We start from the raw sequence: 82540 nt of genomic DNA, 5'->3' as shown, positions 1-82540 counted from the left end.
CCCGCGAAGACGAGGGGAGGATACGACTCGAGGTCCGCGACGACAGCGCGCAGTGCCTCGGCATCGGGGTACGAAGGCTGCTGCGCCGCGGCGCGGGGGTGGCCGCCCTTCGGCCTTTCCGGGGCCCCGTGGGGCCCCGGACGGGATCAGGCGGGGATCAGACCAGGTCGCCGTTCGGCAGTTCGACCTTCGCGCCCAGCTCGACGAGCTTCTCCATGAAGTTCTCGTAGCCGCGGTTGATCAGGTCGATGCCGTGGACGCGCGAGGTGCCCTCGGCCGCCAGCGCCGCGATCAGGTACGAGAACCCGCCGCGCAGGTCGGGGATGACCAGGTCGGCGCCCTGGAGCTTCGTGGGGCCGGACACGACCGCCGAGTGCAGGAAGTTGCGCTGGCCGAAACGGCACGCGCTGCCGCCCAGGCACTCCCGGTACAGCTGGATGTGAGCACCCATCTGGTTCAGCGCCGAGGTGAAACCGAGGCGGGACTCGTAGACCGTCTCGTGGACGATCGACAGGCCCGAGGCCTGGGTCAGGGCGACGACCAGCGGCTGCTGCCAGTCCGTCTGGAAGCCCGGGTGGACGTCCGTCTCCAGGTGAATGGCCTTCAGCGGGCCGCCCGGGTGCCAGAAGCGGATGCCCTCGTCGTCGATCTCGAACGCGCCACCGACCCGGCGGAACGTGTTGAGGAAGGTCATCATCGAGCGCTGCTGCGCCCCGCGGACGTAGATGTTGCCGCCGGTCGCCAGGGCCGCGGAGGCCCACGAGGCGGCCTCCAGGCGGTCCGGGAGCGCCTTGTGGTTGTAGCCGCTGAGGCGGTCGACGCCGGTGATGCGGATGGTCCGGTCGGTGTCGACGGAGATGATCGCGCCCATCTTCTGCAGGACGCAGATGAGGTCTTCGATCTCCGGCTCGACGGCGGCGTTGCTGAGCTCGGTGACGCCCTCGGCCAGTACGGCCGTCAGCAGCACCTGCTCGGTCGAGCCGACCGACGGGTAGGGCAGGCGGATCTTGCATCCGCGAAGGCGCTGTGGGGCCTCCAGGTACTGACCGCCCTCGCGCTTCTCGATGGTCGCGCCGAACTGGCGGAGCACGTCGAAGTGGAAGTCGATCGGCCGGCCGCCGATGTCGCAGCCGCCCAGGCCCGGGATGAAGGCGTGGCCGAGGCGGTGCAGCAGCGGGCCGCAGAAGAGGATCGGGATCCGGGAGGAACCCGCGTGCGCGTCGATGTCGGCGACGTTCGCGCTCTCTACGTGGGTCGGGTCGAGCACCAGCTCGCCCGGCTCCTCGCCGGGGCGCACGGTCACGCCGTGCAGCTGCAGGAGCCCGCGCACGACCCGGACGTCACGGATGTCGGGGACGTTGCGCAGACGGCTGGGTTCGCTGCCGAGGAGTGCGGCGACCATGGCCTTCGGCACGAGGTTCTTCGCGCCGCGGACACGGATCTCGCCCTCGAGCGGGGTTCCGCCGTGAACAAGCAGTACATCGTCGCTGATGCCGGTCATGGATCTCGCGTTCCGGAGAGGGATGGGCAGGGGATCAGTGGCAAGGGTAAGGGGCACCACCCCCTTGTTCGCATGGCTGACGCGGCCGTAGGACTGTCATGAACCCGGTACGGCACCCTGTGTGCGCGGCAAGTAGCGGAGCGTTCACTTCCGGGGGATTTCGCCGCGCGCGCTCCTCGCTGCCGCCGTGCGCCCTGAGCTGCGCACGATCCGATACCGCCGTCCGCTCCCCCTGAAGGGCGATTGTGCGGGATCATGTCCGCATGACCGAGGTGTCCTCCCTCACAGGGCGGTTGCTCGTGGCCACCCCAGCCCTCGCGGACCCGAACTTCGACCGCGCGGTCGTCCTGCTGCTCGACCACGACGAGCAGGGCTCCCTCGGCGTCGTCCTCAACCGGCCCACCCCGGTGGACGTACGGGACATCCTGCTGCCGTGGGCGCCGCTCGCCGGAGACCCCGGGGTGGTGTTCCAGGGCGGGCCGGTGGCGCTCGACTCGGCCCTGGGGGTCGCCGTGATCCCGGGCGAGGAGGGGCCGCTCGGGTGGCGCCGGGTGCACGGCGCGATCGGCCTCGTCGACCTGGAGGCGCCGCCCGAACTGTTGGCGGCGGCCCTGGGGGGCCTGCGCATCTTCGCCGGTTACTCCGGATGGGGCCCCGGTCAGCTGGAGGTCGAGCTGGGCGACGGGGCCTGGTACGTCGTGGACTCCGAGCCGGGCGACGTCTCCTTCCCCGACCCCGAACGGCTGTGGCGGGCGGTGCTGCGCCGCCAGCGCAGCGACCTCGCGATGGTCGCCACCTATCTGGACGACCCGTCGCTGAACTGAGCCCGGTGGCGTTCAGTACCCTGGCTTTATGAGCACTCTTGAGCCCGATCGCGGGACTGGTACGGGGACCCTCGTAGAGCCGACGCCGCAGGTCTCCCACGGCGACGGCGACCACGAGCGCTTCGCCCACTACGTCCAGAAGGACAAGATCATGGAGAGCGCGCTCGGGGGCACCCCCGTCGTCGCGCTCTGCGGCAAGGTCTGGGTCCCGGGCCGCGACCCGAAGAAGTACCCGGTCTGCCCCATGTGCAAGGAGATCTACGAGTCCATGGGCGCCGGCGGCGACAAGGACAAGGGCGGCAAGGACAAGTAGGAAGGTCCTCGACCCCTCCGCCGAAGGTCCCCGTGTGCGCGGATGCGCGCCGGGGGCCTTTTGTGTGCCCGTGACGGGGGTTAGTGTCGGCGCGACGAGCATCCTGCGGAACGTGCGTTGCGCAGGATGCAACACGCTGGCTGTGGCGAAGGGCTGACGCATGGACCTGATCCCCGCACCCCGGAACGCGGTTCCCGACGGGGACGGACGGAGGTACGCCTTCGGCCCCCGGCCGGCCCTCGTCGTCGGACCCGGCGCCGAGGGCGTCGCGAGGTGGCTGCGCCGCGAACTCGGGGCGGCCACCGGGTGGGAGCTGCCGGACGCCGACCCCGGCGCACGGGGCGACGTACGCCTGACCGTGGACCCGCAGCGCGCGGGCGGGGCCGGACCGGAGGCGTACCGGCTGGACATCGGGGCGGACGGCGTCGAGCTGACCGGAGCCTCGGCCGCCGGCCTGTTCTGGGGCGCGCAGACGCTGCGTCAGCTGCTCGGGCCCGACGCGTACCGCCGGGCGCCGCTGCCCGACCGGACCTGGAGCCTGCCGTACGCCGCGATCGACGACGCCCCGCGCTTCGGCTGGCGCGGGATGATGCTGGACATCGCCCGGCACTTCCTCCCCAAGGACGGGGTGCTGCGCTACATCGACCTGCTCGTCGCGCACAAGCTCAACGTGCTGCACCTGCACCTGACGGACGACCAGGGCTGGCGCGTCGAGATCAAGCGCCGGCCGAAGCTCACGGAGACCGGCGCCTGGCGCTCCCGCAGCCGTCTGGGGCACCGGGCCTCACCGCTGTGGAACGAGACGCCCCACGGCGGCTTCCTCAGCCAGGACGACATCCGCGAGATCGTCGCCTACGCCGCCGAACGGCACGTGCGGGTGGTGCCCGAGATCGACCTGCCTGGCCACTCCCAGGCCGCCATCGCCGCCTACCCGGAGCTCGGGAACGCCGACGTGGTGGACACCGCCGCGCTGGAGGTGTGGGACGACTGGGGCATCTCGGAGAACGTGCTCGCGCCGACCGAGGCCGTACTGCGGTTCTACGAAGGCGTCTTCGAGGAGCTGCTGGAGCTGTTCCCGGCCCAGGTGTCCCCGTTCGTCCACGTGGGCGGCGACGAGTGCCCCAAGGTCCAGTGGAAGGCCTCCCCGGCGGCGCAGGCGCGGATCGCGGAGCTCGGCGTGGACGGGGAGGACGGCCTCCAGTCCTGGTTCATCCGGCACTTCGACCGCTGGCTCGCCGCGCGCGGCCGGCGCCTCGTCGGCTGGGACGAGATCCTGGAAGACGGCGCCGGCGCCGACCCGCGGGCCGCCGGGTCCGGCGAGGGGCTGAGCGCCGTGGGCCTGGGCAAGGGCGCCGTCGTGTCGTCCTGGCGGGGCTACGCGGGCGGCGTGGCCGCCGCCGAGGCCGGGCACGACGTGGTGATGTGCCCGGAGCAGCAGGTGTACCTGGACCACCGTCAGGCCGGCGGTCCGGACGAGCCGATGCCCATCGGATACGTGCGTTCCCTGGCGGACGTGTACCGCTTCGAGCCGGTGCCGCCGAAGCTGTCGCCGGAGGCCGCCGCGCACGTGCTGGGCGCGCAGGCCAACGTGTGGAGTGAGGTGATGGAAAATCAGAGCCGCGTCGACTACCAGGTGTTCCCGAGGCTGGCGGCCTTCGCCGAGGTGGTGTGGTCGACGCTGCCCGAACCGGAATCCCGGGACCACGTCGGGTTCGAGGCGCGGATGGTGGCCCACTACGCGCGGCTCGACGCGCTCGGCGTGGACTACCGGCCTCCGGGCGGCCCACTGCCGTGGCAGCGCCGGCCGGGGGTGCTCGGCCGGCCGATCGAGGGGGAGCCTCCGATCGTGTGACCCGGGCGGGTGCCGGCGCCACGACGGCCGACGGCCGGAAGCGGAACTCTTCGGAAACCTTTGGAACTCTCTCCCGAATAAGGCTGATACGGGGAAAAACGGGCGCCCGGGCGCGTGGTCGTACGGCCACCCGCCCGGGCGCCCTCGCGGTGGTCGGGCCGGCGTCGCGGTGCGCGGTCGGGTTCGGGTCGTGCGGCACCCGGGAGACCCTCGCGCCGGGTGCTCCGGAAGATGTGCCAGAGTTGCCACCTCCCGGCGGTGAGGACGTACCGTACGGCGGACAGGCGTGAGCGCCGGGACCGGGACATCGGGAAGGGGCAGCTGGGTTGACCACGCACGCACCGCACGCATCGCATGCGGCTCAGGAGCCGCAACCTCCGCATGCGGACCGGGCGTCGCAGTCCGTGACGCTGCCGACCTCGCTCGACGAGGCCGTGGCGGCACTCACCGCCATGCCCGCGGCCGTACCCGTGGCCGGTGGCACCGACCTCATGGCCGCCGTCAACGCCGGCCTGCTGCGGCCCGCCGCGCTGGTGGGCCTCGGCCGCATCAACGAGATCCGCGGCTGGCAGTACCAGGACGGACACGCGCTGCTCGGCGCCGGCCTGACGCACGCCCGCATGGGCCGGCCCGACTTCGCCGCCCTGATCCCGGCGCTCGCCGCGGCCGCCCGCGCCGCCGGCCCGCCGCAGATCCGCAACGCGGGCACCCTCGGCGGGAACATCGCCACGGCCGCCCCGACCGGTGACGCCCTCCCGGTGCTGGCCGCGCTGGAAGCGATGCTGATCATCGTCGGACCCGGCGGATCGCAGCGCGAGATCCCCGTCTCCCACCTGCTGGCCGGCCGCGAGATGCTCCGGCCCGGCGAACTGATCGGCTTCGTACGGGTGCCCCTGCTGCACGCGCCGCAGGTGTTCCTGAAGGCCACCGGGCGCACCGGACCGGGACGGGCCCTGGCCTCCGTCGGGCTCGTGCTCGACCCCGCGCGCCGGGGCGTGCGCTGCGCCGTCGGCGCGGTCGCCCCGATGCCGCTGCGGCCGCTGGAGGCCGAGCGGTGGGTGGCCTCGCTGATCGACTGGGACGGGGAACGGACCCTGGCCCCCGAGGCGCTGGAGGCCTTCGGCGAGTACGTCGCGGCCGCCTGTGTGCCCGACCAGGGGGAACCGGTGTCCTCCGGAGTACTGCATCTGCGGCGGACGGTGGCCGTGCTGGCGCGCAGGGCCCTGGGGAGGGCACTGACCTCATGAGTGAGAACGAGAACGTGAGCGGATCGACCGGGAACGCGGGCAACTCGGACAACAGGGGCAACCCGGGCGGCACCGACTGGGGTTGGGAGCCGGTGCCGCACGGCGGCGAGTTCGACTCCGAGGCCACCGCCTTCGTGAAGCTGCCGCAACACATGCTGGACGCGCTCGACAGCGGCGAGCCCCTCGCCGCGCCCGGACACGGGTACGTGCCGCCGCCGATGATCGTGCCCCTCGGCTCGGCCAGCGCCGACCCGACGGCCACGGGCACCTGGACGATGCCGTTCCAGTGGCCGGAGGCCGGGGCGGGCAACGGGGGCGGGTCGGGCGCCGACGCGGCCCCCGACCGCGGACCGATCCCCGCGTCGATCCCGCTGCCGCCCTCCGTGGCCGCCGCCTACGGCGACACCGGCCCGACGGAGCCCGGACACGACCCGGACCCCTCCGCGACGGCCGAGTGGCAGTTCCCCGACGCGGCGCAGCAGTCCGACGGGTCCGTGAGCACCGGGCAGTGGACGTTGCCGACGGGCGGCGCGGGAGCGCCGGAACTTTCCGGCGGGAACGGGGAGTTCTCGCCGTATGCGGAGTTCTCGGAGTTCTCGGACTACTCCAACCCTTCGGATGCTTCGGGCTCTTCGGGCTCTTCGGGCTCTTCCGACTTCTCGGACTTCTCGGCCTTCGGGGACGCTCCGGACCCAGCGGGTTCCGCCGGCGCGGAGGGCTACGCGGGTAGGGACGGTTACGCGAGCGCGGACGGCTACCGGGGAACCGGCGAGTTCCCGGCCGCCGGGCAGGACGGATACCCGGCGGAATACCGGGGCGGGTACGCCGGGGGCTACCAGGACGACGGTCGGACGGACACGTTCGGCGGCGCCGCCCCCTGGGCGGGCGCGGACGGCGGGGACCCGGACCCCGCCGGGGCGCTGACCGGCGGGATGCTGACCGCCGGGGTGTTGCCCGGTTCGGTCGGGGCCGGCGAGGACGGCGACCGGCGGGCCGATGGGACCGGGGCGGGAGCCGCCGGGCGTGGCCCGAGGGTGTTGGGCGGCCCCGGTGTGGGCACCCCGCTTCCGGAGCCGCTGCCCGAGCCCGGCCCGCAGCCGGAGCCCCTGCTGCACGCCGGCCCCGACATCGACGCCGACCACGGCCCGGCGCGGACGCCGGTCGAGGAGGAGCGGCCCCGTCCGGTGGACGCCGGGGCCACGGGCCCCGGGGACACCCACGGACACGGATTCGCGGCCGTGCCGCCCACACCGGCCGAAGCGGGGGACCCGCCCGCGCCGGGTGAGGACACCCCCGACAGCGACCAGGCACCCCCGGCCGGGGACGACGCCGAGCGGTTCCCGGTGCAGGGGGCGACGTACGAGGAGGAGCCGAGCCCGGCGGTCGCGCAGCACGAGCACCCGGCGGCCTCCTACGTCCTGCGCGTCAACGGCGCCGATCGGCCCGTCACCGGCGCCTGGATCGGCGAGTCCCTGCTCTACGTGCTGCGCGAGCGCCTCGGCCTGGCGGGCGCCAAGGACGGCTGCTCGCAGGGTGAGTGCGGGGCCTGCGCGGTGCAGGTCGACGGCCGGCTCGTCGCCTCCTGCCTGGTGCCGGCCGCGACGGCCGCCGGGAGCGAGGTCCGCACCGTGGAGGGGCTGGCCACGGACGGGGAACTGTCGGACGTGCAGCAGGCGTTGTGCAGGTCGGGCGCGGTGCAGTGCGGGTTCTGCGTTCCGGGCATGGCCATGACGATCCACGACCTGCTGGAGGGCAACCACGCCCCCAGCGACCTGGAGACCCGGCAGGCGCTGTGCGGCAACCTGTGCCGCTGCTCCGGCTACAAGGGCGTCATCGAGGCGGTCCGCGAGGTCGTCGCGGAGCGCGGGGCGCCGGGTACGGGCGCGGGTGCGACGGACGACGAGGCGCAGGCGAGCGGTGCGGCGGCGGCCGGTGCCGCCGCCGGCGCGGGCGGTGAGCCGCGGATTCCGCACCAGGCGCTGCCCGGTGAGGGCGGGGTCCAGGGGGATCCCGGTCATCCCGGTCATCCCGGTCACTCCGGTCTTCCCGGAGGCGCGGGCGACCCGGGCGACCCGGGCGACCACGGCGACTTCGGGAACCCCGGCCATCCCGGGAACCTCGGCAACCCCGGCAACCCCGGGTTCCAGCACAACGGAGGCATGGCGTGAGCGGGCACGACGGCGCCACGGCGACGACCACGGCCGCGACGACGGCCACCACCTCCGTCACGACGGTCACCGCCGCCGGGGACGGCGACCAGCCGCGCACCCCGCGCGGAATCGGCGCCTCCGTCCCGTCGGCGGACGCCCGGCCCAAGACCGAGGGCACCTTCCCGTACGCCGCCGACCTGTGGGCCGAGGGGCTCCTGTGGGCCGCCGTGCTGCGCTCCCCGCACGCCCACGCCCGGATCCTGTCCGTCGACACCTCGGCCGCCGCCGAGATGCCCGGCGTGCGCGCCGTCATCACCCACCTCGACGTCCCCGGCGCGGGCACGCACGGCCGCCGCATCGCCGACCGGCCCGTGTTCGCCCACGACGTGGTGCGCCACCACGGCGAGCCCATCGCAGCCGTCGCCGCCGACCACCCCGACACGGCCCGCCTCGCGGCCGCCGCCATCGCGGTCGAGTACGAGCTCCTCGACCCCGTCACCGACCCCGAGCAGTCCTTCGGCGCCGCCCCGCTCCACCCGGACGGCAACCTGATCCGACACATCCCGCTGCGCTACGGCGACCCCGAGGCGACCGGCGAGATCGTCGTCGAGGGCCTGTACCGGATCGGCCGCCAGGATCCCGCGCCCATCGGCGCGGAGGCCGGCCTCGCGGTGCCGCGGCCCGACGGGGGCGTGGAGATCTACACCGCCTCCACCGACCCGCACACCGACCGCGACCTCGCCGCCGCCTGCTTCGGGCTGGAGCCGGACCGGGTGCGGGTCGTCGTCACGGGCGTGCCCGGAGCGACGTCCGACCGCGAGGACCCCGCCTTCCAGCTCCCGCTGGGCCTGCTCGCCCTGCGCACCGGTTGCCCGGTGAAACTGGCCGCCACCCGCGAGGAGTCCTTCCTCGGCCACGCCCACCGCCACCCGACGCTGCTGCGCTACCGCCACCACGCGGACGCCGAGGGCCGGCTGGTCAAGGTCGAGGCGCAGATCCTGATGGACGCCGGCGCCTACGCCGACGCCTCCTCCGAGTCGCTGGCCGCGGCCGTGGCGTTCGCCTGCGGCCCGTACGTCGTCCCGCACGCCTTCGTCGAGGGCTGGGCGGTCCGTACGAACAACCCGCCCTCGGGCCACGTGCGCGGTGAGGGCGCGATGCAGGTCTGCGCCGCGTACGAGGGCCAGATGGACAAGCTGGCCGCCGCGCTCGGCATCGACGGCGCCGAACTGCGCATGCGCAACGTCATGGCCACCGGCGACATCCTGCCCACCGGCCAGACCGTGACCTGCCCGGCGCCCGTGGCGGAACTGCTGAGTTCCGTACGGGACTACCCGCTGCCCTCCCTCCCCAAGGACACCCCGGAGGAGGAATGGCTGCTGCCGGGCGGCCCCGAGGGCGCGGGCGAGCCCGGGGCGGTGCGGCGCGGGGTCGGGTACGGCCTCGGCATGGTCCACATGCTCGGCGCCGAGGGCGCCGACGAGGTCTCGACGGCCACGGTGAAGGTGGTCGGCGGCACCGCCACCGTCATCTGCGCGGCCGTCGACACCGGGCAGGGCTTCGCGACGCTGGCCCGCCAGATCGTCCAGGAGGTGCTCGGCGTCGACGAGGTGGCGATGGCCCCCGTCGACACCGACCAGCCGCCGGCCGGCCCGTCGGCGCACGGCCGCCACACGTGGGTGTCGGGCGGCGCGGTGGAACGCGCGGCGAAGATGGTCCGCACCCAGCTGCTGCAACCCATGGCGCACAAGCTCGGCATGTCGACCGAGCTGCTCCAGATCGCGGACGGCCGGATCACGTCGTACGACGGCGCGTTCTCGATGTCCGTACCGGAGGCGATAGAGGGCAAGGAGCTCTGGGCGACCGCCCAGTGCCGCCCGCATCCGACGGAGCCGCTGGACGCGGACGGGCAGGGCGACGCGTTCGTCGGCCTCGCGTTCTGCGCGATCCGCGCGGTCGTCGACGTGGACATCGAGCTCGGCTCGGTCCGGGTCGTGGAACTGGCCGTGGCCCAGGACGTCGGCTGCGTCCTCAACCCGCGCCAACTGGAGGCCCGGATCGAAGCGGGCGTCACCCAGGGCGTGGGCGCCGCCCTGACGGAGAACCTCCGCTCGGTCGCCGGCCTCGTACGCCACCCCGACCTGACCGGCTACGCCCTGCCGACGTCGCTGGACGCGCCGACGGTGCGCATCGTCAAGCTGGTCGAGGAACGCGACGTGGTGGCCCCGTTCGGCGCGAAGGCGGCGAGCGCGGTCCCGGTGGTGACCACGCCGGCGGCGATCGCCTCGGCGGTCCGGGCGGCGACGGGCCGGCCGGTGAACCGGATCCCGATCCGGCCGTCGGCGGCGGTGGCGGCGCCGGTGACCACGACCAACTCCTGATCCGGCGCGCCGCGTTGCGGTGCCGACCCGGGCTAGAGTGCTCACCTTGAGTGCGCGAACGTGCGCGGGGTGTGACGGGAGGCCGGTGTGGCGGCGGTGTCAGGGTTATCCGGGGGCGTGGCCGGCGCGGGCGTGGCCGCGGGCGTGGCCGACGCGCTGACGCGGCAGGCCGGGGCCCTGGAGGTCGAGTACGCGTCGATGACCGGCTACAAGAGGCTGGTGGACGCCCTCCTGGCGAAGCTCGACGGCTCCGCGGCCGACGACGGCGCACTCGCCCACGGCGCCCTCCCGACGGGCACGCTGGGCACGGGCTTCGCGGAGGCCGACGCCCTCCTCCGCGCGTACGGGGCCGTCCACGGCGAACTCCGCGGCCTCTCCCGCGGCCTGGCGGCGCAGATCGAGGCCTTGGGCATCGCGATCCTCACGGCGGGCAAGGGCTACGGGGACGTGGACGAGGACACGCGCCGGCGGATGCGGGCGATCGTCGGGCAGGCGAAGCGGGACTACGTCCCGGACCGCGATCCGCGGGCCCGTGAGGAGGCGGCGCAGGCGGCGCGGGCCGAGCGGGCCGAGCAGGCCGCCGCCGAGGGGGCCGGGCGGGCCGGGGCGAGCGCGGCCGGGGGCGGCCTCTGATGGCCACGGACTTCGAGGGCCGGACCCACGCGCAACTCCTGGCCATGATCGCCACCCTGGACCCCGAGACGGTCACGGCGCGTGCCGCGCACCTGTCGAACGCGGCGGCGGCGATCGAGGAGATCGGCGAAAGCCTCAAGGGGCACCGGGTCGGGGGCTGGGAGGGCGAAGCCGCCCACGCCTTCCAGGACTGGGTGAGCCGCGCCGGCAACGCCACGCTCCGGCTGTCCGCATACAGCGCCGAGGCCGGCAAGTGGCTGACGGAAGCCGCCCAAACGATGATCGAGGTCCGCGCGAACACCCCGCCGTACGACACCGCCGCCGCGGCCGACCTCCGCTCGGCCCGCGACCACCACAACGACCCCGACGCCCATGAGGCGGCCCGCACGGCCCACACCAAACTCACCGCCGACCACGACCGGGCGGTCCAACAACTCACCAAGCTGGCCCAGTCGTACGAGACATCGACGACGCAACTCCAGCGAGCCGAAATCCCGACGTTCCCACCGCCCCCGGGGGTTTTCGAGCCGAGGCGCATCTCCGAGGACGTTCCACGCGGCCGTGCGGGCGGCGACGCGGAGGGACGGGCCGGTTCGAGTGTGCTGTCCCACGTGGCGTCCGGCGTCGGCGCCACCTCTCCTGCAAGCCGACCCCAGTGGTTGCCCACGATCCGGCCGCAGCGTGAGGAGGACCCCTCCTCTCCGGCAGCGGGACCACTGTCGGCGTCTTCCGTCCGGGACCGTGATGCGCAGGTGCACCTCGACCACGTGGCGGTGTTGCCGGATCGGACGGTGCCTCCGGCGGCCGGAGTGCCTGGGGGAGTGGCCGCCACCGGCCCGGCCGTGGGCGGGAGCTTCGTTCCGGTTCTGCCTCCCGGTCCCTCAGCGGGCGCCGTATCGCCCGCCCCGGGGGTCGGTCGTCCACTCCACACGAGGCCTTCGGCCGGCCCCGGCCCCGTGGCCCCGTTCGTCGGCGGAAGCGCGTCCCTCCCTCCGCCGAACAACGGCATTGTCGGAGGCAGGCCGGTGGCCCCCCAGGGTCCCCCCGCAGGTCTTCCGCACGGGACGGTGATCGGGACGGGAGCCCCGCCCCCGACGGGTCGCGGCACGGGCGGCGCCGGGGTGGGCGGAGTCGTCGCCGGACGGCAGCCTTCTGCGGCGGGGAGCCAACCCTTCACCCAAGGTGGCTCAGGCCTCGTGCGCAACGAGATGGGCCCGGGCGGAGTTGGTGGGGTGATGGGCCCAACCGGAGCGGGTGCCGGGACAGCGGGAGGACGACGTGACGGTCAACGGGGAGGCCGCCCCGACTACCTGGTCGAGGACGAAAAAGCCTGGCAGGGCAACCGTCGCGTTGTCCCTCCGGTGATCGACTGAGCGGAACGGACCTCGCACGGATGCGCACGCGGAACGCGACCTCGGCTTTGGTGGGTCTGCTGCTGGCCGGGGTCGCGGCGACCCCGGCCCACGCGCAGACGATCAGGGAGCAGCAATGGCACCTCGATGCCATGAAAGTGGACGATATCTGGAAGCTCAGCACGGGTGAGGGAATCACCGTCGCCGTCATCGACACCGGCGTCGGAAGAATTCCAGAACTCGAAGGGCAGGTGGTTTCCGGAAGGGATTTCGCCGCCGGGCAGAAGAGCTACACGGGCGACGAGCGCGACGACTACGACGAGCACGGCACCACCATGGCCGCCGTGATCGCCGGTTCCGGACAGCACCCGAGCGGCGACGGAGCCTTCGGGCTCGCGCCCGGGGCAAAGATTCTTCCGATCCGAGTTCCCCACGAGCTCAACGGGACAAGCCCTTTGTGGACCGCCGCGATTCGGTACGCGGCTGATTCCCCGGCGAAGATCATCAACATTTCCATGGCCACGGCCAAGGACGATCCCGGCCGGGCGGAAGCTGTGAAGTACGCCCTCTCCAAAGGCAAGCTGCTCTTTGCCGGGGTCGGCAACGACGGGGACACCACGAACGAGATCCGCTACCCGGCCGCCACGCCCGGTGTGGTGGGGGTGGCGGCCGTGGACGCGGAAGGTGCGGCGACCAAGGAATCGCAGCATGGTCGACAGGTCGATTTGTCGGCCCCCGGCACGGAGATCGTCACGGGCTGCGCCAAGGAGACCGGGCTCTGCACCAGCCACGGCACTAGCGACGCCTCCGCCCTCGCCTCCGCCTCCGCCGCGCTGGTCTGGGCCGCGCACCCCGGATGGACCAACCACCAGGTGCTCCGCGTCCTGCTGAACACCGCCGGGAAGCCCGTGGACGGCGTCGAGCGGAACGACTACGTCGGCTACGGCGTCGTGCGACCCCGGGTCGCGGTGCCCGCGCCCGGGGACCCCGGGCCGGCGGACGTGTACCCGCTGCCCGACCTGGCCGCAGCCGAGGCCAGGGGCGCGACCGTGACCGCGTCCGCGACCACCCCGGCGGCCGGCAAGGCGTCGCGCGCCGCCGCATCCGTACCCCGAACCGGCGGCGACACCGGCGGCGGACCCCCCTGGCTCCCGCTCGGGATCGGGGCCTGCCTCCTCATCGGCGGGGCCGTCGCGGCCGTCGTCGTACGCCGTACCCACCACCGCTGATCAGAGCCGGACCCGACCCAGGAGTTCACGCGATGTCGTTCGACGAGGAATGGTCCGCCGCCCGTGCCACGGCCGCGACCAACGTCTCCCTCCGGCTCAACCAGGCGTCGCCGCCCGGCGGCGCGGACCTGGCGCTCGACCAGGACCACATCGGCGCCGTCGGCTCCGAGGCGCACCGCCTCCACGCGCGCCTCCAGGCCGACGGCAAGCACGCCGCCACCGCGACCGCCGAAGCGGCCGGCGCGCTGACGCGCGAGGGCTTCGCGAGCGGCGCGGCCCTGAGCAAGGTGGGTACGCGCTGGGAGAGCCAGCTGAAGACCCTCGTCGCCGCGTGCGCCCAGATCTCCAACGGCCTGAACTACTCGCTCTCCTCGCACGGCAAGGACGAGCAACAGCTCTACGCCGCCTTCACCACGTCCAAGATCGACGAGTACCTCAAGTAGGCGGGCCGTGTTGACGTACGAGAACGTGCTGAACGCGCCGCTGGACCAGCTCCGGACGGCCGCCGGCGACTGGCGGGCGATGGCGGCCAAGCTCGACGAGCTGGCCGAGGTCGCCCGCAACGGCATGAAGGCGAAGTCCGACAGGGCCGAGTGGAGCGGGGTGACGGCCGGCGTGGCCCGACCGTTCGTCGCAAAGACCGCCAAGGAGTTCGAGGACGCCGCCAAGGAGGCCAAGGGCGTCCACCTGGTCCTCGCCGACGCCCACACCACCTTCAAGCTCGCCCGCGACCAGCTGAGGAAGATCGCCGAGGACGCTCCGGCGGCCGGGTTCCGGATCGACGCGGGCGGCCGGGTCCTCGTCCTGCCGCTCCCGACGGAGGCGGACCGCAACGCGGCCCGGCACGACCCCGACTTCCAGGAGTTGCTCCGTACGAACCGGCAACTGTGGCAGCAGCGGGTCGACCGGGCGGTCGAGGACGCGCAGGACGCGGACGATTCGCTGGTCCGCGCGCTGCGGGCCAACGTCGCGGAGGACCACAACTTCAGCGGTCCGAAGTTCACGACCCTGGACGCGGAACAGTCCGCCCGCGCCGCCGGCCTGATGAGGACGGTCACCGGCGAAGGCGGAACGGGCCGCAACGTCGCGGCGCTGCGCGAACTGGAGGACCTGCTCGACGACAACCGGACGGATCCCGAGTTCGCGACGTCCTTCTACCGCTCGGTCGGCCCCGAGGACACGTTGGAGATGTACGCGAAGATGTCGCTGGACGCGACGGGCCTGGGCCCCGCGGGCCGGGACCGCCAGCTGATGGTCGCGAACATCCAGAGCGACATGGGCGCCATGCTCGGTCTGGCCACGCACAAGGACGTCCCGCACCACCTGGACGCCGCCTGGACACGGCAGCTGATGCGGGCCGGCCACAAGGAACTGGACGTCACAGGCGTCGCCGGGCTCAACGCGCGCGTCTTCGGCTACCAGGCGCTGGGCTCGCTGCTGCGGGAGGGGAAGTATGACAAGGAGTTCCTGGTGTCGGTCGGACGCGACATGGTCGCGATGGACCGCAAGGACCCCAAGGGGTGGGAGTACGGGGCTCCGTACGACATGGGCATGGCGCTCAACCACGGCACGGAGGGCGGCAAGGGCTTCTACCCGCTCACGGGGCTGATGGAGGCCCTCGGCAACAACCCCGAGGCGGCCACGGCCTTCTTCAACGAGCCCGTCCGCGAGGACAGCAACCGCGACGGCATCGTCACGACGGCGGACAGGGTGGTCACGGGCCAGCACGGCAAGGCGCAGGGCATGGTCGACTACATGCTCGACAAGCCTCCGGGCGCGGACGGTTTCGACATCACACGGACCGGCGGCCTGCACGCGGGACAGCAGGCGGTGGGCGACGCGCTCATGGCCGCCGTCTCCCACCGGACCCCGGGCGACGACGACTCCCCGCCGGTCCCGCACACCAAGGAGATGGCGGCCGTCATGGAACGGATCGTCGAGAAGATCGGCGACAAGCCGGAACTGGTGGCGGCCGACCCGGGCAAGCCGGACGGCCCGTTGAAGGGCCTGTCCGGCCACTTCGGGCAGATGGCGGCGGAGTACATGCCGGACATCCAGGCGTCGGCGGAGAACGGCAGCCGGATGATCAAGGCGAACGGAGAGATGGCGGAGTTCGACAAGTCGGCCATGGCGAGCTTCGTCGGCGCCGTGGGCCAGGACCCGGACGCCTACGGCGCGATGACCAACGCGCAGCGGGCGTTCACGACGACCTTGGTGAACGACGTGATCGTCCACCGGAGCGAGTACGAGGAACTCGACGCGGGGATCAAGAGCGCGGTCCACCCGGGCGGCCAGATCGCGGGCATCCTCTCCCAGGCCCGCGCCGAGGGCGTCTTCGCCGAGAGCGCGCACAAGCAGGAGGAGTACGTGCAGGGCGTGGAGAACAACGCGAAGTGGATCGAACGCGGCATTGACGCGGCGGGCGGCAAGTACTTGGAGATGGTGCCGCTGGCGGGGGATGCGGTGACGTGGCTCAAGGAGGATGTGACGGATAGCGTGGTCAAGGGGGCGGAGAAGGACCAGGCCAAGAAGACCGATGAGGTGAATGGGCAGGCCGCGATCGACTACACGAGGGCACAGACCGCAGCAGGTGTCTCTGCGGCAGCGGCTGTGCGCCATGCCTCGGAGGGGACCGGGATGAATCAGCGGTCGATCGATGCCCTCGCGGGTGTGGCGTCGACTGAAACAGCCAATGCCCACGCCGTCGGACGGGGCCACGTGGCCACAGCGAGTGGTGGATCCTGATGCGGATCACCCGGCTTCGGCTTGCTTGTGCTGTTGGCCTCTTGGCCGCAGGGCTAATGGGCTGCTCCAACTCGAAGGAGAGGGCTGCGGCACCGCAATTGCAGGAGCGTAGCTGTTTCGGCCTCTTTACCCGGGCAGACCTTGAGCCCCTGTTGGGTAACGGCGAGACAGTGAAGGAGACCTCGCCGGTCGATGTCCGGCTGACCTCGGTCCGCCGCGCGGCGACCTGCAACATCGACGTCGACGGCGAAGGACGGGTGCTTGTCACGGCTACGCGCCAGCCCTTGGGACAGAGCTTCTTCTGGCACCCCGACAAGAATCAGCCTGCCCCCGACCCGCTGCCGCTCGGTGACAAGGGGATCGTGGGGGACACGGACGCGTGGGTCGCCCTCACCTGTGACGGGCCCACCGATGGCTTCGAGCTGGAGCTCGGGATCAGTGCGTCCGTGGAGCACATTGAGCCGGGGACCTCGCGGGCACTGTTCGCCCGGCTGATGGCGAAGTATCTGGCGGCCGCCCGGGAACAGACCCGGTGCGGGCAGTAGGGGCGACGGACCCCCGGACGTGCTGAAGGCCGTCCAGGGGACCTCCCGCCTCTGGACGGCCTTCGCAGAAGCCGTGACCGGAATCGAACCGGCGTAACTCGCTTTGCAGGCGAGTCCCTCAACCACTCGGGCACACGGCTGTGGGGTGTTGCTTGGTGTTGCTTGGTGCTGGTCATGACCGTACGGGGAGGTCTCGCCGGTGCGGAAGGCCGATCGGGGGGACGCAATACGACTGCCACGCCCCGTTCATGGTCCTAGGTCGGCGGGCCGAGTCGGGATGGGACTATTTGACAGGGGCGCTCGCGGGCTACGCACCTTACTCTGGGGCGATGAGCGCTCTTGAACCCCGCGTGCCGAGCGGGCCCGACACCACCGTGCCCGTGCAGCCGCAGCAGTCGCCGCGGCCGTCGCCCGGCGGGATCCTTGAGCCGGCGTACCGGGCGCTCAGCATCGGGATCATCTCGGTGATCTTCCTGATCGCGTTCGAGGCCACCGCCGTGGGGACGGCCATGCCCGTCGCCGCGCGGGAGCTGGACGGGATCGCGTTGTACGCGTTCGCGTTCTCCGCCTACTTCACCACGAGCCTGTTCGCCATGGTCCTGTCCGGACAGTGGTCCGACAGGCAGGGTCCGCTGCGGCCGCTCACCGTCGGCATCGGGGCCTTCGCCGCCGGGCTGGTGTGTTCCGGGACGGCCGGGGCCATGTGGTTGTTCGTCCTAGGGCGGGCCGTGCAGGGCTTCGGGGGCGGGCTGGTCATCGTCGCCCTCTACGTGGTGGTCAGCCGGGCGTACGAGGAGCGGCTGCGGCCCGCGATCATGGCCGCGTTCGCGGCGAGCTGGGTGGTGCCGTCGATCGTCGGCCCGCTGGCCGCCGGGACGGTCACCGAGCACCTCGGCTGGCGGTGGGTGTTCCTCGGGATACCGGCGCTCGTCGTCGTTCCGCTCGCCATAGCGCTGCCCGCGATCCGGCGCACCGCCTCCGGGCCCGTCGACACGAGCGGGGCCCCCGCCGCCTTCGACGGGCGACGGATCCGGCTCGCCCTCGGGATCTCCGCCGGCGCGGCCCTGCTCCAGTACGCCGCCCAGGACCTGCGGTGGCTGTCGCTGCTCCCCGGGGTCGTCGGCGCGGCCCTGCTGGTGCCCGCCGTACTGGGGCTGCTGCCGCGGGGTACGTACCTGGCGCGGCGCGGGTTGCCGTCCGTCGTGCTGTTGCGCGGGGTGGCGGCGGGGTCGTTCATCGCCGCCGAGAGCTTCGTGCCGCTGATGCTGGTCACCCAGCGGGGCCTGAGCCCGACGATGGCCGGCTTCTCGCTCGCGCTGGGCGGGGTGACCTGGGCGACCGGGTCGTGGGTGCAGTCCAAGGGCCGGACGGCGCCCTACCGGGAGCAGCTGATGGTGCTCGGCATGGTGCTGGTGGCCTTCGCCATCGCGGCGGCCCCGGCGGTGCTCGTGGAGTCCGTGCCGGTGTGGACCCTGGCCCTCGCCTGGGCCGTGGGCTGCCTCGGCATGGGGCTGGTGATCGGCTCGACGAGCGTGCTGCTGCTGAAGCTGTCCCCGCCGCAGGAGGCGGGCACGAACTCCGCCGCGCTGCAGATCTCCGACGCCCTCGCGAACGTGGTCCTGCTGGCGGCCGGCGGCGCCGCGTTCGCCGCGCTCGGCGGCGGAGCGGTGGGAGCGGGGCACGCCGTAGCGGAGGGCGGCGCGTCGCATCCGACCGCTTTCGTGGTGGTCTTCCTCCCGATGGCGGCCGTCGCGCTGGTGGGGGCCTGGGTCGCGACCCGGCTGGACCCCGCGACCCCGGCCGGAAAGGGAGAGGCCGTGCGCGGAGCCACCGCCTAGCTCGTCCGAGTACCCGCGTACCCCGCCCGTCCGGAAGCCGGCGGCGGCCGGCGGCGGCCGTCGCCAGCCGTCGACAGCCGCCGCCGGCGCCGCGCCCGGTGTCCCGTGTGACCCTCGCCGCACCCGCCGAGGTCACGGGCCTGTCCCTCCGCGAGGGGTGCGCGCGGGCCGGTAAGGTGGCCCGGTTGTCCTACGTACGACCGCGGATGACCCGCGTTACGACCGCGACCCGCGACCGAGACGAACCGGAGACCGTGACTACTACCGCCTCCCACCACCTCTCACCCGCCTTCCCCGGCCGCGCGCCGTGGGGTACCGCCAGCAAGCTGCGTGCCTGGCAGGAGGGTGCTCTGAACCGGTACCTGGAGAAGCAGCCGCGGGACTTCCTCGCGGTGGCGACCCCCGGCGCCGGCAAGACGACGTTCGCGCTCACCCTGGCCTCCTGGCTGCTGCACCACCACGTGGTGCAGCAGGTGACCGTGGTCGCCCCGACCGAGCACCTGAAGAAGCAGTGGGCCGAAGCCGCCGCGCGGATAGGGATCCGACTGGACCCCGAGTACTCGGCCGGCCCGCTGAGCAAGGACTACCACGGCATCGCGGTGACGTACGCGGGCGTCGGCGTGCGCCCGATGCTGCACCGCAACCGCTGCGAGCAGCGCAAGACCCTCGTCATCCTCGACGAGATCCACCACGCGGGCGACTCCAAGTCCTGGGGCGAGGCCTGCCTCGAGGCCTTCGACCCGGCGACCCGCCGGCTGGCCCTGACCGGAACGCCCTTCCGGTCCGACACCAACCCGATCCCGTTCGTCACGTACGAGGAGGGCAACGACGGCATCCGCCGCTCCTCGGCCGACTACACCTACGGCTACGGCAACGCCCTCGGCGACGGCGTCGTCCGCCCCGTGATCTTCCTGTCCTACAGCGGCAACATGCGCTGGCGGACGAAGGCGGGCGACGAGATCGCCGCCCGGCTCGGCGAACCCATGACCAAGGACGCGATCTCCCAGGCCTGGCGCACCGCGCTCGACGCGCGCGGCGACTGGATGCCGAACGTGCTGCGCGCCGCCGACCAGCGGCTCACCGAGGTCCGCAAGGGCATCCCCGACGCCGGTGGCCTGGTCATCGCCTCCGACCAGGACTCGGCGCGCGCCTACGCCAAGCTGATCCGTGAGATCACCGGGCGGAAGGCGACCCTGGTGCTCTCCGACGACACCGGCGCCTCGAAGAACATCGACACCTTCAGCGGGAACGACGACCGGTGGATGGTCGCGGTCCGCATGGTGTCCGAGGGCGTCGACGTCCCGCGCCTGGCGGTCGGCGTGTACGCGACGACGATCTCGACGCCGCTGTTCTTCGCGCAGGCCGTCGGCCGCTTCGTGCGATCGCGCAGGCGCGGCGAGACCGCGTCCGTGTTCCTTCCGACGATCCCCTACCTCCTCGGCTTCGCCAACGAGATGGAGGTCGAGCGCGACCACGTCCTCGACAAGCCGAAGAAGCAGGGCGAAGAGGACCCGTACGCCGAGTCCGAGAAGGAAATGGACGAGGCGAACAAGCTGGAGGACGAGGACCTCGCCGAGGACGAGCAGATGTCCTTCGAGGCGCTGGAGTCCGACGCCGTCTTCGACCGGGTCCTCTACGACGGCGCCGAGTTCGGCATGCAGGCCCACCCCGGTAGCGAGGAGGAGCAGGACTACCTCGGCATCCCCGGGTTGCTGGAGCCGGACCAGGTGCAGATGCTGCTCCAGAAGCGGCAGTCGCGGCAGATCGCGCACAGCCGACGCAAGCCGGACGCGGAGGCGGACCTGCTGGAACTGCCCGCCGACCGGCGGCCGGTGGTTTCCCACAAGGAGCTGCTGGAGCTGCGCAAGTCGCTGAACACGATGGTGGGCGCGTACGTCCACCAGAGCGGCAAGCCGCACGGGGTGATCCATACCGAGCTGCGCCGCGTGTGCGGTGGGCCGCCGAGCGCGGAGGCGACGGCGGGACAGCTGCGGGAACGGATCAAGAAGGTTCAGGAGTGGGCCACGCGGATGCGGTAGCGCCCGCCGCCGCCCTGGAGGACGGATGCGGAAACGGGGTCCGTGCGCGGCTGCGCACGGACCCCGTTCTCGTGGTGCCCTACCGCTTACGCGTTGGTGCGGCGACGACGGCCGGTGCCGGCGACCAGGGCAGCGCCCATGGCGAGCGCGATGCCGGCGCCACCGATGGCCCAGGTGGTGGCCGCGTCGGAACCGGTCTCGGCGAGCTCACCGGCGGTGGTGGTGCCACCGTTGTTGGTGGTGCCGCCGTTGTTGCTGTTGTCGACGATCGGCGTGGTGGAGGTGCCACCGTTCGGCTTGGTGCCGGTGTTGCCGCCACCGTTGTTGTTGCCGCCACCGTTGCCGGCGGAGACGATCTTCGACTCGACCACGACGGGCTCGGACCAGACGCCGTCGTCGTCGTTGCTGCTGCCGCCCGCGATGACGGCGATGTCGCCCTTGGGGGCACCGGTGCCGAACTTCATGCGGACTTCGAGCTTGAGCTTGCCGACCGGGATCTGCAGGTCGTCGGCCAGCAGCGCGACGGGGAGGCCGGCGTCGTCGATGATCTCGACCGAGTGCCAGGTGCCGTTCCAGAAGACCTGGACCTGGACGTCCTTGCCCTTGAGCTTGCCGTGCTCGTCGGCGATGCCGAGGACGAGCACGTAGCTGTCCTGCGCCTTGTTCTTCGAGTTGTCGACGGCGACGGAGAACTTCGTCCAGGTGCCGACCTTGAAGGTGGCCGGGACGTCCTTGAGCTCCAGGACGGGACCGGTCGCGACGAGGTCCTCGTCGCCCAGCTCCAGCTCGTCCTCGTCGGCGACCGGCTTGGTCTCCGGGGTCTTGGTGTCCGGGGTCTTGGCGTCCGGCGTCGCCGGGGCGACCGGGACGACCGGGGCCGGGGCGACGGGCGGGGCGACCGGCGCGACGGCGGCCGGGGTCTCGGCCGGGGCCTCGACGGCCGGCTTCTCGGCCGGGGCCTCGACGGCCGGCTTCGCCTCCGGGGCGGGGGTCTCGGCGGCCGGAGCCTCGGGGGCCTCGGCGGCCGGGGCCGCGTCCGGCGTGGTGACGGCGGTCGGCTGGGCCTCGTCGGCCATCGCCGGCGTCGCCATCAGAACGGTCGGACCCACGACGGCGGCGGCGGCCACGACGGCCATGCGCTTCAAGTTCACTTTTACTTCTCTCCCCTGTGTGAGCTCAGGGCCGTAACGGCCTGCCCACCCCCAGCAACTTTTGAACATGATCAGAGTAATGGGCGTGTAAAGCGATTTTCAGCGGATGATCATTACGAATTGATACACGCGCGCGGGACAATCCCCGCAAAACGGCGGCATGCGCCCGGATTCTGGACGAGGCCTTCCGCTGAGCGGACCCGCTCGCTACTGTCCCCGCATCGAACGCCCCGTGGCAGCGCCGCCGCGGGAGCGCAGCCGGTGCCATGGCCGCTACCGGCGGCCTCTCCGTGCGTCGCCGAGGGACCGGCGGCGCTCCACCCCGTGAGAGTCACCGCCGCCCACCGAAAGAGGGAGAGGCGTCGTGACCGCGGAAACCTCCCAGACTCTCGACCGGGGACTCAGGGTCCTCAAGCTGCTCGCCGACACCGACCACGGTCTGACTGTCACCGAGCTCTCCAACCGACTCGGTGTGAACCGCACGGTCGTCTACCGCCTGCTCGCCACCCTCGAACAGCACGCCCTGGTCCGCCGTGACCTCGGTGGCCGCGCCCGTGTCGGGCTCGGCGTGCTGCGTTTGGGACGCCAGGTCCACCCCTTGGTACGGGAGGCGGCCCTGCCCGCCCTCAGGTCGCTCGCCGAGGACATCGGGGCCACCGCGCACCTGACCCTCGTCGACGGCACCGAGGCGCTGGCCGTGGCCGTCGTCGAGCCGACCTGGACCGACTACCACGTCGCCTACCGGGCCGGCTTCCGCCACCCGCTGGACCGGGGCGCGGCCGGACGGGCCATCCTGGCGGCCCGTCAGGGGGCGCTCATCGAGCCCGGATACACCCTCACCCACGGCGAGTTGGAGGCGGGCGCCAGCGGCGCCGCCGCCCCGCTGGTCGGCATCACCGGACTGGAGGGCAGCGTGGGCGTCGTCATGCTGGCCGACGCCGTGCCGGAGCGGGTCGGGCCCCGGGTCGTCGACGCGGCACGCGAGGTCGCCGACGCCCTGCGCTGACCCGTGGCGACAGCCGCCGATCCCGGCCCGGCCCCGCGCCCGGCCGGGTTTCCGTACGCCGGGCCGCGATACGGCGTACGGCTCTGCGCTCCGCCCCACGCCCCTCCCCGGTGCCGGCTCCGCCGTGCCGGGGCCCGGGGGAGGGGCGCGGGCCGGTCGGGTCGGTAGATTGACCGGGTGCTCTCACGCCTCACACGTCTGCCGCGTCCCGCCGCCCTGGCCGTCTGCGCCGCGCCCGTCATCGGGCTGTTCGCCGTGGCGGCCTTCGCGCCGCTGCCCTACGTGGTCGCCGTACCCGGCCCCACGGCCGACGTGCTGGGCTCCGACCAGGGCAAGCCCGTCATCTCCATCTCCGGTGTCCCGGTCCGCGACACCAAGGGCCAGCTGCGGATGACCACCATCCGGGCGACCGGCCCGTCCTCGACGATCAAGCTGCCCGAACTGCTCCGGTACTGGTTCGGCACCGGCGAGGCCGTCATGCCCCGCGAGGCGGTGTACCCGTCGGGCGGAAGCGACAAGGAGATCGAGGCGCACAACCTGGAGGAGATGACCAAGTCCCAGTCGGCCGCCGCCCAGGCCGCCCTCGGCTTCCTGCGCAAGGACCCGAAGGACGTCAAGGTCGAGCTGAACCTCGCCGACGTCGGCGGCCCGAGCGCCGGACTGATGTTCTCCCTCGGCATCGTCGACAAGCTCGACGGCGACGGCAGCGGCGCCGACCTCACGGGCGGCCGCACCGTCGCCGGTACGGGAACCATCGCCGCGGACGGGGCGGTCGGCCCGGTCGGCGGAGTGGGCCTGAAGACCCAGGCCGCCCAGCGCGACGGGGCGAGCGTGTTCCTCGTGCCGAAGGCCGAATGCTCGGACGCGCGGGCGGAGTTGCCCGACGGGCTGCGGCTGATCCCCGTCACTTCGCTGACGGACGCGGTGAGCTCGCTGCGGGCACTGAACCGGAACGAGAAGGTTCCGTCCTGCTGATCCCCGACGGGCTCCGGTCCAGGCCGCGCCAGGCCGGGAAGACCAGTGGCGTCAGGGTGGTCAGGACGTAGACGCCGCCGAACAGGAGCAGGGCCGGGACGACCCCGAAGCCGTCGACCAGCAGGCCCGCGGCGAGCCCGCCCATCGGCATGGCCAGCTCGGCGCCCGCCGTGGACACGCTGCTGACGCGGCTGCGCAGGTCCTCCGGCACCTGCTCGTACACGACGGTGCTCAGGATCGGGTTGAGCACGCCCGCGGCCAGGCCGGCCAGGGCCATGGTGACCGCGAGCGGCAGCGGGGTGTCGGTGAAGGCCGCGACGAGGTACCGCGTGCCGCCGGAGATCAGGAAGGCGACCGCGAACACCGTCCGGCGGCGGAACCTTTCGCCCCACATCCCGTACAACAGGGCTCCCAGCAGCGCGAAGCCGCCGAAGAGGGAGACCATCAGGCCTAGGGTGGTGGGCCCGCCCAGGGCCTCGTCGCCGTGGACCGGCAGCAGGACCGCGGACCAGCCCTGGTCCAGCCCGTTGGTCACCATGACCATCACCGTGACGCCCAACAGGAGCCGCGAACGGGTCAGGAAGACCCAACCCTCGACGAGTTCGGTCCGGTACGAGGCGAACGAGACCTTCCCGGTCGCCGGTTGGGGCTCGGCGGCCGGAACTCCGCGCAGGAAGACGGCGACCAGCAGCGAGGAGGCGGCGAAGGTGGCCGCGTCCACCAGCAGGACCGTTCCGGCGCCGAAGGCGGCGATCAGCAGCCCCGCCACGGCGGCGCCGATCATCCGGGCCCCGCGCGAGACGGCGTCGTAGAGGCTGGCCGCCCGGGCCAGGCTGGTACCGGCGTGCTCGGCGAGGCTGGGCAGCAGGACGTAGCGCGAGGTCAGACCCGGGGTGTGGACGAGGCCGGTGACGGCCATCAGCGCACACAGCATCCAGAACTCCAGCAGCCCCGCGTGGTGCAGCAACGGGATCGCGCCGACGGACAGCGCGCAGACCAGGTCGGAGGCGGCGGAGACCCGGCGGCGGCCGATCCGGTCGATGACGGGGCCGCCGACGAGCGCGGCCACCACGACGGGCAGGGTGGCGCAGAAGGCGACGATCCCGGCCCGGCCGGCGCTGCCCGTGGTCTGGAGCACGAACCACGGGACGCCGATCAGGGTGAGCGAACTACCGGCTATGGAGATCGTGTTGGCGGCCAGAACCGCCGTGAACGGATGACGGCTCACGCGGTGGGCCGGTGGACGCGGGCGGGGACGTGGGCCGGCTGCATCAACCGGATCCCGGCGCTCACCAGCACCTCCCCGAGCCGGTTGCGCAGGGCGGGCAGCACGGTCGGCACGGGCGTGGTGGTGGCGGCGGCAGCGGGCGCGGGCGCGGCCTCGTGGGCGAGGTGCCAGGCGGCGGCCTCGGCGGCCAGCTCGGTGGTGCGGGCGGTGTGGTTCAGGGCGTGGTCGAAGGCGTGCACGGCAGGACTCCTTCAGGGCATGGGTGGGTACGGGGCGGCGCGGGCAGGACCGGCGGGCCGCCTGGTGGCTGCGGGGGCTGTGCGGTTGTGTGGACTACGCGGACTACGCGGACTACGCGGACTACGCGGGGTCGCGGCGCGGCAGCGTGTGCGTGTGGAAGCGGACGGCTTCCGCTCCCTCGGCGGGCGGCAGGTCCCGGTAGCTGTTGATCAGGTCGTGGATCCGGTGCGTCAGCTCGTGGCTCTGCCCGGCGGTCAGCCGCAGCGTGAAGTCACTGATGTCCGAGGAGGAGCGCCACTCCTTGCTCCAGTGGACGGCGTCGCCGATCCAGGTGTTGACCTCCTGCGCGTGGATCGTCGCGATCTCGTGCAGGAAGGCGTCGGCGGCGCCGCGCGTCTCGGGGTTGTCGTCGTACATCAGCGTCTCGTCGAACTTGGTGCCGTCGTGGGCCGACCGCCACCAGCGCTCGCGGCCCTTGCCGTGCTCCGGGGCGTCCTCGACGAACCCGTGCGCGGCCAGCTGGCGCAGGTGGTAGCTGGTGGCCCCGCTGGACTCCCCGAGGCGCTCCGCCAGCTGCGAGGCGGTGGCCGGCCCGTTCAGTCGGAGCGCGGACAGGATGCGGATGCGCAACGGGTGGGCGAGGCCGCGCAGCGAATGGGCGTCCAGGGTGCGGACGTTGGGGACGGGGTTCTCGGGGTTCTCGGTCTTCTCCTCGGGCATGCCTCAACAGTAGAGTTACAAAGACCTCTCTGCAAGGGATTCTTTGCAGAGAGGTCTTTGTAACTTTCGAGCGTCCCGGCCGCCCCCGGAGGGAGCGGGAACGAACCCCCTCAGTCCTCCCCGTCCGCCGCCGCCTGCTCCACCAGCGGGATGATCCGGAGCGGCACCGGGTTCTCCATCACGATGGCCGTCGACGCCCGCACGATCCCCTCGAAGCCGACGACCCGGTCGATGACCCGTTGGAGGTCGGCGTTGGAGCGGGCCACCAGGCGGCACAGCATGTCCCCGTGTCCCGTCGTCGTGTGCAGCTCCAGCACCTCCGGCACCCCGTCCAGGTGTGCCCGTACGTCGGCGCCCTGCCCCTGCTTGATCTCCAAGGTGGCGAAGGCCGTCACCGGGTAGCCGAGGGCCGTCGGGTCCACCTGCGGGCCGAAGCCGCGGATGACGCCCTTCGACTGGAGCCGGTCCAGCCGCGCCTGCACCGTGCCGCGCGCCACCCCGAGCCGGCGTGAGGCCTCCAGTACGCCGATCCGCGGCTCGCGGGCCAGCAGGACGATGAGCCGGCCGTCGAGTTCGTCGATTCCCATGGATTCCTCCCGGCGCGGCGAAGCCGCTCGTACCGCTGGTCATACTGCGCAGATCTTTCAGCCATCCTGCGGCTGTGCTGGTCAGGTTGTACAGCCGAAATCGAAACTATTGCGCAGCTTGTGGAAGGGCGGGAATCTGCGGTCATGACTGAGACCCTCGACACCACCCCGGCCACCGCGCGTGAGGCAGACCCCTTCCCGGTGAAGGGCATGGACGCGGTCGTCTTCGCCGTCGGAAACGCCAAGCAGGCCGCGCACTACTACTCGACCGCCTTCGGCATGAAGCTCGTGGCCTACTCCGGACCGGAGAACGGCAGCCGCGAGACCGCGAGCTACGTCCTGACCAACGGCTCCGCGCGCTTCGTCCTGACCTCGGTCATCAAGCCCGCCACCGACCACGGCCGCTTCCTCGCCGAGCACGTCGCCGAGCACGGCGACGGGGTCATCGACCTCGCCATCGAGGTCCCGGACGTCCGCGCCGCGTACGAGTACGCCGTCGCGCAGGGCGCCCGCGGTCTGGACGAGCCGCACGAGGTCAAGGACGAGCACGGCACCGTCGTCCTCGCCGCGATCGCGACGTACGGGCAGACGCGCCACACGCTGGTCGAGCGCGGCGCCTACACCGGCCCCTACCTGCCGGGCTACGTCGCCGTCGAGCCGATGGTCGCCGCGCCCGCCAAGCGGACCTTCCAGGCCATCGACCACTGCGTCGGCAACGTGGAACTCGGCCGCATGAACGAGTGGGTCGCCTTCTACAACAAGGTGATGGGCTTCACGAACATGAAGGAGTTCGTGGGCGACGACATCGCGACCGAGTACTCGGCGCTGATGTCCAAGGTCGTCGCGGACGGCACCAAGAAGGTCAAGTTCCCGATCAACGAGCCGGCGATCGCGAAGAAGAAGTCGCAGATCGACGAGTACCTGGAGTTCTACGGCGGCCCCGGTGTCCAGCACATCGCCCTCGCCTCGAACGACATCGTCGCGACCGTGCGCACCATGCGCGCGGCGGGCGTGCAGTTCCTGTCCGTCCCGGACAGCTACTACGACACCCTCGGCGAGTGGGTCGGCGACACCCGCGTGCCGATCGACGAGCTGCGCGAGCTGAAGATCCTGGCCGACCGCGACGAGGACGGCTACCTGCTGCAGATCTTCACCAAGCCGGTGCAGGACAAGCCGACGGTCTTCTTCGAGATCATCGAGCGCCACGGCTCCATGGGCTTCGGCAAGGGCAACTTCAAGGCGCTGTTCGAGGCGATCGAGCGCGAGCAGGACAAGCGCGGCAACCTGTAGCCGCCGCGCACGTCACGTCCGAGGATCCCGCCCCCGGCCCCGCCCTCCGGCGGGGCCGGGGCGCCGCGTCGAGCGGCCCCAGCACTAGGGGGCGGGGTTCGGCGCCGCGGCCCCGGGGGCGGGCGCGTCGGGCTGCTTCGGTTCGGCCTTCGGTTCCGTCTTCGGCTTCGGCTCCGCCTTCGGTTCGGCCTTCGGCTTGGACTCGGCCTGCGGCTTCGGCTTGGGCTTGGGCTTCGGACGGGGCTTGGGCATCTCCGGAGCCACCCACGGCTTGCTCGGCTGCATGTTCTCCGGGCCGCCGGATGCCTGCTGCCCGATCGCGGCCAGCGCCTCCTTGGCCAGCGGACCCCGTACCGGGGAGAAGAGCGGGTTCGTCCGCAGCGTCTCCTGGAGGTGCCGGCGGGCCGCCTCGTCGTCGCCCAGGCCCCGCTCGATCATCGCCCGGTGGTAGGAGAACTCGGCGTTGCGCAGCCCGAGCTCGGTCGCCTTCTTCGCGTACTCCAGCGCCGCCTCGTCATCGCCCAGCCGGTGCAGCGCCCAGCCCAGCGCGTCCGCGACCTGCACGCTCTTGTGCCGCGACCACTCCGCCGACAACCGGCGCACCGCCGCCGACGGATCGCCGTGGTCCGCCTCGAACAGGCCGAGCACCAGCTCCTCGTTCACCCCGTTCGTGGCGCCCCGCGCCGCCAGCGCCGACAGCGACGCGTACGGCGCGCGCGCCTCCTCGTCCCGGCCCAGCGACTGCAGCAGCTCGCCCAGCTCCAGCGCCAGCCGCGGCTGCGGGGTGCGGCCCAGCGCCAGCCGGTAGTCCCGTACCGCCTCCCCGGAGCGGCCCAGTGCCGCCAGGGCGCGGGCCCGGCCGCCCAGGGCGTCCGACTGCGCCGGGTCCGTGCGCAGCGCGGCCTCGAACTGCCGCATCGCCTCCGCCACCTCGCCCCGCTCCCAGGACATCTCCCCGAGCCGGTACAGGACGTACGCCTTCTCCGCGGGGGCCTTCGCCGCGCCCCCCGCGTGCTCCAGCGACACCACCGCGTCCTCGCGCCAGCCCCGGTCCCGGTACACCTGGGCGGCCCTCAGGTGGGACACCAGGCCCGGCCGGAGCTCCGTCAGTCGCTCCATGGCCTTCTCGGCGGCCTTGTAGTCGCCGAGGCCCGTGTACGCGTCGACCAGGACCGGGTACGCCGTCCAGCGCTTCGGCGCCTGCGCCCGGACCAGCTCGCCCCACTTCTTGCCCGTGCCGAAGTCCCGCCGGGCGTTGGCCAGGGCGCCCATGCCCGTCATCGCGTCGAAGTTGCCCTTCTCGGCGGGCCGCAGCCCCAGCGAGCGCTTGAGGGCCTTCTCCGCCTTCGGGAACCAGCCGGGGTCGGCCGTGCGCCGCGACTGTTCCAGGTACGCCGTACCGAGCACCGCCCACGAGGCGTCGTCGTCGGGATGCCCCGCGACCCACCGCTCCCGGTCCGCCACCAGCGCCGTCAGGTCCACCGCCGCGGGCGGGGCGCCCATGCCGACCGCCGAGGCGGCCCGCTCGGTGGGCCCCGGAGGGCGGGCGTCGTCGGCCGGGCGGGCCGGGCGGATCAGCAGGGCGCCGGCGATCAGGACCACGGCGACCGCGGCCGCCACGACCGTCTTGCGGCCGGTGAAGGTCACGGGCGGCGCGGGTTGCTGCGATTCCTCGTCGATACGCTCCATGGGGTCACTGTGCGTCAATATGAAGAGCGTGCCGGGATGCCCGAAGCCGGTCGCGGCCGTGTTCACACCGATGGCCCCGGGTGTCACGCTGGCCCCATGGCTGATGACCTCTCCGCACGGCTGCCCGCACCGAAGTCCGCCGCGCTGCCCGCACCGCAGCCCGCCGCGCTGCCCCCGGAGCTCGCCGCGCGGCTCCTCGCGCGCCTCGCCGAAGGGCTCCCTGCCGAAGCCCTCCTGAGCGACCCTCAGGTGACCACCTCCTACGCCACCGACATGGCGAGCTTCTGCGCCGCCGGCACCCCGGCCGTCGTCGCCCTGCCCCGGACCGTCGAACAGGTCCAGCACGTCATGCGCACCGCCACCGAGCTGCGGATCCCCGTCGTCCCGCAGGGCGCCCGGACGGGCCTGTCGGGCGGCGCCAACGCGGGCGACGGCTGCATCGTGCTGTCCCTCGTGAAGATGGACCGCATCCTGGAGGTCTCCGCCGTCGACCGGATCGCCGTCGTCGAGCCCGGAGTGGTCAACGCCGTGCTCTCGCGGGCGGTCGCCGCGCAGGGCCTGTACTACCCGCCGGACCCCTCCAGCTGGGAGCAGTGCACCATCGGCGGCAACATCGGCACCGCCTCGGGCGGGCTGTGCTGCGTCAAGTACGGGGTCACCGCGGAGTACGTGATCGGCCTCGACGTGGTGCTGGCCGACGGGCGGCTGATGCGGACCGGGCGGCGCACGGCCAAGGGGGTCGCCGGATACGACCTGACCCGGCTGTTCGTGGGCTCCGAGGGCAGCCTCGGCATCGTCGTGCGGGCCGTCCTCGCGCTGCGGCCCGCGCCGCCCCGACAGCTGGCGCTGGCCGCCGAGTTCCCCTCCGTCGCCGCCGCCTGCGCGGCCGTGTGCGCCGTCATGGAGGCGGGCCTGGCGCCCTCGCTGCTGGAGCTGATGGACCGTACGACCATCCGCGCCGTCAACGCCCTCGGGAAGATGGGGCTGCCCGAAAGCACCGAGGCCCTGCTGCTGGCCGCCTTCGACACCCCGGACGCCGCCGCCGGACTCGATGCCGTCGCCGCCCTGTGCAGGGCCGCCGGGGCCACCGCCGTCGTCCCCGCCGAGGACGCGGCGGAGTCCGAACTGCTGCTCCAGGCCCGGCGGATGTCCTTGACCGCGCTGGAGGCGCTGCGGCCCGCGACGATGATCGACGACGTGTGCGTGCCGCGCTCGCGGCTCGCCGAAATGCTCGACGGCACGGCGGCCATCGCCCGTACGTACGACCTGCTCATCGGGGTCTGCGCGCACGCGGGCGACGGCAACACCCACCCGGTCGTCTGCTTCGACCCCGCCGACGAGGACGAGGTGCGCCGGGCCCGCGAATCCTTCGACGCGATCATGGCGTTGGGGCTGGAGCTGGGCGGCACCATCACCGGCGAACACGGCGTCGGGGTGCTGAAGAAGGAGTGGCTGGCCCGCGAACTCGGGCCGGTCGGGCTGGAGATGCAGCGCGGCGTCAAGCACGCCTTCGACCCGCTCGGCCTGTTGAACCCCGGCAAGCTGTTCTGACGTGAACCCCCGGGGGCGGCCCGGCGTCCGTCCCCGCATCACGCCTCCCCGTCCGCCGACTCGTCCGAGGGCCACGGGTCCCGCAGCCACAGGTCGTCGGCCGGGGTCGGGGCGAGCAGCTCCGCCAACGCCGCGTCCAGGCCGAGCCGGTCGGCCTCGGTGCCCGGCGGGACCACGCGCAGGGTCCGTTCCAGCCAGGCGGAGACGGCGCCGGCCGGGGCCTCCAGCAGGGCGTCGCCGTCGGGGGAGCTGAGGGCCATGCACAGGACCGCCCGGTTGTCGATCTTCGTCGGCCAGATCCGGACGTCCCCGTGCCCGCACGGCCGGAACACCCCCTCGACGAGCAGCTCGCGGGCGAACGTCCAGTTGACCGGGGTGCTGGAGCCGGTGTGGAAGGTGATGTGCACGGCGAACGGGTCGTCGAGGAGGTAGAGCAGCCGGGCGGGGACGGAGATGGCGCGCTCGGGGGACAGGACCAGCTTGAGTTCCAGCTCGCGTTCGATGACGGGATGCTGCATGACGGCCTCGCTTCGGTGCGTTCGTGTCCGGGCGCGGGACCGGACCGGGCCCCGCACCCGCAGAGAGCGCGCGGCGGGCCGGCGATGACGCGGGTTCGGGGCACGAACCGCAGATTGGCCGAAAACTTGTCAAGCGGCCGAAAGTCGATGGTCGGGATCGGGTGGGGACGGCTCCGGTGCCGGTGGGTGTCGGGGCGGTTCCACCGCCTGCCCCCGCGAGCTCCTCGCGGGGCGAACAAAGGGCGGAGGTTCGCCCGAAGGCTTGGAATCTCCCGTTACCGGACCTGTCGGGAGGGGGTTCTTGGCTATGGTCCTCCCCTTGGGTCCTCCCCTGCACAAGCCTCAAGCCACGATCGGAGTTGGGGACATTGACGGCCTCCCCTGGTGACGGCGAACACGCTGCCCGCGAGGGCTACTACCCCGACCCGTCCATCCCCGGGTACGTCCGGTACTGGAACGGCGCGGCCTGGGTGCCCGGTACGAGCCGCCCCGCCGTCCCCGCGGACGAGACCGGGCCGCTGTTCCTCGACGAGACCTCCGTGACCGAGGCGCTCCCCGAACCGGACCACCAACCGGAACGCGAACCGGAACGCGAGCGGGGACGCGAACCCCGGCCCTCGGCGCCGGGCTGGCAGGCCGACCCCGCCCATCAGGCCGGCTTCGGTGGCCCCCGTGACGTCCGCGTCTCCTGGGGCGGCCCGGGCGAGCCGGGCGAGCCGGAACCCGAACGCCGCCCCGCCGGCGGGATCTCCTTGGCCCGCGAGACGGCGCAGGCCGCCGCCCCCGCCGCCCCCGCCGCCCGGCGGCTTCCCGCGCAGGCCGCCGCCGAGAGCGTGGGCATCCTGTCGGCCCGTCCGCCCGCGTGGCCCGACGCCCCCGGCGGCGGCGTGTCCGGCCTGACCTCGTCCTGGCCCGAGGCGACCCCCGCCCGCTCCGCCGCCCCGCAGCCCGCTCCGCCGGGTGCGGGCCGCCCCGCCCCCGCCCCACGGGCCCCGGCCGCGCCCTGGGAGGCCGCGGCCCGTCCCGCCGCCCACCCGGCCCCGCCCGCCGCCCCCGCGCCCCGGCCCGAGCCCGCCCGCCCGGCCGCGCCGCGGGACGCCGAGGTCCGCGGGGCCCGCCCGACCGGATCCCGTACCGACGTCGCCGAGCCCGCGCCGACCCGCGTCACGGAGTCCCGTACCGAAGTCGCCGAGCCCGCGCCGACCCGCGTCACGGCCGGCGAGGAGGCCCGGCCGCGCCCGGCCGTCCCCTGGGACGACGAGGGCCGCCCCGAGCCCGCGCCCCGGCGCCGGCCCACCCTCCCGGAGAACCTGCCGCAGCCGGCCGCGCCGGCCACGACCCGGGCCGTGTTCGAGCGGATGGCCGAACGGGCCGTACGCCCGGCCGGGCTGGTCCGCCGCGCCCTGGCCCGCGCCCTGGACACCCTCGCCCTCGCCGCCGTCACGGCCGGAGCCGCCGTCCCGCTGGTGCCCCGGGTGACGGACCACCTCCAGGTCAAGGTCGACGCCGCCCGGGGGAGCGGGCGCACCACCACCGTCTGGCTCCTCGACGCCACCACCGTCGGGTACGGGTGCCTCCTGCTGGCCGCCGTACTGCTCTTCGGGGTGCTCTACGAGGTGCTGCCCACCGCCCGCTGGGGACGTACCCCGGGCAAGAAGCTCTGCGGCGTCCGGGTGTTGGCCGTCGCCACCCTGCGCCCGCCCTCCTTCGGCGCGGCCCTGCGCCGCTGGCTGGTCGGCGCCCTCCTCGGGTTGCCGGGCAGCCTGCGGTCCCTCTTCGACCGGACCCGCCGTCAGGCCTGGCACGACAAGGCGGCCGGCACCTACGTCGCGCGGTAGGCGCAGCTCCTCCCCCGAACGGACGCGGTCCCGTTGCGGGCCGCGCGGGCCCGGGTTCGACTCGGGCCATGAGCACCGACCAGCCGCCGCCGGGCCAGCCGCCCGAGGACGACCCGTTCCTCAAGAAGCCCCAGGGACCGACGCCTCCGTCGGGTGGCTCGCCGTACGGCCCGCCGCCCACCGGTGGCGGCGGGTATCCCCCTCCGCCTTCCGGCGGTGGCGGCGGATACCCACCGCCTCCACCTCCGCCGCCCCCCGGCGGCCCGGGCGGCCCCGGCGGCCCGGGCGGCCCCGGCGGCGGATATCCGCCCCCGCCGCCCCCGTACGGCGGCGGCGGTGACCCGTACGGCGGGGGAGGCGGCTACGGCATGCCCGACCCGCTCGCCGGGATGCCGCCGCTCGCGGACTTCGGCAAGCGGCTCGCGGCACGCGTCATCGACGTGCTCATCGTCGGGGTGCCGCTCTACCTGATCCAGCTCCCGTTCAACACGCGGCGGTACACCGTCGACACGAACCAGGGGGAGGACGCGACCGAGATCATCACCCGCTCGTACAGCGGTACCGGCCTGGTGTGGACGCTGATCTCGATCATCGTGTACGTGGGCTACGACTGGTGGTTCACCAAGAAGAACGGCCAGACCCTCGGCAAGAAGGCGCTGGGCCTGCGCACCGCGATGCTCAACGACGGCAGCGTGCCCCCCTCGAACGCCGCGCTCGGCCGGGCCGCGCTGCTGTGGATCCCGACCCTGGTCTGCTGCCTGTGCCTGTGGCCGCTCGCCCTGATCGTGTCGATGCTCATCGACAAGCCGTACAAGCAGGGCCTGCACGACAAGGTCGCCAAGACCGTGGTGGTCAGGGCGAATACCTGACCCGGTCGACGCACCGAACCGGGCGTCCCGTCGCGGGCGGCCGTCCCCCGGAAGGGGGGCGGCCGCCCGCACCCTTGTGTCCGGACCCGGTGGCGGCCGGGTCCGGTGGCGTGGGGGATCAGTGGTGCACGGGGTGTTCCGCGTCGGCGCCGGCGGACCGGGTCGTCGCCGGGGAGGTTCCCTCGGCGCCCTGACGGGCGGGCGGGGCGGCGTGCCGGCCGCGGCGGCGCGGCGCGGGCACCGTCAGCGCGACCAGGAGGCCGAGGGCGAGCGCGGCGGCGGAGATGACGGCCACCCCGAGTCCGGTGCTCGTCTGCGAGAGCAGGAGCATGGCGATCGTCGACACGATGACGGTGGCGGACCCGTAGGCGAGCTGTGCGGCAGTCGGTCGGGGCATGGCGGTTTCCGTCCTCGGAGCGGGGAGGGGGGCTCGGGCTCGACAGGTGCGCGTGTCAAGTGACTCCCTGACGGGATGCCCGAGCCGACGGACCGGTATGCGTGGCCCCACCCCCGGTATCGGAGCACGGGGGGCGCACACGGCTCATCCTCCGGCCGATCGCGAGGGATTCCGGACGGGTTCTCGACCGGGGGAGCGGCGGGGGCCTTCGCCCCGGAAGGACCCGTAAGGCTGCGGAACGTCCGAATAGCGGAACTGACTGACCGCATAGTGCAGTTGTAAGGAACAAGTCAAGGTCTGTCTTTTCTTTCGACTCTCCGGTCAAATGTCGTCACTTGAGACGCGCGCCGCGCGGAACCCCCCGCTCCTATGGAGACGTTCCGACCTACGTTGCGGCCGCGGGAGGGGAACGACATCAAGTGACCAGTAACTCCGCAAGGAAGCGCGCGCTGCGTGCCGCCGCCGTCGGCGTGACGATGGCCGCGACCGCCGCTTCCGGCGCTTTCTTCACCACGGCCACCGCCGACTCCAGTTGGGGCGGCGCACCCGCGGCCGACCACCAGGACCCGACCGCTCCGTCCAAGGAGAAGGTCAAGCACGACCTCGAAGGTCCGTTCAGCAAGCAGCAGGCGCAGCAGCGCGAGGCGGCCCTTGACCAGGTGCTGTCGGGCAAGAAGGGCATCGAGCAGCGCGGTGCCTCCAAGGTCGTCAAGCTCGACGACAAGAAGTACGTCGAGCTCGGCCGCGAGAAGACCGACAAGATCTTCACGATCCTCGTCGAGTTCGGTGACCAGGTCGACAACACGACCATGCACGACCCGGACGGTCCGGACGGCCCGAAGCCGCCGGCCCCCAAGTACGGCGGCACCCCCGGTCCGCTGCACAACCAGATCGCCCAGCCGGACCGCGCGCAGGACAACAGCACCGCCTGGCGCAAGGACTTCAGCCGTTCCTACTTCCAGGACCTGTACTTCGGTACCGGCCAGGGCAAGAACTCGCTGAAGACCTACTACGAGAAGACCTCCTCGGGTCGCTACTCGGTCGAGGGCGAGGTCGCCGACTGGGTCAAGATCCCGTACAACGAGGCGCGCTACGGCTCGAACTACTGCGGTCAGACCAACTGCTCCAACGTGTGGGACACCGTCAAGGACGGCGTCCTGGCGTGGACCGAGGCGCAGAAGAAGGCCGGGAAGACCGACGCGCAGATCAAGGCGCAGCTGGCCCAGTACGACCAGTGGGACCGCTACGACTTCGACGGCGACGGCAACTTCAACGAGTCCGACGGCTACATCGACCACTTCCAGGTCGTCCACGCCGGCGAGGACGAGTCGGCCGGTGGCGGCGCGCAGGGCACCAACGCCCTGTGGGCGCACCGCTGGTACGCGTACGGCACCAGCGCGGGCAAGACCGGCCCCGAGGGCAACAAGGCCGGTGGCACGCAGATCGGTGACACGGGCATCTGGGTCGGCGACTACACGATGCAGCCGGAGAACGGCGGCCTCGGCGTCTTCGCGCACGAGTACGGTCACGACCTCGGCCTCCCGGACCTCTACGACACCTCGGGTGGCGGCGAGAACGGCGTCGGCTTCTGGTCCCTGATGTCGGCGGGCTCCTGGCTCGGCACCGGCAAGGAGTCCATAGGCGACCTCCCGGGCGACATGACGGCCTGGGACAAGCTCCAGCTGGGCTGGCTGAACTTCGACCAGGCGAAGGCCGCGACGAAGTCCACGCACAAGCTGGGCGTCTCCGCGTACAACACCAAGGACAAGCAGGCGCTGGTCGTCGAGCTGCCGAAGAAGCAGGTCAAGACCGACATCGTCGCTCCCGCCGAGGGCTCCTCGCAGTGGTGGAGCAACATGGGTGACGACCTCAAGAACACCCTGACCCGCTCGGTCGACCTCACCGGGAAGACCTCCGCCGCCCTGTCCCTCAAGGGCTGGTGGGACATCGAGGCCGACTACGACTACCTCTACACCGAGGTGTCCACGGACGGCGGCGCCAACTGGACCGCGCTGGCCGGCACCGCCGACGGCGCGGCCCTCCCGGTCGACGCGGCCGGCAGCCCCTCGCTGACCGGTGTCTCGGGTGCCTGGAAGTCGCTCAACTTCCCGCTGGACGCCTACGCGGGCAAGAAGGTCGACCTCCGCTTCCGCTACCAGACGGACGGCGGCGCGGGCGGCAAGGGCTTCACGGCCGACGCCGTCACCCTGACCGCGGACGGCTCCCCGCTGTTCACCGACGGCGCCGAGAACGGCGACAACGGCTGGACGGGCAAGGGCTTCTCCCGGATCGGCGCCGGCTTCACCAAGGAGTACGCGCAGTACTACCTGGCCGAGAACCGTCGCTACGTCTCGTTCGACCAGACCCTCAAGGTCGGCCCGTACAACTTCGGTCACGCGAACACCCGTCCGGACTGGGTCGAGCACTACCCGTACCAGGACGGCCTGCTGATCTGGCTCTGGGACACCTCCCAGAAGGACAACAACACCAGCCAGCACCCCGGCCAGGGCCTGATCCTTCCGATCGACGCCAACGCCAAGCCGATGAAGTGGTCGGACGGCACCCTGCTGCGCAACAAGATCCAGCCGTACGACGCCACCTTCAGCGCGTACTCGACGGACGCCTTCACCCTGCACAAGAACGGTGAGTCGCTCTTCCTGAAGCCGAAGCCGACCAACCTCGTCTTCGACGACCGCAAGGGCAAGTACTACTACGACGAGAACCCGACCGGCTCGGTGAAGGTCACTGACACCAACACCAAGATCAAGATCCTCAAGGAGTCCTACGAGGGCACCGAAATGACGATCGAGGTCGGACCCTCCAGCAAGTAATTCGGTAAAATCGCAGGTCAAAGCATGATCGGCCGTCGCCCTCTAGCGGGCGGCGGCCGATCGCGTTTAGATGCGTGGTGCGAGTTTTCTTATTGACGGGGGAGAGGGAAAGCATGCCCGGTGGAGGTTTCGTCAGATTGCCCGGCGGCAGTGTGGTGGTGGCCCTGACCCTGCCCAGGCCGTCCGGAGAAGGTGGAAATGTCCGCGTGCTGGTGCATGCCGTGAACCGGGCCCGCGCCCTGACCAGGCTGCGGAACCTCGGGATGCGGGCGGTCTACCTGCGGGGCAACACCCAGCCGCCGACCCCGGACGAGGTCACGGCCGTCCTGCACCACCCCGACGGCCTCCTGTGGCGCTGCGCCCCCGACCGCGCGGCGGAACTCTGGCACCCGATCCGCGCCCTCCTGGGCGGCGCGTAGGACACCCCCGGGCCCTCGCCCGGAGCCCTCGCGACCCCCGCCCGGAGCCCTCGCGGCCCCCGCCGGGCCTCAGGCGGCCCGGTCGCCGACCAGGGTGACCCCGGCCCCGCGGAGTTCCTCCAGGGCCTTGGTGGTGGTGTGGGGGGCCACGGCGGCTGTCAGGTCGAGCAGGACGCGGGTGGTGAAGCCGGCGCGGGCGGAGTCCAGGGCGGTGGCCCTGACGCAGTGGTCGGTGGCGATGCCGACGACGTCGACCTCGGTGACCTCCCGGTCCCGCAGCCACTGGGCGAGGGTCACGCCGTTCTCGTCGGCGCCCTCGAAGCCGCTGTAGGCGGCCTCGTACGCGCCCTTGTCGAAGACGGCCGCGACGGCGCCCGAGGCGACGGCCGGCGCGAAGTTCGGGTGGAACCCGACGCCCTCGGTCCCGGCGACGCAGTGCACCGGCCAGGACGTCTCGTAGTCCGGGACGGCCGGCGGCCGCGCGAAGTGCGCGCCCGGGTCGACGTGGTGGTCGCGGGTGGCGACGACGTGCCGGTAGCCGGGCGTGCTCTGACCGATGAGCTCGGTGATCGCGGCGGCGACGTCGGCCCCGCCCGGGACCGCGAGGCTGCCGCCCTCGCAGAAGTCGTTCTGTACGTCGACAACGATCAGTGCGCGGTGCATGTCGCGTGTCCTTCGGGTCGGTGGGTGGGCGGTGCGGTGCGGCGGGGCCTCGCGGTGGCTCTTGCCCCACCCCGCCCCTCCCCGAACCCGGGGCCCCCGGCGGATCCGCCGGCCCCGGCCGCGCTCACACGTACTCGGTCGGGATGACCGCCTCGCCGCGCGAGAGCTGCGTCGCCGACAGCGGGAGCCGCGCCAGGGCCGCCGTGTGGCGCTCCCGTACGGTCTCCAGCGACTCCCGGGCCACGACCTCGCCGCCCTTGACCAGCTGGGTCAGCAGTTGGTGGTCGGCGAGGGCCGAGGGGACCGCGCCGGTCCCGATGACCTCGGCCTCGGCGATGCCGTCCGCGTCGGTCCGGCGGGCCGCCCACTTGCGGCCGCCGAGGGAGGTCTTGCCGCCCGAGGACTTCTTCGCGACCGGCACCAGCGGGGCCTTCGGGTCGTCGGAGGCGGCCCGCGCCACCAGCTTGTAGACCATTGAGCAGGTCGGGTGCCCGCTGCCGGTGACCAGCTGGGTGCCGACCCCGTACGCGTCCACGGGCGCCGCCGCCAGCGAGGCGATGGCGTACTCGTCCAGGTCGGAGGTGACCACGATCCGCGTCGAGGTCGCCCCCAGCTCGTCCAGCTGCTGGCGCACCCGGTGGGCGACGAGCAGCAGGTCCCCGGAGTCGATCCGGACCGCGCCCAGGTCGGTGCCGGCGACCTCCACCGCCGTGCGCACCGCCTCCGCGACGTCGTACGTGTCCACCAGCAGGGTCGTCCCGCGGCCCAGCGAGGCGACCTGCGCCGTGAAGGCGTCCCGCTCGCTGTCGTGGACCAGGGTGAAGGCGTGCGCGCTGGTGCCCACCGTCGGGATGCCGTACCGGAAGCCGGCCGCCAGGTCCGAGGTCGAGGTGAAGCCGCCGACGTACGCGGCCCGCGAGGCGGCGACGGCCGCCAGCTCGTGGGTGCGCCGGGCGCCCATCTCGATCAGCGGGCGACCGCCGGCCGCCGAGGACATCCGGGAGGCGGCCGCCGCGATCGCCGAGTCGTGGTTGAGGATCGACAGGATCACGGTCTCCAGCAGCACGCACTCGGCGAAGCTGCCCTCGACGCGCAGGACCGGCGAGCCGGGGAAGTAGGTCTCGCCCTCGGGGTAGCCCCAGATGTCACCCGAGAAGCGGTACGAGGCCAGCCAGTCGAGCGTGCGCATGTCGACGACGGCCCGCTCCCGCAGGAACTCCAGGACGGCTCCGTCGAAGCGGAAGTTCTCCACGGCGTCGAGCACGCGCCCGGTTCCCGCGACCACTCCGTAGCGGCGTCCCTCGGGCAGCCGTCGGGTGAAGACCTCGAAGACCGAACGGCGGTCCGCCGTGCCGTTGGCCAGTGCGGCTTGCAGCATCGTGAGCTCGTAATGGTCCGTGAAGAGCGCTGTGGACGGCACGTCCACCGGCAGGCCCAGGTCCGCAGGGTTCATGTCACGGATGCTAGCGCACATCTCGTCAAAGTGACGAGATGTGGGGGCCCGTTTGTGCGACGGCCCCCCGGCAGTGGCAGCATGGGACAAGTGAGTGTTGCTCCCGTTGAGATCGAACGCACCGAATCGGCCCGAGAGACCTACGCGGTCCCCGAACCCGACGTCCCCTGGGTGACCCTGGTGCACAACGACCCGGTCAACCTCATGAGCTACGTGACGTACGTGTTCCAGGCGTACTTCGGCTACCCGAAGGACAAGGCGACCAAGCTGATGATGGACGTCCACCACAAGGGCAGGGCGGTCGTCTCCAGCGGCTCCCGCGAGGAGATGGAGCGCGACGTGCAGGCCATGCACGGCTACGGGCTCTGGGCGACCCTCTCGCAGGACCGCACCTGATGGGCGGCGTGTTCGAACCCTTGAAGGGCGGCCCCGGAGCCGCCGTCGCGCTGGACGAGATCGAGATCTCCATCCTGCGCTCCCTCGCCGTCCAGTTGCTGGAGCTGATCGGCCCCGGCGAGCCGGAACCCGCCGCGGACGCCGACCCGCTGGCCGTGCTGTTCGCCTCCGACGGCCCGAGCGAGCCCCCGTCCGACCCGGCCCTGGCCCGGCTCTTCCCCGATGCCTACGGGGGCCCCGGCGCGGGACCGAAGGACGACCCGGAGGAGCTGCGGGCCCGCTCCTCGGAGTTCCGCCGCTTCACCGAGAACGACCTGCGCTCCCGCAAGCGGGAGGACGCGCTGGCCGTCGTGCGCAGCCTGGACGGCCTCGGCCCCGCCGGCGACGGGGCGGCGGTCCTGGAGCTGACCGGGGACCTGCCGCAGCGCTGGCTCGGCGCCCTGAACGACCTGCGGCTGACGATCGCGGCCCGGCTCGACATCACCGAGGACGACGAGAGCGCCATCCTGTTCCGGCTGCCGGACGAGGACCCGCGCAAGCCGATGGTGATGGCCTACCTGTGGCTCGGCGGCCTCCAAGAGACGCTGATCGAAACGCTCATCCGATGACCTGCGCGACGCGGACGTTGTTCGCTCAGCGGACGCTCAAATCCGGATAACGATCAGATCACCGCCATGCGGTGATCTGATCGGCGTCGGGGCCTATGCCCCGATATTTTTATGCCTTGCGCCACAGTTCCTCCCCTCGCGTCCCCATAAGCACGTGATAAATCTTCACGACTGCCGAAGGGACGCCACCCCTGTCCCCCGGCCCGCTTGAACCGGCTGACCGCCGGCGTGCAACTCCATCCGTATCCGGGGGGATCGAGGACCCGATCCGCAGCCAGCGAAGGCGCGGGTCGGCGTGGAGAAAGGCGCACCAGACATGACCTCTGTGCAGGTCGAGCAGCACGACAGGACGCCCGGCGAGGGCGATCAGGGCGAGGGGTACCACCGCGCACTCGGCGCCCGCCAGATCCAGATGATCGCGATCGGCGGAGCGATCGGCACCGGGCTGTTCCTCGGGGCGGGCAAGGCGATCTCCAAAGCCGGACCCAGCCTGATCCTGGCCTACGCCATCGCGGGCCTGGTCATCTTCTTCATCATGCGGGCCCTGGGCGAACTGCTCATGTACCGGCCGGTGTCCGGTTCCTTCTCGGACTACGCCCGCGAGTTCCTGGGCCCGTTCTGGGGCTACGCCACCGGCTGGACGTACTGGCTCTTCTGGGTGGTCACCGGCATCACCGAGGTCACCGCCGCCGCCAAGTACATGTCGTACTGGACCGACGACAGCTTCCCGCAATGGGCGTACGCGCTGATCTTCACGGTCATCCTCTACGCCGCGAACCTGATCTCCGTGAAGCTCTTCGGCGAGCTGGAGTTCTGGTTCTCCATGGTCAAGGTCACCGCCATCGTCGGCATGATCCTGATCTGCGCCGGCATCCTCACCATCGGCTTCTCCGACGCCGCGGCGACCGCCTCCGTCTCCAACCTGTGGAACGACGGCGGCTTCTTCCCCAAGGGCATCGGCGGCACGCTGATGACCCTGCAGATCGTGATGTTCGCCTTCCTCGCGGTCGAGCTGGTCGGCGTCACCGCCGGCGAGTCCAAGGACCCCGAGAAGACCCTGCCCAAGGCCATCAACACCGTGCCGTGGCGCATCGCCGTCTTCTACGTCGGCGCGCTCGTCATGATCCTCTCGGTCGTGCCGTGGACGCACTTCCAGCCCGGCGTCTCGCCCTTCGTCGCCGCCTTCGAGCGGATGGGCCTGGGAGTCGGCGCCGCGATCGTCAACTTCGTCGTCCTGACCGCGGCCCTGTCCTCCTGCAACTCGGGCATGTACTCCACCGGCCGGATGCTGCGCGACCTCGCGCTCAACGGCCAGGGCCCGAAGTTCTTCACCAGGCTGACGAAGAACGGCACCCCGCTGCTCGGCACCACCTTCTCCGCCGCGCTGATGCTGGTGGGCGTCTGGATCAACTACGTCGCCCCGGGCAAGGCCTTCGACTACGTCGTCTCCTTCGCCACCATCTCCGGGATGTGGGCCTGGATCATGATCCTGGTCTGTCAGATCCGCTACCGCGCCAAGGCCGACCGCGGCGAGCTGCCCCAGTCCTCCTTCCGCGCCCCCGGTGCCCCGTGGACCAGCTGGTTCGCCCTGCTGTTCATCGGGATGGTCATCGTCATGATGGGCGTCGACAAGGACTCCCGGGTCTCGTTGTACTGCGCCCCGCTGTGGGGTCTGCTCCTCGGCGTCTCCTACCTGGTGCTGAAGTCCCGCAACCCTCGCGGCGCGGCCTTCAACAAGGTTTCCTGACCCCGCGGGGACCGGACCTCCCGGCCGCCGTCCCGGCCGGGACCCGTGTCCCCGCGGCGCTCCGTCCGGCATTCGGGCCCTTCCGTACCACGCCTCGGTACGGGAGGGCCCGTCTGTCTATCCTGTCGCTCATGCTGACCCTCACCCAGGACCTGTACGACCGGATCGTCGAGCACGCCCGCAAGGACCACCCCGACGAGGCGTGCGGCGTCGTGGCCGGCCCGGCGGACACCGGGCGCCCCGAGCGGTTCATCCCGATGCTCAACGCCGCCCGATCGCCCACGTTCTACGAGTTCGACTCGAAGGACCTCCTGAAGCTCTACCGGGAGCTGGACGACCGCGACGAGGAACCGGTGATCGTCTACCACTCGCACACCGCCACCGAGGCCTACCCCTCGCGCACCGACGTGACCTACGCGAACGAGCCGGGCGCCCACTACGTGCTCGTCTCCACGGCCGACCAGGACGGTCTCGGCGAGTTCCAGTTCCGCTCGTACCGGATCGTCGAGGGCGTGATCACGGAGGAGGAAGTGCAGGTCGTGGCAGGCTACTGACCAGTATGTGAGCGGATGGCGTCCACGATGCGGGATCACACTCCAAACGGGGGACCGGGAATCGTTAACATGACCGCATGGTTCCCCACGACGTGAGCATCGAGACGCCCGGCAGGCTGCTGCTCGTGGCGCGGCTGCACGTCGACCTGTGCCGCCTCGCCAGCGCCATCTGTCCGGCCGGCTGAGCGACCCAGCCCTCCCGCGCGGGGGCGCAAGAACCGCGCGCATCCACGTTCTTACGGTTTAACGCCCTTCACGACACTGGAGCCTGCCATGGCCATCGAGGTCCGCATCCCCACCATCCTCCGCACCTACACCGACGGCGAGAAGGCCGTGAACGGCGAGGGCGCGACCCTGTCCGAGCTGTTCGCGGACCTGGAGACGCGGCACAAGGGCATCGAGGAGCGCATCGTCGACCAGGCCGCCGGTGGTCAGCTGCGCCGCTTCGTGAACGTCTACCTCAACGACGAGGACGTCCGCTTCCTCGACGGCATCTCCACCGCGCTCAAGGACGGCGACAGCGTCACCATCCTTCCGGCCGTGGCCGGCGGCTCGAAGTAATGCGCTACGACTCCCCGCTCGCGGCCGTCGGCAACACGCCGCTGGTCCGGCTGCCCCGGCTCTCGCCCTCCGCCGACGTGCGGATCTGGGCGAAGCTGGAGGACCGCAACCCGACCGGCTCGATCAAGGACCGCCCCGCGCTCCACATGGTCGAGCAGGCGGAGAAGGACGGCCGCCTCTTCCCCGGCTGCACCATCCTGGAGCCCACCTCCGGCAACACGGGCATCTCCCTGGCGATGGCCGCGAAGCTCAAGGGCTACCGGATCGTGTGCGTCATGCCGGAGAACACCTCCCAGGAGCGGCGCGACCTTCTGACGATGTGGGGAGCCGAGATCGTCCCGTCGCCCGCGGCGGGCGGCTCGAACACGGCGGTCCGGGTGGCCAAGGAGCTGGCCGTGGAGCACCCGGACTGGGTGATGCTCTACCAGTACGGCAACCCGGACAACGCGGGCGCCCACTACGCGACCACCGGGCCGGAGATCCTCGCCGACCTCCCGTCCATCACGCACTTCGTGGCGGGCCTGGGCACCACCGGCACCCTGATGGGCGTCGGCCGGTACCTGCGCGAGCACGTCGAGGGCATCAGGATCGTCGCGGCCGAGCCCCGGTACGACGACCTGGTCTACGGCCTGCGCAACCTCGACGAGGGCTTCGTCCCCGAGCTGTACGACGCCTCCGTGCTCACCACCCGCTTCTCGGTGGGCTCCGCGGACGCCGTCACCCGCACCCGGGACCTGCTGCGCGAGGAGGGCATCTTCGCGGGCGTCTCCACCGGCGCCGCCCTGCACGCGGCGATCGGCGTGGGCCGCAAGGCCGTCGCCGCGGGGGAGAGCGCCGACATCGTCTTCGTCGTCGCCGACGGCGGCTGGAAGTACCTGTCGACGGGCGTCTACACGGCGGCCACGACGGAGGAGGCCATCGAGGCCCTCCAGGGCCAGCTCTGGGCGTGAGCCGTACGCGCCCCCGACCCGCCCGCCCGGCGGGGTCAGGGGGCGGGGGCCGGCAGTGCGGCGGGGACGGCGGCGGGGCCGGGCGCCGGGTCCCGGAGACGAGGACCCGGAGACGAGGACCCGGAGACCAGGACCCGGACTCCGTCCGGGGACGCCTCCGGGGCGGTCCGCCGTCGGGTCGGGGGCATCGTGGCCGCGCCGCTACCGGATCACCCCGCACCCCCTCCGAGTCCCTTGGCCTCGTCCCACAGCGTCGGGTCCAGCGTGCCCAGCCGGGTGCGGAACTCCCACAACGACACCTCCGCCGGCCGGTCCGCCTCCAGGAAGCTCCCGCGTCCCTGCCGGCCCACCACCCCGGGCGGCAGCGGGATCACCCCGGGGCGACGGTCGTCGTACTTGGCGGTGATCCACGCGACCCGGGCCCGCTCCCGGTGCGGCCGCACGGCCAGGACCAGGCAGGACCTGCCGTCCACCAACCCCCACAGCTCGCGGACCCGCACCGGCGGGGGCGGCCCCGGCCCGTGCGGCGGTGACGCCGGCGCCCCGCCGCGGGCACCCAGGACCCGCCGCGGCAGCAGCACCACCACCGCCACGGCGACCACCGCCGCGAGCGCGGGCCACCAGGACGTGTCCATCCTCCGACCGTAGTCGCGCGCGGGGCGCCCGGCGCGGCAACGCCCGTACCCGCCGTCGCTCCCCCGGGTGACAGGACAGGTGATTCCCCCCACAACGGCCCGCCGTGGAGGAGCGACCCGAGGTTTCGCGCCTTACGCTCGACGCACGCACGGCCCGCATTCCGTCCACGGACCGTCCACGGAGGTTCACGCTCCATGAAGCTCACCGTCGTCGGCTGCTCGGGGTCGTTCCCGTCCGCGGAATCGGCCTGTTCGAGCTACCTCGTCGAGGCCGACGGCTTCCGCCTGCTCCTCGACATGGGCAACGGCTCGCTCGGGGCGCTCCAGCGCCACTGCGGTCTCTACGACCTCGACGCGATCTTCCTGAGCCACCTGCACGCCGATCACTGCATCGACATGTGCGCGTACTTCGTCGCCCGCTACTACCGCCACGAGGGCGGCCGCTGCGGCACCATCCCCGTCTACGGCCCCGAGGGCACCGAACAGCGCCTGACCACCGCGTACGAGGACGTCCCCGACGCGAGTTCGATGAGCGAGGTCTTCGACTTCCGGACGCTGAAGACGGCCGCGTTCGAGATCGGGCCGTTCACGGTGCGCACCGAGAAGGTCTGCCATCCGGTGGAGTCGTACGGCATCCGCATCGAGCACGGCGGCCGCTCGCTGGCCTACTCGGGGGACACCGGGGTCTGCCCCGAGCTGGGTGCCCTGGCCGACGGCGTCGACCTCTTCCTGTGCGAGGCCTCCTTCACGCACGGCAAGGAGGACATCCCCGACCTTCACCTGAACGGCCGCGAGGCCGGGGAGTACGCCAGCGCGGGGCAGGTCGGGCGGCTGGTCCTGACGCACATCCCGCCGTGGACGGACGCCGGCCAGAACCTCGCCGACGCCCGCGCGGTCTACGACGGCCGGGTCGACCTGGCGTACGCGGGCGCGGTCTACGAACTCTGAGGCGGGTACGGGGAGCCCCCCGTCACTCCGTCACCCCGCCACCCGCCCACGGCGGAGCCCCCGCCCTCCCTTCCGGGAGAGCGGGGGCTCCGTCGTACGTGGTGCGGGCTGCTTACTTGGCCTCGGCCTTCTGCAGCTCGGCGAGCTCCTCGTCGGACTCGCGGCCCGGCGTCGGGAGGTTGAACTTCGTGATCGCGAAGCGGAAGACGAAGTAGTAGACCGCCGCGAAGCACAGGCCGACGCCCGCCAGCATCCACGGCTTCTCCGCGATGCCGAGGTTCAGCAGGAAGTCGACGAGGCCGGCGGAGAAGCCGAAGCCGTCCCGCATGCCCAGGGCCCAGGTGAGGGCGAGGGAGACACCGGTCAGCACCGCGTGGATCGCGTACAGCACCGGGGCGATGAACATGAAGGTGAACTCGATCGGCTCGGTCACACCGGTGACGAAGGAGGTGAGCGCGAGGGAGAACATCATGCCGCCGACGACCTTGCGGCGCTCGGGGCGGGCGCAGTGGACGATCGCGAGGCAGGCCGCCGGGAGGGCGAACATCATGATCGGGAAGAAGCCGGTCATGAACTGTCCGGCGGTCGGGTCACCGGCGAGGAAGCGACCGATGTCGCCGTGCACGGCGCCGGTCGGGGTGTCGAAGGAGCCGGCCTGGAACCACGGGAAGGAGTTCAGCAGGTGGTGCATGCCGATCGGGATCAGCGCGCGGTTGGCGACACCGAAGATGCCCGCGCCGACGGCGCCCGAACCGGTCAGCCACTCACCGAAGTTGTGCAGGCCCGTGCCGAGCACCGGCCAGATCAGACCGAAGACGATGCCGGTGACGAGGCCCGCGAGGGCGGAGAGGATCGGGACGAGGCGGCGGCCGCCGAAGAAGCCCGCCCAGTCCGGCAGCTTGGTCCGGTAGAACTTCTGGTAGAGCAGCGCGGTGATGACACCCATCACGACGCCGCCGAGCACACCGGCGTTGACCGGGGCGTCGACGTTGACGATCTTCCCGCCGACGACCTTGGCGACCTTGGGCAGGTTGCTGTCGGTGAAGGTGGCGAGCACCGCCTTGAAGACGAGGTAGCCGGTGACCGCGGCGAGGGCGGTCGAGCCGTCCGACTTCTTCGCGAAGCCGATCGCGATGCCGACGGCGAACAGCAGCGCCATGTTGTCGAGGATCGCGCCACCACCGGCGGCCATGTAACCGGCGATCTTGAGGATGAACGTCGGGAAGACGTCCTTGTCGCCGAGCATGTCGGCCGCGCCCAGGCGGAGCAGGAGCGCGCCGGCGGGCAGCACGGCAACGGGGAGCATGAGGCTCCGGCCGATGCGCTGCATGACGGCCATCACGCCAGCGCCCTTCTTCTTTTCCGCAGCGGCGGTGGCTGTGGACATGGACTTCCTCCAGTGGACAAGGCGCTGCCAGGGCGGGAAAAAGGGGTTGGCGACGTCTCGGAAAGGGGGACCGCGGGGGCCGGAACGAGCCACGCGTGGTCTACACCAATAGGTGGTGTAGACCAGTTGTAACACGGTGAGGGTTAGATAAGGAACCTTCAATTTCCAGTGGCGTACGCCACACCCGCCCCGAGCGGGTCCGCCATCCGGAACCGTGGACTTCCGGACGTGGCGAAGGCCCCCGGATCCTGGGATCCGAGGGCCTCCACCGGCCGGGCCGACGGGCCCCGCGCGGCCGGCCGCGCCTTCATAACGGCTTGGCTACGCCTTGGTGTTGTCCGCCTGCATGGCCGCGATCTCCTCGTCCGACTCGCGTCCGGGGGTCGGGATGTCGAACTTGGTGATGGCGAAGCGGAAGACGGCGTAGTAGACGACGGCGAAGCACAGGCCGATCGGAATGATCATCCAGGGCTTGGTCGCCAGGCTCCAGTTGATGACGTAGTCGATCAGGCCGGCCGAGAAGCTGAAGCCGTCGTGCACCCCCAGTGCCCAGGTCACCGCCATGGACACACCGGTCAGCACGGCGTGGATCGCGTACAGCGCCGGCGCCACGAAGAGGAAGGAGTACTCCAACGGTTCCGTGATGCCCGTGACGAACGAGGTCAGGCCGACCGACAGCATCAGACCGCCGACCTCCTTGCGGCGCAGCGGCTTCGCGCAGTGGGTGATGGCCAGGGCCGCGGCCGGCAGGGCGAACATCATGATGGGGAAGAACCCGGACAGGAACTGCCCCGCGCTCGGGTCGCCGTTCAGGAACATCGGGATGTCGCCGTGGACGACCTGTCCGTCCGGCGTGGTGAAGCTGCCGAACTGGAACCACACCGGCACGTTCAGGAACTGGTGCAGGCCGATCACCAGCAGCGCGCGGTTCGCGAGGCCGAAGATGCCGGCGCCCCAGGAGCCGAGCCCCACCAGCCAGTCGGAGAAGCTCTCCAGCCCGTCGCCGATCGGCGGCCAGATCCACAGGCACAGCACGGCGAACGCGATCGCGACGAAGGTCATGATGATCGGGACGAGCCGGCGGCCGTTGAAGAAGCCCAGCCAGTCGACCAGCTTCACCCGGTGGTAGCGCTGCCAGAACCAGGCGGCCAGCATGCCCATGATGATGCCGCCGAACACCCCCGGGTTCTGGAAGCTGTACTCGGCGAAGGTGTCGTCGGGCCCCAGACAGCCGCCCCCGATGTCCTTCGTCCCTTCGGGGCAGCCCTGCGGGAAGGCCCGCAGCACGCTGCGGTAGACGAGGAAGCCCACGACCGCCGCGAGCGCGGTGGAGCCGTCCGCCTTCTTGGCCATGCCGATCGCGACGCCGACGCAGAAGAGGAGCGGGAGTCCGAGGTCGGCGTTGAGGAGGGCGCCGCCCGCGCTCGCCATCACCTTGGCGACGTCGGTCCAGCCGAGGCCGTCCTTGCCGAAGACGTCGTTCTGGCCGAGGCGGTTCAGGATGCCGGCCGCGGGGAGGACGGCGATCGGCAGCTGGAGGCTCCGTCCCATCTTCTGCAGGCCCTGGAACAAGCCGTTCCACCACTTCGGCTGTGGCGCCGTCGCGGCACTGCTCGTGCTCATCGCGTCCTCCCTGACCCGGCCCGGTTTTTGGCAGTCGCAACACTTGCGGCACACTGGTGTAGACCAGTTGACGGGCAGGCTGCTGCTGATGGTCATCATTCGGCAGCTACGGGGCACGCGCCCGTGTAGATGGGCCAACCGTGAGCTACCGTGACGAAGCGGACGACGCGGGTTACGGCCGCCGAGACTCGTTCTTCGAACCACTCAGGGAGAAACACATGGCCACCAAGGCTGAGAAGATCGTCGCCGGGCTCGGCGGCATCGACAACATCGAAGAGGTCGAGGGCTGCATCACCCGCCTGCGCACCGAGGTCAAGGACCCGTCCCTGGTCGACGATGTCGCCCTGAAGGCCGCGGGCGCCCACGGCGTCGTCAAGATGGGCACGGCGATCCAGGTCGTCATCGGCACCGACGCCGACCCGATCGCCGCGGACATCGAGGACATGATGTGATCAAGCCCCAGGGCTGATCCGCACGAACGAAAAGGGCGCTCCGTCCGACCTGGTCACACGGTCGGGCGCGGCGTCCTTTGCCGTTGCCCGCACGACCCCGCGGCCGAGACGGGCGGACAGCCGACGACCGGCGTCAGGGATCGCGGCCGCTGCTGAAGAACGCCCCGACCGACGCTCCGTCGTCCCGACACGAGACGCGGCGTATTCGACCCTCGGCCCGACCGTCCCCGGCCGCCCCCGCCCGCCCTCATGGTCCGGGCCCCGTCCCCCCGTCTCCATGTGGTGGTGGTTGCGGCCGTGTGGGACGGACTGCCGGCTCCCCACCCGAGCGGGAGGAGTGGCATCGAGCGGCCGTCACCGGTGGGCGGAGGGCTGCGTCCGGAAGGGTTCGGACGGGGTCCTCGCGCATTCGGGTACCGACTAGGCTCACAGCCATGTCTCGCATCGACGGCCGCACGCCCGAACAGCTCCGCCCGGTCACCATCGAACGCGGATGGAGCAAGCACGCCGAGGGCTCCGTCCTCATCTCCTTCGGTGACACCAAGGTGTTCTGCACCGCCTCCTTCACCGAAGGCGTCCCGCGCTGGCGCAAGGGCAGCGGCGAGGGCTGGGTGACCTCCGAGTACTCGATGCTGCCGCGCTCGACCAACACCCGCGGCGACCGCGAGTCCGTCCGCGGCAAGATCGGCGGCCGCACCCACGAGATCTCCCGCCTCATCGGCCGTTCGCTGCGCGCGGTCATCGACTACAAGGCCCTCGGCGAGAACACCATCGTCCTGGACTGCGACGTCCTCCAGGCCGACGGCGGCACCCGCACCGCCGCCATCACCGGCGCCTACGTCGCGCTCGCGGACGCCGTCGCCTGGGGTCAGAAGAAGAAGCTGATCAAGGCCGGGCGCAAGCCGCTCACCGGCACCGTCGCCGCCGTCAGCGTCGGCATCGTCGACGGCGAGCCCCTCCTCGACCTCTGCTACGAGGAGGACGTGCGCGCCGAGACCGACATGAACGTGGTCTGCACCGGCGACGGCCGCTTCGTCGAGGTCCAGGGCACCGCCGAGGGCGAGCCCTTCGACCGCAAGGAGCTCAACGCGCTCCTCGACCTCGCCACCGGCGGCTGCGCCGACCTGGAGGCCCTCCAGCTGGGCGCGCTGGAGCTGCAGGTTCCGTAGTCCGCGCAGAACCACCGGGCGCGCAGCCGCGTCCGAGCAAGTACGGGCGCACGGTGTCACAGCCGTGCGCCCGTCCACGTATCCGAGTTGTGGGGGACCCCTAAATGAAGCCGAAGTTCCGCATCGCCGCCGTGGCGCTGGCCGCCGCGCTCACCGTCCCGGCCCTGACCTCCTGCGACGCGATATCCACGGCGATGGACTGCGCCAACACGGCGGTGGCCATCGCCGACAGCGCCAACGACCTCCAGCAGGCGGTCTCGCAGGCCGGCAACAGCCCGCAGGAGGCGCAGAACGCGCTGAACTCGATCGACGCGAGCCTGAAGAAGATCGGCGACCAGACGGACAACACCGACCTGGGCAAGGCCATCGACTCGATGACCACGGCCGTGCAGAACGTCCGCACCTCCCTGGAGGGCGGCAACGTCAACCCGGACATCAAGCCGGTCGCCGACGCGGCCTCCGAGATCTCCAAGGTCTGCACCCCGGGCTGAACCGGCCGGCGGCCCGGAACGAGCGGCCCGGAATAATGGCGGCATGACCTCGACGCCCAGCCGCCTGATCCTGGCCACCCGCAACGCGGGCAAAGTCACCGAACTCCGCGCCATCCTGTCCGACGCCGGCCTGCCGCACGAGCTGGTCGGCGCGGACGCGTACCCGGACATCCCGGACGTCAAGGAGACCGGCGTCACCTTCGCCGAGAACGCCCTCCTCAAGGCCCACGCCCTCGCCCGGGCCACCGGCCTGCCGGCCGTCGCCGACGACTCGGGCCTGTGCGTCGACGTCCTGAACGGCGCGCCCGGCATCTTCTCCGCCCGCTGGGCCGGCTCCCACGGCGACGACAAGGCCAACCTCGACCTGCTGCTCGCCCAGCTGGGCGACATCGCCGACGAGCACCGCGGCGCCCACTTCTTCTGCGCGGCGGCCCTGGCCCTGCCGGACGGCACCGAACGCGTCGTCGAGGGTCGGCTGCTGGGCACCCTGCGACACGCCCCCGAAGGCGGCGGCGGCTTCGGCTACGACCCGATCCTCCAGCCGCTGGGCCTATCGCGCACCTGTGCGCAGCTCGACCCGGCCGAGAAGAACGCCATCTCCCACCGCGGCCTGGCCTTCCGCGCCCTGGTCCCGGTGATCCGGGAACTGCTGGGCTGAGGCCCGCCGCCTCCGCCCACCGCCCGCCGAGAACGCCCGGGGCACCCGAACGCACCCGAACGCACTCGAACGCAACGAACGCACCCGAACGCACCAAACGCACCGAAGGCCCGACTCGACGAGTCGGGCCTTCGATTGCTTGGTTCGTGCGGCCTGAGGGATTCGAACCCTCACGGGATTTCTCCCATCGCACCCTAAATGCGAGGCGTCTGCCGTTCCGCCAAGGCCGCGTGAGGCCCATCGTAGCGGCCGATCACCGGCCGCGGCACGGGTGTCGCGCGGATTGCGTCGACGCGCTCCCACCCGTGCCGGGCGCCCGGACCGGGGGCGGTACGGGCGCCCTGGTGGGCGGGCGCGTCAGATGCCCAGGTCCTTGATGATCTTCGCTACGTGGCCGGTCGCCTTCACGTTGTAGAAGGCGTGCGCGACCTTGCCGTCCTCGTCCACGACCACCGTGGAACGGATGACCCCGGTCACCGTCTTGCCGTACAGCTTCTTCTCGCCGAAGGCGCCGTACGCCGTCAGGGTCTCCTTCTGCGGGTCCCCGACCAGGGTCACCTTCAGGTTCTCCACCTCGCGGAACTTGGCGAGCTTCTCCGGCTTGTCGGGGGAGACACCGATGACGTCGTACCCGGCGGTGGCCAGGGCGTCCAGGTTGTCGGTGAAGTCGCAGGCCTGCTTGGTGCAGCCCGGCGTCAGGGCCGCGGGGTAGAAGTACACGATCACCTTGCGGCCCTTGTGGTCGGCCAGCGAGACCTCGTTGCCGTCCGCGTCGGGCAGGGTGAAGGCGGGGGCGGTGTCGCCCGGCTGGAGTCGCTCGCTCATCTCAACAGTCTCCTCGGGAGGGGATCGGTACGTCATGAGCCTAAGCTGACGGAGCTGACAGACTGTCCATGACGGATCACGCCACAGACGACACAACGACGGAGGCAGCGCGGTGCCGGAAGCCAGGACCCCCGCTCAGATCGAGGCGGACATCGTCCGTCGCCGCGAGCAGCTCGCCGAGACGCTCGACGAGATCGGCGTGCGGATGCACCCGAAGACGATCGTCGGGGACGCGAAGGCGAGGGTCGCCTCGACGGTCGACCAGACCGCCGGACGGGCCTTCGTCGCCGTCAACCGCCTCGTCACCGACGTCAAGGACGGCCTTCGCCACGAGGACGGGGCGCCGCGCATCGAGCGCATCGTGCCCGTGGCCCTGCTGGCCGCCGGCGTGGTCGGACTCCTCGTGGTGTCGGCGCGCCGCAAGCGGTGAGCACCCACCTTCGGACGGGGCGGAGCGCGGCAGGTAGGTTCGGGGCGTGAGCGAGAACACCACCCACGACAAGCTGCCCATTCGCATGCTGCACGACCGCGTGCTCGTGAAGTCCGACCTGCCCGAGGGCGAACGCCGCTCCGGCGGCGGGATCCTGATCCCGGCGACGGCGGCCGTGGGCAAGCGGCTCTCCTGGGCCGAGGTGGTCGCCGTCGGACAGAACGTCCGGAGCGTCGAGCCGGGTGACCGGGTGCTGTACGACCCGGAGGACCGGGCCGAGGTCGAGGTGCGCGGGGCGACGTACGTCCTGATGCGCGAGCGGGACCTGCACGCGGTGGCCGCCGAGCGGCTGGAGGGGTCGAAGGACTCCACCGGGCTCTATCTCTGATCCTGACGAGGCCTGACGAGGCCTGACGAACCCTGAGGGCCGGTGGCCGAGGTCACCGGCCCTCAGTGCTGCCCCTTTGCTACGGTGGAGGGGAACCCCCGACGAGACGCGCCGTACCGGGTTGCAGGACGCAAAGACGACGCACCCCGTTTCCGTCTCGTCCCGGAGGTGCCTGTCATGGCCTGGGTTCTGCTTCTCATCGCCGGTCTGCTCGAAGTCGGCTGGTCTATCGGCATGAAGTTCACCGAGGGATTCACCCGGCTGTGGCCGTCCGTGTTCACCGGTGCCGGGATCGTCGCCAGCATGGTCCTACTGTCCTACGCCGCCAAGACGCTGCCCATCGGCACCGCGTACGGGGTCTGGGTGGGCATCGGCGCGGCCGGGGCCGCGGTGCTCGGCATGGCGGTGCTCGGGGAACCCGTCACCGCCGCCCGGATCTTCTTCATCTGCCTGCTGCTGGTCGCCGTGGTCGGGCTGAAGGCCACCTCCGGCCACTGAGCCGGTCCGGCGTCGTACGAGGCTGGTCGGGCCCGACCCGTACGGGCCCGACCGGGTCTCATTCGAGGTAGTCCGCCGGCGGCCGGCGGCCGAAGGCGCCACCCGGGGTGTCGCCGCCGGTGTTCTGGCCGCCGTTGGTCCGGCCTCCGTCCGTTTGGCCGCCGTTGGTCTGCCCGCCCTGGGTCTGCCCGGCGTCCGTCCGGCCGCCGTCCGTCTGGCCGCCGTCGGTCTGCCCGCCGTCGGTCTGGCCGCCCTGCGTCTGGCCGGCCTGCGTCTGCCCGCCTTGGTTGCGCCCCCCGTCCGTCCGCCCCCCGTCCGTCCGCCTCCCGTCCGTTCGGCCGCCGTCGGTCTGCCCGCCCTGTTCGCGGCCCCCGTCCGTCTGACCGCCGTCCGTGCGGCCCTCCGTCGGCGGGGTGTCCGGGTCGATGGGGAAGCCGTCCGGCGGCTGCGGGACGTCCGGCTGCTGCGGCCGTGAGGCGCCCCGCTGGAGTTCGAGGTCGAAGTCCACGGGGTCCGAGGACTCCAGGGCCGTCTTCGTGTACGCCGCCCAGATCCGCGCCGGATAGCCGCCGCCCCCGATGCGCCGCTCGCCCAGCGCCCCGTAGAGGGACTGGAGCGTGCCCGTGTCCGGGTCCTGGCCCATCATCGACACCACCGTGACCAGGTCCGGGGTGTACGCCGCGAACCACGCCGAGCGGTCCAGTTCGGCCGTGCCCGTCTTGCCCGCCGCCGGGTGGCCCGCCGCCAGGGCGGCCGTACCGGTGCCGTTGTCGACGACGCTGACCAGCATGGACGTCGTCGTGTCGGCGGCCTCACGGCTGACGACCTGCTCCGCGGTGCGGTCGGGGAGCCCGATGGTGTCCCCGTCCTTCGTGATCTTCTCCAGGAAGGTGTACGGGGTGCGCCGGCCGTGGTCGGCGAGGGTCGCGTACGCCTGCGTCATGTCCAGGACGCTCGCCTGCATGGTGCCGAGGGCGATGGCCGGGCCCGCGTCGAAGTTCGGGGTGCTCTCGGGGATGCCCAGGGCGATCGCCGTCCGCTTGACCTTCTCCCCGCCGACGTCCACGGCCATCTGCGCGTAGACCGTGTTGACCGAGAGGTCGGTCGCCGTGTTGACGGTGATGTTCCCGTACGAGACCTGCCCCTCGTTCTCGGGGGCGAAGCGGATCCGGCCGCCGACCACCGGGCGCTTGTTGTCGCCGTTGTAGACGGTGTTCGGGGTGATGCGCCGGCCGTCCTGGGTGCGCGAGTCGTTCTCCACGGCGGCCGCGAAGACGAACGGCTTGAAGGTGGAGGCCACCTGGTAGTCGTGCCGGGTCGCGTTGTTGACGTACTGCTTCGTGTAGTCGATGCCGCCGTACAGGGCGACGACCTTGCCGGTGGCCGGATCGATGGAGGCCCCGCCCGCCCGCACCAGCCGGTCCGCGGGACGGGCCGCCGGGTCGAGGTCGTCCACCATCTCGGTCCGCACCGCGTCGACGAACGCCGCCTGACGGCGCTTGTCGATCGTCGTGGTGATCCGGTAGCCGCCCTCCGCGAGGGTCTTGTCGTCGAGGATCCCGCGCTCGGTGATGTAGTCCTTGACGGCCTCCACCAGGTACCCGCGCTGGCCCGACAGCCCGGACGCCGGACGGATCCTGCCCGGCTCGGGGAACCGCGCCGCGGCCCGCTCCGCCGGGTCCATCCACTCCTTCTTCACCATCCCGTCGAGCACGTAGTTCCAACGGGCGACGGCCCGGTCCCGACCGCGGGGGTGCGCGACGACGTCGAAGGCGCTGGGGGAGTTGAGCAGGGTCGCCAGGTAGGCGCCCTCGGCGGTGGTCAGCCGGTTGACGTCCTTGCCGTAGTAGGCCTGCGCGGCGGCCTGGATCCCGTAGGCGTTGCGGCCGAAGTAGCTGGTGTTCAGGTAGCCCTCCAGGATGTAGTCCTTCGACTTCTCCCGGCCGAGCTTGATCGCGATGAAGAACTCCTTCACCTTCCGGTTCACCGTCTGTTCCTGGCCCAGGTAGTAGTTCTTGACGTACTGCTGGGTGATCGTCGAGCCGGACTGCTTGCCCTTCCCGGTGATCGTGTTCCAGGCGGCGCGGACCATCGCCTTCGGATCCACCGCCCGCTCGGAGTGGAAGTCCCGGTCCTCGGCGGCCAGTACGGCCTCCTGGACCGTCAGCGGAACCTGTGAGAGCGGCACGTTGACCCGGTTGACCTCGCCGTCACCGGCCAGCTGCGACCCGTCCGCGTACAGGTACACGTTGGACTGCGCGGTGGCAGCCGCGTTCGCTGGCGGGATGTCCACCAGCAGGTAACCGGCCACCAGGGCGCCGCCCAACAGCAACCCGATCAGCAGGAGGGAACCCAGCAGCATCCGCCACGTCGGAACGACGCGCCGCCAACCGGTGCGCCGGCGCCCGCCCTTGCCGGCGGGCCGGCCGCCGGCGGCGGCCCCGCGGGGGGCGGGTGCGGCGACGGGCTCCGGGGGTGCGCCCTCGGGGGTGTCCGGATCGCGAGGCGTCCAGCCCGGTGGTGGTGACTGGTCGCTCATCGCCGGAACTCCTCGGGGCCGTGCGAAATATCCACATCCGTACCTCATGGTGTCTACCCGATGCCCGGAGTTTCCGCGCCGGACGGGCATAAATCGGTCGCGTGGCTCGCCCCTCCGCACTAAGCTCGCGCGCTTTGGCCGACGTAGGAACGATGGGGAAAACGGAGGGGATACGGTGCGTCAGAGAGCGCTGCTCTACGGGGCCGTCGCCGCGGGCGGCTTCCGGCGGTACGCGGCCTACGGAACGGCGACGGCCGCGGGGGTTTTCACCAACACCGTGTTCGGATTCATCGTCGCCTACACGTACGTCGCCCTGTGGGACGAACGGCCGGGCCTCGGCGGCTACGACCAGGCGCAGGCACTCACCTTCGTCTGGGTGAGCCAGTCCGTGCTCGCGGCCGCGGCGCTCATCGGGGGCGGCTTCCAGGAGGAGTTCCAGGAACGGGTCCGCACGGGGGACATCGCCGTCGACCTGTACCGGCCGGCGGACCTCCAACTGTGGTGGCTGGCCTCCGACCTCGGGCGGGCCGCCTTCCAACTGCTGGGCCGCGGGGTGGTGCCGCTGATCGCCGGCGCCCTCGCCTTCCCGCTGGCGCTGCCCGTCGACCCGGTGCGCTGGCTGCTGTTCCTGGTGTCCGTCGCGCTCGGGCTGATCGTCAGCTTCGCGGTGCGCTTCCTGCTCGGGCTGGCCGCGTTCTGGCTGTTGGACGGCACCGGGATCAACCTGATGGCGACCGTCGTGACCATCTTCTTCTCCGGGATGGTGCTGCCGCTGACGGTGTTCCCCGGCGCGTTCGGCGAGCTGGCCCGGGCGCTGCCGTGGGCGGCGATGCTCCAGGTCCCGATGGACGTGCTGCTCGGCACGCACGCGGGCGCCGGCAACGCGGCGCGGGCGCTGGGCTTCCAGGCCGGCTGGGCGCTGGTCCTGTTGGGCGCGGGCCGGCTGATGCAGACGGCGGCGACGCGGAAGGTGGTGGTCCAGGGTGGCTGAGGCAACGGGCGTCGCCGCCCTGGACGGTCCCGGCACGGACGCGGGCGCCGACGGGCCCGGGCGGTTCGGGGGGTTCGACGGGGCCGTCCGCAACCGCGCGTGGGAGGGGTTGCGCGGCTACGGGCTCATCGTCGCGATGTGGATCCGCTCGACCATGACGTACCGGACGTCGTTCTTCCTCGCGACCTTCGGGAACGCGGCGATCACCCTGCTCGACTTCGCGACGATCGTCATCATGTTCTCGCACGTGGACGAGCTCGCCGGGTTCACGCTCCCCGAGATCGCCCTGCTGTACGGCTCCTGCTCGGCGTCGCTGGGCCTGGCCGACCTGCTCCTCGGCAACACCGACCGGATCGGCTCCCGGATCCGCGACGGCTCCCTGGACACCATGCTGGTGCGGCCGGTCCCGGTGCTCGCGCAGGTCGCCGCGGACCGGTTCGCCCTGCGCCGCCTCGGCCGGATCGTGCAGGGCCTCGGCGTGCTGACCTGGGCGGTCTCGGCGTTGGACGTGGAGTGGACGGCCGGCAAGGTGCTGCTGGTCCCCGTGATGATCCTGGCCGGGGCGGGCATCTTCGGGGCGGTGATGGTGGCTGGCGCGGCCTTCCAGTTCGCCGCCGGCGACGCGGCCGAGGTGCAGAACTCCTTCACGTACGGCGGCTGCACGATGCTCCAGTACCCGCCGTCGGTCTTCGCCAAGGACCTGCTGCGCGGGGTCACCTTCATCGTCCCGCTCGCCTTCGTCAACTGGCTGCCCGCCCTGTACGTCCTGGGCCGGCCCGATCCGCTCGGGCTGCCGTCGTGGGTGGCGTTCGCGAGCCCGTTGGTGGCCTTCCTGGTGTTCCTGCCCGCGTCGCAGGCCTGGCGCGCGGGTGTCCGTTCGTACCGCAGCACGGGGAGTTGAGGGCTGATGACAGAAGCACTGATCGCACTGGACGGCGTCGAGAAGGTCTTCGACGTACGCCGCCGCGTGAACTGGTTCCGGCGGGAGAAACGGCAGGTCAGGGCCGTGGACGGGATCAGCTTCGAGGTCGCGCGGGGCGAGATGGTCGGCTACATCGGGCCCAACGGAGCCGGCAAGTCCACCACCATCAAGATGCTCACCGGCATCCTCAACCCCAGCGGCGGCCGGCTGCGCGTCGCCGGCATCGACCCCGCGCGGGAACGGATGCGCCTCGCGCACCGGATCGGGGTGGTCTTCGGACAGCGCACCACCCTGTGGTGGGACCTGCCGCTGAAGGACTCGTACGGGCTGATGCGCCGGATGTACCGGATCCCGGCGGCCCGCTACGCCGAGAACCTGGAACGCTGCGTCGACCGGCTCGACCTCGCCGCACTGCTCGACGTACCGGTGCGCCAGCTGTCGCTGGGGCAGCGGATGCGCGGGGACATCGCCGCGGCGCTGCTGCACGATCCGGAGGTGCTGTACCTGGACGAGCCGACGATCGGACTCGACGTGGTCAGCAAGGCGAAGGTACGGGGCTTCCTGCGGCAGCTCAACGAGGAACTCGGCACCACCGTCCTGCTCACCACGCACGACCTCCAGGACATCGAGCAGCTCTGCGAGCGGGTGATGGTCATCGACCACGGCCGCCTCATGTACGACGGCCCGCTCGGCGGGCTGCACGCGGCCGGCCCGGAAGGGGCGGGCGAACGGACCCTGGTGGTCGACCTGGAGGCGGAGATCGCGCCGATCGAGGTCGCGGGGGCCCGGGTGGTGAAGGTGGACGGACCCCGTCAGTGGTTGGCCTTCCCCGCACAGGCCTCGGCGGCGCCTCTGGTGGCGGAGGTGGCGGCCCGCTACCCGCTCCTGGACCTGTCGGTGCGGGAGCCCGACATCGAGGACGTCATCGCCCGGATGTACGCGGGTCGGGGTTGAGTCAGGGGCCCGCCTCAGGGTCGATCCCGGGGCGACGTCCGGGAAGACGTCCGGGGGTGGGCCGTTCAACTGGTGCGGATCTCTGCATAGTGTGGTCCACATGAGTGACGAGCGGCCCGAGAAGTCGTTGCCCGAGCAGGCTCCGGTAGCGGAGCCGGCGGCGCCGCGGAAGGTGTCGTGGGAGAAGGGAGCGCCGGAGCGGGCGCCGTTGCCGGAGCTGAGGGCCTCCGACGCCGACCGGGACCGGGTGGTGGAGCGCCTGCGGGACGCCGTCGCCGAGGGACGGCTCGACATGGAGGAGTTCGAGGAGCGGCTGGAGGCGGTCTACGCCTCCAGGACGTACGCCGAACTCGCCCCCCTGACCCGCGACCTTCCGCAGGTGCCCGGCGAGTCCCAGCCCGGCGCCCCCGCGTCCGCCGGTCCGGCCCGGGGCGACGGGGCGCGGTCCTCCTGGCAGTCCCGCATCGGGGGCCGGGGCACCTCGGCGACGGCCGTCGCCGTCATGTCGGGCTTCCAGCGCAAGGGCCACTGGACGGTCCCCGCCCGCTTCAACGCGGTCGCCTTCTGGGGCGGCGGCGAGATCGACCTCCGCGAGGCCGACTTCGCCGAGCACGAGGTGGTGATCACCTGCATCGCCGTGATGGGCGGCATCGAGATCACGGTCCCGCCGGGCGTCGAGGTCGACGTACGGGGCATCGGCATCATGGGCGGTTTCGACCAGGGCGCCGCCCCCTCCCGGCCGGACCCCGGGGCGCCCCGCGTGATCGTCAACGGCCTCGCCTTCTGGGGCGGCGTCGGCATCAAGGTCAAGGAGCCGAAGGGCTCGAAGCCGCTGGACGGCGAGAAACGCCGCAAGGAGCTGTAGGCCGAGCAGGGGGTACGGGAGCGGGGTACGGGCGCGAGAGCGGGTGCCGGTACGGGTGCGGGAGCGGGTACGTGCGCGGGTACGGGGTACGCGGCCACGGGACCGGACGGGTCCCGGCCGGCGCCTCGCACACCCGAACGGCGCGCCGGGAACTCCCCGGGCCTCCCGGGAGTCGGATGCTATGCAGACAAAACCGGCCACCGGGGGAAGGCAGGAGCCCGTGAAAGACGTGGACAGCGACACGAGGGCGCGCACCGCGCCACCCCCACCGACCCGGGGCGCGTTCTTGTTCAACGCGGCGGACGAGGAGCGGCGCCAAGGCGTCCGCCGGATGAAGACCACCGCGACGGGCCTGCTGGTCCTGGTCGCGCTGGTCTACGTACTGGCGAAGTACGCCCAGCACGCCTGGGGCGCCGGCGGCTGGGCCGGGTACGTGGCGGCGGCGGCCGAAGCCGGCATGGTCGGCGCCCTCGCGGACTGGTTCGCGGTCACCGCGCTCTTCCGCCGGCCGCTCGGCCTGCCGATCCCGCACACCGCGATCATCCCGACCAAGAAGGACCAGCTGGGCGTCTCCCTCGGGGAGTTCGTCGGCGAGAACTTCCTCTCCTCCGACGTCGTGCGCGCCCGACTGGGCGCCCTCGGCATCGGAGGCCGGCTCGGCTCCTGGCTGGCGGAACCCGAACACGCCGACCGGGTCACCGCCGAGCTGGCCACCGCGCTGCGCGGGGCGCTGACCGTGCTGCGCGACTCCGACGTCCAGGCCGTCGTCGGCGAGGCCATCACCCGGCGCGCCGAGCACGCCGAGATCGCGCCGGGCCTCGGCAAGACCCTGGAGAAGGTGGTCGTGGACGGCGGCCACCGCCGGGCCGTGGACCTGATCTGCGCGAAGGCCCACGACTGGCTCGTCATGCACGGGGACTCGGTCATGGACGCCGTCCAGGGCGGCGCCCCCGGCTGGACCCCCCGCTTCGTCGACCGGAAGATCGGCGACCGCGTCTACAAGGAACTGCTCCGCTTCGTCATCGAGATGCGGGACATGCCGGAGCACCCGGCGCGCGGGGCCGTCGACCGCTTCCTCACCGACTTCGCCTCCGACCTCCAGTCGGACACGCAGACGCGGGCGCGCGTGGAGCGGCTGAAGTCCGAGATCCTCGCGCGGGGCGAGGTGCAGGACGTGATCGCCTCCGCGTGGACCGCGATCCGCTCGATGATCCTCTCGGCGGCGGAGGACGAGCAGAGCGAGCTGCGGCTGCGGGTCCGGGCCTCACTGATGTCGCTCGGCGCGCGCCTGGCCACCGACGGGCGGCTCCAGGCGAAGGTGGAGGGCTGGATCGAGGGCGCCGTCGTGTACGTCGTCACCACCTACCGCACCGAGATCACCTCGCTCATCACGGACACGGTGGCGAGCTGGGACGCGGAACACACCTCCCGCAAGATCGAGGCCCACATCGGCCGCGACCTCCAGTTCATCCGCATCAACGGCACGGTGGTCGGCGCGCTGGCCGGCCTCCTGATCTACACGGTGTCGCGGGCGTTCGGGGCGTAGTCCCGGGGACGGCCCGACGGGGCGTCGGGCCGTCCGCGCGGGTCAGGCACGGTCCGCGACGGCCCAGGTCGTGGCGGCCACGACGCCGGCGGCGCCGATGACGGCCGGCCAGGCCCCGACCTTCTTGGCCAGCGGGTGCGATCCGGCGAAGCCTGCGACGTACAGGGCCCCCAGACCGGCCGCCACCGGGGCGCCGCCGCGCCGCTGCCACTCCCGTCCGGCCACGAGCCCGGCGGCGCCGAGCACGACACCGCCCAGCGGCCGCTTCCCGGTCCAGCGGGCTACCGCGTAACCGCCGACCAGGCCTGCGGCCGCCACCACGGAACTCGGTACCCGCGCCATGTCGAACTCCCTCGTCTTTTCGGGTTGCTGTGCTGGTCTGCCGCTCACGAGGCTAACGCGGTCGCCGGGACATCCGTCGGGCGCCCACCGCACCGAGGAGGAGCACGGCCCCGCCGATCACGGCGTGCGGCACCGCGTCCCGCACGGTCCGGGGCAGTACCGCGACGACGCCGAGGACGAGCAGGAAGGCGAGCGCGAACCCGCCCGTCACGCGCAGCAGTCTGTCCACGGGCTGCTCAACGCCCCGACCGGGGACGCGACACGGAGGCCAGGGAGGACGGGGAGGTCAGGGAGGCCGGGGAGGTCAGGGAATTCAGGGAGATCGGGGAGGTCAGGGCGGCGATTTGTCGCACACTCTCCGTTTCTGCGGAGCGGTCGGGAAGGGAACCCGGAAGGCGTAGATTCGGTCTTCCAGGGGGAAACCCGCTCAACCCACCACCAGGAGTCGACGCCTTGATCTCTTACGGACGAGCCGTCCTCGACCTCGCGGACGAGCTGGTCGACGCCTACGCGGAGGTGTTTTCCGGTCCGCCCTGGAACGAAGGTGAAGAAACCATTCGCCAGTTCTCGACCCGGCTTCAGACGGACGTCCGGCGGGCGGGGTTCCGTACGGCCTTCGCCCAGTCCGCGACCGGCATCGACGGCTTCGCGACCGGCTGGCTCACCCCGGCCCCCTTCCCGAAGAACCGCGCGTACCCGCAGGTCACCGCGCAGCTCGGCGCGGCCCGGGTCCGGGAACTCCTGGTCGGGGCGCTGGAGATCGACGAACTGGCCGTACGCGGCTACGCGCGCGGCCACGGCACCGGCCGGACCCTGCTCACCGAGATCACCGCGGACGCCCCCGAGGGGCGGGCCTGGTTGCTGACCTCCCGCCTGGCCACGGACACGGTCGCCACGTACCGCCGGCTGGGCTGGCGCGAGGTCCCGGCGCTGCCGGGCACGGAGACGGGCGTGATCGTCTTCCTCTCCCCGACCCACCCGAGCCAACTGAATCCCTGAGCCTCCCCTCCGGCGCCCCCTCGGGCCCGGGGTACGGACCGAGGTGCTCGGTACGGGCGCCCGGGCCGCCGACCTGCCCGGTTGACGCGGTCGGCCCGGTTCGTTCGGCCTGCTGGGCCGGTTCGGCCGCCTCGGCTGGTTCGGCCTGCTTGGCCTCGTCGGCGTGCTCGGCCGGTCCGGCCGGTTCGGCGTGCTCGGCGTGCTCGGCCGGTCCGAGGTGGGTGTACCGCCCGGCTCGGCCGCCGGACCCGGCCTACCTGCCGGGACGGGCGGGGGCGCGTGCGTCGGGCTGTGGGCGGTCGCCTCGCGCCCGGAAGCGGGCGGGCGGGCGGTACACCCGGCCCGGGGTGGGGCATACCCGGGCCATGATCACAGCGCAGAGGAATCCCGCCGGTCCGACGCCCGCACCCGGTGACGGCCCCGCCCAGAAGCCCCCGACCGGGCAGGCCGCCGTTCTGGAGCCGGTCGGCGGACGGGCCGTCGTCGCGAAGCCCCCGACCGGGCCGCCGACCGCCGGGCCGCCCACCGCCCTGCCCGGCACCGTCCGGTCGTCCACCGCTCGGCCCGGCACCATCCGGCCGTCCACCGTCCAGCCCGGCACCGCCCTGCCCGGCACCGTCCAGCCGCCCACCGCCCTGCCCGGCACCGTCCAGCCGCCCACCGCTCGGCCCGGCACCGTCCGGTCGTCCACCGCTCGGCCCGGTGCGCGGGCCTCCGGGCGTTTCGGCGCCGTGCGTGTGGCCCGGCGGCAGCACGGGCTCGCCACCCGGCATCAGCTCACCGCCGCGGGCGTGCCCGGCGGCACGATCGCGTCCCGGACTCGCCCCGGCGGGCCCTGGCAACGCCTGTTGCCCCGCGTGTACCTCCTGCAGACGGGTCCCCCGGACCCCCGCCGGCGCGCGCTGGCCGCCGTCCTCTACGCGGCCGAAGCCACCGCCGACCCGCTCTCCGGCGACACGGCCGTCCTCACCGGCGGCGCCGCCCTCGCCCTCCTCGGCATCCGCGACACCCCGACCAGCCCGGCCGACGTCCTGATCCGCGCGCCGCGCCGGCTCGCCGCCGCCCCCGGGGTCCGGACCCGGGCCACGTCCCGCTGGCCGCGCACGATGACCGTGTCCGGCGTACCCACGGCCCGCCCGGTGCGCGCCGCCGCCGACTTCGCCGCCCGGACGGAACCGGGTGCGCCCCCCGACCGGATCCGCTCCGTCCTCGCCCAGGTCGTCCAGGCCGGCTGGTGCCACCCGCACGACCTGCACGCCGAACTGCGGGCCTCCCGACTCCTGCACCGCCCCGCGGTCCGCGCCGCCGCCGCGGAACTGCTGGCCGGGGTCCGGTCGGTCGCGGAGGGCCGGGCGCGCGACACCCTGGAGGCCACCGACCTCCCGACCCCCCTCTGGAACGCCCGGCTCCACACCTCGGACGGCGCCTTCCTGGCCAGCCCGGACGCCTACTGGCCCGACGAGGGCGTGGCCCTGGAGGTCGACTCGGCGGAGTACCACTACACCCGTGACGCCTGGCAGGCCACGCTGCGCCGCCGCCTGCGTCTGGAGTCCCACGGCATCCTCGTGGTCAGCGCGACCCCGTCGATGCTCCGTGACACCCCGGCGGAGGTCCTCGCGGCGCTGCGGGCCCTCCTCGCCCTCGCCGGGTCCCGCCCGACCCCGCCCACGGCCCGGGCCCGATGCCACCAACAGCTCACGCTCTTTCCGGCGAAGGGGTAGGCCGTCTCCTTCGGATCTTCCCCGCCCCGCGTCGTCCGCTACCGCGGCTCCGCGCGTGGTCGGAGCGCCCGAGTACCCCCGTACACGGGGGCCCTCCGCCTTCGGACCACGCCTTCGGACCACGGCACCGGGCCACGGCACCGGGCCACGCGGGCCCGACCGGCGGGATCCGAACGGGACGGCCCGGTCCGTCCGGAGTCCGGCCCCCGCGCCGGAGGTCAATCCCGCTTAGGGGCGGGCCCGTTCCCCTCGGTGGGGGGCGTACGACGCGCCGGGGCTTCGGGTGCGGTGCGTTGGGGCGTCGCCGCGGACCGGGTCGCGATGACCCGCGCCGCCACCGCCTCGGCCCGTTCGTGCTCCCAGAACCGGAGCACCGTCCAACCGGCCGACGTCAGCTGCTCGTTCGTCTCGCGGTCCCGCGCCATGTTGCGTTCGAGCTTCTCGCGCCACCACTCGGCGTTGGCCTTCGGCCGCGTCGCGTGCTGCGGGCAACCGTGCCAGAAGCAACCGTCCAGGAAGACGGCGACCTTCGCTCCGGGGAAGGCGATGTCGATGCTGCGGCGCGGCATCCCCGGCACCTTCACCTGGAGCCGGTAGCGCAGTCCCGCCGCGTGGAGCAGCTTGCGGACGGCCATCTCCGGCGAGGTGTTCCGTACGGACTGTCGGCTCATCCGGGCGGAGACGGCGGCGGAGGAGGGCTCGATCGGGAGCATCGCGGTTCCTCCCCGCTCGCCGGTGGTCGTGGGGGACGGGTGCGGCCCCTGGAGCCGATGGTACGGAACGGCGCCGACAGCGCCGGACGGCCCGACCGGCCCCCTCCGCGCACGGCGGGGGCCCGCGAGGTCCCGGCGGGGTCAGGACAGCCCGTGGCACTCCGCGTAGGGCTTGGTCGAGCCGCACCAGCAGGGCGCCGTGGCGCCGGGCGGCCAGGTGGTGGCCTTGCCGCGGGCGGCGAGCGTGGTGGCGTACTCGGCCAGCAGGGAGGGGGAGGCCGGGGAGGTCTTCTCCGAGGCGGCGAAGGCCTCGTACGAGGGGACGCTGCCGGTGACGATGCCGAGGTTGGTCGTGCCCGACGCGGCGAGGGCGCGGAGGGAGGCCTCGATGGCGGTCAGGTGCGTCGCGTGGGAGGGGTACTCCGCCGCGAGCGTCGGGTACGAGGTGAGGAGCTCGGCGAGTTCGCGCTGGGGCCAGTGCAGGATGGCCACGGGGAAGGGCCGGGAGAGGGCGGCGCGGCGGTCGCCCAGTTCGGCCCGCAGACGGGCGATCTCGGCGCGGAGTTCGGCCGGGTCGTCGGAGCCGAGGGCCCAGATGCGCTTCGGGTCGTGGAGTTCGTCGAGCGGGATCGGGCCGACGTGACGGGTGTCGGCGACCATGTCCCGTTCGTCGTGCGGGAGCCCGAGCAGCCGGCGGACCCGGTGGCGGCCCGTGAGCAGTGCGGTGGTGGCCGGGGTGAGGGGGGTGTCCTCCGAGGTCAGCAGGGTCGCGGCCTCGGTGAAGCAGTCGTGCGAGGCTTCCAGCTCGTCGTGGGCTTCGAGGGTTTCCGCGATCACCTCCCAGGGGGCCGGGTCCGCGGGGGCGGCGGTCCGGATGCCGGAGATCAGGGCGCGGGCCTCGGCCTCGTGGCCGTACTCCCACAGGTTCGCGGCCTGCAGGGCCTTGATCAGGTGCGGGTCGGCGGGTGAGGCGGAGAGGAGTTGGTCGTAGAGGGCGCTCGCCCGGTCCCGTGCGTCGGCCAGTTCGAGGTGGGCGGCGGCCTGGAGGAGCAACGGCTCCTGGTCCTCGGGGTATCGGGTCGCCGTGCGGATGAGGCGCTCGGCTTCGGCAATGTGCTCTGCAGGCGTGTCGGGGCGCATGGTTCACACCGTACTGCCGCTGGTCAGTTGAGGGGGGAGGACTTAAGGTGCGGCCCGTGCGGGATCACATACGTGTGGTGGTGCAGGGCGGCGGCCGGCGCGGGCGCGGGGTCCGTCTCGCACGGCTGTTGTGGGCGGCCGCGGAGGTGGTGACCACGCTGGGCGTGGTGGTGGCGTTGCTGGTGGTGCACCAGGTGTGGTGGACGAACCGGCAGGCCGCTGCCGCCGCGCAGGAACGGGTCCAGGCGCTGGAGCGGGCCTGGCAGGGGGACGGCGCGGAGGCGGGCGCGGAGACGGGTTCGGGCGACACCGGCGTCTCCGACGGGTCCGTGGGGTCCGTGGGGTCCGTGGGGTCCGCGCCGGGGGGCGGCTCGTCCCCGGCCGCCGAGGTCACCGGGTCCCCGACGGGCGCCGCGCCGGTGTCCCCGTCCGCGGGGTCGGCGGAGGGGGCCTCCACCGCGCCCCGGCCGAAGCCCGCGCCGACGCCCGCGCGGGACGAGGCGTACGCCGTGCTGCGCGTTCCGCGCCTCGGCCTCGCCGTTCCCGTCGCGCAGGGGATCGACAAGCGGGCCGTGCTGGACAAGGGGTACGTCGGCCAGTACCCGGGGACCGCGCGGCCCGGCGAGCGGGGCAACTTCGCGCTGGCGGGGCACCGCAACACGCACGGGGAGCCGTTCCGGTACGTCAACAGGCTCCGTCCCGGGGACGAGTTGTACGTCGACGTGCGCGGCCGACGCTGGACGTACGTGGTCGGGCAGGTGCTGAACGAGACCACCGAGCGGGACACCGGGGTGATCGCACCGGTGCCGCGCAGCGCGGTGCGGCCCGAGTACGGCTACAGCCGGCCGGACGCGTACATCACGCTCACCACCTGCACGCCCGAGTACAGCTCCAAGTACCGCTTGGTGGTGTGGGGGACCCTCAAGTCGGCTTAGGCCCGACGGCAGGCCTGGGATGGGCCGGGTGCGTCCGAAATGGGTGAAGCGTCCGCAGGTGCTGTGGCTGGGGGTGCCCTTCGTGCTGTTCCTCGGGGTGCTGCCGCTGGTGAACCGGATCGGGCCGCGGCCGGGCGGGGTGCCGTTTCGTGCTGCTGTTCGTCCCGATGCTGCTCGGCATGGCCGCGCTGTTCGTGGTGCCGCTCGCCGCCGGGCCGTACCTGCTGACCACCACCGCCTGGTCGGTGGTGGAGCGGGCCTGGCTCCACTACCGCAAGGACCGTGCGGCGGCGGTATCCACCGGTGGGGGCGCCGCGCCGAGCGCGCCGGCGGCGTTCGGTGAGCGGTAGGGGCGTTCCAGTCCGTGAACAGGGTCTTGCGGATGGGGCGGTCATCTTGGAGGATCAACCAATCCTCCGATGGCCGCAACCCATCGGCCGGCCCCGGCATGCCCCGGGCCGACCACCCACGACCACGGGAGAATGCCCATGAAGCTGCTGCGTGTCGGACCCGTCGGGTCGGAGCGCCCCGCGCTGCTCGACCAGGACGGCGCCCTGCGTGACCTGTCCGGCCTGATCACGGATGTGGACGGCGACCTGCTGGCCGACGACTCCGCGCTGTCCCGGGTACGGGACGCCGTGGCGGCGGGCGAGCTCCCGGTCCTCGACGCGGAGGGGCTGCGCGTCGGCTCCCCGGTCGGCCGGATCGGCAAGATCGTGGGCATCGGGCTCAACTACCACGGCCACGCGGCGGAGGTCGGCGCCGAGGCGCCGCCGGAACCGATCGTCTTCCTGAAGGCCCCGGACACCGTGGTCGGCCCGGACGACACCGTGCTGATCCCGCGCGGCAGCGTGAAGACCGACTGGGAGGCCGAGCTCGGCGTCGTCATCGGTGCCACCGCCCGCTACCTGGGCTCCGCCGAAGAGGGCCTCGCCCACGTCGCCGGCTACCTGCTGGCGAACGACGTCACGGAGCGCGCCTTCCAGACGGAGCGCGGCGGCACCTGGGACAAGGGCAAGAACTGCGAGACCTTCACCCCGCTGGGCCCCTGGTTGGTCACCGCGGACGAGGTCCCGGACCCGCAGGTGCTGGACGTACGCCTGTGGGTGAACGGCGAGCTGAAGCAGGACGGCCACACCTCGGACCAGATCTTCGCGGTCGGCGAGGTCGTGCGGTACCTGAGCCACTTCATGACCCTGTACCCGGGCGACGTCATCGTCACGGGCACGCCGGCGGGCGTGGCGGCCGGACAGCCGGAGCCGAAGCCGTTCCTGCGGGCCGGTGACGTCGTCGAGGTGGAGATCGAGGGCCTCGGACGTCAGCGCCAGGAGTTCAAGAGCGCCTGACCCACGGCACGGCGAAGGGGCGGACCGCCGGTGCGGTCCGCCCCTTCGGTGTCCCCGTGGGTGGTGCCGATCAGCCCTCGCCGGTCGTGCGACGGCGGCGGTTGGCGATCACCAGGCCGGCGCCGGCGGCGAGGGTCGCGGCGGCCGCGCCCCCGATCAGGACGTTCTCGGAACCGGCGCCCGTGTTCGCGAGCGGGCCGGAGCCGGTGCTGCCCGCCGGCGTCACGTTCCCGTTCCCGATGGTGCCGGTCGTTCCCGTGGTGCCGGTGGTGCTGGTGGTGCCGGTCGTTCCCGTGGTGCCAGTGGTGCCGGTGGTCCCGGCCGTCCCGGTCGTCCCGGTGGTCCCGGTCGTCCCGGTGGTCCCGGTCGTGCCGGTGGTCCCGGCCGTGCCGGTCGTCCCCGTGCCGCCGGTCTGGCCCCCGGTGGCCCTGTCCTTGGCACGCGCCTCGTGCCGGCCGGTCCGCAGGAACGCCGTCCGGTCCTCGGCGGTGCCCTTGAGGGCGGCGAGGGCGGCCTTCTTCAACTCGGGGCCGGCGCCCGTCACCATCGCGGAGATGAGGACGCTGTTGTCGTCGTCGCGCAGCACGTGCTGCGTGGTCTTGACGAACTCGCGCAGCTGCTCGGGCTTCGGGTTGCCTTCGAGGAGCTTGATGATGCCTCCCTTGAGGCCCGGCCCCGCGTCCTTCAGCATCCCGAGCACGGCGACCCGGTCGTCCTCCGCGCGGACCGCGTGCTGGCCGGTCGCGACGAAGGCGCGGATCTCCTCGGGCGTGCCCTTGGCGAGCAGCTCGTCGGCGGCCTTCGTGATGCCCTTGCCGGCGCCGTTGATCATGCGGGCGATCTCGACGCGGTCGTCGGCGTACCGGGCCTTGTGCTGCCCGGTCGTCAGGAACGCCGTGATCGCCTCGCGGGTGTTGACGTTGAGGGTCTCGTCGGCCGCCGCCCGCACGGCCCGGCCGCCCGCCTCGCCGATCGCGGCGACGCGTACGCGGTCGTCCTCCAGCTGCAGCTGCGGCAGCTCGACCGTCAGGAACTGCCGCATCTGAGCGGCCGTTCCCTTGGAGGCCTTCTCGGCGGCCTCGCGGATGTCCCGGCTGGTGGCCGGGTTCTTGAGGATCGTGTCGATCAGGGCCCGGTCCGTCACCGCCTGCGGGTCCTCGGCGGGGGTGGTCGTGGTGCCGCCCTGGGCGGCCTCCGGGGCCGCGTCGGGCACCGTCGACGCGGACCCGGCGTTCGTCGCCGGCGCGGAGTCGGCGGCGAACGCGGGCGAGGACAGCAGGACGGCCGGGGCCATCGCGGCGGTGGCCACGACGCTTGCGATCCGGGGCAGTTTCACTTCAGGGAATTCCATTCTTCACACGTGTGATGATCGACAACCTGTGAAGAATATGTCGATCACTTCTTCCGAAGCGTCGATTTCACGCCGAACCCGCGCCCGGCCCGGTCCGGTTGCGGGTCCGGTTGCCGTCCGGGCGGCCCGTCAAAGGTTTACGGCGACGCCCTCCGCCGACGACCGCCGCGCCGCCTCCAGTACTTCCAGGCACCGCGCCGCCTCGTGCGCGGTGACCGGGGCCGGTCCGCCCGAGCGCAGCGCGGCCGCGACCGCCGCGTAGTACGCGGGGTAGTCGCCCGCCGCGGTGGGCACCGGGAGGCCGCCGCCGGTCAGCGGGGACTCGCCGGAACCGAGTCGCCCCCACAGGTGCTCGGGCTCCTCGCCCCACGGCCGGTCCTCGTCGCCGGGGCGCAGGCCCTCGCGCAGGGCGGCCTCCTGGGGGTCCAGGCCGTACTTGACCCAGCCCGCCCGGGAGCCGAGGACCCTGAACCGCGGTCCCAGCTGGGCGGTGGTCGCGCTGACGTGCAGGTGCGAGCGGACGCCGTTCGCGTGCGTGAGCGCGATGAAGGTGTCGTCGTCCGCCTCGGCGCCCGGGCGCCGCACGTCGGCTTCCGCGTAGACCCGCACGGCCGGCCCGAACAGGACGAGGGCCTGGTCCACGACGTGGCTGCCGAGGTCGTACAGCAGGCCGCCGATCTCCTCCGGCGCCCCGGACTCGCGCCAGCCGCCCTTGAGCTGCGGGCGCCAGCGCTCGAAGCGGGACTCGAAGCGCAGCACCTCGCCGAGGTCGCTGGCGTCCAGGAGCCGGCGCAGGGTGAGGAAGTCGTTGTCCCAGCGGCGGTTCTGGAAGACGGACAGGAAGGTGCCGGTCCGGTCGGCGAGGGCGGCGAGTTCGCGGGCCTCGGCCGCGGTGGCGGCGAGCGGCTTGTCGACGACCACCGGCAGACCCGCCGTGAGCGCGGCGGTGGCGAGCGGCACGTGCGTCTTGTTCGGGGAGGCGATGACGACGAGGTCCGGGGCGTCCTCGCCGCCCGCGCGGGCCCACACCTCGTCGGCGGACGCGGCGAGCCGGACCTCGGGGAAGGCCTCGCGGACCTGGCCCTGCCGGCCCGCGTCGGAGGTGACGACCGTGTCGAGGACCAGGCCCTCGGTCGCGGTCACCAGGGGGGCGTGGAACACGGAACCGGCGAGTCCGTAGCCGACGAGGGCGACGCGCAGCGGGGCGGTGGGGGAGGCGGTGTTCATGCGACCACTTTGGCAACACTGTTGCGCAAGTGCAAGGAGGGTGGACAATGGGCAGGTGAACAGGGGTGACGGGGCCGGTCGTGGCGGGGTGAACCTACCCGCGCTGCGCGGGCACAACGAGGCGGTGCTGTTGGGGTTGCTGCGCGCCGCCGGGCCGCCCGGTCTCGGCCGCGCCGAACTCGCGGGTGCCGCGGGGCTCACCCCGCAGGCCGTCAGCAAGATCACGGCCCGGCTGGCCGCGGACGGCCTGGTGGCCGACGCCGGCCGGGTCCCCTCCACCGGCGGCAAGCCGCGCACGCTGCTGCGGCTGGTCCCCGGCGCCCGGCACGCGGTCGGCGTCCACCTGGACCGCGACGAGCTGAGTGCCGTACGGGTCGACCTGGCCGGGAGCGTCGTCGCGCGGTGGAGCGCCCCGCTGGACTTCGGGGCGGGCCCCGAGGCGGTCGTGGACGCGGTCGCGGCGGCCGTCGTGCGGGTCTCCGAGCGGGCGGGAGCGCACCCGCCGCTCGGGGTGGGCGTCGCGGCGCCCGGGCCGTTGGACTGGCGCACCGGGGTCATGGGCCGGGTGACCGGGTTCCCGAACTGGGCGGGGTTCCCGTTGCGGGAGGTGCTGGCGGGGCGGCTGGGGCTGCCGGTGGTGCTGGACAAGGACACCAACGCCGCCGTCGCGGCAGGGGGTCCGGGCGGGCCGGGCGCGGGCACGTCGGTGTACCTGCACGTCGGCACCGGGCTCGGTGCCGGGCTGCGGCTGGACGGGGAGATCCACCGGGGCGCGCGGTCGGCGGCGGGCGAGTTCGGGCACCAGGTGCTGCTGCTGGACGGCCCGCCCTGCCGGTGCGGGGGGCGGGGCTGCCTGGAGGCGCTCTGCCTGGACGCGGTGGCCCGCGGGGACCTGCCGCAAGCGGCCAGGATCCTGGGGGAGGGCGCGGCGAACCTGGTCGCGCTGCTCGACATCGACCGGGTGCTGCTGGGCGGCCGGGTCGTGGACGCCGCTCCGGACGTGTTCGTCACCGGGGTGCGGACCGCGCTGGCGGCCCGCCCCCTCACCGACACGCCCCCGCCGACGGTGGCGCCGGCCCCGGGCGGCATCGCGGAGGGCGCCGCGGAACTGGCCCTGACCCCGCTGTACGTCCACCCGTCCGCGCCGGTGGACGGGGGCTGACAGGGCGTGCCGCCCCCCTGACGTGCGCGAACGGGCCCGTGCTTGACCCGGTGCGCCGATCGGGCGTAAACCGGGAGGGCTCACGCGCGGCTCCCGGCAAGGGGTCGCGCGCGCGTGCAAGGGTGCGGACAAGGCCGGGGTGATTGTCACCTCGTCCTATCATCGTCCCGTCCGGCGAGCAGCGAAGGTCTTCCATGCGACTGCGCAAAGCCCTTGCCCTCACCGCCGTCCTGCTCGTCTCCGCCGCGCCCTCCGCCGTGGCGGACGTCGGCACCGGCGGCGGCGCCCACGCCGCCCCGGCGCTCCCCTCGCGGGCACTGGCCAGCTGTGGTGACGGCAAGGGCGCCGCCTTCCCGATCGGGGCCCGGATCCGTGGCGGCCCGGCCGTCTACCGGGCCGGTGGCGGGGCGCAGACCTGGCTGCTGGACCTCACGAACACCACCGGGGGCGTATGCACCGCGATCCACCCCGTCGTCGTGTTCACGGACAAGGCGCGGGCCCTGCGCCCCGCCCACCTGCGGATGGAGTTCGACTCCCCGGGCGGCTCCCACCCCGTCAGCCTGGAGCGCACCGACCGCGACGAGATCATCGCCGTGTTCGACGGTGGCGACGCCTTCTCCGGGTTCTCCGTCGGCGCGGGCGGCTCGATCACCGTCACCGTCCGGCTCGCCTTCGCCGAGGAGGCCCCCCACGGCGAGGTCGTCGCGGACGCCGCCCTCGTCCAGCGCAAGGGCGACCACGGAGACGACGGCGACTGGGTCGGGGAGGCCGGCGGCTACCGGTTCGAGGTGGAGGGGCCGCAGGATCCCGCCGAGGCGGGCGCGCTCGCGCACACCGGGCCCCGCGACCGGGCGTACGGGACCGGCGCCCTCGTCGCGCTCACCGCCGGCGGCGTCCTGCTCCTGGGCGCCCGCCGACTCCGCGCGCCCCGCCCCCGCTGAGGCCCCGCTCCGACGAGCCCCGCCCGGCCGCCGCACCCCACAGGCGGCGATCTCCGTACATCTGCCCCACGTACAGTCCCCACGTGGAAGAACAGACCCAGCGGCACCAGCACCTCCCGGGCCGGCCCGTGCGCTCCGGCATCCCCGAGCACGGCCGGATCCCCAAGTACTACGCCGTCAAGGCGCTGATCGCCGATCTGCTCGACGAGCTCGGCGAAGGCGGCGCGCTGCCCACCGAGCGCGATCTCGCGGAGCGCTACGCGGTGTCCCGCGAGACCGTACGCCAGGCCCTGCGCGAGTTGCTGCTGGAAGGCCGGCTGCGCCGGGCGGGGCGCGGGACGGTCGTCGCCGGACCCAAACTGGAGCAGCCGCTCTCCCTCGCCAGCTACACCGAAGGGGTGCGCCGCCAGGGCCGCCGCCCGGGCCGCAACCTGATCGGGCTGGAACGCTTCCCCTGCCCGGACGGACTCGCCGCCGGCATCGGCGCGCGGGCGGGGGAGCCCGTCTGGCACCTGGAGCGGGTGCTGCTCGCCGACGACGAGCGCGTCGGCCTGGAGAGCACGTACATCCGGGTCGCCCGCGCGCCCCGCCTCGACGTCGATTTCCAGCCCGACTCCTCCTTCTACGGGTACCTCCGCGACGGTCTCGGAATCGCCTTCGGCGAGGCCGACGAGAAGCTGGAGACCGTCCTCGCGACCCCCCGCGAAGCCCTCCTCATCGGCACCCCGCCGGCTCTGCCGATGCTGCTCATCCACCGGTTCTCGCGGGACGGGCAGGGCGGGCCGCTGGAGCGGGTGCGTTCCCTCTACCGTGGCGACCGGTTCAGCTTCACGACGCGCCTGCGCCCCGAATAGCGCGCAGCGGACGCCCCGCACACCCGGCAATCAGCACCAAACGGGGCGACTATACATCACGGAACGGTAACGGGTCTGGTCCAAGCGTCGGGGGCTGTTCACCGTCCCGACGCCGACCGGACCCTCTCGGGTCACCGGCCCCGGCCACCTTGGACGGCGTGAGAGTCATAGTCGTCGGAGGCGGCGTGGTCGGCACCATGCACGCCTGGCAAGCAGTCGAACGCGGCCACGAGGTCGTCCAGATCGAGCGAGAAGCGGAGGCACGCGGCGCGTCACTGCGCAATTTCGGCCAGATATGGGTCAGCGGACGGGCCGGGGGCGAGGAGCTCGACACCGCCCTGCGGGCCCGCGAGCTCTGGGAACGGATCGGCGCACGGGTGCCCGGACTGGGCTTTCGCGCCATCGGTTCCCTCACCCCCGTCCGGGGCGCCCGCGAGCACGCGGTGGCGCGGGCGGCGGTCGCCCGCCCCGACGCCGCCGCCCGCGGCTACCGACTGGTCACCGCCGCCGAGGCGCGGAAGATCAACCCGGCCCTGCGCGGGGACTTCGAGGCGGCCCTGTGGTGCGAGCGGGACGCGGCCGTCGAGCCGCGCACCGCGCAGCTCCACCTCCACGAGGCCCTGCGGGCGTCCGGTCGGTACACCTTCCTCACCAGCCGCGAGGTCCGCGAGGTCGTCGGACCCGGGGCCGTCCGCGACGACCACGGTGACGTCCACCGCGGCGAAGCGGTCGTCCTCGCCACCGGCGCCTGGCTGTCCGGCCTGGTCCGCGAGCTGGTCCCCGACCTGCCGGTGCGCCGGGTCCGCCTCCAGATGATGCAGACCGCCCCGCTCGGCGAGCCCCTGACCACCTCGGTCGCCGACGCGGACAGCTTCCGCTACTACCCCGCCTACGCGTCCCCGGCACTCGACGCGCTCAACGCCGGGCAGCCGCAGGAACCGGTCGCCGCCGCGCACCGGATGCAACTCCTCATGGTCCAGCGCCAGGACGGCGGACTGACCATCGGCGACACCCACGAGTACGAGCACCCCTTCGCCTTCGACACCCTCGAAGACCCCTACGAGCACGTCGCCGCGGTCGCCGAGTCCTTCCTGGGCCGCCCGCTGCCCAAGATCCGCCACCGCTGGGCGGGCGTCTACGCCCAGTGCACCGACACCACCCGCGTCGTCCACCGCCAACAGGTGGCCGACGGCGTGTGGCTGGTGACCGGACCCGGGGGGCGCGGGATGACCTGCTCGCCCGCCATGGCCGAGACCACCGCGAACGAACTGGGCTGGTGACCGACATGACCGATGCCAACAAGCTGATCGTCCTCGACATGGCCGGCACCACCGTCGCCGACGGCGGCCTCGTGGAACGCGCCTTCGAACGCGCCGCCGAAGCCCTCGGCGTCGAGCCCGGCGGCGCCAACCACGCCGGCAAGCTCCAGTACGTCCGCGACACCATGGGCGAGTCGAAGATCTCGGTCTTCCGGCGGCTCTTCGGTACGGAGGAACTCGCCCGCCGCGCCAACTCCGCCTTCGAGCAGGCCTACGCGGAACTCGTCGACGGCGGCCTCATCGCCCCGATCCCCGGCGCCCACGAGGCCGTCGAGAAGCTCCGCGCCGACGGCCGCACCGTCGTCCTGACCACGGGCTTCGCCCGCGTCACCCAGGACGCCATCCTCGACGCCCTGGGCTGGCGGGACCTCGCCGACCTCACCCTGTGCCCCGCCGACGCGGGCGGCCGCGGCCGCCCCTACCCGGACATGGTGCTCGCCGCGTTCCTGCGCACCGGCGCAGCCGACGACGTACGCGCGACGGTCGTCGCCGGGGACACCGCGTACGACATGCTCAGCGGCCGGCGCGCCGGAGCGGGCACCGTCGCCGGCGTCCTGACCGGCGCCCACGACCGGGCGACGCTCACCGCGAACGGCGCCACCCACGTCCTGGACTCCATCGCCGAACTCCCCGCCCTGCTGGCACGGGAGCCCGGGGCGTGAGCGGCATCCGCTTCGACTCCGTCTCGGTCGCCTACGGCGGGAACACCGTCCTGGACTCCCTCGACCTGACCGTCGAGCCGGGCGAGGTCATGGCCCTGCTGGGGCCCTCCGGCTCCGGCAAGACCACGGCGCTGCGCGCGGTCGCCGGCTTCGTACGGCCCGCCGCCGGCCGGATCCTGATCGGCGGCCGGGACGTCACCGCGCTGCCCCCGCACCGACGCGGCATCGGCATGGTCGTCCAGCAGTACGCGCTGTTCCCGCACATGCGGGTCGCGGAGAACGTCGCCTTCGGCCTCAAGGCGCAGAAGGCCCCCAGGGCCGGGATCCCCGAACGGGTCGCCGAGGCCCTGGAGATGACCGGGATGGGCGCCTACGCCGAGCGCTACCCGCGCGAACTGTCCGGCGGCCAGCAGCAGCGGGTGGCCATCGCCCGGGCGCTCGCCATCCGCCCCGGCGTGCTCCTGCTCGACGAGCCGCTCTCCGCGCTCGACGCGCAACTGCGCTCCGGGATGCTCGCCGAACTGGCCCGCCTGCACCGCGAACTGCCCGACGTGTCCATCCTGTACGTCACCCACGACCAGGTGGAGGCCCTCACCCTCGCCGACCGGATCGCCGTCATGGACCGCGCCCGGCTCCAGGACTGCGGAACCCCGCAGGAGCTGTACCGCTCCCCGCGCACCGAGTTCACCGCCTCCTTCGTCGGCAACGCCAACCTGCTGCCGGTCACCGTCGCCGACGACGGCGCCGTGTTCGAGGGCCGCGCCCTGGAACTGGACCGCGGCGGCGCCGCCCCCGGCGCCCGCGCCACCCTGTGCGTACGGCCGCACCTGCTCGGTCTCGGCGAGGGCCCCAACGCCCTGCGCGGCACCATCACCGAGGTCCAGTGGCGCGGCTCCACGCACCGGCTGTACGTGGACGTCGACGGCCACCGCGTCAAGGCCGACCTGCCCGAACTGCGCGAGACCCCGGCGCTGGGCGACGCGGTCACCCTGCACTTCGCACCGCGGGACGCGGTGCTGCTGTCCGCGGGGGTCTCCGATGGCTGAACTCGCCGGGAACCTGCGGGAACCCGCCGCCGCGACCCTGCCGACCCCGGCCGTACGGGCCGCCCCGCCCGGCCCGCCGCAGGCCCCGCCCGCCCGGCGCCCGCGCACCGTCCCGGCCTGGCTGTGGACGGCGCCGCCCCTGGCCGTGCTCGCGCTGGTCTTCCTCTACCCCCTCGCGCTGGTCGTGCAGCAGTCGCTCAGCCCCGAGAGCGGCGGCGGCGCCTTCGACGCCTACGCCTCCGTGTTCGCCTCCCGCGGTTTCCGCGAGGCCCTCGGCACCACGGTGTGGCTGGCCGTCGGAGCAACCGTCGGCTGTCTCGTCCTCGGATTCGCCCTCGCGCTGGTCATCGCCTTCGTCCCGTTCCCCGGTTCCAAGGCCGTCGCCAAGTTCATCGACGTCTTCCTCTCCTTCCCCTCCTTCCTCGTCACCCTCGCCCTGCTGTTCATCTACGGGACCGTGGGCATGGCCAACGGGGCCTGGAGCGAGCTGACCGGCGCCGCCGAGGGCCCCTTCCACTTCCTGGCCACCCCCTGGGGCGTCCTGCTCGCGGAGATCACCTATTTCACCCCGTTCGTGATGCGCCCGCTGCTCGCCGCCTTCTCCCAACTGGACACCGCACAGCTGGAAGTGGCGTCCTCCCTCGGGGCCAAGCCCGCCCGGATCGTGCGCCGGGTCATCCTGCCCGAGGCGCTGCCGGCCCTGGCGGCGGGCGGCAGCCTCGTCCTGGTCATGTGCCTCAACGAGTTCGGGATCGTGCTGTTCACCGGCGCCAAGGACGTCACGACGCTCCCGATGCTCATCTACGGCAAGGCGATCCTCGAATCCGACTACTCGGCCGCCTGCGTGGTCGCCGTCGTCAACATCGCGATCTCCGTCGGCCTGTTCGGCCTCTACCGGGTGGTGAGCAAGCGTGCTGGTGCATAGCAAGACCGGCCGCTGGGCCGCCTGGGGCCTGTTCGGCCTCCTCTTCCTGCCCCTGTTCGCCCTGCCGCTGCTCGTCGTGGTCGCCGCGTCCTTCTCCTCCCACTGGTCCGGAGCCTTCCCCTCCGGCCCGACCACCGAGAACTACGCCTCCGCGGTGCGCGGCGAATCCCTCCAGGCCCTCACCACCTCCCTGGTCACCGCCCTCGTCGCGAGCCTGCTCGCGCTCACCGTCGGCAGCTGGGCGGCACTGGCCGCCGCCGGCCTCGGCAAGCGCGGCAAGCGGTTCCTGGACGCCCTGTTCGTGCTGCCCGTCGCCGTACCGTCCGTGGTCGTCGGCCTCGCCGTGCTCGTCGCGTTCAGCAGGCCCCCGCTGCTGCTCAACGGCACGAGTTCCCTCGTGATCCTGGCCCACACCGTGCTCGTGACGGCCTTCGCGTACCAGTCCGTCTCGGCCGCGCTCGTCCGCCTCGACCCCGCCTGGGAGCAGGCCGCGGCCTCCCTCGGCGCCCGCCCCGCGTACGTCCTGTGGCGGGTCAAACTGCCCCTGCTGCTGCCGTCCCTCACCTCGGCCGCCGGGCTCTGCTTCGCCCTGTCGATGGGGGAGCTCAGCGCCACGATGATGCTCTACCCGCCGGACTGGATGCCCCTGCCCGTGCGGATCTTCACCGCCACCGACCGCGGCTCGCTCTTCAGCGGCTCCGCCGTCGCCGTGGTCCTGATAGCCACCACCCTGTCGGTGCTGCTGGCCGTCTCCCGCATCCGCACCAAAGCCTCGTACCGCTGATCCCCGACTCCCTTTCCCCGTAAGGAAGTTCCATGCCCAGCAACCGCAGCCTCCTGCGCACCGCCACCGCCGTCACCACCGGAGTCGTCCTCGCCGGCGCCCTCACCGCCTGCGGCTCCGACACCTCCGCCGACTCCTCCACCGAGGACAAGGTCGTCACCGTCTACAGCGCCGACGGCCTCAAGAGCGACAAGGGCGACGGCTGGTACGACAAGGTCTTCGCCGACTTCACCCGCAAGACCGGCATTGAGGTCAAGTACGTCGAGGGCGGCTCCGGCGAGATGGTGCAGCGCGCCGTCCGCGAGAAGACCAACACCCAGGCCGACGTCCTGATCACGCTGCCCCCCTTCATCCAGCAGGCCGACGGCAAGGGCCTCCTCCAGACGTACCAGCCCAAGGGCTCCGAGCAGGTCAACGGCGCCGACAAGGCCGCCGACGGCAAGTGGACGTCCGTCGTCAACAACTACTTCGGCTTCATCTACAACAAGAAGGAACTCACCGAGGCCCCCAAGACCTGGGAGGAGCTGCTCGACCCCAAGTACAAGGGCAAGCTCCAGTACTCCACCCCCGGCGTCGCGGGCGACGGCACCGCCGTCCTCATCAAGTCGATGCACGACTTCGGCGGCCGGGAACCCGCCATGGAGTACCTCAAGAAGCTCCAGAGCAACAACGTCGGCCCGTCCTCCTCCACCAGCAAGCTCGCGCCGAAGACCGACAAGGGCGAACTGCTCGTCGCCAACGGCGACGTCCAGATGAACTTCGCGCAGTCCAAGTCCATGCCGAACATCGGCATATGGTTCCCGGCGAAGGAGGGCGGCAAGCCCACCACCTTCGCCCTGCCCTACGCGGCCGGCCTCGTCGCCAAGGCCCCGCACACCGAGAACGGCAAGAAGCTCCTCGACCACATGCTCGGCGAGGAGGCCCAGAAGCTCGTCAGCGGAGTCGGCGGCGGCTTCCCGGCGCGCACCGACGTCAAGCCGACCGACGCCAACGCCGTCGAACTCACCAAGCTGCTGACGGGCGTCGAGGTCTTCGAACCCGACTGGGCCGACATCGACACGAACCTCACCGCCCACGTCGACGCGTGGAAGTCGGCAACCGGAAGCTGACCGGTTACTTCCTGGCCACCCCCGCCCGCAAGAGTGACCGTCGTATAACGGGTCTGGACCGGGAACCGCACCCCCGGTCGGACCCGCCGCATCCGCCTGCTCACCATGCCCCCACTTGCTCCTTGGAGGAGTACGTGTCCCCTGTCCTGTCCGGACGCACCCTCGCCGTCGCGGCCACCGCCACCGCCCTGCTCGCCACCGCTCTCGGCGCGCACACCGCGAGCGCGGCGGCGAAGGCGGCCAACACCGACAAGGTCCTCGTCATCGGCCTCGACGGCGCCGTCCTCGACCGCGTCAAGGTCGCCAACGCCCCGAACCTGAACGGCCTCATGGCCCAGGGCCTCACCGCCCGCAGCAACCTCTACGCGAACCCGATGGGCGCCACGTCCTCCGGCCCCGGCTGGTCCACCATCGCGACCGGCGTGTGGCCCGACAAGCACGGCGTGAGGGACAACTCCTTCACCGGCAAGAACTTCGCGGCCCACCCCGACTTCCTCACCCGCATCGAGAACGCCAAGCCGGCGCTCAACACGTACGCCGCCGCGGACTGGGAGCCCATCACCTCCACCGACCAGAACGGCCCCATCTTCTCCACGAAGGTCGACAAGCGGCTCTCCCTCAAGGGCGACCGCGACGGCTACCGCAACGAGGACCCGAAGATCGCCGCGGCCGCCGCCACCGAACTGCGCACCCAGAACCCGGACGCCGCCTTCGTCTACCTCGGCGAGATCGACGCGGCCGGCCACTCCTCCGGCGCCGGCAGCCAGACCTACCTCGACACCGTCGCCCGCGTCGACGTCCTGGTCGGCCAACTCCTCACCGCCGTCCAGCAGCGCCCCACCTACGCCCAGGAGAAGTGGAAGATCCTGGTCACCACCGACCACGGACACACCACCACCGGCGGCCACGGCGGCTCCAGCACCGCCGAGCGCGGCACCTTCGTCATCGCCAAGGGCGCCGGCATCCCCGCCGGCTCGGTACGCGACGACGTACGCCTGTCCGACGTCGCCGCGACCGCCCTCGCCCAGGTCGGCGTCCCGACCACCGGCCTGGACGGCGTCCCCCTCAACGCCCCCGACAACGACGCCTTCGACACGCTGCGCCCCGCCCTCCAGGCCCGCGTCGACGAGACGGGCATCCCGGCCGGCACCAAGGGCTTCACCCGTACCCCGCCCACCGGCTGGGCCGTCGACAACTCGAAGATGGGCACCGGCGGCATCACCGAGTGGGCCGGTTGGACCTTCGCCACCGACGAGTTCTGGACCCAGGCCCAGCGCGACCAGTGGCGCGAGCTGAACGTCCGCTCCCGTGACGTGTTCGCCGTCGCCGACTCCGACGAGTGGGACGACAAGAGCCACACCGGCACCTTCGACTCCACCCTGATCACCCCCAAGTGGGCCGTCACCGGCGGCGCCGCCCGCACCCTCTCCTTCCAGTCGCACTACCGCCACGAGGTCGGCCAGAGCGCCCAGGTCCTCGTCTCCTACAACGGCGGCGCCCCCACCGTCGTGAAGGGCTACACCGCCGACGCCCTCGCCAAGAGCGAGGCGATCGCCCTCCAGGTCCCGGCCGGCGCCACCGACGTCCAGGTCCGGTTCCGCTACAGCGGCAACAACAACTGGTTCTGGGCCGTCGACAACGTCACCCTCGGCTGACCATGACGGTGTCGTAGAAGAGGCGGTGTACGGAGTCGCCGTCGTTGCGGTAGTTCTTCGCGGCGTTGATGCCGCCCTGCGCGGCGATGGAGTGGGCG

General features: G+C 72.5%; 79 protein-coding genes, 2 tRNA genes and 1 riboswitch. Of the genes, 57 read left to right on the top strand and 24 right to left on the bottom strand.

Translation table 11 applies throughout. The annotated features are described in order from the left end of the window. Positions 1-157: 157 nt before the first annotated feature. The gene (murA, locus tag AB0D46_RS24580; protein WP_362880443.1) at positions 158-1501 is read right to left on the bottom strand and encodes a UDP-N-acetylglucosamine 1-carboxyvinyltransferase; all 1344 of its coding nucleotides are present in this window, start codon (positions 1499-1501) and stop codon (positions 158-160) included. Positions 1502-1764: 263 nt separating this feature from the next. Between murA and AB0D46_RS24575 the strand changes: the two genes are divergently transcribed. The 12 genes from AB0D46_RS24575 to AB0D46_RS24520 all read left to right on the top strand — a co-directional run bounded on the left by AB0D46_RS24575 (position 1765) and on the right by AB0D46_RS24520 (position 16772). Beyond that, positions 1765-2325, top strand: coding sequence for a YqgE/AlgH family protein (locus tag AB0D46_RS24575; protein ID WP_281211014.1), 561 nt, complete (start codon positions 1765-1767; stop codon positions 2323-2325). Between the two features lie 28 nt (positions 2326-2353). Next, positions 2354-2638 carry a DUF3039 domain-containing protein gene (locus tag AB0D46_RS24570; RefSeq protein WP_281211013.1) on the top strand — a complete coding sequence of 95 codons (285 nt, stop codon included), beginning with the start codon at positions 2354-2356 and terminating at the stop codon, positions 2636-2638. Positions 2639-2798: 160 nt separating this feature from the next. After that, complete coding sequence (locus AB0D46_RS24565; RefSeq protein WP_362880441.1) at positions 2799-4490, top strand: beta-N-acetylhexosaminidase; 1692 nt, start codon at positions 2799-2801, stop codon at positions 4488-4490. Positions 4491-4816: 326 nt separating this feature from the next. Continuing rightward, positions 4817-5737, top strand: a complete 921-nt coding sequence (locus AB0D46_RS24560; RefSeq protein ID WP_362880439.1) for an FAD binding domain-containing protein — start codon at positions 4817-4819, stop codon at positions 5735-5737. Further along, entirely contained in the window at positions 5734-7905 is a 2172-nt protein-coding gene (locus tag AB0D46_RS24555; RefSeq protein WP_362880437.1) for a 2Fe-2S iron-sulfur cluster-binding protein, read from the top strand. The genes AB0D46_RS24560 and AB0D46_RS24555 overlap by 4 nt, the downstream gene beginning before the upstream one ends. Before the next feature lie 110 nt (positions 7906-8015). Continuing rightward, a complete protein-coding gene (locus AB0D46_RS24550; RefSeq protein WP_362880449.1) occupies positions 8016-10268 on the top strand; it encodes a xanthine dehydrogenase family protein molybdopterin-binding subunit in 2253 nt (750 codons plus the stop codon). A gap of 117 nt (positions 10269-10385) precedes the next feature. Then, positions 10386-10901 carry a hypothetical protein gene (locus AB0D46_RS24545; protein ID WP_362880436.1) on the top strand — a complete coding sequence of 172 codons (516 nt, stop codon included), beginning with the start codon at positions 10386-10388 and terminating at the stop codon, positions 10899-10901. Beyond that, complete coding sequence (locus AB0D46_RS24540; protein WP_362880435.1) at positions 10901-12274, top strand: hypothetical protein; 1374 nt, start codon at positions 10901-10903, stop codon at positions 12272-12274. The genes AB0D46_RS24545 and AB0D46_RS24540 overlap by 1 nt, the downstream gene beginning before the upstream one ends. Before the next feature lie 20 nt (positions 12275-12294). Further along, positions 12295-13482 carry a type VII secretion-associated serine protease mycosin gene (gene mycP, locus AB0D46_RS24535; RefSeq protein ID WP_362880433.1) on the top strand — a complete coding sequence of 396 codons (1188 nt, stop codon included), beginning with the start codon at positions 12295-12297 and terminating at the stop codon, positions 13480-13482. A gap of 32 nt (positions 13483-13514) precedes the next feature. Then, positions 13515-13925 carry a hypothetical protein gene (locus AB0D46_RS24530; RefSeq protein ID WP_362880431.1) on the top strand — a complete coding sequence of 137 codons (411 nt, stop codon included), beginning with the start codon at positions 13515-13517 and terminating at the stop codon, positions 13923-13925. Between the two features lie 7 nt (positions 13926-13932). Then, positions 13933-16227 carry a DUF6571 family protein gene (locus AB0D46_RS24525; protein ID WP_362880429.1) on the top strand — a complete coding sequence of 765 codons (2295 nt, stop codon included), beginning with the start codon at positions 13933-13935 and terminating at the stop codon, positions 16225-16227. Positions 16228-16397: 170 nt separating this feature from the next. After that, positions 16398-16772 (top strand): hypothetical protein, encoded by a 375-nt coding sequence (locus tag AB0D46_RS24520; protein WP_362880428.1) that lies wholly within the window; start codon positions 16398-16400, stop codon positions 16770-16772. A gap of 68 nt (positions 16773-16840) precedes the next feature. On the opposite strand, the gene AB0D46_RS24515 is transcribed toward AB0D46_RS24520, so the two are convergent. After that, positions 16841-16912 (bottom strand) — tRNA-Cys (locus tag AB0D46_RS24515). A 189-nt stretch (positions 16913-17101) separates the two neighbouring features. Here AB0D46_RS24515 and AB0D46_RS24510 point away from each other — a divergent pair. Both AB0D46_RS24510 and AB0D46_RS24505 read left to right on the top strand, forming a co-directional pair. Next, a complete protein-coding gene (locus AB0D46_RS24510) occupies positions 17102-18610 on the top strand; it encodes an MFS transporter (protein WP_362880426.1) in 1509 nt (502 codons plus the stop codon). Positions 18611-18864: 254 nt separating this feature from the next. After that, the gene (locus AB0D46_RS24505) at positions 18865-20649 is read left to right on the top strand and encodes a DEAD/DEAH box helicase (RefSeq protein ID WP_362880425.1); all 1785 of its coding nucleotides are present in this window, start codon (positions 18865-18867) and stop codon (positions 20647-20649) included. Between the two features lie 86 nt (positions 20650-20735). On the opposite strand, the gene AB0D46_RS24500 is transcribed toward AB0D46_RS24505, so the two are convergent. Next, complete coding sequence (locus tag AB0D46_RS24500; protein WP_362880423.1) at positions 20736-21800, bottom strand: hypothetical protein; 1065 nt, start codon at positions 21798-21800, stop codon at positions 20736-20738. Positions 21801-22164: 364 nt separating this feature from the next. Between AB0D46_RS24500 and AB0D46_RS24495 the strand changes: the two genes are divergently transcribed. Both AB0D46_RS24495 and AB0D46_RS24490 read left to right on the top strand, forming a co-directional pair. Further along, on the top strand, positions 22165-22806 hold the full coding sequence (locus tag AB0D46_RS24495) for a helix-turn-helix domain-containing protein (protein ID WP_069920456.1): 642 nt from the start codon (positions 22165-22167) through the stop codon (positions 22804-22806). A 177-nt stretch (positions 22807-22983) separates the two neighbouring features. Continuing rightward, a complete protein-coding gene (locus AB0D46_RS24490) occupies positions 22984-23781 on the top strand; it encodes a S16 family serine protease (protein WP_362880421.1) in 798 nt (265 codons plus the stop codon). On the opposite strand, the gene AB0D46_RS24485 is transcribed toward AB0D46_RS24490, so the two are convergent. The 4 genes from AB0D46_RS24485 to AB0D46_RS24470 all read right to left on the bottom strand — a co-directional run bounded on the left by AB0D46_RS24485 (position 23711) and on the right by AB0D46_RS24470 (position 26556). Next, positions 23711-25009, bottom strand: a complete 1299-nt coding sequence (locus AB0D46_RS24485; protein WP_362880420.1) for an MFS transporter — start codon at positions 25007-25009, stop codon at positions 23711-23713. The two genes, AB0D46_RS24490 and AB0D46_RS24485, sit on opposite strands and share 71 nt — an antisense overlap. Beyond that, on the bottom strand, positions 25006-25248 hold the full coding sequence (locus AB0D46_RS24480; protein ID WP_362880418.1) for a hypothetical protein: 243 nt from the start codon (positions 25246-25248) through the stop codon (positions 25006-25008). The genes AB0D46_RS24485 and AB0D46_RS24480 overlap by 4 nt, the downstream gene beginning before the upstream one ends. Before the next feature lie 121 nt (positions 25249-25369). Then, on the bottom strand, positions 25370-25969 hold the full coding sequence (locus AB0D46_RS24475) for a helix-turn-helix domain-containing protein (protein ID WP_362880416.1): 600 nt from the start codon (positions 25967-25969) through the stop codon (positions 25370-25372). A 110-nt stretch (positions 25970-26079) separates the two neighbouring features. Then, positions 26080-26556, bottom strand: a complete 477-nt coding sequence (locus tag AB0D46_RS24470) for an Lrp/AsnC family transcriptional regulator (protein ID WP_362880414.1) — start codon at positions 26554-26556, stop codon at positions 26080-26082. Between the two features lie 144 nt (positions 26557-26700). On the opposite strand from AB0D46_RS24470, the gene hppD reads away from it, so the two are divergent. Beyond that, on the top strand, positions 26701-27846 hold the full coding sequence (gene hppD / locus AB0D46_RS24465) for a 4-hydroxyphenylpyruvate dioxygenase (RefSeq protein ID WP_362880413.1): 1146 nt from the start codon (positions 26701-26703) through the stop codon (positions 27844-27846). Positions 27847-27930: 84 nt separating this feature from the next. On the opposite strand, the gene AB0D46_RS24460 is transcribed toward hppD, so the two are convergent. Continuing rightward, positions 27931-29535: a hypothetical protein gene (locus AB0D46_RS24460; RefSeq protein ID WP_362880412.1), complete on the bottom strand. Its 1605-nt coding sequence runs from the start codon at positions 29533-29535 to the stop codon at positions 27931-27933. Between the two features lie 96 nt (positions 29536-29631). Here AB0D46_RS24460 and AB0D46_RS24455 point away from each other — a divergent pair, with 96 nt between their 5' ends. After that, complete coding sequence (locus AB0D46_RS24455; RefSeq protein ID WP_362880411.1) at positions 29632-31086, top strand: FAD-linked oxidase C-terminal domain-containing protein; 1455 nt, start codon at positions 29632-29634, stop codon at positions 31084-31086. A 38-nt stretch (positions 31087-31124) separates the two neighbouring features. On the opposite strand, the gene AB0D46_RS24450 is transcribed toward AB0D46_RS24455, so the two are convergent. Next, complete coding sequence (locus AB0D46_RS24450) at positions 31125-31604, bottom strand: SsgA family sporulation/cell division regulator (RefSeq protein ID WP_362880410.1); 480 nt, start codon at positions 31602-31604, stop codon at positions 31125-31127. Between the two features lie 368 nt (positions 31605-31972). Here AB0D46_RS24450 and AB0D46_RS24445 point away from each other — a divergent pair, with 368 nt between their 5' ends. Continuing rightward, complete coding sequence (locus AB0D46_RS24445) at positions 31973-33442, top strand: RDD family protein (RefSeq protein ID WP_362880408.1); 1470 nt, start codon at positions 31973-31975, stop codon at positions 33440-33442. Between the two features lie 368 nt (positions 33443-33810). Next, positions 33811-34311 (top strand): RDD family protein, encoded by a 501-nt coding sequence (locus tag AB0D46_RS24440; RefSeq protein ID WP_362880407.1) that lies wholly within the window; start codon positions 33811-33813, stop codon positions 34309-34311. Between the two features lie 118 nt (positions 34312-34429). Here AB0D46_RS24440 and AB0D46_RS24435 read toward each other — a convergent pair whose 3' ends face one another. Further along, the gene (locus AB0D46_RS24435) at positions 34430-34708 is read right to left on the bottom strand and encodes a hypothetical protein (protein WP_362880405.1); all 279 of its coding nucleotides are present in this window, start codon (positions 34706-34708) and stop codon (positions 34430-34432) included. A 476-nt stretch (positions 34709-35184) separates the two neighbouring features. Between AB0D46_RS24435 and AB0D46_RS24430 the strand changes: the two genes are divergently transcribed. Both AB0D46_RS24430 and AB0D46_RS24425 read left to right on the top strand, forming a co-directional pair. Further along, positions 35185-37539, top strand: coding sequence for an immune inhibitor A domain-containing protein (locus tag AB0D46_RS24430; RefSeq protein WP_362880448.1), 2355 nt, complete (start codon positions 35185-35187; stop codon positions 37537-37539). A 113-nt stretch (positions 37540-37652) separates the two neighbouring features. Next, the gene (locus AB0D46_RS24425) at positions 37653-37958 is read left to right on the top strand and encodes a hypothetical protein (RefSeq protein WP_362880404.1); all 306 of its coding nucleotides are present in this window, start codon (positions 37653-37655) and stop codon (positions 37956-37958) included. 69 nt (positions 37959-38027) lie between these two features. On the opposite strand, the gene AB0D46_RS24420 is transcribed toward AB0D46_RS24425, so the two are convergent. Beyond that, the gene (locus AB0D46_RS24420; protein WP_362880402.1) at positions 38028-38621 is read right to left on the bottom strand and encodes an isochorismatase family protein; all 594 of its coding nucleotides are present in this window, start codon (positions 38619-38621) and stop codon (positions 38028-38030) included. Positions 38622-38745: 124 nt separating this feature from the next. Beyond that, complete coding sequence (locus tag AB0D46_RS24415; RefSeq protein ID WP_362880401.1) at positions 38746-40074, bottom strand: nicotinate phosphoribosyltransferase; 1329 nt, start codon at positions 40072-40074, stop codon at positions 38746-38748. 81 nt (positions 40075-40155) lie between these two features. Here AB0D46_RS24415 and clpS point away from each other — a divergent pair, with 81 nt between their 5' ends. From clpS to AB0D46_RS24380, 7 genes are all read left to right on the top strand, one after another. Then, the gene (gene clpS, locus AB0D46_RS24410) at positions 40156-40470 is read left to right on the top strand and encodes an ATP-dependent Clp protease adapter ClpS (protein WP_362880399.1); all 315 of its coding nucleotides are present in this window, start codon (positions 40156-40158) and stop codon (positions 40468-40470) included. Then, the gene (locus AB0D46_RS24405) at positions 40470-41078 is read left to right on the top strand and encodes a DUF2017 domain-containing protein (protein WP_362880397.1); all 609 of its coding nucleotides are present in this window, start codon (positions 40470-40472) and stop codon (positions 41076-41078) included. The genes clpS and AB0D46_RS24405 overlap by 1 nt, the downstream gene beginning before the upstream one ends. Positions 41079-41394: 316 nt before the next feature. Continuing rightward, a complete protein-coding gene (locus tag AB0D46_RS24400; protein WP_362880395.1) occupies positions 41395-42825 on the top strand; it encodes an amino acid permease in 1431 nt (476 codons plus the stop codon). Positions 42826-42956: 131 nt separating this feature from the next. After that, on the top strand, positions 42957-43379 hold the full coding sequence (locus AB0D46_RS24395) for a M67 family metallopeptidase (protein WP_362880394.1): 423 nt from the start codon (positions 42957-42959) through the stop codon (positions 43377-43379). 77 nt (positions 43380-43456) lie between these two features. Continuing rightward, the gene (locus tag AB0D46_RS24390; protein ID WP_338014447.1) at positions 43457-43564 is read left to right on the top strand and encodes a putative leader peptide; all 108 of its coding nucleotides are present in this window, start codon (positions 43457-43459) and stop codon (positions 43562-43564) included. Positions 43565-43652: 88 nt separating this feature from the next. Further along, positions 43653-43940, top strand: a complete 288-nt coding sequence (locus AB0D46_RS24385; RefSeq protein ID WP_281208476.1) for a MoaD/ThiS family protein — start codon at positions 43653-43655, stop codon at positions 43938-43940. After that, a complete protein-coding gene (locus AB0D46_RS24380) occupies positions 43940-44890 on the top strand; it encodes a cysteine synthase (protein ID WP_362880392.1) in 951 nt (316 codons plus the stop codon). The genes AB0D46_RS24385 and AB0D46_RS24380 overlap by 1 nt, the downstream gene beginning before the upstream one ends. Positions 44891-45099: 209 nt before the next feature. Here AB0D46_RS24380 and AB0D46_RS24375 read toward each other — a convergent pair whose 3' ends face one another. Further along, on the bottom strand, positions 45100-45525 hold the full coding sequence (locus tag AB0D46_RS24375; RefSeq protein ID WP_362880390.1) for a hypothetical protein: 426 nt from the start codon (positions 45523-45525) through the stop codon (positions 45100-45102). A gap of 195 nt (positions 45526-45720) precedes the next feature. On the opposite strand from AB0D46_RS24375, the gene AB0D46_RS24370 reads away from it, so the two are divergent. Continuing rightward, positions 45721-46473, top strand: coding sequence for an MBL fold metallo-hydrolase (locus AB0D46_RS24370; RefSeq protein ID WP_362880388.1), 753 nt, complete (start codon positions 45721-45723; stop codon positions 46471-46473). 112 nt (positions 46474-46585) lie between these two features. On the opposite strand, the gene AB0D46_RS24365 is transcribed toward AB0D46_RS24370, so the two are convergent. Next, a complete protein-coding gene (locus tag AB0D46_RS24365) occupies positions 46586-47860 on the bottom strand; it encodes a PTS transporter subunit EIIC (protein ID WP_362880387.1) in 1275 nt (424 codons plus the stop codon). A 321-nt stretch (positions 47861-48181) separates the two neighbouring features. Further along, the gene (locus tag AB0D46_RS24360) at positions 48182-49483 is read right to left on the bottom strand and encodes a PTS transporter subunit EIIC (RefSeq protein ID WP_362880385.1); all 1302 of its coding nucleotides are present in this window, start codon (positions 49481-49483) and stop codon (positions 48182-48184) included. A 140-nt stretch (positions 49484-49623) separates the two neighbouring features. Here AB0D46_RS24360 and AB0D46_RS24355 point away from each other — a divergent pair, with 140 nt between their 5' ends. From AB0D46_RS24355 to rdgB, 4 genes are all read left to right on the top strand, one after another. Further along, a complete protein-coding gene (locus tag AB0D46_RS24355; RefSeq protein ID WP_362880383.1) occupies positions 49624-49935 on the top strand; it encodes a PTS glucose/sucrose transporter subunit IIB in 312 nt (103 codons plus the stop codon). A gap of 434 nt (positions 49936-50369) precedes the next feature. Beyond that, positions 50370-51104 carry a ribonuclease PH gene (gene rph, locus AB0D46_RS24350; RefSeq protein WP_362880381.1) on the top strand — a complete coding sequence of 245 codons (735 nt, stop codon included), beginning with the start codon at positions 50370-50372 and terminating at the stop codon, positions 51102-51104. 104 nt (positions 51105-51208) lie between these two features. Further along, on the top strand, positions 51209-51595 hold the full coding sequence (locus tag AB0D46_RS24345; protein ID WP_362880380.1) for a hypothetical protein: 387 nt from the start codon (positions 51209-51211) through the stop codon (positions 51593-51595). A gap of 43 nt (positions 51596-51638) precedes the next feature. Further along, a complete protein-coding gene (gene rdgB, locus AB0D46_RS24340) occupies positions 51639-52253 on the top strand; it encodes an RdgB/HAM1 family non-canonical purine NTP pyrophosphatase (protein WP_362880378.1) in 615 nt (204 codons plus the stop codon). A 147-nt stretch (positions 52254-52400) separates the two neighbouring features. Here the strand turns inward: rdgB and AB0D46_RS24335 are convergent. Both AB0D46_RS24335 and bcp read right to left on the bottom strand, forming a co-directional pair. After that, positions 52401-52483: transfer RNA gene (locus AB0D46_RS24335), tRNA-Leu, on the bottom strand. A 127-nt stretch (positions 52484-52610) separates the two neighbouring features. Next, positions 52611-53078, bottom strand: coding sequence for a thioredoxin-dependent thiol peroxidase (gene bcp, locus AB0D46_RS24330; protein ID WP_362880376.1), 468 nt, complete (start codon positions 53076-53078; stop codon positions 52611-52613). A 112-nt stretch (positions 53079-53190) separates the two neighbouring features. Between bcp and AB0D46_RS24325 the strand changes: the two genes are divergently transcribed. The 3 genes from AB0D46_RS24325 to AB0D46_RS24315 all read left to right on the top strand — a co-directional run bounded on the left by AB0D46_RS24325 (position 53191) and on the right by AB0D46_RS24315 (position 54394). Next, on the top strand, positions 53191-53508 hold the full coding sequence (locus tag AB0D46_RS24325; RefSeq protein ID WP_362880375.1) for a DUF3618 domain-containing protein: 318 nt from the start codon (positions 53191-53193) through the stop codon (positions 53506-53508). Positions 53509-53554: 46 nt separating this feature from the next. Beyond that, a complete protein-coding gene (locus AB0D46_RS24320; RefSeq protein WP_362880373.1) occupies positions 53555-53896 on the top strand; it encodes a co-chaperone GroES in 342 nt (113 codons plus the stop codon). 67 nt (positions 53897-53963) lie between these two features. After that, positions 53964-54042: riboswitch (guanidine-III (ykkC-III) riboswitch) on the top strand. A 31-nt stretch (positions 54043-54073) separates the two neighbouring features. After that, positions 54074-54394 (top strand): multidrug efflux SMR transporter, encoded by a 321-nt coding sequence (locus AB0D46_RS24315; protein WP_362880371.1) that lies wholly within the window; start codon positions 54074-54076, stop codon positions 54392-54394. Positions 54395-54452: 58 nt separating this feature from the next. On the opposite strand, the gene AB0D46_RS24310 is transcribed toward AB0D46_RS24315, so the two are convergent. Further along, positions 54453-56933, bottom strand: a complete 2481-nt coding sequence (locus AB0D46_RS24310; protein WP_362880370.1) for a transglycosylase domain-containing protein — start codon at positions 56931-56933, stop codon at positions 54453-54455. Between the two features lie 175 nt (positions 56934-57108). On the opposite strand from AB0D46_RS24310, the gene AB0D46_RS24305 reads away from it, so the two are divergent. The 5 genes from AB0D46_RS24305 to AB0D46_RS24285 all read left to right on the top strand — a co-directional run bounded on the left by AB0D46_RS24305 (position 57109) and on the right by AB0D46_RS24285 (position 62211). Beyond that, on the top strand, positions 57109-57924 hold the full coding sequence (locus AB0D46_RS24305; RefSeq protein WP_362880368.1) for an ABC-2 family transporter protein: 816 nt from the start codon (positions 57109-57111) through the stop codon (positions 57922-57924). A 109-nt stretch (positions 57925-58033) separates the two neighbouring features. Beyond that, positions 58034-58825 carry an ABC transporter permease gene (locus AB0D46_RS24300; protein WP_362880446.1) on the top strand — a complete coding sequence of 264 codons (792 nt, stop codon included), beginning with the start codon at positions 58034-58036 and terminating at the stop codon, positions 58823-58825. Positions 58826-58831: 6 nt separating this feature from the next. Then, positions 58832-59800: an ATP-binding cassette domain-containing protein gene (locus tag AB0D46_RS24295; protein ID WP_362880366.1), complete on the top strand. Its 969-nt coding sequence runs from the start codon at positions 58832-58834 to the stop codon at positions 59798-59800. Between the two features lie 208 nt (positions 59801-60008). Further along, positions 60009-60665: a DUF1707 domain-containing protein gene (locus tag AB0D46_RS24290; protein WP_362880444.1), complete on the top strand. Its 657-nt coding sequence runs from the start codon at positions 60009-60011 to the stop codon at positions 60663-60665. Between the two features lie 181 nt (positions 60666-60846). Then, positions 60847-62211, top strand: coding sequence for a DUF445 domain-containing protein (locus tag AB0D46_RS24285; protein WP_362880365.1), 1365 nt, complete (start codon positions 60847-60849; stop codon positions 62209-62211). Positions 62212-62253: 42 nt separating this feature from the next. Here the strand turns inward: AB0D46_RS24285 and AB0D46_RS24280 are convergent, their stop codons facing one another. Both AB0D46_RS24280 and AB0D46_RS24275 read right to left on the bottom strand, forming a co-directional pair. Continuing rightward, complete coding sequence (locus tag AB0D46_RS24280; RefSeq protein ID WP_362880364.1) at positions 62254-62553, bottom strand: hypothetical protein; 300 nt, start codon at positions 62551-62553, stop codon at positions 62254-62256. Between the two features lie 52 nt (positions 62554-62605). Beyond that, positions 62606-62782, bottom strand: coding sequence for a hypothetical protein (locus tag AB0D46_RS24275; RefSeq protein ID WP_362880363.1), 177 nt, complete (start codon positions 62780-62782; stop codon positions 62606-62608). A gap of 224 nt (positions 62783-63006) precedes the next feature. Here AB0D46_RS24275 and AB0D46_RS24270 point away from each other — a divergent pair, with 224 nt between their 5' ends. Both AB0D46_RS24270 and AB0D46_RS24265 read left to right on the top strand, forming a co-directional pair. Next, entirely contained in the window at positions 63007-63552 is a 546-nt protein-coding gene (locus AB0D46_RS24270) for an acetyl-CoA sensor PanZ family protein (protein WP_362880361.1), read from the top strand. A 365-nt stretch (positions 63553-63917) separates the two neighbouring features. Then, positions 63918-65273, top strand: a complete 1356-nt coding sequence (locus tag AB0D46_RS24265) for a hypothetical protein (RefSeq protein WP_362880359.1) — start codon at positions 63918-63920, stop codon at positions 65271-65273. A 218-nt stretch (positions 65274-65491) separates the two neighbouring features. Here the strand turns inward: AB0D46_RS24265 and AB0D46_RS24260 are convergent, their stop codons facing one another. Both AB0D46_RS24260 and AB0D46_RS24255 read right to left on the bottom strand, forming a co-directional pair. After that, complete coding sequence (locus tag AB0D46_RS24260) at positions 65492-65986, bottom strand: very short patch repair endonuclease (RefSeq protein WP_362880357.1); 495 nt, start codon at positions 65984-65986, stop codon at positions 65492-65494. Positions 65987-66127: 141 nt separating this feature from the next. Then, entirely contained in the window at positions 66128-67126 is a 999-nt protein-coding gene (locus tag AB0D46_RS24255; RefSeq protein ID WP_362880355.1) for an SEC-C metal-binding domain-containing protein, read from the bottom strand. Positions 67127-67182: 56 nt separating this feature from the next. On the opposite strand from AB0D46_RS24255, the gene AB0D46_RS24250 reads away from it, so the two are divergent. The 3 genes from AB0D46_RS24250 to AB0D46_RS24240 all read left to right on the top strand — a co-directional run bounded on the left by AB0D46_RS24250 (position 67183) and on the right by AB0D46_RS24240 (position 69407). Then, positions 67183-68061, top strand: coding sequence for a class E sortase (locus tag AB0D46_RS24250; protein ID WP_362880353.1), 879 nt, complete (start codon positions 67183-67185; stop codon positions 68059-68061). Positions 68062-68210: 149 nt separating this feature from the next. Further along, positions 68211-68411 carry a hypothetical protein gene (locus AB0D46_RS24245; protein WP_362880352.1) on the top strand — a complete coding sequence of 67 codons (201 nt, stop codon included), beginning with the start codon at positions 68211-68213 and terminating at the stop codon, positions 68409-68411. Positions 68412-68549: 138 nt separating this feature from the next. Further along, on the top strand, positions 68550-69407 hold the full coding sequence (locus AB0D46_RS24240; RefSeq protein ID WP_362880350.1) for a fumarylacetoacetate hydrolase family protein: 858 nt from the start codon (positions 68550-68552) through the stop codon (positions 69405-69407). Between the two features lie 70 nt (positions 69408-69477). On the opposite strand, the gene AB0D46_RS24235 is transcribed toward AB0D46_RS24240, so the two are convergent. After that, the gene (locus AB0D46_RS24235) at positions 69478-70758 is read right to left on the bottom strand and encodes an ALF repeat-containing protein (protein WP_362880348.1); all 1281 of its coding nucleotides are present in this window, start codon (positions 70756-70758) and stop codon (positions 69478-69480) included. Positions 70759-70887: 129 nt separating this feature from the next. Further along, positions 70888-71985 (bottom strand): Gfo/Idh/MocA family oxidoreductase, encoded by a 1098-nt coding sequence (locus AB0D46_RS24230; RefSeq protein ID WP_362880346.1) that lies wholly within the window; start codon positions 71983-71985, stop codon positions 70888-70890. A 55-nt stretch (positions 71986-72040) separates the two neighbouring features. On the opposite strand from AB0D46_RS24230, the gene AB0D46_RS24225 reads away from it, so the two are divergent. The 10 genes from AB0D46_RS24225 (at position 72041) to AB0D46_RS24180 (ending at position 82442) form a co-directional block, all read left to right on the top strand. After that, positions 72041-73147, top strand: coding sequence for an ROK family transcriptional regulator (locus AB0D46_RS24225; protein WP_362880345.1), 1107 nt, complete (start codon positions 72041-72043; stop codon positions 73145-73147). Between the two features lie 194 nt (positions 73148-73341). Next, positions 73342-74088 (top strand): hypothetical protein, encoded by a 747-nt coding sequence (locus AB0D46_RS24220; protein WP_362880343.1) that lies wholly within the window; start codon positions 73342-73344, stop codon positions 74086-74088. An 83-nt stretch (positions 74089-74171) separates the two neighbouring features. Next, complete coding sequence (locus AB0D46_RS24215) at positions 74172-74942, top strand: GntR family transcriptional regulator (RefSeq protein ID WP_362880342.1); 771 nt, start codon at positions 74172-74174, stop codon at positions 74940-74942. Positions 74943-75100: 158 nt separating this feature from the next. Next, positions 75101-76222: a TIGR03364 family FAD-dependent oxidoreductase gene (locus tag AB0D46_RS24210; RefSeq protein ID WP_362880340.1), complete on the top strand. Its 1122-nt coding sequence runs from the start codon at positions 75101-75103 to the stop codon at positions 76220-76222. A gap of 5 nt (positions 76223-76227) precedes the next feature. Next, the gene (locus AB0D46_RS24205; RefSeq protein ID WP_362880338.1) at positions 76228-76923 is read left to right on the top strand and encodes a phosphonatase-like hydrolase; all 696 of its coding nucleotides are present in this window, start codon (positions 76228-76230) and stop codon (positions 76921-76923) included. Next, positions 76920-77969 carry an ABC transporter ATP-binding protein gene (locus AB0D46_RS24200; protein ID WP_362880336.1) on the top strand — a complete coding sequence of 350 codons (1050 nt, stop codon included), beginning with the start codon at positions 76920-76922 and terminating at the stop codon, positions 77967-77969. Before AB0D46_RS24205 ends, AB0D46_RS24200 begins: the two co-directional genes overlap by 4 nt. After that, positions 77962-78894, top strand: coding sequence for a 2-aminoethylphosphonate ABC transporter permease subunit (locus tag AB0D46_RS24195; protein ID WP_362880335.1), 933 nt, complete (start codon positions 77962-77964; stop codon positions 78892-78894). The genes AB0D46_RS24200 and AB0D46_RS24195 overlap by 8 nt, the downstream gene beginning before the upstream one ends. Then, on the top strand, positions 78881-79678 hold the full coding sequence (locus tag AB0D46_RS24190; protein WP_362880333.1) for an ABC transporter permease subunit: 798 nt from the start codon (positions 78881-78883) through the stop codon (positions 79676-79678). Before AB0D46_RS24195 ends, AB0D46_RS24190 begins: the two co-directional genes overlap by 14 nt. Before the next feature lie 32 nt (positions 79679-79710). Further along, positions 79711-80787, top strand: a complete 1077-nt coding sequence (locus AB0D46_RS24185) for a 2-aminoethylphosphonate ABC transporter substrate-binding protein (RefSeq protein WP_362880332.1) — start codon at positions 79711-79713, stop codon at positions 80785-80787. 134 nt (positions 80788-80921) lie between these two features. Continuing rightward, positions 80922-82442 carry an alkaline phosphatase family protein gene (locus AB0D46_RS24180; RefSeq protein ID WP_362880330.1) on the top strand — a complete coding sequence of 507 codons (1521 nt, stop codon included), beginning with the start codon at positions 80922-80924 and terminating at the stop codon, positions 82440-82442. Positions 82443-82540: the final 98 nt, after the last annotated feature.

It is taken from the genome of Streptomyces sp. NPDC048383, from assembly GCF_040651775.1.
Taxonomy (GTDB): Bacteria; Actinomycetota; Actinomycetes; order Streptomycetales; family Streptomycetaceae; genus Streptomyces.
The sequence above is the reverse complement of the archived record's forward strand: the minus strand, read 5'-3'. Positions and strand labels throughout refer to the sequence as shown.

What these genes read in the sequence shown, in the direction of transcription:
- AB0D46_RS24385 (WP_281208476.1), top strand. Translation starts at nt 43,653, where the DNA reads ATGGCCATCGAGGTCCGCATCCCCACCATCCTCCGCACCTACACCGAC.
- AB0D46_RS24315 (WP_362880371.1), top strand. Translation starts at nt 54,074, where the DNA reads ATGGCCTGGGTTCTGCTTCTCATCGCCGGTCTGCTCGAAGTCGGCTGG.
- AB0D46_RS24370 (WP_362880388.1), top strand. Translation starts at nt 45,721, where the DNA reads ATGAAGCTCACCGTCGTCGGCTGCTCGGGGTCGTTCCCGTCCGCGGAA.
- AB0D46_RS24265 (WP_362880359.1), top strand. Translation starts at nt 63,918, where the DNA reads ATGATCACAGCGCAGAGGAATCCCGCCGGTCCGACGCCCGCACCCGGT.
- AB0D46_RS24255 (WP_362880355.1), bottom strand. Translation starts at nt 67,126, where the DNA reads ATGCGCCCCGACACGCCTGCAGAGCACATTGCCGAAGCCGAGCGCCTC.
- AB0D46_RS24220 (WP_362880343.1), top strand. Translation starts at nt 73,342, where the DNA reads ATGCGACTGCGCAAAGCCCTTGCCCTCACCGCCGTCCTGCTCGTCTCC.
- AB0D46_RS24510 (WP_362880426.1), top strand. Translation starts at nt 17,102, where the DNA reads ATGAGCGCTCTTGAACCCCGCGTGCCGAGCGGGCCCGACACCACCGTG.
- AB0D46_RS24450 (WP_362880410.1), bottom strand. Translation starts at nt 31,604, where the DNA reads ATGCAGCATCCCGTCATCGAACGCGAGCTGGAACTCAAGCTGGTCCTG.
- AB0D46_RS24380 (WP_362880392.1), top strand. Translation starts at nt 43,940, where the DNA reads ATGCGCTACGACTCCCCGCTCGCGGCCGTCGGCAACACGCCGCTGGTC.
- rph (WP_362880381.1), top strand. Translation starts at nt 50,370, where the DNA reads ATGTCTCGCATCGACGGCCGCACGCCCGAACAGCTCCGCCCGGTCACC.
- AB0D46_RS24345 (WP_362880380.1), top strand. Translation starts at nt 51,209, where the DNA reads ATGAAGCCGAAGTTCCGCATCGCCGCCGTGGCGCTGGCCGCCGCGCTC.
- AB0D46_RS24475 (WP_362880416.1), bottom strand. Translation starts at nt 25,969, where the DNA reads ATGCCCGAGGAGAAGACCGAGAACCCCGAGAACCCCGTCCCCAACGTC.
- AB0D46_RS24260 (WP_362880357.1), bottom strand. Translation starts at nt 65,986, where the DNA reads ATGCTCCCGATCGAGCCCTCCTCCGCCGCCGTCTCCGCCCGGATGAGC.
- AB0D46_RS24435 (WP_362880405.1), bottom strand. Translation starts at nt 34,708, where the DNA reads ATGCCCCGACCGACTGCCGCACAGCTCGCCTACGGGTCCGCCACCGTC.
- AB0D46_RS24440 (WP_362880407.1), top strand. Translation starts at nt 33,811, where the DNA reads ATGCCCGACCCGCTCGCCGGGATGCCGCCGCTCGCGGACTTCGGCAAG.
- AB0D46_RS24375 (WP_362880390.1), bottom strand. Translation starts at nt 45,525, where the DNA reads ATGGACACGTCCTGGTGGCCCGCGCTCGCGGCGGTGGTCGCCGTGGCG.
- AB0D46_RS24405 (WP_362880397.1), top strand. Translation starts at nt 40,470, where the DNA reads ATGGGCGGCGTGTTCGAACCCTTGAAGGGCGGCCCCGGAGCCGCCGTC.
- AB0D46_RS24415 (WP_362880401.1), bottom strand. Translation starts at nt 40,074, where the DNA reads ATGAACCCTGCGGACCTGGGCCTGCCGGTGGACGTGCCGTCCACAGCG.
- AB0D46_RS24425 (WP_362880404.1), top strand. Translation starts at nt 37,653, where the DNA reads ATGCCCGGTGGAGGTTTCGTCAGATTGCCCGGCGGCAGTGTGGTGGTG.
- AB0D46_RS24455 (WP_362880411.1), top strand. Translation starts at nt 29,632, where the DNA reads ATGGCTGATGACCTCTCCGCACGGCTGCCCGCACCGAAGTCCGCCGCG.
- bcp (WP_362880376.1), bottom strand. Translation starts at nt 53,078, where the DNA reads ATGAGCGAGCGACTCCAGCCGGGCGACACCGCCCCCGCCTTCACCCTG.
- AB0D46_RS24430 (WP_362880448.1), top strand. Translation starts at nt 35,185, where the DNA reads ATGGCCGCGACCGCCGCTTCCGGCGCTTTCTTCACCACGGCCACCGCC.
- AB0D46_RS24400 (WP_362880395.1), top strand. Translation starts at nt 41,395, where the DNA reads ATGACCTCTGTGCAGGTCGAGCAGCACGACAGGACGCCCGGCGAGGGC.
- AB0D46_RS24565 (WP_362880441.1), top strand. Translation starts at nt 2,799, where the DNA reads ATGGACCTGATCCCCGCACCCCGGAACGCGGTTCCCGACGGGGACGGA.
- AB0D46_RS24420 (WP_362880402.1), bottom strand. Translation starts at nt 38,621, where the DNA reads ATGCACCGCGCACTGATCGTTGTCGACGTACAGAACGACTTCTGCGAG.
- AB0D46_RS24205 (WP_362880338.1), top strand. Translation starts at nt 76,228, where the DNA reads ATGACCGATGCCAACAAGCTGATCGTCCTCGACATGGCCGGCACCACC.
- AB0D46_RS24230 (WP_362880346.1), bottom strand. Translation starts at nt 71,985, where the DNA reads ATGAACACCGCCTCCCCCACCGCCCCGCTGCGCGTCGCCCTCGTCGGC.
- AB0D46_RS24555 (WP_362880437.1), top strand. Translation starts at nt 5,734, where the DNA reads ATGAGTGAGAACGAGAACGTGAGCGGATCGACCGGGAACGCGGGCAAC.
- AB0D46_RS24195 (WP_362880335.1), top strand. Translation starts at nt 77,962, where the DNA reads ATGGCTGAACTCGCCGGGAACCTGCGGGAACCCGCCGCCGCGACCCTG.
- AB0D46_RS24575 (WP_281211014.1), top strand. Translation starts at nt 1,765, where the DNA reads ATGACCGAGGTGTCCTCCCTCACAGGGCGGTTGCTCGTGGCCACCCCA.
- mycP (WP_362880433.1), top strand. Translation starts at nt 12,295, where the DNA reads ATGCGCACGCGGAACGCGACCTCGGCTTTGGTGGGTCTGCTGCTGGCC.
- AB0D46_RS24185 (WP_362880332.1), top strand. Translation starts at nt 79,711, where the DNA reads ATGCCCAGCAACCGCAGCCTCCTGCGCACCGCCACCGCCGTCACCACC.
- AB0D46_RS24390 (WP_338014447.1), top strand. Translation starts at nt 43,457, where the DNA reads ATGGTTCCCCACGACGTGAGCATCGAGACGCCCGGCAGGCTGCTGCTC.
- AB0D46_RS24395 (WP_362880394.1), top strand. Translation starts at nt 42,957, where the DNA reads ATGCTGACCCTCACCCAGGACCTGTACGACCGGATCGTCGAGCACGCC.
- AB0D46_RS24360 (WP_362880385.1), bottom strand. Translation starts at nt 49,483, where the DNA reads ATGAGCACGAGCAGTGCCGCGACGGCGCCACAGCCGAAGTGGTGGAAC.
- AB0D46_RS24570 (WP_281211013.1), top strand. Translation starts at nt 2,354, where the DNA reads ATGAGCACTCTTGAGCCCGATCGCGGGACTGGTACGGGGACCCTCGTA.
- AB0D46_RS24285 (WP_362880365.1), top strand. Translation starts at nt 60,847, where the DNA reads ATGCAGACAAAACCGGCCACCGGGGGAAGGCAGGAGCCCGTGAAAGAC.
- hppD (WP_362880413.1), top strand. Translation starts at nt 26,701, where the DNA reads ATGACTGAGACCCTCGACACCACCCCGGCCACCGCGCGTGAGGCAGAC.
- AB0D46_RS24470 (WP_362880414.1), bottom strand. Translation starts at nt 26,556, where the DNA reads ATGGGAATCGACGAACTCGACGGCCGGCTCATCGTCCTGCTGGCCCGC.
- AB0D46_RS24365 (WP_362880387.1), bottom strand. Translation starts at nt 47,860, where the DNA reads ATGTCCACAGCCACCGCCGCTGCGGAAAAGAAGAAGGGCGCTGGCGTG.
- murA (WP_362880443.1), bottom strand. Translation starts at nt 1,501, where the DNA reads ATGACCGGCATCAGCGACGATGTACTGCTTGTTCACGGCGGAACCCCG.
- AB0D46_RS24295 (WP_362880366.1), top strand. Translation starts at nt 58,832, where the DNA reads ATGACAGAAGCACTGATCGCACTGGACGGCGTCGAGAAGGTCTTCGAC.
- AB0D46_RS24280 (WP_362880364.1), bottom strand. Translation starts at nt 62,553, where the DNA reads ATGGCGCGGGTACCGAGTTCCGTGGTGGCGGCCGCAGGCCTGGTCGGC.
- AB0D46_RS24235 (WP_362880348.1), bottom strand. Translation starts at nt 70,758, where the DNA reads ATGGAATTCCCTGAAGTGAAACTGCCCCGGATCGCAAGCGTCGTGGCC.
- AB0D46_RS24530 (WP_362880431.1), top strand. Translation starts at nt 13,515, where the DNA reads ATGTCGTTCGACGAGGAATGGTCCGCCGCCCGTGCCACGGCCGCGACC.
- AB0D46_RS24310 (WP_362880370.1), bottom strand. Translation starts at nt 56,933, where the DNA reads ATGAGCGACCAGTCACCACCACCGGGCTGGACGCCTCGCGATCCGGAC.
- AB0D46_RS24240 (WP_362880350.1), top strand. Translation starts at nt 68,550, where the DNA reads ATGAAGCTGCTGCGTGTCGGACCCGTCGGGTCGGAGCGCCCCGCGCTG.
- clpS (WP_362880399.1), top strand. Translation starts at nt 40,156, where the DNA reads ATGGGACAAGTGAGTGTTGCTCCCGTTGAGATCGAACGCACCGAATCG.
- rdgB (WP_362880378.1), top strand. Translation starts at nt 51,639, where the DNA reads ATGACCTCGACGCCCAGCCGCCTGATCCTGGCCACCCGCAACGCGGGC.
- AB0D46_RS24460 (WP_362880412.1), bottom strand. Translation starts at nt 29,535, where the DNA reads ATGGAGCGTATCGACGAGGAATCGCAGCAACCCGCGCCGCCCGTGACC.
- AB0D46_RS24540 (WP_362880435.1), top strand. Translation starts at nt 10,901, where the DNA reads ATGGCCACGGACTTCGAGGGCCGGACCCACGCGCAACTCCTGGCCATG.